Here is an 81,064-nt window from a genome sequence, read left to right as displayed (position 1 = left end):
ATTGGGGACAATAACAACCCCACGACCGAGCCCCTCTTCGGAGATCCCGACGGACTCGCTTCCCCCGGGGGGGGGGGGGGGGGGGCTGCCCCCCCCCCCCCCCCCCCCCCCCCCCCCGCCGGCGTAACCGGGGCGGCAGCGGATCCTCGCTGCGCTGTAATCGCCGGCGTACGTCACGCGCGGTGCCCGGGGAGATTCCCGCGGCCTGCGCCACCTGCCTCAGCGACGCGTCGGGGTTCCGGTGGAGGAAGGCCGCCGCGCGCTCACGGCCGTCCGCCCCGTCGACCGGACGGACCCGCCCGTCCCGGCCGATCCGGGCGTGCAACTGCTCGTCCTGGCCGGTTGCACACCTGTGGCGGAGCTTGCCGATCGTGGTCGCCGACAGGCCCGTGACGTGGGCGACGGCACGGTCGGACCAGTGCGGGTGCGAGTCGAGGACACGTTCGGCGGCGGTCAGTCGCTCGGCCCTGGACAGCGGCAGCCCGTGCCGTACGTTCGAGGCCACGGCCAGGACGAAGGCGCCGTCGTCCGGTCCTTCGTAGAACCGGGCGGGGATCGTCGTCTGTCCGCGTAGCTCGGCGGCGCGCACGCGGTGCGTCCCGTCGATGACGCGCAGGGTGGTGGCGTGCACGATCACGGGTGGCAGTGGCGTGTCGCTCTCGGCGAGGGTGCGGACGTGGTCGTCGTCCGCCTGGACGCTGCGGGGCGAGTCCGCGGGGCGCAGGTCACCGATGTCGACCGTGTGAACGGTCGGGGAGACCGCCGCGAGGACGGCGTGCTCCTCCGTCGTCGCCGCGTCGGTCCGTGGTGCGTGGTCGGGTGGAGGTCCGCCGGCGTTCGACGACTTCCGGTGGGCCATTGTCGTTCCTTCCCCCTGCCTTTCGGCTCGGATACGGCATCGGCGTGACGTCGTCTAGGACGTGAGTTCGAGCAGCGCCCCCCTCGGGGTCGGGTGGTGACCGTGCCGGCAGGTCCGTGGCGCGGGGTGGTGGAGACGGCTGAAGAGGTAGGCGGCCGCGGCCATCGTCATGTGGTGGTGCCAGCCCGGATAGGAGCGTCCTTCGAAGTCCTGGACGCCGAAGTCGTCGATCAGGTCGGCGATGGCGCAGTCCGTGGCCGTGACGGTCTCCGCCAGCGTCGGCACCTCGTGTATCCGGGTGGCCATGTTGGTCAGCCAGTACCGCCCGTCCCGGTGGAAGGGCGAGGCGGGCTGCATGACGAGCCGGTGGGACAGCGGGGCGCGGCGCGGTCCTCCGGCGAGGTAGGCGGGTCCGGTGTGCAGCAGGAAGCGCCCCGAACGGCGGTCGCCCGGGGGGACCGCCGACGCGAGGGCCGGCTGTCCTCGGCGGTGTGTCATGGCGGTCGCGGCCGACACGGGGCGCCGGCCCAGGGCGGCCAGGTGCATCCGCTGGTCGGGGCCGACCTCGCACAGGAAGTCCTGCCCGTGTTCCGTCAGCGCGTCGACGACCAGGGCGGCGTCCGGGGTCTCGGTCAGGTCCAGCACCCAGGGCGCCGCGCCGCGGCCCGGCAGGGCGGTGGCCGCGGTCACCAGTTCCCGCATGTGCTCGGCCAGGGTCCGCGCGGTCTCCGTGTCCGGTACGCGGGCCCGCCCGCGTCGTACGGTGTCGGTGCTCCAGGTGTCGTCCAGGAGCAGCCGCCAGTCCACGGGCAGGCTGCCGGCCGGTGTGGCCGCGAACAGCCCTATGGCCAGCTGGCAGTTGACGACGCGTCCGGCCCGGGGGTCGAAGCGCCGGTGGACGCCCACCGAGTGGTGGCCGCGCTTGCGGATGGTGATGGTGGCGATGCTCCACGCCTGTGGCCGGCTGTGTTCGGTGATGGCCCGCACCAGTGCCTGGCGGACCGGGGCCCAGTCCCAGGGACTGCCGTTGATGAACTGCTGGAGACCGTGCGCGGACGCCGTTCGCGGAGTGACGGCCTGGGCGAGGCCGCGCAGGGTCTTCCTGCCCGGCACGGTCAGCAGACCCTGGAGATAGGCCTGCGCCCACCTGCGCTGGTCGACGCGCGGGAGCGAGGCGAAGATCTTGTTGACGAAGGCTGCGACGGCGGCGCTCTCCGGGATTGTCGGGTGCCCCTCGTACATCGCTAACATCCGGTTTTCCCCCTTGTTACCCACCCCACCGCAGCGGGTGCCGACCGTCGGCCGACCGGCCGCAGCCAAAAATACCTTCCCACAGGTAGTTTTCCCGGATGTAGGAACGACTTTGCGAATTCACGTCGTGAGCAGGGAATTTGTCGCCGGATCAGGACTGGAAAGCGGTTGTGACGGCGTGCAGGTCCTCCAGAGCGGCACGCGCGCCCTCGGCGAGGAAGACTCCCGTGACGTTGAGGATCACCTCGTCGACGCCCGCGGCCCGGTACTCGTACAGCCGCGCCGCGATGTCCTGCGGATCACCGGTCAGGCAGACGCCGTCGGCGACGAGCCGGCCGGCCGCCTCCCGGGGACGGGCCGGGTCGACGTCGAGCCCCGCCCGGCGGAGCATGTCGGTGTAGTGAGCGGACCCCAGGTGGGCTCCTACGGCGGCGAACGCCACCTGGTCCAGGTCGCGGCCCGGCCGTCGTACCGCGAGGTGCACGACGCTCGCCACGCGCGGCACGGGCCGGTCCGCCGCGCGGGCGCCTGCGCGCAGCGCGGGCATGATCCGGTCGGCGAGGTAGGGCAGCGGCGCGAGCCAGGTGATGGCCACGTCGGCGCTGGCGCCCGCGGTTCTCGCCATCCCGGGGCGGAGCACGCCGAGCCCCACCTCGACGCCCGGACCCGGCAGTTCGGGCAGGGCGTAGCGGGTGGTGTGCGCCGCGCCCCGGTACTCGACGGCGTCTCCGCGCAGTAGCCGCCGCATGACCGTCGCGTAATCGGCCATGGCCGTCAGGGGGCTGTCGTACGGCTCCGGCAGCAGGCGTTCCTGGAGGTCGAGCGAGCCCGGCCCGTACCCGGCGACGTACGGCGCCTTCGACAGCACGCTCACCGTGCGGGCCTCGACGGCGGCCTGGTAGGGGTGGCGCAGCGGCGCGAGGGAGACGGCGGTGCCGAGCGGGAGACCCGGCCGGCGGGCGGCGAGTGCGGCCAGTGCCATCTGGGATTCGAGATGGAAGGACTGTCCCAGCCACAGCCGTCTCGCACCCAGGCGCCGGACGAAGGACGCGAAGGCCTCCATGCCGTGCAGCTCCCGGGGCGGCGCGGGATAGAAGACGGACAGCGCCTTCGCTTCGGCGGGCATCGGGCCTCCTTGTCGCTGTGCCGGCACCTCGGTGCGCACCGGCCCTGCCGCTGTATACCTGACCCGCGAGCGCGGGAGACGCGGGGAGCGGGGAACCTGGCGAGATGGCGGTACGACTTCGCGAGGTCCGAGCCGGGCATATGCAGCCGGGATGGGCGGCGGTGACGGTTTCGGACAGCTCGCGCCCTTCCGCTTGTCGGCCCTGCTCGACTGAGAAAAAATTCCGTAATGATGGTTTGTTCTTCGTTTCGATGCCGAAGGGGCGCTGTGGTCAAGCAGGACAGAGCACGAAGGACCCATGAGCTGCTGCTGGACGCGGCGGCCGCGGAGTTCGTCCGCCACGGCTATGTGGGGGCCAACTTGCAGCGCGTGGCCGAGGAAGCCAACCTGACCAAGGGGGCGCTGTACGCGCACTTCGCGTCGAAGCGCCTGCTGGCGAACGCGCTGACCACACCGTTCGAACGCGCCTGGCGCGAGCTGCTGGCGCAGGCCGGACGGACCGACCTGTCACCGGCGGAGCGACTGCGTCTCATCACCGACGGACTCGCCGGGCGGCTCCAGGCGGATCTCCGCTTCCGCGCCGGCTTCCACCTGGCCAGCGAGGACGCCCGCACGCACGGCCGACTCCCTCGCTTCGCCCGGGACTTCAGCGGCTGCGTGCTGGGGCTGGCGGCCGAGGCCCAGCAGCAAGGGCAGCCGGCGGGGTTGCAGGACCCCGAATGGCTAGGACAGCTGCTGCTGGTCCTCATGTACGGCGTCTACTACACCACGCCCGAGTGCGGCATGGACCGGTTCGGTGACGCCGTGTGCGCCCTGTGGGGGCACGTCGTGCGCGGCGGGGAGGGCGCCGAGGCCGCTCCGCCCTCCCTGCCCGCCCTGTGCGGTCAGCGGTGACCGGGGCCCGGCCGGGCGGGCAGGCGGTGCGCGCCCGGCAGCGCCCGGCACAGCTCCGGGTCGTCCCCCACCACCACGGGGTGGCCCACGGCCGCGAGCATCGGCAGGTCGCTGATGTGGTCGCCGTACGCGTAACAGGCGGCGGGCGAGACGTACGGATAGCGGCGTAAGACCTCCTCCACGGCCCGCCGCTTGCCCGCGCCGATGACCGGCTCACCGACCAGTTCCCCGGTGTAGCGGCCGTGGCGGATCTCGGGGCGGCTGCACAGCAGGTGGTCGGCGCCCACCTCTGACGCGATCGGTGCCAGCAACGCGGGGAACGAGCCGGACACCAGCACCAGCAGGGATCCCTGGGCGCGGTGCCGCAGCAGGGCGGCGCGGGTGGCCTCCACAAAGAGCCGGTGGTCGCGCTGCCGGTCGGCCGCCCATCGCTTCGCCGCCGCCGCGACGTCGGTCACCGTCTCACCGCTCCACACCCGGTAGTAGAGCCGGTTGCCCTCCACGCGACCGCCTCCGCCGGCCAGCAGCCGTCCGACGGCGCGGCGTGTGTCCTCCGCGCGGTGGGCCCTGGGCCCGCCGAGGAAGTAGTGGTCCATGAAGTCGAACAGGCTCTTGCACGCGATCAGCGTCTCGTCGACGTCGCTGAAGACGATGCTCGCCGGCCGGTGAGCGTCCGCGCCCGGGGACGCCGCGGAGCGGGTGCCCGTCACGGACGCTCACCGGCCGGCAGGGCGGCGGCGTAGGCGGCGGCCGCCGCGTCGAGGCTCAGCGCGCCGTGCGTGGCGACCGTCCGTACGTCGTCCCACCTGCGCCGGAACTCGCCGTCGAGGGCGTCCGGCGCCGATGTCTCGCCCTGGGCGAGGGACGTCACCGCGTCGGCCAGGCGCTGCGCGGAGACGGCCGCGTCTCGCTGGTTACGGGCCACCGTCCCCGGAGTGACGGGCGCCGAGTCGGCACGGCGGGCGGCCGCGTCCAGCAGCAGTTCCACCGCGTCGATGTCCGCGCTCACCCGGGCCAGACCGATGCGGCGGGGCGCGTGCTGCCGCGCCTCCAGCCCGGGCCGGACCTGGCGCGTCCACGCGCGCAGCGCCGCTCTGGCGGCGCCCAGGGCCGGGGCGCACATCAGAAGCTGACCGGCCAGCTGGGCCGGGGCCGTGTGACACCGGGCCCCGTCACGGTCGTCGCGCGCCTCCAGCAGGGCGGACAGCGGCAGGCTCCGATGCTCGGGGACGAACGTCTCGGTGAGCGTGACGTGGTGGCTTCCGGTGGCGCGCAGCCCGGCCGCGTCCCAGGTGTCGCTCACCGTGACGGTGTCGCGCGGCGCGGCGAAGACGCGGGCCGGGCCTCCGTAGTCCTCCGGCGCGACCAGGAGGAGCCACGCGGCGTGCTCCACACCGCTGACCACCGGCCAGCGGCCCTCGACCAGCCACCCCCGTGCCACCTTCCGGGCCCGGCCGGACACCGGCCGCAGGCCCGCGGCGATCCGGGTGTCCGGGCCCGCGCCCCACATCTCCCGATGCGCCGGCAGCGGGAGGCGCGCCGCGAACCGGCCGTGCGCCGCCCACAGCATGCCGCACCATGCGGTGGAGGCGCAGCTCTCGGCCAGCGCGGCGGTGGCGTGCAGCAGTTCGCGGAACGTGCCGCTGCCGCCGCCCCACCGGCGGGGAACGAAGTGCCGGGCGAACCCGGCCTCGTCCAGAGCGCGCAGGGTCTCCTCATGGAGGCTGCGCCGGGCGTGCGCCTCCGGGGCGAGGCGCGCGGCCACGTGCACGGCGCGCTCAAGCCGCCCTCGGCTCAGTTCACTTGTCGGTACGACACCCAAGCGGTGGGTGTCCGCCAGGGGTTGCTGTGTCCCTAGGCCGGCCGGCGCGCCTGCGGCACTTCCGAAAGCAGGCGTCGATCGCGGTATCGGCGGGTTGTCGGAGGTCTGCTGATCGGTATGCATAGGGCTGTTTTCTGACGGGGGCGGCCGGAAGGGGTCTATCGATGACTGTCGGTCGGGACGCACGTCTCGGCGTGGTGCCAGCGCCCCGTGATCGCGGCGACGCCGCGGTCGTCCTGGGCGGCGTCGATGGCCAGGTGCCGGCAGCCGCACGGAGCGGTGTGGTCGTCGGTGACCGTGAGCCGCACCGGCGAGTCCAGCTCCGCGAAGGCAAGGCAGTCCACGCTCAGCGAGGTGAGCTGGTGGGCGAGGGCGGGCCGGGTGCCGCTCGCGCCGGGACCGCTGGTCACCACGTGGCCGAGCTGACGCACCCCTTCCAGCAGGACCATCAACGGGACATGATCCGTGGGATGGTCGAAGAGGACGGCGTGGTCGAGGTCGGCGTGCAGCTCCCATTCACCGGCCCGCCCGGTCGCGGCCAGCACGCTGTCCTTGCCGCGCAGCCGGCCCACCTGGGCGGCGGGCAGGGTGAGTCCCCGGCGCCGCTGCGCGGGAATCACCGTGCCGCTCCCGCCGGTTCGCTTTCTCAGCACGGAGTAACGGCGCTCGTCCAGCGCGACGACCTCCAGGCTGCCCCGGCCGATCCTCCGGTCACCCACGGCCAGTTCGGCCTCCAGCCGCATGCCGTGCCGGTGCGGCGGCCGGCTGTCCACCCACTCCCAGCGTGCTTCCAGCACGACCGGCAGCGGCTGCCCGGTGACCCGGAGCGCGTGGGGCTCCGTGATGTCAAGTTCCATGCGCCGGCCGACGAAACGCCGGTCCAGCGGTATGGCGTAATGCCAGTGCGCGAGGTAGACGAGTGCCTGGCGGATGGTCTCGGCGGCGAGCAAGGGATCGCTGCGCCCGAGTACGTCAGGATGGTAGAGAGCGTGATCACGCGGCCACTGCGCACCGACCAGGAAACGGTCGTCACCGAGCGCCAGCGCGTCCGTGAGGAACACCTCCGCCACGGACGCCCGGTGAACCAGGTGACGCGGAACGGTCCGTTGGAAGGTGAGTCGCCCCGCGTGCCCGCCAGGGCAAGTCCGTGCGCCTGCGTTACCCTGCTGCACCTCGCTCATGCATACTCCCCCGGTTGCGTCTGAGACGGCCGAACGGCCAACCCCCCACGTCAAACCTACCTTTGGGAAGGTTTATTCCCTGGCAAAGAAACGTCTCGCCGGCGCGTAGCGGAAGAGGGACCTCTAGGCATTGGAGACTCCAGATGAAAGACCCCCACGACACGAGCGTCGGCCACGGCCCGACGGCACAGCGCAAGGAGCTCAAGCAGGAGCGTGCCATCCGCTCGCGGGGGAACATCCTGCTGGCCGCGGCCCGGGCGTTCGCGCAACGGGGCTACCCGGCCGTGACGATGCTCGATGTCGCCGAACTGTCGGGCATGACCAAGGGAGCGGTGTACTTCCACTTCACCAACAAGGAGGCACTGGCCCTCGCGGTGACCACCGAGTTCTACAAGCGGCTGCCCGCCATCTCCGACACCGTCGCCGAACTGGAGCTTCCTCCGGTCGCCTCGGTGGCGGAACTGCTGCTGCGCACGGCGGCGGCGCTGCGGGACGAGCCGATGATGAAGGCGGGGGCACGGCTCCAGATAGAGCGGGGGCTGATCGACGTCGACCTGCCCATCCCGTTCCAGGACTACACCGCGCTGATCACGTCCTGGTTCCACAGCGCGCTGGCCGCCGGGGAACTGGAACACGAGACCCCGCCCGCGACGCTGGCACGCGTGCTGGTCTCGGCGTTCTTCGGCGCTCAGCACATGTCCTGGGTCCTGCACGACCGGGAGGACATCGTCGAGCGGACCGTGGAAGTGCTGCACGCGGTGGTTCCCTGCACCAGGGACCCCCGGCACATCAGCCCGTTCCTGCTGGAGCAGGCGTCCGCGTGAACCGCTGAGGGGTCAGCCGGGGGCGGATGCCGTCGGCGGAGTCAGCCGGAGGCCGATGCCGTCCGCTCCCGTCTCGTCCGCTTCTTCTCCTGGTTGCCGCACGCGCCCATCGAGCACCAGCGGCGGCTTCCGGGGCGGGAGTTGTCGAGGAAGAGCGCACCACAGCGCGGTCCGCCGCAACGGCGTACGCGCTCCATCGCCGGGGAGGTGACGAGGTCCAGCGCGTCCCGTGCGACCAGTGACAGCATCGCGGCGACGACGTCGTCGGCCTGCCACCCCAGTCGGCCGGCCGCGTCCAGGTGGGGCACCGGTGGGGGCGCGGACGCCCATGCGTTGAGCCGTGCGCGGACGTCCGCGGGCACCTGGTCCGGGCCCGTGCCGTCCAGCCTGCCCACCAGCAGGTCGTACAGCACCTCCCGCGCCTCCCGCGCACGGCTCACGTCCTCCTGGCGCACCGGCCGCGATCCCGCCGCCGGAGCGCAGGCGCAGCACTGCTCGGCCCACGCCAACAGCTCGTGAGGCGTGCGCAGTTCCTCCACCTGACCGACCTCGCCGCGGTATCGCAGGGTGCGCAGGAAGTCGAGGCTGAGACGCCCCGCGCCTTGCCGGAAGACGATCGAACCGGGCCTGTTCATGCCGGCAAGCCTACTGACGGCACCGGTTTGACTGGTACCTTGAGGAACCGGTTAAACCGGTTCTCGCATCCTGTTGGGCTTCCACGTCTCCTGTTGAGGCTTCCGTGTCTCCTGTCGGGGCTTCCGTGTCTCCTGTTGGGGCTTCCATGTCCGTCACCTCCGCACCCTCCGCCGCCACAACCCAGTTACCCGGCCGGCTCCTGGCCCTGTTGGCTCTCACCTGCGGCGTCAGCGTCGCCACCATCTACTTCCCGCAGGCCCTCACCCCGCTCATCGCCGACGACTTCCACATATCGTCCGGCTCGGCCGCCCTCGTCGTGACGGCCGGTCAGTTCGGTTACGCGGCGGGCATCTTCTTCCTCGTCCCGCTCGGCGACCGCGTCCCCTGGCGCCGACTGCTCGCCGTCCTGCTCTCCCTCACCGGGGCGGGACTCCTCCTCGCCGGTACCGCGACGACTCCGCTCGTCCTAACCGTCGCCAGCGTCCTGGTCGGGACGACCACCGTGGTACCGCAGATCATCATCCCGTTGGCCGCCGGCCTCGTCGCCGAGCACCGGCGCGGCACGGCGACCGGCGTCCTGCTCAGCGGCCTCACCCTCGGCATCCTGCTCGCCCGGGCGTTCGGCGGCGGGCTGGGCGGCTGGCTGGGCTGGCGCGCGCCCTATCTCCTGGCCGGCGCCGTCATCCTGGTCCTCGCCGCCGTCGTACCCAGTCTCCTCCCCGCCCACCGGCCCACGAGCGCGCCCGCCTACCTCGACCTGCTCAAAGCACCCGCCGAACTGCTGCGCACGGTCCCGGAACTGCGCCGCTCCTGCCTGTACCAGGCACTGGTGTTCGCCGGATTCAGCGCCGCCTGGACGCTGGTGCCCCTGCTCATGACAGGGCCCGCCTACCACCTCGGCACCGAGGCCGTCGGACTCGTCGCCCTGGTCGGCGCCGGCAGCGTCCTGTCGACCCCGTTCGCGGGCCGGCTCATCGACCGGCACGGGACCGACCGCATGAGCCTGTGGTGCCTGCTCGGCGCGCTGGCGGCCCCCCTGGTCCTGCTGCCCTCGTCGGCAGGCGGAGCGTTCGGCCTGACGGCGCTGATCGGCGGGATGCTCGTGCTGGACGTCGCCCTCCAGTCCGGACAGGTGGCCAACCAGACCCGCATCTTCGCCGTCCGCCCCGACGCGAGGAGCCGCCTCAACACGGCGTACATGACGTGCGTCTTCCTCGGTGGAAGCCTGGGCTCATGGGCGGGCGTCACCCTGTACCGCCATGCCGGCTGGGCCACGGCCATGACCGCGATCCTCCTGACCAACGCGGTGGCTCTGGGCCGGCATGTGCTGCATCTGACGTATGGCCGACGGCGGGTGGCGGGGGCTGCTGACCGCTGAGACGACGGCACTGGATACGGACGGCGCTGGGGGTGGGTGCGGGGTGGCGGCGTTGGGCGTGGCGGCGTGCGGTTGGGTACGGCCGGTACGCCGGGCGGCGTCTGACTGGCGGGCGTCGCTCGGGCACTTCGTCCGGTATGCATGGACCTGGCCAAGGCGCTCACCCCTCCGCGCCGGCGCGGCGCCACCGCCCTTGCGGCTGACGGAGGTCGCTCACACAGCGTCGTCCGGTATGCCGAGGCCGGTCAGCGCGCCGACCGGGTCGAGGTCCGGGGTGCCGCGGGGCCACCAGTCGTCCTGGCCGGGGTCCGATTCGTAGGCGTACCACAGGCCGTCGCGGCCGAGGCGGAGCTGGACGTGGCCGCGTGGGTGGGTGAGGCGGTTGCGCCAGGGGCGGAACGCCGGCAGGTCGGCGGCGAGCAGCAGCGGCCGGGCCCGGTCGAAGCGGCCGGCCGGCGGGTCCCACGGCTCCTCCAGCGCGTCCAGCCCCGCCAAGCCGCCCTGCCGCCAGGCCGCGACGGCACGCGCGAGGTCGGCCGGGGTGCGGTGTGCGGCGTCGGCGAGCGTGGCGTACAGCGTGCGGGTGGCCGCGGTCAGCCCGGAACCGGGGCGGGCCGCGGCGAGCCGTACCGCGTCCTGCCACAGGGTCAGCTCGCCGACCGGGTCGCGTCCGGTGGCGAGCAGGGAGTGGGCGCGGGCGGCGGCGTCGGTCGCCAGCTGGTCCAGCGCGAAGGGGTCCGGGCCGCCGGGCGCCGAGGGATACGCCGGTGGCTGCTCGGGATGCGGGGGCACCGGCAACGGCGGGGGCAGCGGCGGCAGTTCGCGCGGGGCGAGGGCATCGGCGGCCCGGACCCCGGGCAGGGTCTGCGGCTGCCGTTCCCGCGCGGCGCGGGCGGCGCGGGCGGCACTGCGCCGGGACAGCGCGTCGAGCAGCTCCTTCTCGCCCCGGCCGCGCAGCAGGAGCAGCACGAAGGGGTCGGCGTCGAGCAGACGGGCCGTCTGGTAGCAGAGGGCGGCCGCGTGCTTGCAGGGGTGGCCGGAGTCGGGGCAGCTGCAACGAGGGGCGAGGTCGCCGGGGCCGGGCAGCAGGGGCACACCGCAGTCGGCGAGCGACTGGGGCAGCTCCTTGTCGAGCAGCGCCGCGATGTGCCCCGGCCGGTCGGCGGCGGCGTCCAGGAACGTCTCCCAGTCCTCGTCCTCCAGCGTGCGCACCCGCACCTGCACGCGGTACGGCCGGGGCCGGCTTCCTCGCACGTACGCCAGCACCAGTCCCGGCGTGACGGTGATCGCGTCCACATGCCCCTGGTCCGCGTACCCCCGCCCCCGCGCCAGCCGCTTCGCATCCAACGCGCCCTGCTCCAACGCCCCGACCCAGGCGTTACCCCACCAGGTCCGGGCGAACGCCCCGTCCACACCGACGCTCTGGCGCGGTGCGAACGCCGGGAAGGTACGGCGCAGTTCGCTGTCACGGTGGGGGGTGGCCATGGTCGGCGGTACGTGCGGGGCGGTGGGGGCGGGGTGCGTTGTCGGGTGGGTGGGAGCAGTGCCGGGGGCAGGGTGCGCGGAGGGGGTGGCCGAGTGCGAGGAGGCGGAGGGCTCGGACGGCCCGGGGCGCGCCGAGGCGGCCTGGGCAGCCGGGGTCCAGCGGGCCAACGGCTCGGCTGGACCGGGGCGGGCCGAGGTGTCCGCCGAAGAGACGGGCTCGGACGGCGACGCCGACGAAGCGGAGGGGGTGCTCGCCGTGGTCGAGGAGACGAACGGCTCGAACGGAGTCGCGGACCTCGCGGTCGGGCCGGGGTACGCCGATGCGTGCGCTGACGGGGTGGACGGGTCAGCCGGGCCAAGGTGCACCGATGCCTGCGCCGACGAGGTGGACCGGGCTGCCTCACCCCAGGGAGGCGACGGCTCAGCGGGCTCTGGGTGGACCGACGCGTGCGCCGACGGGGCAGACGGGTCAGCCGGGTCGAAGTGCGCCGATGCCTGCGCCGACGAGGTGGACCGGGCTGCCTCACCCCAGGGAGGCGACGGCTCAGCCGGGCCGAGGTGCACCGATGCCTGCGCCGACGGGGCAGACGGGTCAGCCGGGCCAAGGTGCACCGATGCCTGCGCCGACGAGGTGGACCGGGCTGCCTCACCCCAGGGAGGCGACGGCTCAGCGGGCTCTGGGTGGACCGACGCCTGCGCCGACGGGGCGGACAGGTCAGCCGGGCCGAGGTGCACCGATGCCTGCGCCGACGGGGCGGACGGGGCAGCCGGGCCGAAGTGCGCCGATGCGCGGGGCGATGGGGTGGACGGCTCGGCTGGGGCCCAGGGGGCGGGCGCGGGCGGCGACGGAGCCGAGGGGGTGGTCCGGGGCACCTCGGGTGAAGGCCCGGGCACCGAAGGCGCGGGTGCGGAAGCCGAAGGCCTGGATGCGGGGGCTGGGCGCTCCGATGGGGAGGCGGCGTCCGGAGATGAGGGCGTGTTCAACAGGTTCTTGGAAGTGGTGCCAGGCGCTTCGGGCGAATGCTCGGACGCCGAGGGCGACGGCTCCGACGCCGGCGTCGACGGGGTCGGCTCGGTCGCTGTGGGCGTGGCGTGGCCGGGCTCCTCCGGCTCCTCGGCGGTTTCCGCCCACGTGGGCATGCGGAAGGCGGTCGCCAAGTAGCGTCGCATGTCCTGCGCGGCCTTGGCCCTGGCGGCCGGGGTGTCCTGCCCCGGTGCGGGTGAGGTGCGCGGCGTCGCGGCACCGGGACGCGCCGGTGTCCGCTGCTCACGCCGAGGTTCCGCCGCCTGCGCGCGCAGCGCCTCTCGCCGGGCCGCACGCAGCGCCTCCCGAGCGACGTCACCGGGACGCCCGCCCGTGGCACCGGCCGACCCCGTCCCCACCCGGCCGGCCTCGGCCGAGTCCGCCTTCGACGCGGGGCCCCCGGCCCCCGCTCCAGGAGGTGCGGCCTCCTCGCGGCCCCCATCCGGCACCGGCCCGGCGGCATCGGCCACCGGCGCCGAACCAGCAGCCGTCGCCGGTACGCCCTGACCCCGCCGCGTGGCAACGGCAGCCCGGAGCGCCGCGCGCGCCACATCGCCGGGCCTCGCCCCACGACTGCCGGAAACCCCCGCCGGCCCCCCGTCACCAGGCTCCCCCTCACCACCGGACGACACGGCCCTCACCGCACCATCCGGCTCGGCGTCACCCCCAGACGGCACGGCTCGCACCGCACCATCCGGCCGGGCCTCGTCATCCCCGAAAGGCCCCGCCCCCGGCACACCCCCCAGCTCGCTTTCACCACCGGACGGCACCCCACGCACCCCATCACCCGGCCCGGCGACACCCCCAGACCGCACCGCCCTCACCCCATCACCCAGCCCGGCCTCACCACCCCCGAAAAGCTCCGCCCCCGCCCCCGGCACACCCCCCAACTCGCCTTCACCACCGGACGGCACCCCACGCACCCCATCACCCGGCCCGGCGACACCCCCAGACGGCACCCCACGCACCACACCACCCAGCCCGGCCTCGTCACCCCCGGAAAGCCCCGCCCGTGCCGCCTCCCCCAGCTCGGTCTCGCCACCGCCGGAGAGCCCCGCCGGCCCCCCATCCCCCGGCCGATGCTCAGCCGCCTCATACGCCCCGTCGGTAGGAGCCGTCGCCTCAGCGGCAGAGTCCCGCGCCTCCTCGGTCGGCTCGGAAGCCGTTTCCTCCGGTGTGCCCGGCGTCGCCCCCGCCGTCCGCAGCCGCTCGGTCTCCGCCCGTTCGCGGGCCGCGCGGAGGGCTCGGCGGGCCGCGTCGCCGGGGCGGGGCGGGGGTGTCATGGGGTCCTCCGCAGGGAGACGAGGTCGGAGAGTTCGCGGTCCGTCAGCTCGGTGAGCGCGGCCTCGCCGGAGCCGAGGATGGCGTCGGCCAGGGCCCGCTTGGACGCGAGCATCTCGGCGATGCGGTCCTCCACCGTGCCCTCGGTGACCAGGCGGTGGACCTGGACCGGCTGGGTCTGGCCGATGCGGTACGCGCGGTCCGTGGCCTGTTCCTCGACGGCCGGGTTCCACCAGCGGTCGAAGTGGATGACATGGCCCGCGCGGGTGAGGTTCAGACCGGTGCCGGCCGCCTTCAGGGACAGCACCAGCACCGGTGTCTCGCCGTCCTGGAAGCGGTCGACCATGCGCTCGCGCTCCGGCACCGGTGTGCCGCCGTGCAGCAGGTCGACGGGGATCGCGCGGGCGGACAGGTGGGCGGTGAGGAGGCGGGCCATGCCGACGTACTGGGTGAAGACGAGCGCCGAGCCGTCCTCGGCGAGCAGCGTGTCCAGCAGCTCGTCCAGGAGGGAGAGTTTGCCGGAGCGGGCGGCCAGGCGGTCGGGCCGCGCGTCCTCCTTCAGGTAGAGCGCCGGGTGGTCGCAGATCTGCTTCAGGGCGCCGAGGAGCTTGAGCACCAGGCCCCGGCGGGCCATCCCCTGCGCCGTCTCGATGGCCAGCATCGACTCGCGCACCACCGCCTCGTACAGCGCGGCCTGTTCCCGGGTGAGCGGCACCGGGTGGTCCGTCTCCGTCTTGGGCGGCAGCTCGGGCACGATGCCGGGGTCGGACTTCTTGCGCCGCAGGAGGAAGGGGCGGACCAGCCGGGCCAGGCGCTGCACCGCTTCCTCGTCCTCGCCGTTCTCCACGGCTCGCGCGTGCCGGGCGCGGAAGGACTTCAGCGGGCCGAGGAGCCCGGGGGTGGTCCAGTCGAGCAGGGCCCACAGTTCGGAGAGGTTGTTCTCCACGGGGGTGCCCGTCAGCGCCACGCGCGCGGGGGACGGGATCGTGCGCAGCGCCTTGGCGGTGGCCGAGTAGGGGTTCTTCACATGCTGGGCCTCGTCGGCGACGACCATGCCCCAGGGCTGTTCGGCGAGGCGGGCCGCGGTGGAGCGCATGGTGCCGTACGTGGTGAGGACGAAGCCGCCGTCCACGCCGTCCAGGCTCCGGTCGGGGCCGTGGAACCGGCGGACGGGGACGCCGGGCGCGAACCGGGTGATCTCCCGCTGCCAGTTGCCGAGGAGGCTGGCCGGGCAGACGACGAGGGTGGGCTCGGGGCGGGCCCGCTTCAGGTGCAGGGCGATGAGGGTGACGGTCTTGCCGAGGCCCATGTCGTCGGCGAGGCAGCCGCCGAGGCCGAGCGAGGTCATCAGGTCGAGCCAGGCCAGGCCGCGCAGCTGGTAGTCGCGGAGGGTGGCGCGCAGGCCGGGGGGCGGGTCGGCGGGGCGCAGGCCCGCGGTGAGGCGGTCCCGCAGGGTGGCCAGCGCGCCGGCGGGGACGGCCTCGACGGTCTCGCCGTCGACCTCGGCGGTGCCGGTGAGGGCGACGGCGAGCGCGTCGACCGGGTCGAGCAGGCCCAGTTCGCGTTTGCGGGCCTTGCGGACCAGCGCGGGGTCGACGAGCACCCAGCGGTCCCTCAGCCGCACGACCGGGCGGTGGGCCTCGGCGAGGGCGTCCATCTCGGCCTCGCCGAGCGGATCGCCGCCGAGCGCCAGCTGCCAGCGGAACCGGAGCAGGTCCTCGCTCTCGAAGAAGCCGGTGCCGTCGGTCGCCGAGCCGGGCGCCGGACGGACCACGGCGGTGGCGGTCAGATCGCGGGCGAGGTCCCGGGGCCAGTGCACGGCGACCCCGGCGGCGGCGAGCCGGGAGGCGGCCACACCGAGCAGCTCGCCCAGCTCCTCCTCGGACAGGGCGAGGACGTCGGGGACGTCCTGCTCGGCGAGGCGGTCCAGGGGCGGCCACACCCGGGCGGCGCGCCGCACGGCGAGGGCCGCGTCGACGCGCGCGCGGGGCCCGAACGCCGGGTCGGCCTCACCCGCCCACAGGGCCGCCGCGTCGGCCACCAGGGTGGGGTCGGCGAGGCTGTGCACCTGTACGACGGCCGCTCCGGCGGCGCGGGCTCCCTCGCGCGCGTCGGCGTCGAAGACGTCGGACGCGGACAGGTCCAGGCGGAGCGAGATGCGGACGCCCGCGTCCATCCCGGCGGCCACCTCGGCCGCCCACGCGTGAGCCTCGGGCAGGGTCTGGGGCTCGCGGGCGGCGAAGGGCCGGCCGGCGGTGTAGGGGGCCGCGGGGGTGCGCGGCAGGGTGTCGGCGACCGCGTCCAGGAAGGAGCGGATCAGGGCCTCGGGCTCGGGCAGCCGGAGCGCGCCCGGGCCGGGAAGGGGCACGGCGTGGCCCTCGGGTGGCAGGGCCGCGGCGATGGCGCGCAGGTGGGCGATGTCGTCGGGCTCCAGCGGGCCGGCCCGCCACGCGTCGTGGCCGGCCGGGGTCAGGCCCGGCAGCAGCCGGCCACGGGCGACGAGCCGCAGCGCGTGCAGCGCGGCGGCGCCCCAGCAGGCGGTGGCCGGATGGGCGGCCGGGTCGCGCCGGGCGCGGACCAGCAGCGGCAGGGCCTCGGCGAGGGGCACGGTCAGCGCGGGCACCTGCCGGCGGCGCACACCGGCGCCGTGCCGTCGTACGACCGTCAGCTCTTCGGGGTCGCCCTCGCTCGCGGTGGGCAGCGGGTCGCCGTCGGGGTCCCAGAAGGCGAGGCGGCCGTGGCGCGGCAGGGGCGCGGGCAGATAGACGGACGCGAGGCGCACCGGGACCGGGTGCCCGGTCTCCGTCTCCCGGGAACCCCCCGTGCGCTCGGCCACCGCAGCCGTGCCGCTCATACGTCCTGCCACCTCCCGCCCGTGCGTCGGATCAGACGTCTTCGACTCTACGGGCGGGGTCTGACAATCGGCTCCGGGGCCGGGTCACGGCCCCGGCTACGGAACCGTGCGGGAGACCACGAACACCATCGGATACTCCGGGTCGGACAGATTGACGACCACGTCCTGGGTCGGCGCCGGGTTCTTCTGCTGGTGGGTCAGGCCCCACCACGGGCCGGGGCCGCTGAAGGTCCAGCCGCTGACCTTCCGGTCGCGCTCGCCGACGGCGATGTCGTCCTTCTTCAGCTGGTCCCGGCGCACGCCCATGGCCTCGAGGAAGCTGTCCAGACCGGCGGGGTTGGTGCGGAACTGCACGTAGAGGCGGCTGGTCTTCCAGTTGTTCGTCTCGTAGTAGGCGATGTCGTCGGCGGGGTGCGGGACGGTCACCTGGTAGAGGCGGCGCTGCACCTTCGACGGCCACCCCGGGGTGAGGCCCGTCGCCGAGTACTTCGCCTCCTTGTCCTTGCCGCTGTTGCGGCTCTGGTTCGCGGAGATCACCAGGTAGCCGGCCGGGACGCCGATGAGCAGGACGATGATCAGGAGGGTGAGCGCCCGGCGCTTTGCCTTGTGGCGCGGGTCCTCGGCGGGCCGCTCTGGCTCGTCCGGCGGGCCGCCCTGGTGGGGCAGCGACGGCGTCATGCGGTGTCCCGGTCACGGCGGGCCTGGGCGTACCGCTCGTAGCGCTCGTACCGCTCCACCCGGCGCCGCTTGGCCCGGCGGAACCGGCGGGCGACCAGCCGGGCCAGGTCGGCGGCGCCCACCATGCCCGCCTCGGGGCCGAGCTGGGCGCGGGTGATGCGGGCCTCGGGTCGGTAGCCGCGGCCGGTGAGGTGCCGCTTGAAGGCGTCCCGGGCCGGGCCGATGAGCAGGTCGTCGGCGGCCGAGACGCCACCGCCGATGACGAAGCAGGAGGGGTCGAGGGCGGCGGCGAGGTTGGCGATGCCGACGCCGAGCCACTGGCCGATGTCCTGGAGCAGCTCCACGCACATCGCGTCGCCCTCGCGGGCCAGCTCGGTGATCATCGGGCCGGTGATGTCGCCGATGTTGCCCTTGACGTGCTCGATGAGCCCGTAGGCGACCGGCGAGTCGGCGGCGGCCAGCTCGCGCGCCTCCCTGACCAGCGCGTTGCCGGAGCTGTACTGCTCCCAGCAGCCACGGTTGCCGCACGGGCAGCGGTGTCCGCCGGGGACGACCTGCATATGGCCGAACTCGCCGGCGACGCCGAACTTGCCGCGCTTGACCTGGCCGTCCTCGAGGATGGCGCCGCCGATGCCGGTACCGAGGGTGATCATGACGAGGTGGTCCTCGCCCCGGCCGGCGCCGAAGCGCCACTCCGCCCAGGCGGCCGTGTTGGCGTCGTTGTCCACCAGGACCGGTACGGAGAGCCGGCCGGCGAGGCGGTCGCGCAGCGGTTCGTTGCGCCAGGACAGGTGGGGGGCGAACAGGACGCGGTTGCGGTCGGCGTCGACCCAGCCGGCGGCGCCGATGCCGACCGCGTGCACGTCGTGCCGGTCGGACAGGTCCAGGACCAGCTCGACGATGGTGTCCTCGACGACCTTGGGGCTCTTGGACTTGTCCGGGGTCTCCGCGCGGAGCTTCTCCAGGATGTTGCCGTCGGCGTCCACGACGCCCGCCATGACCTTGGTGCCGCCGATGTCGATGCCGACGGTGGGGACACGGGGCGCGGTCAGATGTGACCGACGCTCTCGTGTGCCTACGGTGCGCAGGACCGGGGCTCGGCGGGAGCCGATGGGGGCGGTGAGGTCGCGGTAGGTGCTCATCGGCCTTGATTGTGCCGCACGCTCACGCTGGGTGCTGCGCGGGGCCGGAGGGGGGAGTGCGCGTCTGACGCTGGGTGCGGGTGCGTCGTGGTTTCTCGCGCAGTTCCCCGCGCCCCTTAACTCCGTTGCAGTTCATGGCGTAGAGCATCCAGGTCGGATCCCCCGGCCATCTGCTGGGTCAACTCGTCCAGCGTTATCTCGTCCCGTGTGTAATTGCCCACCATCGTGCCCCTCCTCAGGAGCACGAACCTGTCCCCCACCAGGTATGCGTGGTGCGGGTTGTGGGTGATCAAGACAACGCCCAGGCCCTCGTCCCGTGCCGCCGCCACATATTTCAGGACCACACCGGACTGCTTCACTCCCAGTGCCGCCGTCGGCTCGTCCAGGACCAGGACCTTCGCGCCGAAGTGGACGGCCCTCGCGATGGCGACACACTGGCGCTCGCCACCCGACAGCGTGCCGATGGGCTGGTCGACGTCCCGGAGGTCGATGCCCATGCGGAGCAGCGCCTCGCGGGTGGTGCGGCGCATGAAGTCGGTGTCCAGGCGCTTGAAGGGGCCGGTGCCCTTGCGGGGCTCGGAGCCGAGGAAGAAGTTGCGCCACACCGGCATGAGGGGGACGACGGCCAGGTCCTGGTGGACCGTGGCGATGCCCCGGTCCAGGGCCTCGCGCGGGGAGGAGAGGGTCGTCTCCTCGTCCTCGATGCGCAGGGTGCCGCCGTCGTGCCGGTGCAGGCCGGCGACGATCTTGATCAGGGTGGACTTGCCCGCGCCGTTGTCGCCGAGGACGCAGGTGATCTCGCCCGGGTGGACCTCCAGGGAGACGCCTTCCAGGGCGCGGACGGTGCCGTAGTGCTTGCTGACGTCGGTCAGCTCGACGAGTGTCACTTGGTCGCCTCCGCGCGCTTGCGGACCCAGGCGTTGAGCAGGGTCGCGAGGAGCAGCATCGCTCCGAGGAAGAACTTGAACCAGTCGGGGTTCCACTCGGCGAAGACGATGCCCTTGCTGGTCATGCCGAACAGCAGCGCTCCGACGGCCGAGCCGACCGCGCTGCCGTGGCCGCCGGTGATCAGGCAGCCGCCGATGACGGCCGCGATGATGTAGATCAGCTCGTTGCCGACGCCTTCGCCGGACTGGACGGCGTCGAAGGAGAAGAGCAGGTGCTGACCGGAGATCCAGGCGCCGAACGCGACGCCCATGTAGAGGCCGATCTTGGTCTTGGCGACCGGGACGCCGACCGCGCGGGCCGCGTCCTCGTTGCCGCCGACGGCGAAGATCCAGTTGCCGGTGCGGGTGCGCAGCAGGATCCAGGAGGCGAGGACGACCAGGCCCAGCCACCACAGGATGGTGACCTTGACGTCGACGCCGCCGACGCCGATCGTCGAGGCGAACACGGCGTGGGCGCTGGGGAAGCCCTCCATGTCGGCGATGGTCTTGGTGGAGACCGTGCCGTCGATCAGCTTGGTGAAGCCGAGGTTCATGCCGGTCAGCATCAGGAAGGTGCCCAGCGTGATGATGAAGCTGGGCAGCTTGGTGCGGGTGAGCATGAAGCCGTTGAAGGCGCCGATGGCCAGCGTGACCAGCAGGGACACGCCCACGCCGACCCAGGTGTTCGCCGTCATCTGGTAGCTGAACATCGAGGAGATCAGCGCGGACGACGTCACCAGGACGCCCGCCGAGAGGTCGAACTCGCCGCCGATCATCAGCAGGGCCACGGGTACGGCCATGATCCCGATGGTCGAGGAGGCGTAGAGGACCGTGCTGAGGCTCGTGGCGCGCAGGAAGCCGTCGGCGGCGAAGGCGAAGAAGACGAAGACGGCGAGGGCGCCGACGACCGAGCCCAGTTCCGGGCGGGCCAGCAGCTTCCGCAGCGGGGAGGTCTGAAGAATCCTTTCGTCGAGCAGCTTCTCGTCCGTGACGGCGCTCATCGGGTGCCCCGCTCGGTGTACTCCGCGAGAGCGGACGCCTGCTCCTTGGTGATGATCTGCGGACCGGTCAGCACCGGCCGGCCGCCGCCGAGGACGTCGCCGTTGTACTTGTACAGCCACAGCAGGTCGACGGCCTGGTAGCCCTGGAGGTACGGCTGCTGGTCCACGGCGAAGCCGAGGGTGCCGTTCTTCAGCGAGGCCGCCACCTTGGCGTTGAGGTCGAAGGTGTCGATCTCGGCCTTGCTGCCCGCGTCCGTCCGCGCCTTCACCGCGGTGTCGGCGTAGGGGGCGCCGAGGGTGACGACGGAGTCGACGGACCGGTCGGCCTGGAGCTTGGCCTCGATCGCGGACTGCACGTCGGGCATGTTGGTGCCGTTGACGTAGAGCTTGCGCAGCGTGCCGTGGAAGGTCTTGGCGACGCCGTCGCAGCGCTGCTCGTGGCCGACGTTGCCCTGCTCGTGCAGCACGCACAGGGCCTTCTTCTTCCCGCGCTTGTTCAGCTCGTCACCGACCGCCTCGCCGGCGACGGTCTCGTCCTGGCCGATGTGCGTGAGGGCGCCGAAGGCCTTGGACTCCTCGGAGCCGGAGTTGACGGTCATCACCGGGATGCCGGCCTTCTCGGCACGGGCCACGGCCGCCTTCATGGCGTCCGGCTTGGCGAGGGTGACGATGATGGCGTCGACCTTCTTGTCCACTGCCGCGTCCACCAGCTGCGCCTGCTGCTGGGCCTCGTCGTCGTGCGAGTAGAGGAAGTTGATGTTGTCCTTGACGGCGGCCTGCTCGGCGCCGCTCTGGACGATGTCCCAGAAGGTGTCGCCGTCCCCCGAGTGAGTGATCATCGCGAAGGTCCAGCGCGGAGTGTCCACCGCCGCCCTGCCCTGGGCGGCGGCGGCCTTGCGGGCGTCCTCCGCCCGTTTGCCTCCGGTGCTGCTGCATGCCGCCAGGGACACGGAGAGTGCCCCCGCCAGCGCTATGCCTACCCAGGTCCGAAACCGTGCCACGAGGCCGTGCCCTTCTTGCCGTGTTCGTACATACGCAAGGGGCCGTCGATCGCTTCAGCGGCCCCAAACGCTCCAGTATCGAACACGAGGAACACCCATGACATGACCGGGGAGCCCCCACGGGTCGCATTGTCCGGACATTGCGACGAAGCCGGTCGGTCGATCAGGGGCGTACGAGCAGCTGGAACTCGAAGGAATAGCGGCTCGGGCGGTAGGTGTGGTCGCCGAACTCGACCGCGCGGCCCGTGTCGTCGAAGGTGGTGCGCTGCATGGTGAGCAGCGGGGCCCCCTCCGCCTCGCCGAGCCGCCCGGCCTCGGCGGCCGTCGCGCCCCGCGCGCCGATGGACTGGCGGGCGCTGTGCAGGGTGATCCCGGCGGAGCGCATCAGCCGGTACAGGCCGGTGGCCTCCAGCTGGTCGGTGTCCAGGTCGAGCAGGCCGGGCGGCAGGTGGTTGATCAGGTACGCCATCGGCTCGCCGTGCGCGAGGCGGAGCCGCTCGACGCGGTGGACGTCACCGCCCTCGGCGACGCCGAGCGCGGCGGCGACCGCGGCGGAGGCCGGGACGACCGTGTTGACCAGTACCTTCGTCGCGGGGCGCTGACCGGCCGCTTCCAGGTCGTCGTAGAGGCTGCTCAGTTCCAGCGGGCGCTTGACCTGGCTGTGCACGACCTGGGTGCCCACGCCCCGGCGCCGCACGAGGAGACCCTTGTCGACAAGGGACTGGATGGCCTGGCGGACGGTCGGCCGGGACAGTCCCAGGCGCGCGGCCAGCTCGATCTCGTTGCCCAGCAGGCTGCCCGGGGTGAGCCTGCCGTGCTCGATGGCGGCCTCCAGCTGCTGGGACAGCTGGAAGTACAACGGCACCGGGGAGCTACGGTCCACACGGAGGTCGAGCGGCACGGTCGGGTCCACATCTGGTTTCGGCACGGGCCCGAGCGTAGCCCTGTGCCCGGTTGACGGGAAGTCGTGTAGTCCGGTTGTCCGGACATACGCATTGACAGCGTACGGGGTTCGCCCTCACTTTGTTTCCATGCGCATCGGGGTCATCGGTACGGGCCGGATCGGCACCCTCCACGCGAGGACGCTCAGCCGCCACCGCGAGGTCGGATCCCTGATCCTGACGGACACGGACCCGGCGCGGGCTCAGGCGCTGGCGCACCGGCTGGGCGAGACGGCGGCGCCCGGCGTGGACGAGATCTTCCGGTGGGGCGTGGACGCGGTGGTGATCACCACGGCGACGGCGGCCCACGCCGAACTCATCGGCCGGGCGGCCCGCTCCGGCCTGCCGGTCTTCTGCGAGAAGCCCATCGCGCTGGACCTGCCGGGCACACTGCACGCGCTCGCCGAGGTGGAGACGGCCGGGACGGTTCTCCAGATGGGCTTCCAGCGGCGGTTCGACGCGGGCTACGCCGGCGCCCGGGAGGCCGTCCGCGCGGGCCGGCTCGGCCGGCTGCACACCGTACGGGCCCTGACCTGCGACCAGTCCCCGCCGCCGGCCGAGTGGCTGCCGCTGTCCGGCGGGCTGTTCCGGGACACGCTGATCCACGACTTCGACGTGCTGCGCTGGGTGACGGGCCGGGAGGTGACCGACGTGTACGCCACCGGCTCGGACCGCGGCCCCGCGATGTTCCGGGAGGCCGGGGACGTCGACACGGGCGCGGCGCTGCTCACGCTGGACGACGGCACCCTGGCCACGGCGACGGCGACCCGGCTGAACGGCGCCGGGTACGACGTCCGCATGGAGCTGGCCGGGGAGCGCGACACGGTGGTGGTGGGCCTGGACGACCGTACGCCCCTCGCGTCCACCGAACCGACCGGTCCGCCGCCCGCGGACAAGCCGTGGGCGGGCTTCCTGGAGCGGTTCGGCCCCGCCTACGAGGCCGAACTGAACGCCTTCGTGGAGGTGGTCCGCGGCGAGCGAGCCAACCCGTGCGACGGCCGGGAGGCGCTGCAAGCCCTGCGCATCGCCGAGGCCTGCGAGCGTTCCCGCCACGAACGGCGTCCGGTGGCGCTGGCGGAGGTGCCGGGTGGGGTGGGGGCGCTGTAGCCGAGGCGGGAACAGCGCTCGGACGGCTGAGCCGTCATGGCCCGAGGGCGCCCGCCGCGTGCCGTTACCAGCGCACCGGCAGGTTTCTCACCCCCCGCATCAGCATGCCCGGCAGCCACTCCCCCGGCTCGTCGGCCAGGGTGAGGCCGGGAGCGCGGGCCAGGAGTGTGCCGATCGCGGTGGTGGCCTCCAGGCGTGCCAGGGGTGCGCCCAGGCAGTAGTGGATGCCGTGGCCGAAGGCGAGGTGGCCGCGGGTGTCGCGGCGGATGTCGAAGCGGTCCGGGTCGGCGTACCGGGCGCTGTCGCGCTGGGCGGCGGTGAGACCGATCAGCACGTCGTCGCCCCGCCCGATCCTGGTGCCCGCGATCTCCAGGGGTTCGGCCGCGTACCGGTACGTGGCGTTCTCCACCGGCCCTTCCCAGCGCAGGGTCTCCTCCACCGCCCCGTCGAGGAGGGTCGTGTCGGCGCGCAGGGCCGCCAGTTGGGCGGGATGGGTGAGCAGGGCGAGGACGGCGTTGCCGATGAGGTTGACCGTGGTCTCGTGGCCGGCGATGAGCAGCAGGTAGGCCATGCCCCGCAGCTCCCGCACGGAGAGCCGGTCGCCGTCCTCGGCGGTGGTGCGGATCAGGTCGCTGAGCAGATCGCCGGTGGGGCCGGCGCAGCGCTTGTCCTCGATCAGCTCGGTGAGGTACTCGGCGAGGCGGACGGTCGCCGCGCGCTCGGAGTCCGCGTCGGTCGGCGCGACCACCTCCGTGGAGAGCTTCCGGAACTCCGCGCGGTCCATCTCGGGGACGCCGAGCAGCTCGCAGATGACCGTGATCGGCAGCGGGTAGGCGAGGGAGTCGATGAGGTCGGCGCGGCCGCGCGGCAGCATGTCGTCGAGCAGTTCGTCGGTGATCTGCTGGATCCGTGGCCGCAGTCGCTCGACCCGGCGCATGGTGAAGGCACGGGCGACGAGGCCGCGCAGACGCGTGTGCTGCGGCGGGTCGGCGACCAGCAGATGCTTGCCGATCAGCTGCTCGTCCAGGGGCACGAAGCCCGTCTTGGCGGTGTCCTTGGCCAGCCGGTGGTCGGCGAGGGCGGCCCGGGCCTCCTCGTACCCCACGACCAGCCAGGTCTCCCAGGCTCCGCCAGGCATGGCGAGCCGGACCCGGTGGACGGGACCCCGCTCGCGCAGCCGCGCGTACACCGGGTGCGGGTCCCGGCGGAGTGCGTCGCCGTGCTCCGTCAGGTCGATCACTCGTTCCATGTCTCCCCCTGTGGACTGTCCCGAGGTCCCGTACAGCGGCCGGTACGCGGATAACGCGCAGGACGTCCGAGTAGTGCCCGCCGACCGGTACCTGTCGCCCGGTGCCGCCGCCTAATGCCCCTCGTCGGCGTCCTCCAGCGGCCCCGCGTCATAGGCGAGCAGGGCGATCTGGACCCGGTTGTCCAGGCCGAGCTTCGCGAGGACGCGCGAGACGTGGGCCTTGACGGTGGCCACGCTGATGAAGAGTTCGGCGGCGATCCGGGCGTTGGCGAGACCGCGGCCGACGGCGACAACGACCTCGCGTTCGCGGTCGTTGAGGACGGCGAGCCGTTCCCGCGCGCGGGTCTGCCGGGCGTCGGCGGCGGTACCGGCCGCGTGCCGCATCAACTGCCGGGTGACGGCGGGCGACAGGACCGGGTCGCCGGCGGCGACCCGGCGCACGGCGTCGACGATCTCGGCGGGCGGGGTGTCCTTCAGCACGAAGCCGGCGGCGCCCGCGCGCAGGGCGTGCAGCACCTGTTCGTCGGCATGGAAAGTGGTGAGCACGACGACCTGCGGCGCGTCCGGCCGCGCGCGCAGCCGTCGGGTCGCGGTGATCCCGTCCACCGCCGGCATCCGAAGGTCCATCAGGACGACGTCCGGCCGGGTCCGCCGCACCAGTTCCTCGGCCTCCGCGCCGTCGGCGGCCTCCCCGACGATCTCGATGTCCTCGGCCCCGCCGATCATCAGCGCCAGACCGGCGCGTACGAGGGGGTCGTCGTCCACGAGGAGAAGTCTGATCGGCGTCGCAGTCATGGGGTTACGTAATCACGGGAGGGGAGGCGGGGCGGAGGGAACGGTCGGGAGCCGGAGCGGAGGGAACGGTACGGACCGAGGGGCACGCGTGCGCGTGCCGGTACGGACCGACGGGCACGCGTGCGCGTGCGTACGCCGGTGTCCCGCGTGGCCACGCCGGTGTACGACGCCGGCGGCCCTCAGCCCCGCGGCCACGGCAGCCAGCCCCGCACCTCGAACCCCCCGTCGGGACGCGCGCCGTGTTCCAGGTGTCCGCCCGCCAGCGTGGCCCGTTCCCTCAGGCCGATCAGGCCCTGGCCGGAGCCGGGGACGGGCGGGACCTCGGCGGGTGGGGCGGGGTTGGCCACCGTGATCGTCAGACCGTCGCCGGGGGTGCCGGTGAGGCGGACCGTGACCTCGGTGCCGGGGGCGTGCTTGCGGGCGTTGGTCAGGGCCTCCTGGGCGATGCGGTAGGCGGTGCGGCCGACGGAGGCGGGGACGGCCGCCGGATCGGTGACGCGGTGGTCGAGGGTGACCTTCATGCCGGCCTCACGGCACTCGGCGACGAGGGCGTCCAGCGCGGCCAGCGTCGGCTGCGGACGTCCGCCCGACGGCTCCTCGGACTCCCCGGCGCGCAGGACGCCGATGATCTCCCGCAGATCCTGAAGGGCCTCGTGGGCGCTCTCCCGGATGACCCCGGCGGCCCGCGCTATCTCCTCGGGGGGCGCGTCCGGCCGGAACTCCAGGGCGCCCGCGTGCACGCTGAGCAGGGTGAGCCGGTGGGCGAGCACGTCGTGCATCTCGCGGGCGATGGCCTCGCGGGCCAGCCGCTGCGCCTGCTCGGCGCGGAGCCGGGCCTCGGTCTCCGCCCGGTGTGCTCGGTCCCTGAGGCTCAGCATCAGCATCCGCTTGGAGCGGACGAACATGCCCCAGCCGGTGAGGGACACGGTGAGCAGCGTGGTGAACGCGACGACGCCGGCGTAGGGCAGGTCGGGGTCGGGCCGCACCCAGTAGTAGAGCGGGATGAGCGCGAGGTCGACGCCGCCGATCCAGGCGACGTACCGGAAGGGCCGGTGGACGGCGAGCGTGAACAGGGCGACCATCGCGGCGCCGCCCGAACTGTTGGACAGCAGGCCGACCGCGATCATCGCGACGGCGAGCCCGACGGGCCACCGGCGGCGCAGCCAGACCGCGCCGCAGGACAGGGCGCCCAGCGTCTGGTCGAGGACGGCGAGGGAGTGCGGCAGGCCGGGTTCCTCGGACAGGCCCTGGGCGGCCGCCAGGCCGAGGACGACGGCCAGGAGGAAGCAGGAGAAGTCGACGACCCAGTCGCGCGCCGTGCGCCGCGGCCGTCGGCCGGAGGCCCCGGCGTCCGGGTCGAGCTCGTGGACGAGGGCGGAGGGGAACAGCCACCGGCGGCCGGCGAACTCCTGCGGCGCCCGCGCCTGTTCGTCTGTGGTCACGGTCGACAAATCTACGCACGGATCACGCACCGCCGCCGCCCCGCTTCCGGGATCACCGACCGAACGACCGGGCTCGTCGACCAAAGTCGCGCCGCCGTGGACTTTCGGTGCCGTCCGTCGGCTCGGGCAGCGCCTTTCGACGCCGCGCTCCGGCCCTGCGGCCGATGCGTGGGGGCAGGCCGCGGGGCGAGAGTCGTAGCGTGAAACAGGTACTGGAATTCCTCGGATTCATCGCCCTAGTGCAGGGCGCGCTGGGCCTGGTGCACGAGTTCACCGACTGGCATGTGGGTCTCGTGCAGCGGATCGGCTTCCTCGACGGCTACGAGGTGTACGCGAGCGTCGCGCTCGTACTGCTCTCGTTCGCCCTGTTCGCCGTCGCGGAGAGCCAGGGGTCCGGCTGAGACGGCGGGCGCCGGGTGCCGGGCGCCCGGTTAACTTCCCGAAAACTCCTCGGACTTGCCGGGAAATTCTACGGAGTTGTCATTGACATGCCACCTTCTACGCGCGTCATCATGAGCCCATGAGATTCCCCCCACGCATCGCGCGCATCGGCGCCGCGGCCGCCGTCCTGTCCGCCCTGCTCGTCGGCGGCACCGTCACCGCCACCCCGGCGGCGGCCGCGGTCGGCAGCATCTGCTACAGCGACCTGCCCTCGCAGGCGTACGACACGCTCGACCTGATCGAGCGGGGCGGGCCGTTCCCGTACTCGCAGGACGGCACCGTCTTCCAGAACCGGGAAGGCGTCCTGCCCAGCCACCCGTCCGGCTACTACCACGAGTACACGGTGATCACCCCTGGCTCGTCCACGCGCGGCGCCCGACGCATCGTCACCGGTGACGAGTACCAGGAGGACTACTACACCTCCGACCACTACGCCACGTTCGACCTGATCGATTTCGGCTGCTGACGTCCGGCTGACCCCTCGCCCCGCGCACCCCCCACCGGAGAAGCCGGCCGCGGGGCGAGGCAGGCGGCGCCAGGGCCCGCCCAGGCCCTTCGTGCGCCGGCCGGGGTCAGGCCTCCTTGTGGCTGAGCAGGATGTCGACTCCGGCCTGGCTGCCGTCCAGGGTGACCTGCGTGGCCACCGGCGCGTAGCCGGCGGCGATCACCGTGTACTGCTCGCTGGAGAGGTCGGTGAAGGAGTAGCTCCCGTCGACGCTCGTGGTGCGTGTCCCGACGACATTGCCGGCGGCGTCGATCAGGGTCACCCGGGCGTCCTCCAGGGCCCGTCCGTCCTGGGTGTGCACCGTCCCCCGCAGGGTCGCCGCGGTGGACAGCCGGATGTCGCAGCGGGTGGTCTCGGCGGAGACGGTGGCCGGCACGGCGGCCGGGCGGTGGCCGGGCGCGCTGACGCTGAGCGTGTAGTCCCCGGGCCCCAGGTCGCCGATCCGGTAGCCGCCGCGCGTTCCGGTGGTGGCGGAAGCCGTCACGTCACCGCGCTGATCGGTGGCCACCACCAGTGCGCCGGGAAGCACCTCCCCGTCACCGCCGCGCACCGTGCCGGCCACGCCGCCCGGGCTGGCCAGGAGGACCAGGTCGTGGGAGACGGGTGTGTCGTCGACGGTCAGCGTGGCGACCTGCGGCTGGTATCCGGACGCCGAGCCGATGAGGACCACGCCGCCGCGCACGGGAGTGTCCACCGCGTACGAGCCGTCCTCCCGGGAGGTGGCGCGGGCCAGTTGGTGACCCGCCATGTCCAGCAGGGTGATCGCGGTACGCGGTACGGGTGCGCCCGCGCCGTCCCGCACCTGGCCGCGGACGGCGGCCGCACCGCCCGCACCGGCGGCCGGAAGGGTGGCTGCGGCGGTCCACCGGGCGGCCTCCGGGCCGGGCACGACCTCGGCGCCGGGCGTGACCTTGGCGTCAGGCCTGGCCCCGGCACCGGGCGTGCCCTCGGCCTGGACCCCCGCCTCGGAAGCCTCCGCGGGCATGCTCGCCCTCTTCCTGGCGCGGAACAGCAGCACGGTGACGAGCACGGCGAAGGCGAAGAATCCGGCTGACCACCAGTAGGCGACGGTGTAGCTGTGCAGCGCCGCGTTCGCCCTGACCAGGGGGTCGGTCAGATGGTGCTTCGCGTAGTCGGTGGCCGCGCTGGCGGCCAGGGTGTTCAGCAGCGCCGTACTGATCGAACCGCCCACCTGCTGTGTGGTGTTGACGGCCGCGGAGGCCACGCCCTGGTCACTCGCCCGTACCCCCAGGGTGGCGTAGCTCATCGCCACGGGCATCGACATGCCGAGCCCCGCGCCCAGCAGCAGCAGCGGCGGCAGCACATGCGGCGCGTAGCTGCTGTGCAGGTCGAGGCGGGTCAGCCAGACCATGCCGCCCACGGCCAGCAGCATGCCGATGGGTACGACGACCTTGGGCCCGATCCTCGGCACCAGCCAGTTGGTGGACAGCTGCGCCATCACCATCAGCGCGGCGACCATCGGCAGGAAGGCCACGCCGTTCTTCACCGGCGAGTAGCCCAGCGTCGACTGGAGGTAGTAGGTGAGGAAGAGGAAGACGCCGAACATCCCGGCGGACGAGATGAGCACGGTCGACAGGGCGGCGGCGCGGTCGCGGTCGGCCAGGACGCGCAGGGGCAGAACGGGGTGCTTCGCACGGGTCTGCCAGAGGAAGAACGCCACCAGCAGGAGGCCGCCCGCGGCGAGGAAGCCCCAGGTCATCCAGTTGTCCCAGTCGTGCGTCTCCGCGTTGGCGAAGCCGTAGACGACACCGAACAGACCGCCCGAGACCAGGGCGGCGCCGAGGATGTCCAGCTTGGGCCGCTCGGCCGGGACGGAACGGCTGATGAAGACGATCGCGCCGATCAGCGCCGGTACGGCGATGACGTCGTTGACGTACAGCGTCCAGCGCCAGTCCAGGTACTCGGTGAGCAGGCCACCGAGGACCAGGCCGACGGCGGCGCCGGAGCCGGCGATGGCGCCGAATATGCCGAACGCCTTGGCGCGTTCCTTGGGTTCGGTGAACGTCGTGGTCAGCAGGGAGAGCGCCGCCGGCGCGAGCAGGGCGCCGAACAGCCCCTGCACGGCACGCGCGACGACCAGCATGGTGAAGCCGTTCGCGGCGCCACCGAGTGCGGAGGCGGCGGCGAAGCCCACGATGCCGATGATGAAGGTCGTCTTGCGGCCGAAGAGGTCGGCGAGCCGGCCGCCGAGCAGCAGCAGACTGCCGAAGGCCAGGGAGTAGGCGGTGACGATCCACTGCCGCCCGTTGTTGTCGAAGCCCAGGTCCTGCTGGGCGGACGGCAGCGCGATGTTCACGATCGTGGCGTCGAGTACGACCATGAGCTGGGCGAGACCGATCACGGCCAGTGCCCACCATCGGCGCCTCGGTGGGGCATGGGTCTGGCCGGACGGCCCGGCCTGGACGGTGGCGACCGGGATGGCTTCCACGATGGGACTCCCTCATGGGGCTCGGATTGCTCAGTTGCGCGTCAGCGCCGGCGGGACGACGGTGTTCCCGCCACGATCGGTCCGAAACGGTTTCGTACAGCAAAGGTAGGCAATCCCACAGCGAAACTCAAACGTTTCGATCAGCCCTCGGGAGATGTGGGTCAGGTCACAGACCAGGGAATCGATCACTCTTGTCGCGGCGACCCGCGCTCGTGTCAGCCTGCCGCCCGGCGTCCCCACGCCGTCCCCGCGAGTACCAGCGCGCCGCCCGCCAGGCCGAGCGCGCCGAGGCGGTCGCCGCCCAGCGCGATGCCGGCGCCGGCGGCCCACAGCGGCTCGGTGCCGAGCAGCAGGCTGACCCGGGAGGGCGAGGTGCGGCGGACGGCCCACATCTGCACGAAGAAGGCGAACACCGTGCACAGGGCCGACAGGAACACCAGCCCCGCCCACTCCCGCGCACCGAAGCCCGTCGCGGCGGTCCACGGCGCCGGTCCGCCGCCGGCGGCGGACAGCACGGCGAAGACGGCGACTGCGGCGCCCAGTTGGACCGTCGTCAGCGGCAGCGCGCCGGCGCCCTGTACGGCCCTGATCCGGGACATGGCGAGGACGTGCACGGTGCGGGCGCAGGCGGCCAGCAGCATCAGCAGGTCGCCGAGGGAGGGCCGGGTGAAGCCGGCGCCCTGGGTGAGCAGGACGACGCCCAGCACCGAGGCGGCCGCCGCGCCGAGGAAGGGCGGCGTGGGCCGGGTGCGGGTGACGGCGGCCTCGGCGAGCGGGGTGAAGATCATGGTGAGGCTGATGATCAGACCGGCGTTGGTGGCCGAGGTGTGCACCACGCCGTACGTCTCCAGCAGGAAGATCCCGGCGAGGATCAGCCCGAGCAGGGCGGCGCCGCGCCACTGGGCGCCGGTGAGCGCGCGCAGGGCCCGGCGGCCGGCGACCACCAGGGCGGGCAGCGCGAGGGCGAACCGCAGCACCAGGACGGCGAGTACCGTCCGGGCGGTGGTGATCTCCTTCGCCGCGAGGTAGCTGGCGCCCCAGCAGACCGCGACGAGCAGTACGGGCAGGTCGGTGTGCCAGGCCCGGCGCGGCGCGAGCGCGGCGGGCACGGCGAGCGAGGACATGAGTACGGCTCTCCCGGTCTCCGAAAGCGGTGCGGAGACATCGGCGGCTCGCACGGGGCGCGCTCACCGTACCGGCGGCGACGATCTTCGGCCAGACATGTGCGGCCAGGGCCCGCTCTTCCGGATCGGGCCGGCTCCTGGCTAGGCCTCTTCGGGGAGGTCGTACGTCCCGTACTCGGGGCTGCCCGCCAGGTCGTACGTCTGGAGGGAGACGCCCGAGCCGGTGACGTGGCCGGAGCGGTGGGTGAAGCGGGTGGGCACGGCGCCCTCCGTGAACAGGCGGCGGCCGGCGCCGAGGACGATCGGGAACGTCAGCAGGTGCAGGGTGTCGACGAGCCGCAGGTCCAGCAGGGAGCGGACCAGGGCGCCGCTGCCGTGGACCTGGAGTTCGCCGTCCGTGCTCTCCTTCAGGGCCGCGACCTCCTTGGCGAGGTCGCCCCGGACGACGCTGGTGCCGGCCCACTGCGGTGCCTGGAGGGTGGCGGAGACGACGTACTTCGGCAGGGCGTTGAGCCTGCCGGCGATCGGGTGGGCGGGGTCGGTCACCTTCGGCCAGTAGGAGGCGAAGATCTCGTACGTACGGCGGCCGAGCAGGAAGCCGCCCGCGCGGGCGAAGACCTCGGTGACGAACCCGCCGGAGTCGTCGTCGGCGAGCGGGAAGCTCCAGCCGCCCTGCTGGAAGCCGCCGGCGGTGTCCTCCTGGGGGCCGCCGGGTGCCTGGTGGACGCCGTCGAGGGTGACGAAGACCGTGGAGACGAGCTTGCCCATGGCGGGTGCCTTCTTCCGGGTGCGGGGTCTGTGGTCACCAGGTCAGACCCCGCACACGCCCGCAACTCATCGGTGCCGCCGCATGCCCCCGGGAGAGCGCTGCTCAGCCCGCGTGCGTGGAGAACAGTCCGCCGGTCGGGCCCTGCTTGTCGCCGCCCTGGGCCTTCTTCAGGGCGTTGGCGAGGCTCTCGATGGTGAGGGACTGGAGGATCACCCGGCCGTTGCCCTCCAGCGTGGCCAGGGACAGGCCCTCGCCGCCGAACACGGCGTTCATCAGGCCCTGGCGGTTGAGGCCGCCGACGCGCTGGACGCCGTACTGGATGCCCTCCTCGAAGGCGACCACACAGCCGGTGTCGACCTCGATACGGCCGCCGAAGTCCGCCGGGTTCAGGTCGATGAAGTTGCCCGCGCCCGCGATGATCACCGTGCCGTGTCCGGTGAACTTCTCCAGGACGAAGCCCTCGCCGCCGCTCATGCCGGTGCGGCCGCCGGCGAAGGCGATGCCGAAGTCGACGGTGGACTCGGCGGCCACGAAGGCGTCCTTCTCGGCGAACCACGCGCGCGTGCCGTCCAGCTCCAGGGCGCGCATCTCGCCGGGGAGCACGCCCGCGAAGCCGACCGTGCCCTCGCCGCCCTGGGCGGTGAAGTACTGGAAGGCCAGCGACTCACCGGCGAGCATGCGCTGGCCGACCTGCATGGCGGTGCCCATGGCCTGGCGGAGCAGGCCGCCCATGCCGCCGCCCGAGCCGCCCTGCTGCTGCCCGCCGCTGCCGGACGGGCCGGACAGCCGCGTCTCCATGGTCACGTTCGTGGTCTTGAACAGGAACTTCCCGGCCTCGCAGTACACGGTCTGGCCGGGGTGCAGGTTGACGACCGCCATCTGCATGGCGTTGCCGACGATCTCTTGCTTAAGGGTCACATGGGGAGAACGCGAAAGCATGAGGGAAGAGTTCCGGCAGCCCGGAACAGGGGTCCGCGCGGGTGACGCGCGGGCGCCCCGGTGCTGTCCGGCCGGGGCGCCCCACGCGCGCGTGCACGGGCGTCGGCGCTGGGATCAGCCGCCCAGTTCCTGGTGGCGGGCGGCGAGACCGCTCGCGCCCTGCTCGGTCAGGGAGCCGAACAGGCGCAGACGGGAGATGCCGCCGTCGGGGAAGATGTCGATCCGCGCGTGGGTGCCGACCGCCGGCTCGGGCAGGACGAAGCGGTGGTCGGTGTCGGGCTGGAGACGGGTGCGGGGCAGGATCTCCCGCCACTCGCCGTCCTCGCCGTCCTTCACGGACACCGAGGCCCAGCCGGCGCTGTTGCCCTTCAGGTAGGCCGTGTCGATCTCGACGGCGCGGATCTGGGACTGGGCGACCAGCCGGTAGCGGATCCAGTCGTTGCCCTGGTCGCGGCGGCGGCGGGTCTCCCAGCCGTCGTCCATCTTGCGGGAGCGGCCCGGCTGGATGGTGTTGCCGGCCGGGGAGTAGAAGAGGTCGGAGGCGTCCTCGACCCGGCCGCCGTTCTCCAGGGCGACCACGTCGAAGGTGCCGACGGCCGCGAGCCACCCGGGGTCCGGGACGACCTCGCCGTGCACGCGCAGGCGGGCGATGCCGCCGTCGGGGTGCTGGTTGACGCGCAGGTGCGTGAAGCGCTGCTCGGCGGAGACGGCGAAGCCGTTCGCCGCGTGGCCGCCGACGGCGGTGCGCGGGACGATCGTCGTCCACTTCACGTCGTCGCCCAGCAGTTCCTCCGGGGACGGCGAGCCGGGTACGGACGTGGCCTCGACCGAGACGGCCTGCGGGTAGTTGCCGCGGAAGTGGGCGGTGTCGACGACGATCCCGCGGATCACCCCGGGCGCGCCGAGGCGGACCAGCGCCCAGTCGTGGTCCTCGGCGGTCGGCCACGGGTGCTCGGCGGACGCGCCGCGCCGGCGGCGGGTCTCCCAGCCGTCCATGATCTTGCCCTTGTGCCCGAAGTGCTCGGGGTCGAACTCGGCCCGCTCGGGCACCAGCAGGTTCTCCCGCTCGGCGAAGAACTCGTCGTTGGCGGCGATGACACCGGCGCCGAGCCGCCGGTCGGCGAGGTTGGCGTACCGGGTGAAGGGGAAGTCGGCGGTGCGGTAGTCCGCGTACGGGTCGCCGCCTCCGTAGGGGTTCGCGTCGCCGGTGAAGCTGTGTATCGCCGTCACGGTGATCAGGGGGTCCTTTCTGGAGTCGGCCGGTGCGGGTGCGGGGGGTGGCTCACTGGGGGCGGGCGAGCAGCGTGCCCTTCGGCTCGGTGAACTCGCCGTCGGCGACGATGCGTTCGCCGCGCAGCCAGGTGGACTTGACGACGCCGTACAGGGTCCTGCCGGCGTAGGCGGTGACCCGGTTGCGGTGCTGGAGGCCGGCCGGGTCGACGGTGAAGGTCTCGTCGGGGGAGAGGACGGCGAAGTCGGCGTCGTGGCCCGGGGCGATGGCGCCCTTGGAGGCACCGAGGCCGACGAGGCCGGCGGTCCGTGCGGACATCCAGCGGACCACGTCCTCCAGGCCGTGACCGCGCTCGCGGGCCGCGGTCCATACGGCGGACAGGCTCAGCTGGAGGCCGGAGATGCCGCCCCACGCGGTGGCGAAGTCGTCCGTCTTCAGGTCGGCGGTGGACGGCGAGTGGTCGGTGACCACGCAGTCGATGGTGCCGTCGGCGAGCGCCTCCCAGAGCAGGTCCTGGTTGGCGGCCTCGCGGATGGGCGGGCAGCACTTGAACTCGCTGGCGCCGTCCGGGACTTCCTCCGCGGTCAGGGTGAGGTAGTGCGGGCAGGTCTCCACGGTGATCCGGACGCCCTCGGCGCGCGCGGCGCGGATCAGCGGCAGCGCGTCGCTGGAGGACAGATGCAGTACGTGCACGCGCGCGTCCAGGCGCCTGGCCTGCGCGATGAGGTTCGCGATGGCGGTGTCCTCGGCGTCGCGCGGGCGGGAGGCGAGGAAGTCGGCGTACTTCGGGCCGCCCTGCTGCGGAGCGGCGGCCAGGTGGTGGGGGTCCTCGGCGTGCACGATGAGCAGCCCGTCGAACCCGGCGATCTCGGCCAGGGACTGGGCGAGCCGCTGCTGGTCGAGGTGCGGGAACTCGTCCACGCCGGACGGGGACAGGAAGGCCTTGAAGCCGAAGACGCCGGCGTCGTGCAGCGGGCGCAGATCCTTGACGTTGTCGGGCAGGGCGCCGCCCCAGAAGCCGACGTCGATGTGCGCCTTGTCCCGGGCGACGTCCTGCTTGATCCGCAGATGCTCGACCGTGGTGGTCGGCGGCAGGGAGTTGAGCGGCATGTCGATCAGGGTGGTGATGCCGCCGGCCGCCGCCGCGCGCGTGGCGGTCCAGAAGCCCTCCCACTCGGTGCGGCCCGGGTCGTTGACGTGCACGTGGGTGTCGACCAGGCCGGGCAGCACGACGTGGTCGCCGACGTCCTCCAGCCGGGCGGCGGCCGGGACCTCGGCGTCGTACGGCAGGACGGCCGTGATCCGCCCGGCGGACACGGTGACGGTGGCGGCCCGCGTCCCTTCCGGGGTGATCACGCGCGTGGAGCGCAGCACCAGTTCAGCGTCGGACACCCGAACCCCTCTCTCTACGCCGTTTTACGTCCAGGAAACGGGATTTACACCCACGTAACGGACTTCAACGTTCTGTTGAAGGAGTCTTCACTCCCGCTTCTCCGCCGTCAAGAGGCACACTCTGGGCGACACGAAAGGCGACATGAAAGCGGCGCCCGCTCTAGACGTTTCCACAAAGCGGAATTAGAATTCCAGCAAGCAGAACGTAGCTACGTACAAGCAGGGAGTCAACCGACTGCCGGATAGGCTTCTGCTCTCCCCGCCAGTCCCGAAAGGAACGCGCCGTGCCGACGTCCAGCGCCAGCACCACCGACTCCGCCAAGCCCTCCGCCGCCGGCGGGGTGCAGTCCCTGGAGCGCGCCTTCGACCTGCTCGAGCGGATGGCGGACGCGGGCGGCGAGGTGGGTCTGAGCGAGCTGTCCGCGGCGAGCGGGCTGCCGCTGCCGACCATCCACCGGCTGATGCGCACGCTGGTCGCCTGCGGCTACGTCCGCCAGCAGGCCAACCGGCGCTACGCCCTCGGGCCCCGGCTGATCCGCCTCGGCGAGTCCGCCTCCCGGCTGCTCGGCACCTGGGCGCGGCCGTACCTCGCCCGGCTGGTCGAGGAGACCGGCGAGACGGCGAACATGGCGCTGCTCGACGGGGACGAGATCGTGTACGTGGCCCAGGTGCCCTCGAAGCACTCGATGCGGATGTTCACCGAGGTCGGCCGGCGGGTGCTGCCGCACTCGACCGGCGTGGGCAAGGCGCTGCTGGCCGGGGTGCCGGACGACGAGGTGCGGGCACTGCTGGCCCGGACGGGCATGCCGGCCGCCACGGAGAAGACCATCACCACGCCGGAGGGGTTCCTCGCGGCGCTGGACGAGGTGCGGCGGCTGGGCTACGCCGTGGACGACAACGAGCAGGAGATCGGGGTGCGCTGCCTCGCGGTGTCCGTACCGGACTCCCCCACGGCGGCCGCCATCTCCATCTCCGGCCCGGCGGGACGGGTCACGGAGGCCGCCACGGAGAAGATCGTGCCGATGCTCCAGCAGATCGCCGGCGAACTGTCGGCGGCCCTGGTCAGCCAGAACCAGGGCTGACGGGGGTACGGCACCGGGCCACCGGGCCACACACCGGCCACCGAGCCCCCCCCCGGCCACCCACGATCACTCCGGCACCCGGAATCGCTCCAGCACCCCGGCTCACGCTGAACTGAGTACCCGTACTCATGCACCCCTTCCGCCCGCCCAGGCAGGGTGCGGGTATGGACCTCCCCGTCGCCCCGCCCGCCTTCGACGCCACCGCCGGTCCCGGGCCGCGCCGCCGTGCCGACCGGGGTGCCGACATCGGAGCCGGGTGCGGGCTGGTGTTCCTGGAGCTGGTCGCCCTGGTGGTGGTCTTCGGGCTGTGGGTGTTGTCCGGGTGGAACCTCGACCCGGGCAGGACCGTCACGGCCGACCCGTTGTGGAACTACCTGGCCGCCGCCGGCGGGGTCGGCGTCCTCGCCCTCGCCGGGGCTGTGATCGCCGCGCGGGCCGGGGCCGTCGTCACGGTGGTCACGCAGGCCGTCATGGCCACCCTGGTGTGTCTCATCGTTTTCGGCGGGGCCACCGCGCAGTCCCACCAAGACCGGGTGTGCCGTGACATGCCGTCGGCATCGGGCTGCCGGGGCGACGAGCAGCCGTAGCGGGCGGCTAGTCGCGGGGCGGTTCGCCGAACAGGTAGACCGCGTCGCGCACCTGGGACAGCCCGCGGGCCAGCGCGCTCATCGAGCCGATCGCGCCGGCGATCAGTAACAGGGAGCTGCGCAGGCGCGGGATCTCGGGCAGGCCGCCGGCGGCCATCGCGGCCAGGGCCGCGAGTTCGTCCTCGGCTATCGCCCGGTCGGGGAAGTCCGCCGGTAGCGCGGCGAGTTCGCGGCGCAAGCGGGACACCGCGGTCCGCAGTTCCGCCGCCCTAGGGTCCTCGTCGCTGCCGGTCACTGGCCTCTGCCCCAAGCTCCGCAACACAGCCCTCCCCCCTGACACGCCGTCGTGCGCGGGTCAGTAAACGCCACCCCGTGCGGGAGCGCCACAGCCCGGGCCGAAATTCAGCCCAACGGAATCGGCACCGGAAAACCGGCCGATTCCGCGGCCGTCGGGTATGCAGGACCCATGACGGACAACCAGGATCTTCAGGGGGATGTCGCGGGGCTGCTGCTCGCCGCCGGCGGGGGCAGACGGCTCGGCGGGCGCCCCAAGGCGCTGTTGCCGCACCGGGGCCGGCCCCTGGTCGAGCACGCGGCCGGGGTGCTGCGCGCGGCCGGATGCGAGCGGATCCATGTGGTGCTGGGCGCCGCGGCGGACGAGGTGCGGGACCGCGCCCAACTGGACGGCTGCGTGCTGGTGGACAACCCGGACTGGGCGGCGGGCATGGGCTCCTCGCTGCGCGCCGGGCTGGCCTCCCTCGCCGGTACGGGCGTCCGCGCCGCCCTGGTGAGCCTGGTCGACCAGCCCGGCATCGGACCGGCCGCGACGGCCCGGGTGCTCGGCGCCTACAAGGACGAGACCTCGCTGGTCTCGGCCGCCTACGCGGGGGTACGCGGGCATCCGGTGCTGTTCGGCGCCGCGCACTGGGCGGGCATCGCGGAGACGGCCACCGGGGACCGCGGAGCGCGGACTTATCTGAAGGAGCACGAGGCTCAGATCCGGCTCGTGGAGTGCGCGGATGTCGCCGAGCCGTACGACATCGACACGGAGGCCGACCTGAACCACCTCGAGTGAACGGGGTGGCACCGGGCGCCACCTTGCCTCGACTCAGAGAATCTCGACATCAACAAACCATTGAACTTCCACGATGAGGAAACTACTATCCACTGATCAGAAGCGCCTGTCCGCACAGCGGGCGCTGACTGTCCTGTTCGTGCCACTTGGCACCCGGTGCCACCGCTGAAGGAAGTGACAGCTCATGTCCGCACCAGCGCCGTCCCCGCTGGCCATCGTCGACGCCGAGCCCCTGCCCCGGCAGGAGGAGGTCCTCACGGACGCGGCGCTCGCCTTCGTGGCGGAGCTGCACCGGCGGTTCACCCCGCGCCGTGACGAACTCCTGGCCCGCCGGGCCGAGCGCCGCGCCGAGATCGCCCGCACCTCCACGCTCGACTTCCTGCCCGAGACGGCCGCGATCCGCGCGGACGACACCTGGAAGGTCGCCCCGGCCCCGGCCGCGCTGAACGACCGGCGCGTCGAGATCACCGGCCCCACCGACCGCAAGATGACCATCAACGCGCTCAACTCGGGCGCGAGGGTCTGGCTCGCCGACTTCGAGGACGCCTCCGCCCCCACCTGGGAGAACGTGGTCCTCGGCCAGCTCAACCTGATCGACGCCTACACCCGGAACATCGACTTCACCGACGAGCGCACCGGCAAGTCGTACGCCCTGCGGCCGAACGAGGAGCTGGCGACCGTCGTCATGCGCCCGCGCGGCTGGCACCTGGACGAGCGGCACCTGGTCGACACCGACGGCCGTGCCGTCCCCGGCGCCTTCGTCGACTTCGGCCTGTACCTCTTCCACAACGCGCAGCGGCTGCTCGACCTCGGCAAGGGCCCGTACTTCTACCTGCCGAAGACCGAGTCGCACCTCGAAGCCCGCCTGTGGAACGACGTGTTCGTCTTCGCGCAGGACTACGTCGGCATCCCGCAGGGCACCATCCGCGCCACCGTGCTGATCGAGACCATCACGGCCGCGTACGAGATGGAGGAGCTCCTCTACGAACTGCGCGACCACGCCTCCGGGTTGAACGCCGGCCGCTGGGACTACCTGTTCTCCATCGTCAAGAACTTCCGTGACGGCGGCGCCAGGTTCGTCCTCCCGGACCGCAACGCGGTCACCATGACCGCCCCGTTCATGCGGGCGTACACCGAACTCCTCGTCCGCACCTGCCACAAGCGCGGCGCGCACGCCATCGGCGGCATGGCGGCCTTCATCCCGTCCCGCAAGGACCCCGAGGTCAACAAGGTCGCCTTCGAAAAGGTCCGCGCCGACAAGGACCGTGAGGCGAACGACGGTTTCGACGGCTCCTGGGTCGCCCACCCCGACCTGGTCCCGATCGCCATGGAGTCCTTCGACAGGGTCCTCGGCGACAAGCCGCACCAGAAGGACCGCCTCCGCGAGGACGTGCACGTCGAGGCCGCCGACCTGATCGCCGTCGACTCCCTCGACGCCAGGCCGACGTACGCCGGTCTCGTCAACGCCGTCCAGGTCGGCATCCGGTACATCGAGGCCTGGCTGCGCGGGCTCGGCGCGGTCGCCATCTTCAACCTCATGGAGGACGCGGCCACCGCCGAGATCTCCCGCTCGCAGATCTGGCAGTGGATCAACGCCGGCGTCGAGTTCGAGAACGGCGACAAGGCCACGCCGGAGCTGGCCCGCAAGGTCGCCGCCGAGGAACTGGACGCCATCCGCGAGGAGATCGGCGAGGAGGCCTTCGCCGCCGGGCACTGGCAGGAGGCGCACGACCTGCTGCTGCGGGTGTCCCTGGACGAGGACTACGCCGACTTCCTCACCCTGCCGGCGTACCAGCAGCTGCGCGGCTGAAGCCCTGCCCGTCCGAGTGGCCCGGGGACGTCCCGGGGCCACTCGGTGGGTCATCCGAGATGTGCCGACCAGTCCTGTTCCGCCGCCGGCTTGCCGTGCAGGTCGGGGACCCGCTTCAGCCAGTCCGGGCGGCCCGCCTGTGTCTTCGCCGCGCGGGCGGCCTCCTCGGCCGCCAGCTCGTCGCGGCCCGGGAAGTCGGTGGGCAGCCACTCCGGGGAGAGGCGGACCCGGTCCAGGAGGTAGCCGACGTAGGCGTCCCGGACGTCGTCGGGCGTGGCGAAACCGGCGTCCTCGGCGAGCCAGGCGTCCGGCACCTCGGCGACGATCCCGCGCAGCAGCTCCTCCGTCACCCGGGGCGCCAGTTCGGCGTCGGCGGCCCGTGTGTCGGGGCCGTAGTGGCCGAGGGCGTGGTGCCGGAAGTCGTACCGCCGGCCCGGGGCCGTGGTGTCCCAGCGGTGGTGGAAGACGAGGGCGGCGCCGTGGTCGATCAGCCACAGGCGCGCGGGCGCGGTGCCGAGCGTGGGCCAGACCATCAGGTTGGAGCTGTGGACCGTACGGTCCACGTTCACGGTCAGCGCGTCCAGCCAGACGATCCGGCCCGCCTCCAGCGGGTCCACCGGAAACGTCCGGGCGATCTCCGGGGTGAAGTCCCGGGCGCCCGGCAGATAGTCCATGCCGAGATTGACGCCCGCGCTGGCGCTGTGCAGCTCGCGCACCTCCTGGTGCGGCTCGCCCGCGGCGATGGCCGGGTCGAAGTGCACGAGCACCAGCTCGGGAAAGCGCAGTCCGAGCGCGCGGGCGAGCTCACCGACGATGATCTCGGCGACCAGCGCCTTGTGACCCTGCGCGGAACCGGTGAACTTCACGACATACGTGCCCAGGTCGTCTGCCTCCACGACTCCGGGCACGGAGCCGCCGGAGCGGAGGGGGGTCACGTATCGAACAGCAGTCACGTCGCGCAGCACACCGGCCAGCGTAAGCGCTCCGCTGGGAGGGCCGCTGAGCGGTTCGTTCGTCTGCGGCGCCGTTGTGGCTGGTCCCGCTCGCGCGGCGGAGCCGCATACGCCCCTTCGGGGGCGCTCCCCAGGTGCGTCCGGTCAGCCGGCCAGCGGGTTCGGTAGGGGCAGGTAGCGGGCGTCCGCTCCGTCCGCGCCGGTCCAGCGGAGGAGGAGGTTGGTCTTGCCCGGCAGGGTGGGGGTGGTGAGCAGGGTGGGGATCTCGGGCAGGGGGTGGCGGGCGAGTTCCCGGCGGGCCGCGGGCCAGGGGTCCAGGTCGGGGTGGTGGTCGGTGAGGGCGCCGGCGATCTCGATGAGGTGGTTGACGATCAGGCAGTACACCAGCCGCTCCCAGCCGGCGGCCCGGGTCACGTCCGGCAGCAGCTTGGCGCCCTCCGCGTCCCGGAAGAGCGCCTGCACGGGCGTGCCGGCCGTGTCCACGGCGACCAGCGTGTTCTGGAGGTGGGCCTCCAGGACCACCCCGTGGTCGTCGAACGCGGTCAGGGCGGGCGGCACGACCTGCCGCAGGTACGCCTCCCACCAGGCGGCCGGGTCGGGGGTGGAGGCGAGCGGGCTGCCGTCGAAGCCCTCGGCGAGGCCGGCCGCGAGCAGCGGGGTGGCGCCCGGCAGCAGATGTCCGCTCAGCCCGTCGCGGACGAGGACGGCCAGTTGCTCGAAGGCGAACGCGGCGGTGCGGTAGCCGCGGTCGCTGAGCCAGGCCGCGGGCGGGCCCATGGCCGCGAAGGCGTGCTGGGCGGCGGTGTCGGTACGACGCAGTTTCCGCAGGTCGTGACGCCACAGCCGGCGGATGTCATTGGTGATGCGGACGTCCAGGCTGAACTTCAGGAACAGGTCGCGGCGCGGCTCGTACACCGTGCGGACGGCGGCCGTGGGCCAGGTGTCGAACGGGCTCGTGCCCAGCCGCAGCAGCCGCCCGTCGGCGAAGGCGGGTGCGAGGTCGTGGGCGACGAGGTCGAGCTGCCAGGGGTGGGCGGGCAGCAGCCGGTAGCCGGGCGGGGCGGTGCCGAGGGCGTCCAGGGCGCGCGTGTCGCCTTCCTCGGCCACCTGGTCCTCACGGACGCCGAGCAGCACCAGCGGGAACCGGGCGTGCGCCTCGGGGGCGTACGGCAGCCAGGACGCGACCGGGCCGCCGCCGCGCGCCTTGGGGGCCGGGTGATGGGGGTGGCCGGTGAGCAGGGACTGCTCGGAGCGCAGATACGGGTCCTCGGGCGCCGTGGCCCGGGCGCGGGCGGTGAGCAGGGCGGCGATCGCGTCCCGGCTGTCGATCATCTCGCCGGGCAGGTCGCCGCCGGGCAGCCCGGTGTGCCGGCGCAGCTCCTCGGCGACCAGTTTGACCAGCTCAGAGTGGCCGATGCGGCGCCAGACCCCGGCGGTGTACAGCTCGGGGTCGGCGGGGCGCCGCCCGGGGCGCACCCGCAGCAGCCGGCCGCCGGGGAGCCGGTGGACGCGGTGGTCCCCGCTGTCCGGGAGCGGCTCGGCGACCTCCCGCAGCAGGCAGTTGAGCAGGGGCGCGGTCGCGTACGCGTCGGCGCGGCGGCCGACGGCGCCGGTGGGGGGTGTGAGGTCCACGCGATCCATTCGTTCTTCGTCCAGGGGGCCGCGGTCTTCCCCGGGGCACGCCGGGTGCGCCGTCCGGGAGCCGGTGACGATCAGTATGGCTGGCGTCCCGGACAATCGTGCCGTGGCCCGTGTACCCGAGGAGCCGACCGTGTCCCGTCCCCCGACCGCCGACGCCGAGATCGCCGAGGAGCTGGCCGCCGTCCGGCCCGCGCTGCTGCCCCGGTACGCGGCGGAGCTGCCCGGTGCCCGCGCCGCCGTGCTGACCCGGCTGTGGCGGGCGCTGGCCCATGAGCCGCTGCCGTGGCTGACCGGCCGGGTGTCCGGGGCGGACGGCCTCGCCCTGCGCCTGGCCGACGGGCGGACCCTGCGCGGGCCGCACCCGGATCCGTACGCCACGAGCGCGTACGTCACCGCCGTACGCCTGGACCGGGAGCGGTACGACGATCCGGCGCGGCTGATGAGCGCGCTCGGGGTGCCGCACGCGTCCGCCTTCGCCGCGGAGCTGGCGCACAGCGTGGCCTCGCTGGCGCTGTCCCGGGCCGGTGCCGATCACCCGAAGGAGTGGCCGGTGGGGGTCCCCGCGGCCGAGCACCGGAGGAGGGACTGGGAGTGGGAGCAGCGGGTGGTCGACGGGCACCCGTACCATCCCAACTGCCGTTCCCGGCCGGGTTTCTCGGTGGCGGACCAGCTGGCGTACGGCCCCGAGCACGGACCGGTGGTGGAGCTGGGGACGGTGCCGGTGCCGGCGGCGGAGTGCCTGGTGTCCGGCGACTGGCCGGCCGAACTCCGCGACGGCGACCGCCTGTTGGTGCCGGTGCACCCGTGGCAGGCCGCGCACGTGCTGAGGCGGTCGTACGACACCTGGCGGCCCGCCCGTCCGCTGATGTCCCTGCGCACGCTGGCGCTGCCCGGCGGCCCGCATGTGAAGACCGCGCTGAGCGCCCGGCTGACGTCGTCGGTGCGGGACATCTCCGCGTACTCGGTGCGGGCCTCGGCCACGCTGTCCGCCTTCGCCGAGGACCTGGCGGCGCGCACGGAAGGCCTGTTGCACATCACCCGCACGCTGGGGGCGGTCACGGCCCACTCCCCCGATCTGGCGGCACTGCTGCGGGAGTCGCCGGAGGTGTACGCCGCTCCGGGTGAAAGCGTCCTCCCGGTGGCCGCCCTCGCCACCACGTCCCTGCCCGACTCCCCCGCCTGGCTGGCCGCGTTCACCCGTCTGGCACTCACGGTGGGCCTGCGTCTGCTGGATCTCGGCGTGGCCCTGGAGGCCCACGGACAGAACCTCCTGGTCGTCCTGTCGGCCGACGGCACGCCGCTGCGCCTGGTCTACCGCGACCTGGCCGACATCCGGATCAGCCCCGCCCGCCTGACCCGCCACGGCATCACCCCACCCGCCCTGACGGGCCGCCTGATCACCGACGACGACACCGCTCTGCGCCGCAAGCTGTTCGGCTCGCTGGTGGCGGGCGCCCTGGCGGGAACGGCGGGGTCGGGCCCGGCCCTGGCCACGGCGCTGCGGGCCGCCCTGCCCGGTCTGCCGTCCGGCCCGGACCTGGCGGCGCTGCGCGAAGGCCCCGTTCCGGCGAAGGCGTTGACGCTGATGCGCCTGTCACCCGGTCACGCCGGGGACATCTGGACGTCTCTGCCTCATCCCTGCTCGACACCGTTCCCGGCCCAGGGCTGATTTCGCGCGTTCGGGGCCCTGTGGGCACGGCTGCGGGTCGTGCTGCGGCCGGTCCCGGCGGGTGTGGTGTCGGCCGGCCGCTACCTGTGGTACCTGCGCGACCCGGTGCGCTTCCCCGACGGTCGCCTGGGCCTGTACGACCGGATTCTGCCGCCTCCGGGCTCCACTCCCGGCGTGGTGGTCCTGCCGTTGCTCGGGCCCGAGAAGGCAGTGGTGCTGGTCGAGCACCACCGGCACGCCACCCGGAGCCGGCACTGGGAAGTGGTGCGCGGCTTCGGCGATCCGGGTGCGACGCCCACCGAGAACGTCACCCGGGAACTGCGGGAGGAGATCGCGGCCACGCCGACAGCGGTGATCCCCCTGGGTGAGTTGCACCCCGACACCGGGCTGCTCGCCCACAAGGTCTTCCTCTACGCGGCCTGTGTGGACGGCATCGGCGCGGTCGAGAGGGGCGAGGCGATCCACCGGGCGATCACGGTGACGCCGGCCGAGGCGGAGGAGATGGTGGCCGACGGGCGGATCACCGACGGCTTCACCGTCGCCGCGCTCTATCGGGCCCGTCTGGCGGGGGTGTTCGGAAATCCGGCACCGGGTGGCGACACGTGAGAGCGGCCGGGGTGCCCCGGGGCCGGCGGGCGGGGGTCGTTTTGGAGGACGGCCTGTCTGATCAATAGGATCCGGCGATGATCAGAAGACAACGGCTGGCGGCGGGCGTCTGTGCTCTGCTCGCCGCCCTGACGGCCGGGATCGCGTGTCCCGCCGGTGCGGTCGCCGACGAGACGGACCAGTCCGCTCCGAAGGTCGAACTGGTGCTGGACGTCAGCGGTTCCATGCGCACCCGTGACATCGACGGCGGCACCCGGATGGCCGCGGCGAAGCAGGCGTTCAACGAGGTGCTGGACGCGACCCCCGAGGAGGTCCAGCTCGGCATCCGCACGCTCGGCGCCAACTACCGCGGCAACGACCGCAAGGAGGGCTGCAAGGACACCGAGCAGCTCTACCCGGTCGGCCCGCTGAACCGGACCGACGCGAAGACGGCCGTGGCCACGCTGGCGCCGACCGGCTGGACGCCGATCGGGCCCGCACTGTTGAAGGCGGCGGACGACCTGAACGGCGGTGACGGCACCCGCCGTATCGTCCTGATCAGCGACGGCGAGGACACCTGCCAGCCGCTCGACCCGTGCGAGGTGGCCCGGGAGATAGCCGCCAAGGGCATCGGGCTGACCATCGACACCCTCGGCCTGGTGCCGGACGCCAAGACCCGCGCCCAGCTCAGCTGCATCGCGGACGCCACCGGCGGCACCTACACCGACGTGCGCCACAAGGAGGAACTGAGCGACCGCGTCGGCCAGTTGGTGGACCGGGCGGCCGACCCGGTGGTCACACCGGTGGCCACCGAGGGCGCGGACCGGTGCGAGAAGGCGCCGACGCTCAAGTCCGGGCTCTACACCGACCGCGCGGAGTTCGGGCAGCAGCGCTGGTACAAGGTGGACGTCGAGCCCGGCCAGGAACTGCGCGCCTCGGTGAGCGTGGCGGACGACCGGGCCGTGCAGCCGAACTACGGTGTTCTGCTGCGGGCGGTGACCGTGCACGGCCGGGAGATCGTCCGCGGCGAGGCCGCCGGCACCGGCCGCACGGACGTCGTCTCCACCGGTCTGCGCTACCCGAAGCCGGACAGCGACGACGACGCGGCTCCCGCGGAAACGGTGTGCCTCCAGGTCACCAGCTCCTTCTCGGCCGCGGCCGGCGTCAAGACGACCCCCGGTCTGCCGCTGGAGCTGACCGTCGACGTCGTGGACGGGCCGTCGGGCCACCATGACGTGGCCGCCTTCGGTCTCGGCCGTGGCTGGTGGCTGCTCGGCACGCTGGTGCTGATCGGCTTCCTCGCCGGTCTGCTGTGGGGCTGGCTGTCGCGCTGGCGGGTCGCCGTCTGGAGGACGAACTGATGCGGATCACACGTGTGTGGGGCGCCGCCCTGCTGGCGCTGGGGCTGGCCGCCGGACCGGCCGCCGCCGACTCCTCGCCCTCCCCGAGCGCCTCCGCCGACGGTGACGCGCCCACCCTGGCGGGCACCTCGTTCCGTACGGCGACCGAGATCGAGCAGGGGCAGCAGGCCACCGCCTCCGGCTCCACCGGCGACTACCTGTACTGGTCGTTCCCCGCGGACACCGGGCAGCGCCCCACCGTCAAGGCGACGGTGAAACTCCCCGACGCGCACGGCTCCGAGACCTGGCAGCTCGACCTGTACGACGGACTGCGGCGCCGCCAGTCCTGCCAGTACGGCGCCCAGACCCGCACCGCCGCGCAGGGCACGGGCTCGGTCGAACTCGCCTGTGTGCTGCGCACGGTGCGCGGCTGGACGGAGCCGTGGGCCAATGACCCGCTGCAAGGCACGTACTACATCCGGCTGACGGTGGTGGACCTCGGCGCCGCCGACCTCGGAAAGCCGGTGAGCGCCGACGTGCGCGTCGACTCGAAGGACATCGGCGGGGCGGCGGCCGTGGACGGCTCGCTGGGCAAGCCGCTCGTCCCCGGGATCGCCGTCAAGTCGCAGGAGGGCAAGGACGGTTCGAAGGGAGCCGTGCTGTCCAGCTTCGGGTCGGACGACGGCTGGTCGTCCGGGTGGTGGTCCGACCGATGGGTGTGGACCGGGATCGGTGCGGTGCTGGCCGCGCTCGCCGGGATCGGCGGGTATGTGCTGACGCGGGGCTCCGGGCGGCCGTCCCGGGTGCCGCCGAATGTGTGAGCCGTCGTAGCGCGAAGGCCCGCCCGCCGGCGGGCCTTCCCCTTTTTTGTCCTCGTCGAGTTTTTGCCCTCGTCGAGCGTTCACGCCTCCCGCAGCGCCTTGGCGAGCGTGCCGTCTCCGGTCACCGTCACCCGTCCGTCCCGTACCGCGTCCGACAACCGCGTCTCCCCGCGGGCGATGGCCTCGCAGGTCGCCGCGTCCATCACCAACCGCGCGTCCACCTCGCCGGGCGCGGGCCCGTCGCCGTAGACCGGCCCGTCCTCCGCGCCGACGTGGAGATGGAAGTCCCCTTCCTCCAGGCGGACTTCCACGACACCCTCCCCCTCCAGCGCCCGCAGCAGCGGCAGCGCGAACCAGTGCGCGCGGACCGCGTCGGTGGGCCGGCGCTCCCCCAGCTCTTCCTCGCCCCACGCACCCAGCGCCTGAAGCGCGGGCAGCAACTGGCGCCCTCGGGAGGTGAGTTCATACACGTAGGCCGCGCCCGGCGGGGGCAGGCGCCGCCGGGTGGTGAGCCCGTCCCGTTCCATGTCCCTCAGCCGCGAGGCGAGTACGTCCGTGCTCACGCCGGGCAGGTCCGCGTGCAGGTCCGTGTAGCGGCGCGGGCCGGCGAGCAGCTCCCGGACGATCAGCAGGGTCCAGCGGTCGCCGACGAGGTCGAGGGCGCGGGCTGCGGAGCAGTACTGGTCGTAGCTTCGGCGAGGTGACATGCGACGCAGTCTAGACGTGTTGTTGGACTTTCCAAGCTCCTGCTTGGTAAAACCAAGCAACACGAGTTTCCGGAGGGGCGCATGGAGTTCCGGCAGTCCAACAAGCTCAGCGAGGTGTGCTACGAGATCCGCGGCCCGGTGATCGAGCACGCCAACGCGCTGGAGGAGGCGGGGCACAGCGTGCTGCGCCTGAACACCGGCAATCCCGCGGCCTTCGGCTTCGAGGCGCCGGAGGAGATCCTCCAGGACATGATCCGGATGCTGCCGCGGGCGCACGGCTACACGGACTCCCGGGGCATCCTCTCCGCCCGCCGCGCGGTCGCGCAGCGTTACCAGACCCTGGGGCTCGAAGTCGACGTGGACGACGTCTACTTGGGCAACGGCGTCTCGGAGCTGGTCTCCATGGCCGTCCAGGCGCTGGTCGAGGACGGCGACGAAGTCCTCATCCCGGCACCGGACTTCCCCCTCTGGACAGCCGTCACCACGCTGGCCGGCGGCAAGGCCGTGCACTACCTGTGCGACGAACAGGCCGACTGGAACCCGGACCTCGCCGACATGGCCTCGAAGATCACCGACCGCACCAAGGCCGTGGTCGTCATCAACCCGAACAACCCCACCGGCGCGGTCTACCCGAAGGAGGTCGTCGAGGGCATCCTCGACCTGGCCCGCCGGCACGGCCTGATGGTGTTCGCCGACGAGATCTACGACCAGATCCTCTACGACGACGCCGTCCACCACTCGGCCGCCGCGCTCGCCCCCGACCTCGTCGTCCTCACCTTCTGCGGCCTGTCCAAGACCTACCGGGTGGCGGGCTTCCGCTCCGGCTGGCTGGTGGTCACCGGGCCGAGGCAGCACGCCAGGGACTACCTGGAGGGCCTGACCATGCTGGCCTCCATGCGGCTGTGCGCCAACGCGCCCGCCCAGTACGCCATCCAGGCCGCGCTCGGCGGACGCCAGTCCATCAGCGAACTGACCGTGCCCGGCGGGCGGTTGTACGAGCAGCGGACCGTGGCCTGGGAGAAGCTCAACGAGATCCCGGGCGTGTCCTGCGTCAAACCCAAGGGCGCGCTGTACGCGTTCCCGCGCATCGACCCCAAGGTGCACCCGATCCACGACGACGAGAAGTTCGTCCTGGACCTGCTGTTGCGCGAGAAGATCCAGGTGGTCCAGGGCACCGGCTTCAACTGGCCCTCCCCCGACCACTTCCGCATCCTGACCCTGCCGCACGCGGACGACCTGGAGGCGGCGATCGGCCGGATCGGCAGGTTCCTCAGCGGGTACCGGCAGTAGGCGCCTGGCCCGTTTCGCTCATTCGTGCGAAGATCACCCCCGTTGGCGACCGGGGGATCACAGGGGAGCGGGCCGCCCCCCAGCTGTCGGTGCGCGCCTGACCAGCGCCGCACCCCCCCCTGGTCCGGTTCGGGCAGACCAGTCGGACCAGTCGGACCAGGGGGGGCAGCAGTGTTCTTCTCGTACGGACAACGCCGTACGCAACGCCGTACGCACGGAAACGGACAACGCCGTACGCACGGAAGACGCCGTACGGCCGTCGCCGTGCTGTGCGCGGCGGTACTCGGCCTCGCTGCGCCCGGCGCCCGGGCCGAAGGGCCCCGGCCGCCCGCGCCCGCCACCGGGCAGGAGGCACGGCAGGCCGCGCGGTTCTGGACCGCGCAGCGCATGGCCGAGGCCCAACCGCTGGACGCGGTGCGGCACGTACCGGCGGGGCCGGGAGCGGCGACCGCGGCGGCGGCCCGGCCGAAGGGCACCCTGTTCAAGGGGACCCGCCTGGTGGGGACGTTCTTCGGCTCCGACGGACCGCGCGGCACCACCTGGCACTGCACCGGCAGCGTGATCGACACCAAGGCGCGGAACATCGTCCTCACCGCGGCCCACTGCGCGCTGAACATGAAGGGCGACTACATCTTCGTCCCAAAGTTCGTGAAGGGCGCGGCCCCTGACCGGCAGCCGTACGGCATCTTCCACATCCAGCGGATCTTCATCGACCCCCGGTACGTGCCCGACCGCGGTTCGACCACCACCAAGAAGGCCGCGTCCGACCTGGACACCGCGTTCGCCCGGGTCTCGGCCAACCAGCGGGGCGCGTCCCTCCAGGACGCGGTGGGCGGCGGGCTGACCTTCACCCGGCCCGCCGGCTACACCCACCGCGGCGTCACCGTCGTCGGCTACCCCTCCCACCGGCACAACAGCGCCGGACGCGCCGTCAAGTGCACGGTCCCGACCAAGCAGCTGCGCGGCTACCGACAGCTGTCGATGACCTGCGGCGGCTACTACGGCGGGGTGTCCGGCAGCCCGTGGATCACCGACTACAAGGACGACGCCCGCACCGGGCACGTCATCGGCAACCTCGGCGGCTACAACGGCGGCGGCAACGACGCCGACGTCGACTACATCAGCTACGCCACCGCGTTCGGCGCCGACGCCGCGAACCTCCTCGCCGACGCCGTCGCCGACCGGGCCCCGCCCGCCGACCTGCCGCCGTACCGGGGCGTCAGGGGCACGCTGCCCGGCGGCGCCGCACGCTGGCGCAAGGCCGCGCTCATGGCGTCCGGCGACTACACCGGCGACCGGCGCGGCGATCTGCTCGTGGTCTGGTCCGACGGCGGGGTCACCCTGTACCCCGGCGACGGCAAGGGCGGTTTCCTGGCCGAGAAGCGGCTGCGGCAGGCCAACTCCACCTGGACCCACGCCCGGACCCTCACCGGCGGCACCTTCACCGGCGGCGACCGGTCCGGCCTGCTGGTGCGCTGGTCCGACGGCGAGGTCACCCTCTACCCGCAGCCCGGCCCCTCCGGCCTGGGCCGGGAGATCCGGCTGGCGCCGCCCGGCTCCGCGTGGAAGAACGCCGTCCAGTTCACCTCCGGAGCGTTCCGGGAGGACGGGGGCACGGGCCTGCTGGTCCGCTGGGCCGACGGCGCGGTCACGCTGTACCCGGAGGCCGGGGCCGACGGCCTCGGCACCGGCACGCGGCTCGTCGCGGCGAACGGCACCTGGACCAAGGCCGCCCTGCTGACGGGCGGCGACTTCGACGGTACGGCCACCGGGGACCTGCTGGTGCGCTGGGCGGACGGCGCGCTCGACACGTACGCCGGCCCCTCGGCGGCGGGGCTGGGCACCAGGACGCGGGTACGCGGCCCGAACGGCCTGTGGACGCACGCACAGGTGCTGACGGCCGGCGACCTCCGCCATGGCCGCTCCGGCGACGACCTCGTGGTGCGCTGGTCCGACGGGGAGACGACGCTGTACGCCGACACCGGCACGAAGGCGCTCGGCACCGAGCACACGCTGGTCCATCCCGGCACCTGACCGCGCCACCGCGTACTTCCGAGGGGGAACCATGCGAGCGACCACCTGCCTCGCCGTGCTCACGGTCGGCCTGGCGCTGACGGCCTGCGGCACCGGCACGACGGCCGCACCGGACGCCACCGCACCGCCCTGCCGGACCGCCTCACTGACCTGGACGCTGTCCCTGCTCGACGGCGGCGGCCCGGAGAAGGGTGAGGGTACGGACCAGGGTGGCGGCCGGTCCGGCGCGCGGCTCACCGCCGTCAACAAGGGCCCCGGCGCGTGCGTGTTCGCGGGCTACCCGGTCCTGGAGATCCACCACGGCAAGGCGGAGAGCATCGAGGGCACCGGGCAGGGACACTCGGCCTCGCTCGCCCTGCCCGGCAAGGCGTCCGTGACCGTGGACCTCCGCTACACGCGCCGTGGCACCGAGGGCGCGGGTACCTGGTGCGTGCGGCAGACCGAGGCCTCCGTCCGGGCACCGCACGACACCCGTGGGACGGTCGTCCCCGTCACGGACGCGCACGGGAAGGCCGCCACGATCGACGTCTGCGGGGAGACGATCGCCATGGCGGTGCCGCGCCGCGCACCGGCCGGGTCCTGAGGAGGCCGGCCGGTGTGCGGCAGCCGGGTCCCACGAGGGCGATGTCAGGCATGAGGACGTGCCGGGGACGGAGAGGCAACAGTCCCCGGCGCCGACGAGTTGGCGGGCGCCCGGCTCATCCCGGCCCGGGCCTTCGGACCGCGAGGCGCTGGAAACGGCCGTCGCCCCGGCGGAACGGCCGTCTGGCGCAGTCCGTCCTGCGGGCGGCGGGCGCCCTGTGCCACCGTGCCGTCATGGGTGACCTCTTTCTCGTGCGGCACGGTGAGACCGAGTGGTCGCGGTCCGGGCGGCACACGGGCCGGACCGACGTACCCCTCACCGAGCACGGGCGGGAGGAGGCGCGCCGGCTGGTCCCGCTGATCCGCTCCCACCGGATCGGGGCGGCCTTCGTCAGCCCGTTGCAGCGGGCCCGGGAGACCGCCCAGATCATCGGCGTACCGGACGCGCGGGTCGACGCCGACCTGCACGAGTGGGACTACGGCGGCTACGAGGGCGTGACCACCGTGGAGATCCAGCGGAGCCGGCCCGGCTGGTTCCTGTTCACGGACGGGGTCGCCCCCGGGCCGCCGGACCACCCCGGCGAGACCCCGGAGCAGGTCGGGGAGCGCGCCGACCGGATGCTGGCCAAGGTCGACGCGGCGCTCGCCGACACGGAGGGGGTCGTCGTGCTGATCGCCCACGGCCACTTCCTCCGCGTCCTCACCGCCCGCCGCCTGGGCCTGCCGCCCCGGCACGGGGCACTCTTCCAGCTCGCGACGGGGACGCTGTGCCGGCTCGGCACGGAGCATGGGCGACCGGTGATCGTGGGGTGGAACATCCGGCCGCGGGAGGAGTGAGGAGCCGGATGGGGTCAGGAGCCGGGGGGTGAGCAGCCGTGGGAGTGAGGCCCCGGGTGGAGTGAGGCCCCTGGGGGGAGGCCTGGGTGGAGTGAGGCCCCCGGGTGGGGTAAGGAGCCGGGGAGTGAGCAGCCGTGGGAATGAGGAACCGGGTGGAGTGAGGCCCCGGGTGGAGTGAGGAGTCCGGGGGGAGGAGCCGGGGGGTTGAGGAGCCGGGGGCTGAAGAGCCGGGGGGCGTTGTCAGACCCGGGTCGTACTCTGCGCATAGGTCACCCGTCCGACGGCCCCGGCCCCGCCGGCCGCCCGGCCGACGACCTCGCGGGGTCGCGCGACCGACGGCCCCGGGGCCGACCGTCCGACGGTCCCACAGGGCTATCCGGCCCGTGATCCCGCGAGGCCGCCCGGCCAACGGCCCGACAGGACCACCCGCCGGCGGTCCCCGGGCCCACCTCCAACGGCCCTCGGACAACAGCACCGAAAGGAGCCCCCGTGACCCGAGCGCCGACCGCCGCGCAGCGGCGGGTGATCGAGGGTGCCGATCCGGTCACCGGCCGGCTGCGCGGTACGGAGGCCCAGCTCGCGGCCCTGGTGAAGCGGGGGCTCGCCTTCCGGCACCCCCGGCCGCCGCACGACCACTTCCTCACCCCGGCGGGCCACCGGATACGGGAAGCGGTGCCCGAGGCGCCACCGGAGCCCGCGTCGGACACCGGTGTGTTCACGGCCCGCGTCGGCGGCGAGGAGGAGCCGCCCGCGTCCGGTCCGGCGCGGCAGCGCGAGGTGCACAGTGCCTGGGAGGGGCTGCTGGAGCTGCGCCGGATGACGAATCCCGACGGCGCGGCGGACCGTCCGTGCGGGTGGGAGCGGACGCATCTCGTACGGGCCGCGGCGCTCGCGCTGGAGGCGGCCGGGCACCGTCCGGCGGGCGGGGACGCGGACGGTTACCGGGTCCGGGCGACCCCGCAGCCGGAGGCGGTCGCGGTGTACGCGCCGGACGCGCGGACGCTGGCGGCCTGCGCGGCCACGCTGGAGCGGGCCGGCTGGCAGGCGGGCGAGTACACCGAGCCCCGGACGAGAGCGCGCTATCTGCTGGCCTCGCCGCGCCGGGTGTGACCGGCGTGTCAGGATCGGTCGACCGGAGAATCGAACAGGGGAAGGGCAAGCAGTGGCCGAACCGTTTTCCGTCCGTGTGACCGTCCGCGGCTACGAGACCGATGTGCAGGGACACCTCAACCAGGCGGTGTATCTCAACTACGCGGAGCACGCCCGCTGGTCGCTGCTCCAGGCGGCCGGGATCAGCCAGGCCCGGCTGGTGGGCCAGGGGGTGGGTCCGGTGGCGCTGGAGACGACCATCCGCTACCGCCGTGAGCTGCTCGCCGGCGACGAGGTCGACGTGACCTGCGAGTTCGAGTGGGGTGAAGGCAAGACCTTTCGCATCCGGCAGGAGATCGTGAAGACCGACGGCACCTTGGCGGCCGAGGTCATCGCGGTGGGTGGCCTGCTGAACCTCGCCGAGCGCAAGCTGCTGGCCGACCCTCGGGAGGTGTTCAAGGAGCTGGCGACGGACCCCGGTCTGTTCGGCCTGTAGCCCGTCGGACGCCTACGCGTCGAGCGACTCCGGCTGGTGCTCGGCGTCGTAGGCCGCCCGCGCCTCGGCGATGTAGACCCGGTTGCGCTCGGCCCAGTCGGTCAGCCGTTGCAGGGTCTCGTTCAACTCGTGCGCGGCGGGTGTGAGTTCGTACTCCACCTTCGGCGGCACCGTCGGATGGACGGTGCGCGTCACCAGGCCGTCCCGTTCCAGGTTGCGCAGGGTGAGGGTGAGCATGCGGCGGCTGATGCCCTCGATGCCGCGCTCCAACTCGGTGAAGCGGATGGGCCCGTGCGCGGCGGCGACGAGGATCTGCACGCTCCATTTGCCGGCCACCCTGTCAAGAACTTCGCGGACGGGGCACGCGTACGCGTTCACTGCCTGGACGGTGACACCCGTGTTCCTCTGGGACATCGGACTGCCTCCTTACGCCGGCCCCCATGGTCACCCACGATGTTCCCCGTTACAAGTCGTGCACCAAGGTGCACAGAAGGAACCAAGGCGCCCCGGGAAGAACAAGGCGCGCGGGAAGAACGGGGAGGCGGCACACGATGTCGGCCATGATCGAGAACAGTCCGTCACCGGCGGCGGTGGCTCCCGGAGCACGGTACTCCCGCTGGACCTCCCTCGCCGTGCTGTGCGCGGGCACGCTGATGACGGTACTGGACGGCAACATCGTCACGGTGGCGATGCCGGCCATCCAGAGCGGCCTCGGCTTCAGCGGGCCCGGGCTGGCCTGGGTGGTCAACGCCTATCTGATCGCCTTCGGCGGGCTGCTTCTGCTGGCGGGGCGGCTCGGTGATCTGGTGGGCCGCAAGCGGATGTTCACGGCGGGGCTGGCCGTGTTCACGCTGGCGTCGGTGCTGTGCGGGACGGCGACCGGGCAGGGCATGCTGATCGTGGCGCGGGCGGCGCAGGGCGCGGGCGGGGCGATGGCCTCGGCGGTGGTGCTCGGCATGCTGGTCGCGCTGTTCCCCGAGCCGCGCGAACAGGCCCGGGCCATCGCGGCGTTCAGCGCGGTCGGCTCGGCGGGCGGCGCGCTCGGCACCTTCCTCGGCGGCGCCCTGACCGAGGCGCTGAACTGGCACTGGATCTTCCTGATCAACCTGCCGATCGGGGTGGCCGCGTTGCTGGCCGCGGTGCGGGTGCTCACGCCGGAACCCGGCGCCGGGCTCGGCCGGGGCGCCGACTACCTTGGGGCGGGGCTGGTCACCGGCGCGCTGATGCTCACGGTGTACGTGATCGTCGGCGCCGGCGAGCGCTCCCGGACCGTCACGCTGCTGCTGGCGGCCTTCGCCCTCGCCCTGTTCGCGGGGTTCGCCCTGCGCCAGGCCCGGGCCGCGCGTCCGCTGCTGCGGCTGCGGCTGTTCCGCTCCCGGCTGCTGACCGGCGCCAACGCGGTCCAGGTGCTGATGATCGCCACGATGTACGGCTTCCAGTTCATCGGCGCGCTGTATCTGCAACGGGTGCTGGGTTACGGCGCGCTCGCCACCGGTACCGCGTTCCTGCCGGCTCCGATCGCGATCGGTGTGCTGATGCTGGGGCTGTCCGCACGGACCGTGGCCCGGTTCGGCGGGTACCGGGTGCTGCTGACCGGCCTGGTGCTGATCACGGCGGGCATGGCCCTGCTGGGCCGCGCGCCCGCCGACGGCTCCTACGTCACCGATGTGCTGCCGGCGATGCTGCTGCTGTCCGCGGGGTTCGCGGCGGCCATGCCGGCCCTCACCGGGCTGGCGATGTCGGGGGCGCGAGCGGAGGACGCGGGGCTCGCGTCCGGACTGTTCAACACCACGCAGGTGGTGGGCGGTTCGCTGGGCCTGGCCGTCCTGTCGACGCTCGCGGCGAGCCGCACCGAGGGCCTGCTCGCCGACGGCACGCCCCTGCTGCCCGCGACCGCCGATGGCTACCGGCTGGCGTTCACCGTGGCGACGGGCATCGCGGCGACGGCCCTGGCCCTGGCGGCGCTGCTCCTGCGCGAGCGCCGCGCCTGAGGCCGGGCGAGGACGGGGCCGGTCGCGCCTGCCCCCGGCTGGGGCGCCAGGCCGCCGGCCGCGCACCGGGGCGCATGGGGGCCGAATGGAGATGCGGGGCCCGCGGGGAGGGTGGGATGCTCCGGGTCATGGCCGCACGTCGTATCAAGCCCAGCCTGTACATCTCCGTCGACATCGAGGCCGACGGGCCGATTCCCGGGCCGTACTCCATGCTCAGCCTCGGGGCGGCGGTCGCCGGAGTGCAGGACGGCGCCGGTTTCACGGCCGCCGATCCCGAGGAGCGGACCTTCTACCGTGAACTGCGCCCGGTCAGCGAGGACTTCGTTCCGGAGGCGCTGGCGGTGAGCGGCCTGGACCGGGCCCGGCTGACCGCCGAGGGCGCCGAACCCGCCGTGGCGCTCGCGGAGTTCACCGCATGGGTGCGCGAGGTCAGCGCGGGCGCGCAGCCGGTGATGTGCGGCTACCCGGCGTCGTACGACTGGACGTTCCTGTACTGGTATCTGATCCGCTTCACCGGGAGCAGCCCCTTCGGGCACTCCGGCTGCCTGGACATGAAGACGCTGTACGCGACGAAAGCCCGGCTGCCGCTGCGGGCGGTGGCGAAGGGGACCATGCCGCGCGAGCTGCTGTCGCGGCGCCGGCACACGCACCACGCGCTGGACGACGCGATCGAGCAGGCGGAGTTGCTGGCCAACCTCATGAAGTGGCCGGGGGTCGCGGCGTCGCCGCCGTCTCCCCCGGCCGGTTGAGTCCTGACCGTCGGCGTCAGTGCGCGGCGGCGATCTCCTCCCCCGCCTCCATGGGATGGGTGACGTCGTGGGCCTCGCGGCCCTTGCCGAGGTGGTTGAAGAGGAGGTTGAGCACCACGGCCGTGACGCAGCCGGTGGAGATGCCCGAGTCCAGGACGATCTTCGCGGTCTCGGGGAAGGCGTGGTAGAACTCCGGAGCGGTGATCGGGATGATGCCGACCGCGAGGGACACGGCCACGATCAGGACGTTGTTGTCCCGGTCCAGGCCGGCCCGGACCAGGGTCTGGATGCCGCTCGCGGCGACCGAGCCGAACAGGACGACGCCGGCGCCGCCGAGGACCGGCCGGGGGACGACCGCGATGAGCGAGGCGGCCATCGGGCACAGGCCCATCAGGACCAGGAAGCCGCCGCCGGTCGCGACGACGTACCGGCTGCGGATCCTCGTCATCGCGACCAGGCCGATGTTCTGGGCGAAGGCGCTGCACATGAAGCCGTTGAACAGTGGGCTGATCGCGGAGCCGAGGGTGTCGGCGCGCAGGCCGGCCGCGATGGTCCGCTCGTCCGCGGGACGCTCCACGATCTCGCCGAGCGCCAGCATGTCGGCGGTCGACTCGGTCATCGAGACCACCATGACGACGCAGAGGGAGAGGATCGCGGCGAGCTGGAACTGGGGGGCACCGAAGTGGAACGGGGTCGGGAAGCCCACGATGTCGGCCTCACCGACGGGGCTGAAGTCCGTGACGCCGAACGGTATCGCGACGAGCGTGCCCACGATCAGGCCGAGCAGGACGGCGATCTGCTTGACGAAGCCGCGGGTGAAGCGGCGCAGCAGCAGGACGATGAGCAGGGTGACGCCGGCGAGGGTGAGGTAGGTCGTGGAACCGTAGTCGTCCGCCTGGGGGTCGGGGCCCTGGGCCCAGCCGAACGCGACCGGCAGCAGGGACACGCCGATCAGGGTGATCACGGAGCCGGTGACGACCGGCGGGAAGAAGCGGACCGCCTTGCAGAAGACGGGCGCGGCGACGAAGCCGAGGAGGCCGGCGACGATGACCGCGCCGAAGATGACCGGCAGGGCGTCGGACTTGTCCTCGGTGGAGGCCACGATCGCGGTCATCGGGGCGACACCGGCGAAGGTGACGCCGTTGACGAAGGGCAGCCGGGCGCCGATCTTCCAGAAGCCGAGCGTCTGGAGGAAGGTGGCGAGGCCCGCGGTGAACAGGCAGGCACCGGTGAGGAAGGTCAGGTCGGTCGCGCTCAGGCCAATGGCCGCGCCGACGATGAGCGGTGGGGCGACGACTCCGGCGTACATGGCGGCCACGTGTTGCAGGCCGCTGGTCGCCATTTTCAGGGCGGGGAGTTTCTCGTCTACGGGATGGGCGGCCACGGCGGGTCCTCCGGGCGGGTAACACGTCGTCGTCGACGTGGGTTTCATGGAGGTGGTGCGGGTGGGCATGGGGGCACCTCCCTGCTCGAGCGAAGCCGAGAGCTGGGGGAGGGACCGTCGGGGGGTGGCTGCTGAAAGGTTGAGCGGTTGAGCGGTTGAGCGGACGGTGTGGGGATGACCGTCCCCGGGGCGCGTGCGTGCACGCGCCCCGGGAACGGCGTGCCGTGGATCCCGCTCGGATCCACGGGTCCCGGCCGGGAGCCGTCCCTCCCGGCCGGAGTCTGTACGGGCCTGAGCCGGATCAGGCCTGTGCGGCGATCCGCGCCAGGCGCTGGGCCTCCGCGCGGGTGGAGACGGCGATGGCGTCCTCGTCCACGGTGAGCAGGCGGCCGTTCTCCACGATCTGCCGGCCCTGGACGAAGGAGGCGGTGACCGGGGCCGCGGCGCCGAAGACGAGCGCGGTCACCGGGTCGGCGATGGAGGCGTGGGCGAGGGTGTCCATCTTCCAGAGCACCAGGTCGGCGAGCTTGCCGGGCTCCAGCGAGCCGATCTGCTGCGCCCGGCCGAGCACCTGCGCGCCGCCGTGGGTGCCGAGCCGCAGCGCCTGGCGGGCGTTCAGCGCGGCCTCGCGGTGGGCGCCGAGGCGGTTGATCAGCAGGGCGTTGCGCAGTTCGGTGTGAAGTTCGCCGGACTCGTTGGAGGCGGTGCCGTCGACGCCGAGGCCCACGGGCACGCCCGCCTTGAGCATGTCGGGGACGCGGGCGATGCCCGCGGCGAGGCGGGCGTTGGACGACGGGCAGTGGGCGACGCCGGTCTTCGTGCGGCCGAACGCGGCGATGTCGGAGTCGGTCATGTGGACGCAGTGCGCCATCCACACGTCCTCACCGAGCCAGCCGGTGGACTCGAAGTAGTCGGTCGGGCCCATGCCGAACAGCTCGTGGCAGAACCTCTCCTCCTCCACCGTCTCCGAGCCGTGTGTGTGCAGCCGTACGCCGAGGCGGCGCGCCAACTCGGCACCCTCGCGCATGAGTTCGGTGGAGACGGAGAACGGCGAGCAGGGCGCGACCGCCACCTGGATCATCGCGTCGAAGGAGGCGTCGTGGTGCTTGCGGACGGTCTCCTCGGTGGCGGCGAGGGCGCCCTCCAGCGTCTCGACGGCGAAGTCCGGCGGCAGCCCGCCGTCCTTCTCGCTGCGGTCCATCGAGCCACGGGCCAGCGTGAAGCGCACGCCCATCTCGGCGGCGGCCCGGATGATCGAGCCGGACAGGTCGCCGGAGCCGTGCGGGTAGACGTAGTGGTGGTCCATGGCGGTGGTGACACCGCCCCGGGCCATCATCGCGAGGGACCCCTGCGCGGCGGCGTACGTCATCTGCTCGTCGATCCGCGCCCAGGTGGGATAGAGCGCGACCAGCCAGTTGAACAGGTTGTGGTCGGTGGCCAGACCCCGGGTGATCCACTGGTAGAAGTGGTGGTGGGTGTTGACCAGGCCGGGCGTGGCCAGATGACCGGTCGCGTCGATCCGGCGCACCACGTTCTCCAGGCCCTCGGGGGCCTTGCCCGCGCCGACCGACTCGATCCGGTTGCCGGCGAGGACCAGGTGGCCGGAGGCGTACTCCGTGTCGCCCGCGTCCACGGTGGCGATCGCACAGTTCTCGATGACGATGCGCTGGGCTGCCGATGGTGCCATCGTGCTTCCTTGTCTTTCAGTGGCGGCCCGTGAACGGGAGAGCGTTCACGGGAGGGCACGGCAGGACCCTAGGAGGATTTGAGTGCCGGAGCCGGTTGCCCGCTCCGGGTGCCGAGGTGATGGAAGAACAGGTTGAGCAGGACCGCGACGAGCGCGCCCGCGCTGATGCCGGAGCCGAGCACGGTCTGCGCCCAGGCCGGGAAGCCGGCGTAGAACGTCGGCGCGGCCAGCGGGATGATGCCGGCACCGAGCGCCACGGCCACCAGGATGATGTTGGAGCTGTCGTCCAGGCCCGCCTCCGACAGCGTACGGATGCCGCTGACGGCGATCGAGCCGAAGAGGACGATGCCCGCGCCGCCGAGGACCGGCATGGGGACCAGCGAGACGACCGCGCCGAGGACCGGGAAGGCGCCGAGGACCAGCAGGGCGGCGCCGGCGACGGCGACGACGTACCGGCTGCGCACCCGGGTGAGGGAGACGACACCGACGTTCTGCGCGAAGGCGGAGGTGGGGAAGCCGCCGAAGACGGGGCCGAGCAGGGTGGCGATGCCGTCGGTGCGCAGGCCGCGGGTGATGGTCCTGGCGTCGGCGCGGCGGTCGCAGATCTCGCCGAGGGCGAGCATGCCGGCGCTGGACTCGGTCATCAGCACCAGCATCACGATGCACAGGGAGAGGATGGCCGCGGGCTGGAACTCGGGGGCGCCGAAGGCGAACGGGGTGGGCAGCGCGGCGACGGGCGCGGACTTCAGGCCGCTGAAGTCGGCCATGCCGAACGGGATCGCCGCGAGGGTGCCGACGAGCAGCCCGAACAGCAGCGCGACCTGCTTGACGAAGCCCTTGCCGAAGCGCTGGATCAGCAGGATGACGGCGAGGGTGAACCCGGCGAGCGCGAGGTGCCGCATGGCGCCGAAGTCGGCGGCGGTCTTGTCGCCGCCCTGCGCCCAGCCGACCGGGACGGGCATCAGCGTGACGCCGATCAGGGTGACGACGACGCCGGTGACCAGGGGCGGGAAGAAGCGGAGCAGCCGGCCGAAGAACGGGCCGAGGGTCAGGCAGAGGGCGCCGGCGACCATCACCGCGCCGTAGATCGCGGGGAGTTGGTGACCTTTCCCGTTGGTCTCGGCGATCGCGAGGATCGGGGCGATGCCGGCGGAGGATGCGGCGTTGACGAAGGGCAGCCGGTTGCCGACGAGGCCCTTGACGCCGATGGTCTGGAGGATGGTCGCGACGCCCGCGATGAGCAGGCTCGCGGCGATGAGCCGGGTGCGGGCCGCGATGTCGAGTCCGCAGGCCTGGCCGATGATGAGCGGAGGAGTGACCACGCCCGCGTACATGGCGGCGATGTGCTGGAGCGCGGCGGGGACGAGCCGCGAGAGGTGGAGCTTCTCGTCCACCGGGTGCACGGACGTGACGGCGTCCTCGGTGTGCGCCGGCGGGGTGGAACACGGGGCTGTGGCGGGCCCCTTCGCAGGCTGTGCCATTTCGTTCCCTCCGGTGTGGCGGGCCCCCGGCCGGGGTGGCGGGGCCGGGGGCGCGCGTCCCGCGTCAGAGGTTGGTCATGTCGACCGGGATACGGGCCTCACAGCCGTCCCGCAGGATGGTGGCCTCGATGAGGCCGTAGGGGCGGTCGGCGGCGAAGTAGACCTCGTTGTCGTTCTTCAGTCCGAACGGCTCCAGGTCCACCAGGAAGTGGTGCTTGTTCGGCAGCGAGAAGCGGACCTCGTCGATCTCGCCGCGGTTGTTGATGATGCGCGCGCCCATCTGGTACAGCGTCTGCTGAAGGGAGAGGGAGTACGTCTCGGCGAAGGCCTGGAGCATGTGCTTCCTGGTCTGCTCGTAGGACTTCTCCCAGTTGGGCGTCTTCTGCTCGTCGTCGGTCCAGTTGAACCGCCAGCGCGCGGAGACCTGGGTGGCCAGGATGCGGTCGTACGCCTCCTGGAGGGTGGTGTACTTGTCCTTGACGTAGCCCCAGAACTCGGAGTTGGTGGAGTTCATCACGACCAGGTCCTTCAGGCCGGAGATGACCTCCCACTTCTCACCGTCGTAGGTGATCTGGGTGAGGCGGGTCTCCTGGCCCTTGCGGACGAAGGAGTGCTTGACCTCGTCGGCGCCGATGAACCTGCTGTTGGCGTCGGAGGTCTCGATCCGCTCCCAGGCGTACTCCTCGATGCGGATGCGGGCCTGGTGGATCGGCTCCTGGCTGGTGACGAAGTGCCGGGCGAGGTGGATGCCGAACTGCTCGGCGGACTCGATGCCGTACTCCTTGGCGAACGCGAACACCGTGTTCTTGGTGGTGTCGGTCGGCAGGACGTTGGCGTTGGAGCCGGAGTAGTGGACCTCGTCCATGTCGCCGCTCAGCGCGACGGAGACGTTGAGGTCCTTGATGTGGTGGGTGGCGCCGTCCCGCGTGATCTTGACGACTCGGTTCTCGGCCTTGCCGTACTGGTTCTGTCCCAGAATGGTGGGCATCTTTAGCTAGCTCCCTCGGTAAACGGAGTAGCCGAACGGGTTGAGCAGCAGCGGTACGTGGTAGTGCTCGCCCGGTACGACGGCGAACGTGATCGCCACCTCCGGGAAGAACACCGCCGGTCCGCTGTCCCGATTCGCGGGGGCGTCCTGCTGCGCATCGGCTTGCTTCTTCGCAGTTCTCTCTTCGAAGTACGCCTCGACGGCGAAGTCGAGCCGTACGTGGGTGGTCCCTTCCGGCAGGTCCGGAAGGTCCTTGCACCGGCCGTCGGCGTCGGTCGCGGAGCCGCCGAGCGCCTGCCAGTCCGCCTCCCGGCCGCTGCGGGCGGAGAGGTGGACGGCGACGCCGTCGGCGGGGCGGCCGATCGAGGTGTCCAGGATGTGCGTGGACACGGAGGCGGTGGTGCTGGTGCTCATGGTGTCAGGCGTCCTCTTCGACGAGTCGGGCCAGTCGGATGCGGTTGATCTTGCCCAGCTCGGTGCGGACGATCTCCCGCTCCCGCTCCGGCGCGTTCCCGATCCGCTCCTTGACCGCGTCCCGCATCTGCTCGCCGGTCCGGCCGGTGGCGCAGATGAGGAAGACATGGCCGAACTTCTCCTGGTAGGCCAGGTTGAGTTCGAGCATCTCCGCCTTGAGTTCCTCGGAGGCGCCGGCCATGCCGCGCTGCTCGCGGGCGGAGGTCGGGTCGCCGGGCCTGGGGCGCCCGATCGGCGGGTGACCGGCCATCGCTTCCTGAAGGTCCGCGCCGGTCAGCTCGGCCATGGCGGCGTCGCTGGCGGCGTAGAGGTCCTCCGGGGTGGCGTAGGGGCGGGCGGCGAGCAGTCGCCGGGCCCACTCGGTGGAGGCGCACGCCTCGTGGAGGGCGGCGAACGCCGCGCGCTCCTCCAGATCGTTGAACCGGGCCAGGCCCGGGGGCGTGGAAGTCGACGTCACGGGAGCCTCCGTGGCCACGATGGGCCGTCGTGCTGAACGGGCTGCCGATAGCTAACGCCCTCGGAAACAACACGTCAACACTTTGTTGAAAATTCCGCGTAACAAGCCCAGTGCCCCGCAGGGGCGCGGGGAACGGCGCGACCAGCCACGACGGCGCAGCAGACGCGCGACGGCACCGCGAGGCACCCCCGGCCGCGCACCGCGCCCCCGCGGAGCGCTACGCGCCCTTCTCCCGGTTGAGGTAGTTGTAGACCGTGAACCGGCTGACGCCGAGCGCGCCGGCCACGGTCTCCACGCCGTGCCGCACGGCGAACGCGCCGCGCGCCTCCAGGGTGCGTACGAGTTCCTGCTTGGCCTTGCGGTCCAGGTCGGCCAGCGGGCGGCCCTGCCTGCGTTCCATGGCGGCGAGGATGTGGTCGAGGGAGTCGGCGAGCTGGGGCAGGCGTACGGCGACGGCGTCGACACCCTCCCAGGCGAGCACGACGTCCTCCGGGCCGGCCTCGTCGGGCGGGATCAGCTCCCCGCCCATGGCGTCGACCAGCGGCTTCACGGCCGCGATGAACGGCTCGTCCCCGGTCACCTGCCACCCTCCCCGGTCCCGCCGCCGATCACGTCGCCGCTCGCGTCGTCGATCACGTTGACCTGGAGCGAGACCCGGGTGGCGCCGGCCTCCAGGGTCTTGCGCAGCAGCGCGTCCACCGCGGTGAGCACGCGGTCGGTACCGCCCTCGGCCGTGTTGCCGAAGGGGCCGACGTCGACGGCGTCCAGCTCGGCCGTCTCGATGACCTCCCGCGCCACCAGGGCGTGCGCGGGCGCCTCGTCCAGGTCGAAGGGTTCGGTCGTGAACTCCACTCTCAATCGCACGCGCTCAACCTAACGCCCAGCAGGGCTTTTCGGGCGGCCGGTGACCGACCCCCCTTGACAAGCTCCGACGCCCGACGGCAATCTTCCATTACGCAGAAACGAACTTCCGCAATACGGAATCTCGACCCACGGAAGGGAGCGCGTCCCGAATGCCAGGTTTCGAGTGGAGCACCGCCGCAGACCAGCGCTTCAACGTCAACCTGTCGATCCTCTTCACGGAACTCCCGCTCCTGGAGCGCCCCGCGGCCGCCACCGCGGCGGGCTTCTCCGCGGTCGAGCTGTGGTGGCCCTGGATCGACTCCCCCACCCCCGCCCGGTCCGAGCTGAACGCCCTGAAGACGGCGATCGAGGACGCGGGAGTCCGGCTCACCGGCCTGAACTTCTACGCCGGACAGCTCCCGGGCCCGGACCGCGGCGCCCTGTCGGTCCCCGGCGAGGAGTCGGAGAAGTTCCGCGCCAACATCGACGTCGCGGCCGGCTTCGCGGCCTCCCTCGGCTGCACGGCGCTCAACGCGCTGTACGGCAACCGCGTCGAGGGCGTGGACCCGGCCGAGCAGGACGCGCTCGCCCTGGAGAACCTGGCCCTCGCGGCCCGGGCGGCCGACCGGATCGGCGCCGTCCTGCTGGTCGAGGCCCTCAACCGGCCCGAGTCGCCGCTGTACCCGCTGGTGTCGGCGCCGGCCGCGGTCGGGGTCGTCGACAAGGTGAACGCGGCGACGGGGCTCGGGAACGCGAAGTTCCTGATGGACCTCTACCACCTGTCCATGAACGGCGAGGACCTGCCGTCGGTCATCGAACAGTACGCGGCGAAGACCGGGCATGTGCAGATCGCCGACAACCCCGGCCGCGGCGCGCCGGGGACGGGTTCACTCCCGCTGGAGGAGCTGCTCGGCCGGCTGAGAAAGGCCGGTTACGACGGCTGGGTCGGCCTGGAGTACAAGCCCGGCGACCGGCCGAGCGCCGAGGCCTTCGACTGGCTGCCCGCCGAGGCCCGCGCGGCCCGTTGATCACCCCGTACTGAGAAAGGCACCCCCAATGAGTCTTCCCAAGATCGCCTGGATCGGCCTCGGCATCATGGGCTCCCCCATGTCCGAGAACCTGATCAAGGCGGGTTACGACGTCACCGGGTACACCCTGGAGCGGGAGAAGCTGGACCGGCTGGCCGCCGCCGGCGGTACGGCCGCCGGCTCGATCGCCGAGGCCGTGCGGGACGCCGACGTGGTGATCACGATGGTGCCCGCCTCCCCGCAGGTCGAGGCCATCGCCTACGGCCCGGACGGCATCCTGGAGAACGCGAAGCAGGGCGCCCTGCTGATCGACATGTCCTCGATCACCCCGCAGACATCCGTCGACCTCGCGAAGAACGCCGAGGAGAAGGGCGTCCGCGTCCTGGACGCACCCGTCTCCGGCGGTGAGGCCGGCGCGGTCGAGGCCGTACTGTCGATCATGGTGGGCGGCGAGCAGGCCGACTTCGACCAGGCCAAGCCGATCTTCGAAGCGCTCGGCAGGACCATCGTGCTGTGCGGTCCGCACGGCTCCGGCCAGACCGTGAAGGCGGCCAACCAGCTGATCGTCGCCGTGAACATCCAGGCGTGCGCCGAGGCCGTGGTCTTCCTGGAGAAGTCGGGCGTGGACCTGAAGGCCGCGCTGGACGTTCTGGGCGGCGGCCTGGCGGGCTCGACCGTGCTGACGCGCAAGAAGGACAACTTCCTCAACCGCGACTTCAAGCCCGGCTTCCGCATCGACCTGCACCACAAGGACATGGGCATCGTCACCGACGCCGCCCGCAACGTCGGCGCCGCCCTGCCGGTCGGTGCCGTGGTCGCCCAACTGGTCGCCTCGCTGCGCGCCCAGGGCGACGGCGGCCTGGACCACTCGGCCCTGCTGCGGGCCGTGGAGCGTCTGTCCGGCGCCCAGGTCTGACGGCCGCTTTCAGACTTCCGGGCCGCGGCGCCGCTGACACCTGTCCTGTCGCGCCCAGGCGGCGCCGCGGCCCGGAATCGCCTTCACCACAGCGTTGATTCAATTCAACAAACTGTTGACGCCCCGATCGCCCCACTTCTAGGCTCCACGAAGCGGAAACAGGTTTCCGCTGACACCCGTACGGAAGGTCCACGATGTCGCAGCGCGTGCTCACCACAGAGTCCGGCGCCCCGGTCGCCGACAACCAGAACTCCGCCTCCGCCGGCGTCGGCGGCCCGCTCCTGATCCAGGACCAGCACCTCCTGGAGAAGCTCGCGCGCTTCAACCGCGAGCGCATCCCGGAGCGTGTGGTGCACGCCCGCGGCTCCGGCGCGTACGGCCACTTCGAGGTGACGGACGACGTCACCGGCTACACCCACGCCGCCTTCCTCGGCGAGATCGGCAAGCGCACCGAGGTGTTCCTGCGCTTCTCGACGGTCGCCGACTCCCTCGGCGGCGCCGACGCGGTCCGTGACCCGCGCGGTTTCGCGGTGAAGTTCTACACCGAGGAGGGCAACTACGACCTCGTCGGCAACAACACCCCGGTGTTCTTCGTCAAGGACCCGATCAAGTTCCCCGACTTCATCCACTCGCAGAAGCGGGACCCGTTCACGGGCAGGCAGGAGCCGGACAACGTCTGGGACTTCTGGGCGCACTCCCCCGAGGCCACGCACCAGGTGACCTGGCTGATGGGCGACCGCGGCATCCCGGCGTCGTACCGGCACATGAACGGCTACGGCTCGCACACCTACCAGTGGACGAACGCCGACGGCGAGGCCTTCTTCGTCAAGTACCACTTCAAGACGAACCAGGGCATCCGCTGCCTGTCCACCGAGCAGGCGCAGGAGCTGGCCGGCAAGGACCCCAACTCCCACCAGACCGACCTGCTCCAGGCGATCGAGCGGGGCGTGCACCCGTCCTGGACGCTGTACGTCCAGATCATGCCGGCGGCCGAGGCGGCGGACCACCGCTTCAACCCGTTCGACCTGACCAAGGTGTGGCCGCACCACGACCACCCGCTCCAGCGGGTGGGCCGCCTGGTCCTCGACCGCAACCCGGACAACGTGTTCGCCGAGGTCGAGCAGGCCGCGTTCTCCCCGAACAACTTCGTGCCCGGCATCGGCCCGTCCCCGGACAAGATGCTCCAAGGCCGCCTGTTCGCCTACGCCGACGCCCACCGCTACCGCCTCGGCGTCAACCACACCCTGCTCCCCGTCAACGCCCCGAAGGGGGTCCCTGGCGGCGCGCGGAACTACGGCCGGGACGGCTTCATGGCGCTCAACGCGCAGGGCCGCCACGCCAAGAACTACGAGCCGAACTCCTACGACGGCCCGGTCGAGACCGGCCGCCCGCTCTCGGCCCCCCTGGCGGTCTCCGGCCACACCGGCACCCATGAGGCGCCCCTCCACACCAAGGACGACGACTTCTTCCAGGCGGGCGAGCTGTACCGCCTCATGTCGCAGGAGGAGAAGTCCCGCCTCGTCGCGAACATCGCCGGCGGCCTCTCGCAGGTCTCCCGCGACGACGTGATCGAGAAGAACCTGGCCCACTTCCACGCCGCCGACCCCGAGTACGGCAAGCGCGTGGAGGAGGCGGTCCGCGCCCTGCGCGAGGACTGAGCACCAGGAACCCGCGAGCGGCGTGCGGAACCTTGACGGGAGGTCATGGTTGCGCACGCGGCCCGCGCGGCACGCCGGGCGGCCCGGATGAGGGGTGGCCGCCGGGCGGAGCGCGCGGGCAGGGCGAGGACCGCGGTGGCCTGCGAGCCAGTGCGGTGGTGAAGGACCCGCGTCCCCTTCTCGACCAGAGGGAAGGGGCACCCGGCTCCGTCGCATCCACCGCGGTCCCACCCAGCCCCTCCCCAGGGGCCCACCCACCCCGTCCGGCGGCGCGAACGACCTGTCGCGCCCAGCCTCGCGCCGTCGGACGGCTACCAGACGCTCCCTGCACCGGCTCGATGCCTCCGGTGAGGGAGCGTTCGGCGTTGCCCCGGGTGACGTCCGGGGCGCCCGCCACTCACGGTCACCGGCCCGGCGTGCGGATGCGGGGCCCTCGCCGCACGCTGAAGGCATGGCCAATCCGACCCACTATCCGCACATCGTGGTCCATCCCCCGGCCCTGGACGGCTCCCGGCGGGTGACCGAGGGGGACGTGACGCTGGGGATCGCCTCGCATCTCGATGACGTCGTGGAGATCCTGCGGCTGGCCGATCTGGACCGGATCGAGGTGGAGCAGAGCGACCTGATCGAATGGCAGGGCGGCGGTCCGGACGACTGGCCGGGGCTGTCGGAGCACGAGCTGTGACGCCGGCGCGTACGGCAGCGGTCGTAGAACGGGTGCGCAACCCTCAAATCAACCTCTGAAGACCGCGGCGGAGGCTTCAACCACCCCTGTGCCAGGGCAGACCAACGGCACACGGGGCCCGTCGGCACGGGGGCGGCGGGCCCCGTACGGGGGTGTCTCATGGACCGTACGACGTCGAATCCGCCGGACCCGTGCGCGGTGGCGCTGTTGCGCCGGGGCGACCGCGCGGCCGTCACCGTCGCCGTGCTCGGACTGCATCTGCGCGGCGTGGTCGAGGCGGGCCGGCCGGGCACGCTGCGCAAGACCGCGGCCGGCGGTGCCGAGCCCTTCCGGCACCCGCTGGAGAAGGCGGTCCGCACCGGCCTGTACCGGCCCGCCGGACCGAGGGAACTGCCCAGCCGGGCGGTGGTGCGCCGGGCCCTCGCCCGGATGCGGGCCGAGCTGGCGGCGCAGGGGCTGTTGCGGGTGCTGCCGCCCCGCCGTACCCGCGCCGCCCGCCGGCTGCTGGCGGACTTGTACGAGCGCCGTCCGCTCCCCGAGGGCCCCGACGGGCTGCCGGAGGACGAGGTGCTGCTCGCCGTCGCGCTGTACGGCGAGCGGGCCCTGACCGTCCTCGTGCCGCGTTTCGCCCGCGAGGCCGGACTCACCGGCCGGGGCGCCCTCGCGGACGAGGGCCGCTTCCCGTTCGGCCGGGGCAACAGCCTGCGCCACATGGTGGGGGACGAGGGCACGTACGACGGCTGGGACGGCACCCTGGACGGCGGGGACGGTGACGACCGGGGCGGCGGCGGTGCGTACGGCGGGCACGACCACGGCGGTTACGGCCACGGCGGGCACGACCACGGGGGCGGGTTCGGCGGAGGCGGCGGGTTCGACTGAGGGCCGGGCGGGTGCGCGTACGGCGAAAAGGCGGCCCGTCCGGATGACGGGCCGCCCCTTCGGCGCGCGGTGCGTGCGCCGGGTCAGACCTTCAGCGGCTTGATGGACGTCGGCGCGTGGCCGGGCTCGGTGGCCAGGTCCTCGAACTCGCTGATGTCACTGATGTCCATGGTGCGGCTCATCGAGATGTTGGTGATCCGCTCCAGGATGGCCTCCACGACGACCGGCACCTGGTGCTCGGCGGCCAGCTTCTTCGCCTGCTCGAAGGCCGCGCCCAGCTGGTCCGGCTCGGTGACCCGGATCGCCTTGCAGCCCAGGCCCTCGGCGACCTTGACGTGGTCGACGCCGTAGACCCCGATCTCGGGCGTGTTGATGTTCTCGAACTCCAGGTTGACCTGGAAGTCGATGTCCAGGCCGATCTGCGCCTGCCGGATCAGGCCCAGGTAGGCGTTGTTCACCAGGACGTGGACGTACGGGATCTTGTGCTGGGCGGCGACCGCCAGCTCCTCGATCAGGAACTGGAAGTCGTAGTCGCCGGAGAGCGCGACGACCGGGGAGTCCGGGTCGGCCTTGGCGACGCCGATCGCGGCCGGGATGGTCCAGCCGAGCGCGCCGGCCTGACCGCAGTTGATCCAGTGGCGCGGCTTGTAGACGTGCAGCATCTGCGCGCCGGCGATCTGGGAGAGGCCGATCGTGGTGACGTACCGGGTGTCGGGGCCGAAGGCCTTGTTCATCTCCTCGTACACGCGCTGCGGCTTCATCGGCACGTTGTCGAAGTGCGTACGGCGCAGAAGAGTCGCCTTGCGCTCCTGCGTCGAGGCGACCCAGTCGGAGCGGTCGGGGAGCCTGCCCTCGGCCTTCAGCTCCTTCGCCACCTCGACGAACAGCTCCAGCGCCGCCTTGGCGTCGGAGACGACGCCGTAGTCCGGCGGGAAGATCTTGCCGATCTGGGTGGGCTCGATGTCGACGTGGACGAACTTCCGCTCGCCTCGGTAGACGTCGAGCTTGTAGCCGGTGTGGCGGTTGGCCCAGCGATTGCCGATGCCGAGGACGAAGTCGGACTCCAGGAAGGTGGCGTTGCCGTACCGGTGCGAGGTCTGGACGCCGACCATGCCGGCGTTCAGCTCGTGGTCGTCGGGCAGCGCGCCCCAGCCCATCAGGGTCGGGATGACCGGGGTCCGGGTCAGCTCGGCGAACTCGGTCAGCAGGTCGGTGGCGTCGGCGCCGAGGATGCCGCCGCCGGCGATGATGACCGGGCGCTCGGCGGCCAGCAGGAAGGAGATCGCCTTCTCGATCTGGGCGCGGGTCGCGGCCGGCTTGTAGACGGGCAGCGGCTCGTACGTCTCCGGGTCGAACTCGATCTCGGTGAGCTGGACGTCGATCGGCAGGTCGATCAGGACCGGGCCGGGCCGGCCGGACCGCATCAGGTGGAACGCCTGCTGGAAGACGCCGGGGACCTGCGCGGCCTCCAGGACGGTCACCGCCATCTTGGTGACCGGCTTGGCGATCGAGGCGATGTCGACGGCCTGGAAGTCCTCCTTGTGGATCACGTTGGTGGGCGCCTGGCCCGTGATGCACAGGATCGGGACGGAGTCGCCGATGGCGGAGTACAGGCCGGTGATCATGTCGGTGCCGGCCGGGCCGGACGTGCCGACGCAGACACCGATGTTGCCCGGCTTGGTCCGGGTGTAGCCCTCGGCCATGTGCGAGGCGCCCTCGACGTGGCGGGCGAGGGTGTGGTGGATGCCGCCGCCCTCCTTGAGGGCCTTGTAGAACGGGTTGATCGCCGCGCCCGGCACACCGAAGGCGTCGGTGACGCCCTCGCGCTTGAGGATCTCAACTGCCGCGCGGGCAGCGGTCATACGAGCCATCGAGTACTCCTGCTTCGGCTGTCGGATGCGTACTCCCGTCGCGCCCCGCGGTGAGCACCAACATCTTCCGCATAGCGGAAAGTGACTTCTACTATCTGGAAGCAATGTAAGGGGGTGGGACAAGGTCGTCAAGAGTGGTCCGGACACCGGCAAGCGCCGGACAGGAGCGGCCGGAGAGGAGCACCATGGGAGCGCCGTCCCGACGCGACGCCTTGGAGTGGGCCATGCCCGAGAGCGTTCCGGTGCGCTGCCCGGTCTGCCGGCGCGCACACGTCTACACCGCGCCGGCGTATCCGTGCGCGTGCGGGGCGCCGACCGCGCCACGGCTGGATCCGGCGGCCGAGCCGGCCGTGACGGCGCACCGCGCCTGGGACGACGAGTGGCTCACCGTGCGGTGCGCCGCCTGCGGGCGCCTGGGCCACTGGCCCCACCCGGAACTGGGCTGCCCGTGCGGCACGGTCCTGCGCGTTCCGGTGACGGGGCCACGGACGGCGGAGTCGACGCCGGAGGCACGGGGACGGGTCGACGCGTGGGGATCGCCGGGCACGCGTGAAGCAGCGGACGCGCAGGGGGCGACCGACGCATGGGGATCCCCGGGCGCGCGTGAAGCGTCGGACGCGCAGGGGTCGGCCGGGGGACCGGGGCCCTCTGGCGCACAGGGACCCGCCGGCAGCCAGGACCCGGCCGGCGCCCACCGCGCACCCGGCCGCCGTCCCCCCTTCCAGCCCCGCACCATCCGTACCGCCCGGGACGCCGTCACCACCGCCGCGCTGTACCTGCGCTGGCTCGGCTACCGGGACATCCGCCGGGCCGACCAGCGGCCGCCGAACGGCATCGGGCTGGCCGCCCGCGGGCTGCTAGCCCAGGTGGACCCGACCGTGCGGCCGGCCGGGCCGAGGGACGTGGAGTGCCTGTGGCTGACGGCGATGACCGAGTCCGCCGACTGCGTGTACCTCTCCCTCGCCGGCTACACGGACGCCGCCCGGGCCGGCGCGGACACCCTCGGCGTCCCCCTGTTCGTGCTCGACCTCGCGGGCGTCCCGCAGCCGATGAACGACCCCGCGGACACCCTGCACACCACGGGCGCACCGGAACCGGGAACGAGGGCACCGGACGGGCGGGCCTGACCCCCGAAAAGGTCCTGACGCCCCCGCGCCCCTCACCCGACGTCCCCCGGGCCGAGCGCGCCGCCGACCGTGCACTCGCCCGGGGACCGCCGTGGAACATTCACCGGATGCTCGCATCCGGCCGTTTCACACCTGGGATCACACCCCGAATTTGTTCCGCAGCTCCACCTTGCGGACTTTCCCCGACACCGTCATCGGGAACGTGTCGAGCAGTTGGAGCCTGCTGGGGATCTTGTAGTGGGCGAGCCGCCCCGCGCAGAAGTCCCGCAGCTCCTCCAGCGTGAGCGGGTCGGCGGGGTCGCTCGGGATGACACAGGCGAGGACCTCCTCGCCGTACCGCTCGTGCGGCACCCCGACGACCTGGACGTCACGGATCTTCGGGTGGGCGTACAGGAACTCCTCGACCTCGCGCGGGTAGATGTTCTCGCCGCCCCGGATGATCATGTCCTTGATCCGGCCGACGATCTCGACGTACCCGTCCTCGCGCATCACCGCCAGGTCCCCGGTGTGCATCCAGCGGCCCGCGTCGATGGCCTCGGCCGTCCTCTCCGGCTCGTTCCAGTAGCCGAGCATCACGCTGTAGCCGCGCGTGCACAACTCACCCGCCAGGCCCCGGGGTCGCGTGACGCCGGTGGCCGGGTCGACGACCTTGACCTCCAGATGGGGCAGGACCCGGCCGACGGTGGCGGTGCGGTGCTCCAGGTCGTCCTCGATCCGCGTCTGCAACGACACCGGGGACGTCTCCGTCATGCCGTAGCAGATGGAGACCTGCTCCATGTGCATCTCGGCGACCACCCGCTTCATCACCTCCACCGGGCACGGGGAGCCCGCCATGATGCCGGTGCGCAGGGTGGAGAGGTCGTAGGAGGCGAAGTCCGGGAGGTTCAGCTCCGCGATGAACATGGTCGGGACGCCGTACAGCGACGTGCAGCGCTCCCGCTGCACCGCCTCCAGCGTGGCCGCCGGGTCGAAGGACGGCGCCGGTATCACGATGCAGGCGCCGTGCGAGGTGGCCGCCAGGTTGCCCATGACCATGCCGAAACAGTGGTAGAACGGCACCGGGACGCAGATGCGGTCCTGCTCGCTGTAGGCGATCAACTCCCCCACGAAGTAACCGTTGTTGAGGATGTTGTGGTGGGAGAGGGTGGCGCCCTTCGGGAAGCCGGTCGTGCCCGAGGTGTACTGGATGTTGATGGGGTCGTCGCAGGACAGGTCCTCGTACGACACGTCGGGCGTTCCCCGCCGGAGCAGGGCGTCCCAGCTGGGGTCGCCGATGTACACGACCTCGCGCAACTCGGGGCAGTTGCCCCGCACTTGCTCGGCCATCGCCCGGTAGTCGCTCGTCCTGTGGCTGAGGGAGGCCACCAGCAGCGAGACGCCCGACTGCTTGAGGACGTACTCGACCTCGTGGGTGCGGTACGCCGGGTTGATGTTGACCATGATCGCGCCGATGCGGGCGGTGGCGTACTGGACCAGCACCCACTCCGGGCAGTTGACCGCCCAGATGCCCACCCGGTCGCCCTTGGCGATCCCGCCGGCCACCAGGGCCTGCGCCAACTCATCGACCGCCGCGCCGAATTCCGCGTACGTCCAGCGCCGCCCGGACGGCACGTCGACCAGGGCCTCGCGGTCCGGCCAGGTCGCCACGGCCCGGTCCAGGTTGGCGCCGATGGTGTCGCCGAGCAGGACGGTGGGGCTCGTCCCGTGCGTGTACGACAGCTGCGAGGTCACCGGAAGTCCTCCTCGCGGTACTCGTTCTGCGAGCCGGCCGCCGTGGCCTCGCGCAGCTCGATCCGGCGGATCTTGCCGGACACGGTCTTGGGCAGGGCGCCGAACTCCAGCCGGCGGATGCGCTTGTAGGGCGCGAGCACGTCACGGGAGTGCTCGAAGATGACCTTCGCGGTGTCCGGGCCGGGCTCCCAGCCCTCGGCGAGGACGACGTAGGCCTTGGGCACGGCGAGCCGCAGCTCGTCCGGGGCGGGGACGACGGCCGCCTCGGCCACCGCCTCGTGCTCCAGCAGCGCGCTCTCCAGCTCGAACGGACTGACCTTGTAGTCGGAGGCCTTGAAGACGTCGTCGCTTCGCCCGATGTAGGTGAGATAGCCCTCTTCGTCCCTGGTGGCGATGTCCCCGGTGCGGTAGTAGCCGCCCGCCATGGCCTCCGCCGTACGGTCCGGGTCGCCGTGGTAGCCGGTCATCAGGCCGACCGGGCGCTCGGCGAGGTCGAGCGCGATCTCGCCCTCGGTCGCGCCGGGCGCGCCGGAGACCGGGTCGAGGAGTTCCACCCGGAAGCCGGGGCTGGGGCGGCCCATGGAGCCGGTCTTCAGCGGCTGGCCGGGGCTGTTGGAGACCTGCACGGCCGTCTCGGTCTGCCCGAAGCCGTCCCGGACGGTCACCCCCCAGGCGCGCCGGACCTGCTCGATGACCTCGGGGTTGAGCGGCTCGCCGGCGGCCACGATCTCGCGGGGCGGGCGGCTCAGCTGCCCCAGGTCGGCCTGGATGAGCATCCGCCACACGGTCGGCGGGGCGCAGAAGGTGGTGACGCCGACGCGGTCCATCTCGGCCATCAGCCGGGCCGCGTCGAAGCGGGTGTAGTTGAAGATGAAGACGGTCGCCTCGGCGTTCCACGGCGCGAACAGGTTGGACCAGGCGTGCTTGGCCCAGCCGGGCGAGGAGATGTTCAGGTGGACGTCGCCGGGCTGGAGGCCGATCCAGTACATGGTGGCCAGGTGCCCGATCGGGTACGAGGTATGGGTGTGCTCGACCAGCTTGGGTCGGGCGGTCGTCCCCGAGGTGAAGTAGAGCATCAGCGGGTCGTCGGCCAGCGTCGGGCCGTCCGGGACGAAGTCGGCGGGGGCCGCGTAGGCGTCCTCGTAGGGCTCCCAGCCCTCCTGCGGCAGGCCGCCGACGGAGATCCGGGTGTAGGCGCCGGGCACGTCGGCGAACTTGGCCGTGTCCTCCGCCCGGACGATGGCGTGTTTCACCCGGCCCCGCTCCACCCGGTCGACGAGGTCGGCCGGGCCGAGCAGCGGGGTGGCCGGGATGACGACCGCGCGCAGCTTCATCGCGGCCAGCGCGGTCTCCCACAGCTCGGCCTGGTTGCCGAGCATGACGAGGATGCGGTCCTCCGCGGCGACCCCGCGCTCGCGCAGCCACCGGGCCACCCGGTTCGACCGTTCGGACAGCTCGGCGAAGGAGAGCCGGGTCTCGGTGCCGTCCTCCTCGACGATGTGCAGCGCGGTGCGGTCGTTGCCGTCGGCGATCTCGTCGAACCAGTCCAGCGCCCAGTTGAAGTGCTCGGGCCGGGGCCAGCGGAACCCCTGGTAGGCGGTGGCGTAGTCCTCGCGGTGTTCCAGCAGGAAGTCCCGTGCCCTGCGGAACAGCTCCGTCGCCGTCGTCATCGGTTGTCCTCCTATGTTCCGGACCATTGCCGGGCGGCTCTCTGGCATCGTCTAATCCGTGATGCGGGTCTCACTACCCCCGAACGGGGGTGTGGGCGGCCGAAAGGGCGAACGGGTGACGGCAGACGCGGTGGGGGCGGTGGAGATCGGTGGCGCGCTGGCCCGGCTGCGGCGGGCGACGGGACTGCCCGTCGCCTTCGGCGGCCTGGTGGAGTCCGGCCGGCCGCAGATCCGGATCAGCGAGCTGAGCGGCACGACCACGGCGGCGCTGCGCTCGCTCGCGGTGACCTCCGGGAGCGGGCTCGGCGGCAAGGCGGTGGCGCTGGCCCGGCCGTGCGCGGTGACCGACTACTCCAGCTCTCGGCAGATCAGCCACGAGTACGACGTACCGGTGGCCGCCGAGGGCATCCGCGCGGTGCTCGCCGTGCCGGTCGTGGTGCGGCGCCGGGTGCGCGGCGTGCTGTACGGCGCGCTGCGCTCGGCCCGCCCGCTCGGTGACCGCGCGCTGGACGCGGCGGTGGCGGCGGCGCGGGACGTGGAGCAGGCGCTGGTGGTGCGGGACGAGGCGCGGGGGCTGCTGGCGGCGGCCCGGCCGGAGCGGACCGGCACCGGCCGGGGTGCCGGGTGGGAACAGGTGCGCGAGGCGCATGCGGCGCTGCGGGCGCTGGCCCCCCGGATCTCCGACCCGGAGCTGCGGGCCGAACTGCTGGCCGCGTGCGGGCTGCTGACCGCGCCGCCGCGAGCCGGGGGCGTGACCCTGGCGCCACGCGAGGTGGACGTGCTGTCCTGGGTGGCGGCGGGGGCCACCAACGCGGCGGTCGCCGAACGGCTGGGCATCGGCCCGGAGACGGTCAAGGGATATCTGCGTTCGGCGATGCGGAAGCTGGGCGCGCACACCCGAGGGGAGGCGGTGACCGCGGCGCGCGGGGCGGGGCTGCTGCCGTAGCCCGAAGCCGGTCACGAAACCTGTCGGTTAGGAAACCTGACCATTCATCCGGCGCCGCTTTGAATTTCCCTCTGCTTGACCGTTTGTTATTTCCCTCACCAGGGCTTCCGTCCGAATTTCAAGGATCGTTGCCTAGAATTTGGTCCGGACACGACACACGAGGGGAGCGGTGACCGTGCGACGGGACTTCCAGGAGCCTGCCAGGTGCCGCCCCGACCTGGTCATCGGCCGCGAGGAGCTGTTCGCCGGCGCCCGTGACCAACTCGCCTCCGGCGGCAGTGTGCTGCTCCACGGCCCCGCCGGAATAGGGAAATCCACCGTCCTGCGGGCATTGGCCGAGGAATACGGCGCCACCGCGCGCACCGTGTTGCGCTGCTCGGCCACCGAGTCCGAATCCCACCTGCCCTTCCTCGCCCTCGCCGACCTCCTCGGCCTGGTGCTCGACGAGGTCTCCCCCCGGCTGCCCGCCGCCCAGCGCACCGCCCTGGAGTCGGCGCTCACCGGCCGCGGCGAGTCCAGCCTCCAGCGCGACGGCCTCGCCCTGCGCCTCGCGGTGCTCTCCGCACTGCGCGCCCTCGCCGCCCACGGCCCGGTCCTGGTCGTCGCCGACGACCTCCAGTGGCTGGACCCGGCCAGCGCCGAACTCCTCGGCTTCGCCGCCCGGCGCCTGGAGGGCACCCCGGTGCAACTGCTGTGCGCGGTCCGCACGGAGGGCCAGGGGAGCCAGGAGTACGACCGTCACCTGCGCGCCTGCCCGCCGGGCACCCTCGCCGTCCGGCTCGGCCCGCTCTCCCGCACCCAGGTCGCCCAGCTGCTCGACCACCGCGGCCACGGCTGCCTGTCCCGCTCCACGGTCCGCGAGATCCACCGCACCAGCGGCGGCAACCCGCTGTTCGCCCTGGAGCTGGGCCGCGCCCTCGCCGACAGCCCCACCCCGCCCCGGCCGGGCGAGCCGCTGCCCGTGCCGACCTCGCTGCGCGCCCTGGTGCTCAGCCGCCTGGACATGCTCTCGGTGGAGGCCCGCCGTACCCTGCTGGTCGCCAGCGCCGGCGCCCGCCCCACCCCGGCCCTGCTGCACGCGGCCGGCCGGGAGAACGCCGAGGCCGAGTGCGCCCAGGCCGCCGAACTCGGGCTGCTGGCCACCGAGCCGGACGCCCCGGCCGTACGGTTCGCGCACCCGCTGATCTCCGCCGCGCTGTACGCGGAGGCGCCCGCCCACGAACGGCGGGCCGCGCACGCGGCGCTGTCCACCGCCGCCTCCGACCCGATCGAACGGGCCCGGCACCTGGCCCTCGCCACCACCGGCACCGACCCGGAGGTCGCCGCCCGGCTCGCCGAGGCCGCCGCCCTCGCCCGGGACCGCGGGGCGCCCTCGGTCGCCGCCCAGCTGGGGCTGCTCGCCGCCCGGCACACCCCCGCCGACGGCGCCCCGAGCCCGGAGGAGCGCCGGCTGACGGCCGCCGAGGACGCCATCACCGCCGGCGAGGTCGACCTGGCCCGGGACATCGCCCGGGAGGTGCTGGCCCGGGCGACCGTGCCCGCCGACCGGGTGCGGGCCTGGATGATCGTCATCGACACCGCCGGCCACACCATGGCCGAGGTCGACGCCGTCTTCCCGCAGGCCCTCGCCGACGCCGGCGACGACCCCCGGCTCCTCGCCCTGGTCCACTACCAGCTGGCCTGGCGGGCGCTGATCGTGGAGGGCGACTTCACCGAGGCCCGGGAGGCCGCCGCGCACGCCGCCGAACTGGCCGCGCGCGGCGAGGACCGGCGCACCGAACTGCTCTCCCTCGCCTTCCAGGCGCAGACCGAGACCCTGATGGGCCATCCGGAGGCACCCCGCACCATCAAGCGGGCCCTGAAGGAGCCCCAGGACCCCCGGGTGGCCTGGCATCACAACGGCGCGGGCAGCGCCCGGTTCCGCTGGCTGGTCATGGGCGACCAGCTGGCCGAGGCCCGGGCCACCGTCACCGCGCTGCTGCGCGAGGTCCGCCGGCGCGGCTCGGTGGAGAGCGAGGTCCACTTCCTGCGCGGCCTCGCCGAGACCGAACTGCGCGCCGGGCACTGCGGGCGCGCCCTCGAACTGGCCCGCGACAGCCTGCGGCTCGCCCGGGACTCCGGGATCGGCGAGACCGCCTCCGCGATGCTCACCTCGCTCGCGGAGGCCTCCGGCGGCGACGTGGACCGCGCGCTGGCCCTCGCCCGGGAGGCGGTGGACCACGCCGAGGAGGACGGCGACCAGATGTACCTGTCCCGGGCGCTGGGCGCGCTCGGGTACGCCCAGCTGGTGGCCGGGGACCCGGCGGGCACCGTGCGCTCGCTGCGCCGGGTGCGCACCCTGGAGCTGGGGCTCGGCATCACCGATCCGGCCCGGGGCCGCTGGCACGGCGACCTGGCCGAGGCGCTCGTCCGGATCGGTGAAGTGGCCGAGGCGCAGGACGTCATCGACGTCAGCCGGGAACACGCGCTGCGGCTCGGCCGGGAGAGCGTCCTCGCCGTGCTCGACCGGTCCGAGGCGCTGGTGCGCGCCGCCCGGGGCGACCTGGAGGAGGCGCTCGCCCAGCTGACGTCCGCTCAGGACCGGCTCGGCAAGCTCGGCTACGGTCTGGAGGAGGCGCGGGCCGCGTTCGCGCGGGCCCGGCTGGGGGGCAGGGGACCCGGATCGGCGGTGTTCGACGAGGCCACCCGGATGTTCCGGCGTTGCCGGGCGCTGCCCTGGCTGCGCCAAGTGGACGAATCCCCGGCCACTGCCGAGCCGGAACCGGCGCCGGCCGTGCCGGAGGCGCCGGCCGCGCTGCACGCGCTGGCCGCGATGGAGCGTCAGGTCGCCGCGCTCGTCATGGAGGGCGCCACCAACCGGGAGATCGCGGCCCGGCTGTTCATCAGCGTGAAGACCGTGGAGGCGACCCTGACGCGGGTCTACCGCAAGCTGGGAATCCGCTCGCGGGTGGACATCGTCCGATTGGCGGCAGGTCACCGCGCGCCCTGAGCGGCGCTCTTGTTAACTGAACCGGACCGAGGGTTTTCCCTCACCCAACCCCCTAGGGGGTTCCCTCATTGGGAGCCGAGGGTTCCGGGTCCTAGCGTAATGGGCGTGCCGCTCGCCCGGGCACACGGGGTCGGTCCCTCCCCCACGCTCGGCTTCGCTCGTGCGGGGGGACCCCCAACCCGTGCACACCCCCCACACCCGCGCGACCCCCCACCGGTGCAACCCCCACTGAGGAGACTCATGTTCGGGCTCACACGTGCCAGAAAGACCGCCGCGACCGTGGTGGCCACCGCCGCCGCGGCGGCGTCCGCGCTGCTCGCCTCCCCCACGGCGAGTGCCGCGCCCCAGCCCATCGTCGGCGGTACGACCACCACGACGACCGCGTACCCGTTCATGATGCAGATCACGGACGCGTCCCAGAACCAGTTCTGCGGCGGCACCCTGGTGGCGCCCAAGAAGGTGGTGACGGCCGCGCACTGCATGGTCGGCGAGACCACGAGCAGCGTCCGCGTGGTCGGCGGCCGGACCTACCTCAACGGCACCAACGGCACGGTGAGCCGGGTCAGCAAGATCTGGATCAACCCGGACTACACGGACGCCACGAACGGCGACGACGTGGCCGTACTGACCCTCTCGACGTCGATGCCGTACACCACGGCGAAGTACGTCTCCTCCTCCCAGACGAGCGTGTACGCGGCCGGCACCACCGCCCGCATCCTCGGCTGGGGCACCACCTCGGAGAACGGCAGCTCCTCCAACCAGCTGCGGACCGCGACCGTCCCGATCGTGTCCGACTCCAGCTGCCGGTCCTCCTACGGTTCGGACTTCGTCCAGTCCGACATGGTCTGCGCCGGATACACGTCCGGCGGCGTGGACACCTGCCAGGGCGACAGCGGCGGTCCCCTGCTCATCGGGGGCGCCCTGGCAGGGATCACTTCCTGGGGCGAGGGGTGCGCGGAGGCCGGTTACCCGGGTGTCTACACCCGGCTGACCACCTTCTCGGACCTGGTGACCGCGCAGGTCGACTCGTGACCCGGAAGACTTCCCGAGCACCCCTCGGGTGACGGCCGGGGGGGGGGGGGGGGGGGGGGGGGGGGGGGGGGGGGGGGGGGGGGGGGGAGGGGGAGGGGGGGGGGGGGGGGGGGGGTCTATCCCCGCGGTGCCT

71 protein-coding genes and 1 pseudogene are annotated in these 81,064 nt (G+C 72.7%); 32 read left to right on the top strand and 40 right to left on the bottom strand.

Translation table 11 applies throughout. The features are described 5' to 3' along the window. The 3 genes from ACZ4WH_RS28795 to ACZ4WH_RS28785 form a co-directional block, all read right to left on the bottom strand. Positions 1-859 (bottom strand): ParB N-terminal domain-containing protein (locus tag ACZ4WH_RS28795; RefSeq protein WP_468185875.1); only part of this gene is annotated, 859 nt, incomplete at its 3' end. 54 nt (positions 860-913) lie between these two features. After that, complete coding sequence (locus ACZ4WH_RS28790) at positions 914-2,101, bottom strand: IS701 family transposase (RefSeq protein ID WP_468185890.1); 1,188 nt, start codon at positions 2,099-2,101, stop codon at positions 914-916. 160 nt (positions 2,102-2,261) lie between these two features. Further along, positions 2,262-3,236, bottom strand: a complete 975-nt coding sequence (locus ACZ4WH_RS28785) for an LLM class flavin-dependent oxidoreductase (protein WP_468185872.1) — start codon at positions 3,234-3,236, stop codon at positions 2,262-2,264. Positions 3,237-3,503: 267 nt separating this feature from the next. Here ACZ4WH_RS28785 and ACZ4WH_RS28780 point away from each other — a divergent pair, with 267 nt between their 5' ends. Then, on the top strand, positions 3,504-4,130 hold the full coding sequence (locus ACZ4WH_RS28780) for a TetR family transcriptional regulator (RefSeq protein ID WP_468185870.1): 627 nt from the start codon (positions 3,504-3,506) through the stop codon (positions 4,128-4,130). Here the strand turns inward: ACZ4WH_RS28780 and ACZ4WH_RS28775 are convergent. The 3 genes from ACZ4WH_RS28775 to ACZ4WH_RS28765 all read right to left on the bottom strand — a co-directional run bounded on the left by ACZ4WH_RS28775 (position 4,121) and on the right by ACZ4WH_RS28765 (position 7,133). Continuing rightward, the gene (locus ACZ4WH_RS28775) at positions 4,121-4,840 is read right to left on the bottom strand and encodes an HAD family hydrolase (RefSeq protein WP_468185868.1); all 720 of its coding nucleotides are present in this window, start codon (positions 4,838-4,840) and stop codon (positions 4,121-4,123) included. The genes ACZ4WH_RS28780 and ACZ4WH_RS28775 overlap by 10 nt on opposite strands. Further along, positions 4,837-5,901 (bottom strand): acyl-CoA dehydrogenase family protein, encoded by a 1,065-nt coding sequence (locus tag ACZ4WH_RS28770; protein WP_468185865.1) that lies wholly within the window; start codon positions 5,899-5,901, stop codon positions 4,837-4,839. The genes ACZ4WH_RS28775 and ACZ4WH_RS28770 overlap by 4 nt, the downstream gene beginning before the upstream one ends. 209 nt (positions 5,902-6,110) lie before the next feature. Next, a complete protein-coding gene (locus tag ACZ4WH_RS28765; RefSeq protein WP_468185862.1) occupies positions 6,111-7,133 on the bottom strand; it encodes a ScbA/BarX family gamma-butyrolactone biosynthesis protein in 1,023 nt (340 codons plus the stop codon). Positions 7,134-7,276: 143 nt separating this feature from the next. Between ACZ4WH_RS28765 and ACZ4WH_RS28760 the strand changes: the two genes are divergently transcribed. Next, positions 7,277-7,957: a ScbR family autoregulator-binding transcription factor gene (locus tag ACZ4WH_RS28760; RefSeq protein WP_468185860.1), complete on the top strand. Its 681-nt coding sequence runs from the start codon at positions 7,277-7,279 to the stop codon at positions 7,955-7,957. A gap of 41 nt (positions 7,958-7,998) precedes the next feature. On the opposite strand, the gene ACZ4WH_RS28755 is transcribed toward ACZ4WH_RS28760, so the two are convergent. After that, positions 7,999-8,592 (bottom strand): CGNR zinc finger domain-containing protein, encoded by a 594-nt coding sequence (locus ACZ4WH_RS28755; protein WP_468185857.1) that lies wholly within the window; start codon positions 8,590-8,592, stop codon positions 7,999-8,001. Positions 8,593-8,738: 146 nt separating this feature from the next. Between ACZ4WH_RS28755 and ACZ4WH_RS28750 the strand changes: the two genes are divergently transcribed. Beyond that, positions 8,739-9,971: an MFS transporter gene (locus ACZ4WH_RS28750; RefSeq protein WP_468185854.1), complete on the top strand. Its 1,233-nt coding sequence runs from the start codon at positions 8,739-8,741 to the stop codon at positions 9,969-9,971. 213 nt (positions 9,972-10,184) lie between these two features. Here the strand turns inward: ACZ4WH_RS28750 and ACZ4WH_RS28745 are convergent. Then, positions 10,185-11,465 (bottom strand): annotated as a pseudogene (locus tag ACZ4WH_RS28745) (SWIM zinc finger family protein); the annotation flags it as partial. Between the two features lie 991 nt (positions 11,466-12,456). Between ACZ4WH_RS28745 and ACZ4WH_RS28740 the strand changes: the two are divergent. Continuing rightward, positions 12,457-12,618 carry a hypothetical protein gene (locus ACZ4WH_RS28740; protein WP_468185851.1) on the top strand — a complete coding sequence of 54 codons (162 nt, stop codon included), beginning with the start codon at positions 12,457-12,459 and terminating at the stop codon, positions 12,616-12,618. Positions 12,619-13,759: 1,141 nt separating this feature from the next. On the opposite strand, the gene ACZ4WH_RS28735 is transcribed toward ACZ4WH_RS28740, so the two are convergent. The 7 genes from ACZ4WH_RS28735 to ACZ4WH_RS28705 all read right to left on the bottom strand — a co-directional run bounded on the left by ACZ4WH_RS28735 (position 13,760) and on the right by ACZ4WH_RS28705 (position 22,264). Continuing rightward, entirely contained in the window at positions 13,760-16,615 is a 2,856-nt protein-coding gene (locus ACZ4WH_RS28735; protein WP_468185849.1) for a DEAD/DEAH box helicase, read from the bottom strand. Between the two features lie 96 nt (positions 16,616-16,711). After that, the gene (locus tag ACZ4WH_RS28730; RefSeq protein ID WP_468185847.1) at positions 16,712-17,293 is read right to left on the bottom strand and encodes a sugar kinase; all 582 of its coding nucleotides are present in this window, start codon (positions 17,291-17,293) and stop codon (positions 16,712-16,714) included. Further along, positions 17,290-18,435: an ROK family glucokinase gene (locus ACZ4WH_RS28725; protein ID WP_468185845.1), complete on the bottom strand. Its 1,146-nt coding sequence runs from the start codon at positions 18,433-18,435 to the stop codon at positions 17,290-17,292. Before ACZ4WH_RS28725 ends, ACZ4WH_RS28730 begins: the two co-directional genes overlap by 4 nt. A 116-nt stretch (positions 18,436-18,551) precedes the next feature. After that, a complete protein-coding gene (locus ACZ4WH_RS28720; RefSeq protein WP_468185842.1) occupies positions 18,552-19,322 on the bottom strand; it encodes an ATP-binding cassette domain-containing protein in 771 nt (256 codons plus the stop codon). Further along, entirely contained in the window at positions 19,319-20,362 is a 1,044-nt protein-coding gene (locus ACZ4WH_RS28715; protein ID WP_468185839.1) for an ABC transporter permease, read from the bottom strand. Before ACZ4WH_RS28715 ends, ACZ4WH_RS28720 begins: the two co-directional genes overlap by 4 nt. After that, positions 20,359-21,363, bottom strand: a complete 1,005-nt coding sequence (locus tag ACZ4WH_RS28710) for a sugar ABC transporter substrate-binding protein (protein ID WP_468185836.1) — start codon at positions 21,361-21,363, stop codon at positions 20,359-20,361. The genes ACZ4WH_RS28715 and ACZ4WH_RS28710 overlap by 4 nt, the downstream gene beginning before the upstream one ends. A gap of 163 nt (positions 21,364-21,526) precedes the next feature. Continuing rightward, complete coding sequence (locus tag ACZ4WH_RS28705; RefSeq protein ID WP_468185886.1) at positions 21,527-22,264, bottom strand: GntR family transcriptional regulator; 738 nt, start codon at positions 22,262-22,264, stop codon at positions 21,527-21,529. A gap of 130 nt (positions 22,265-22,394) precedes the next feature. Between ACZ4WH_RS28705 and ACZ4WH_RS28700 the strand changes: the two genes are divergently transcribed. After that, positions 22,395-23,411, top strand: a complete 1,017-nt coding sequence (locus ACZ4WH_RS28700) for a Gfo/Idh/MocA family protein (protein WP_468185834.1) — start codon at positions 22,395-22,397, stop codon at positions 23,409-23,411. 64 nt (positions 23,412-23,475) lie between these two features. On the opposite strand, the gene ACZ4WH_RS28695 is transcribed toward ACZ4WH_RS28700, so the two are convergent. The 3 genes from ACZ4WH_RS28695 to ACZ4WH_RS28685 form a co-directional block, all read right to left on the bottom strand. Beyond that, positions 23,476-24,660, bottom strand: a complete 1,185-nt coding sequence (locus ACZ4WH_RS28695; protein WP_468185831.1) for a cytochrome P450 family protein — start codon at positions 24,658-24,660, stop codon at positions 23,476-23,478. Positions 24,661-24,771: 111 nt separating this feature from the next. Then, entirely contained in the window at positions 24,772-25,455 is a 684-nt protein-coding gene (locus ACZ4WH_RS28690; RefSeq protein ID WP_468185828.1) for a response regulator, read from the bottom strand. 179 nt (positions 25,456-25,634) lie between these two features. Further along, the gene (locus tag ACZ4WH_RS28685; protein ID WP_468185825.1) at positions 25,635-26,906 is read right to left on the bottom strand and encodes a sensor histidine kinase; all 1,272 of its coding nucleotides are present in this window, start codon (positions 26,904-26,906) and stop codon (positions 25,635-25,637) included. Positions 26,907-27,097: 191 nt separating this feature from the next. Between ACZ4WH_RS28685 and ACZ4WH_RS28680 the strand changes: the two genes are divergently transcribed. After that, on the top strand, positions 27,098-27,298 hold the full coding sequence (locus ACZ4WH_RS28680) for a hypothetical protein (RefSeq protein WP_468185823.1): 201 nt from the start codon (positions 27,098-27,100) through the stop codon (positions 27,296-27,298). Positions 27,299-27,417: 119 nt separating this feature from the next. Next, positions 27,418-27,804 (top strand): guanyl-specific ribonuclease, encoded by a 387-nt coding sequence (locus ACZ4WH_RS28675; RefSeq protein WP_468185821.1) that lies wholly within the window; start codon positions 27,418-27,420, stop codon positions 27,802-27,804. 106 nt (positions 27,805-27,910) lie between these two features. Here ACZ4WH_RS28675 and ACZ4WH_RS28670 read toward each other — a convergent pair whose 3' ends face one another. The 6 genes from ACZ4WH_RS28670 to allB all read right to left on the bottom strand — a co-directional run bounded on the left by ACZ4WH_RS28670 (position 27,911) and on the right by allB (position 35,747). Continuing rightward, complete coding sequence (locus ACZ4WH_RS28670; protein ID WP_468185819.1) at positions 27,911-30,292, bottom strand: MFS transporter; 2,382 nt, start codon at positions 30,290-30,292, stop codon at positions 27,911-27,913. A 215-nt stretch (positions 30,293-30,507) separates the two neighbouring features. Further along, positions 30,508-31,416, bottom strand: a complete 909-nt coding sequence (locus ACZ4WH_RS28665; RefSeq protein ID WP_468185816.1) for a DMT family transporter — start codon at positions 31,414-31,416, stop codon at positions 30,508-30,510. A 141-nt stretch (positions 31,417-31,557) separates the two neighbouring features. Beyond that, positions 31,558-32,184, bottom strand: a complete 627-nt coding sequence (locus ACZ4WH_RS28660; RefSeq protein WP_468185814.1) for a dihydrofolate reductase family protein — start codon at positions 32,182-32,184, stop codon at positions 31,558-31,560. Between the two features lie 103 nt (positions 32,185-32,287). Then, positions 32,288-33,103, bottom strand: coding sequence for an AIM24 family protein (locus ACZ4WH_RS28655; protein ID WP_103811753.1), 816 nt, complete (start codon positions 33,101-33,103; stop codon positions 32,288-32,290). Positions 33,104-33,238: 135 nt separating this feature from the next. Beyond that, complete coding sequence (alc, locus tag ACZ4WH_RS28650) at positions 33,239-34,354, bottom strand: allantoicase (RefSeq protein WP_468185811.1); 1,116 nt, start codon at positions 34,352-34,354, stop codon at positions 33,239-33,241. Between the two features lie 52 nt (positions 34,355-34,406). Beyond that, positions 34,407-35,747 (bottom strand): allantoinase AllB, encoded by a 1,341-nt coding sequence (allB, locus tag ACZ4WH_RS28645; protein ID WP_468185809.1) that lies wholly within the window; start codon positions 35,745-35,747, stop codon positions 34,407-34,409. 284 nt (positions 35,748-36,031) lie between these two features. On the opposite strand from allB, the gene ACZ4WH_RS28640 reads away from it, so the two are divergent. After that, positions 36,032-36,829 carry an IclR family transcriptional regulator gene (locus ACZ4WH_RS28640; RefSeq protein WP_468185806.1) on the top strand — a complete coding sequence of 266 codons (798 nt, stop codon included), beginning with the start codon at positions 36,032-36,034 and terminating at the stop codon, positions 36,827-36,829. 164 nt (positions 36,830-36,993) lie between these two features. Further along, entirely contained in the window at positions 36,994-37,416 is a 423-nt protein-coding gene (locus tag ACZ4WH_RS28635) for a DUF6234 family protein (RefSeq protein WP_468185804.1), read from the top strand. A 7-nt stretch (positions 37,417-37,423) separates the two neighbouring features. Here the strand turns inward: ACZ4WH_RS28635 and ACZ4WH_RS28630 are convergent, their stop codons facing one another. Further along, positions 37,424-37,738, bottom strand: a complete 315-nt coding sequence (locus ACZ4WH_RS28630) for a DUF5955 family protein (RefSeq protein ID WP_468185801.1) — start codon at positions 37,736-37,738, stop codon at positions 37,424-37,426. A gap of 144 nt (positions 37,739-37,882) precedes the next feature. Between ACZ4WH_RS28630 and ACZ4WH_RS28625 the strand changes: the two genes are divergently transcribed. Together ACZ4WH_RS28625 and aceB are read left to right on the top strand one after the other, a co-directional pair. Beyond that, positions 37,883-38,491 (top strand): nucleotidyltransferase family protein, encoded by a 609-nt coding sequence (locus ACZ4WH_RS28625; protein WP_468185799.1) that lies wholly within the window; start codon positions 37,883-37,885, stop codon positions 38,489-38,491. Between the two features lie 184 nt (positions 38,492-38,675). Next, positions 38,676-40,301 (top strand): malate synthase A, encoded by a 1,626-nt coding sequence (gene aceB, locus ACZ4WH_RS28620; protein WP_468185796.1) that lies wholly within the window; start codon positions 38,676-38,678, stop codon positions 40,299-40,301. A 50-nt stretch (positions 40,302-40,351) separates the two neighbouring features. Here aceB and ACZ4WH_RS28615 read toward each other — a convergent pair whose 3' ends face one another. Then, complete coding sequence (locus ACZ4WH_RS28615; protein WP_468185793.1) at positions 40,352-41,266, bottom strand: HipA family kinase; 915 nt, start codon at positions 41,264-41,266, stop codon at positions 40,352-40,354. A 132-nt stretch (positions 41,267-41,398) separates the two neighbouring features. Then, entirely contained in the window at positions 41,399-42,895 is a 1,497-nt protein-coding gene (locus tag ACZ4WH_RS28610) for an IucA/IucC family protein (RefSeq protein ID WP_468185792.1), read from the bottom strand. 130 nt (positions 42,896-43,025) lie between these two features. On the opposite strand from ACZ4WH_RS28610, the gene ACZ4WH_RS28605 reads away from it, so the two are divergent. The 4 genes from ACZ4WH_RS28605 (at position 43,026) to ACZ4WH_RS28590 (ending at position 47,310) form a co-directional block, all read left to right on the top strand. Next, entirely contained in the window at positions 43,026-44,564 is a 1,539-nt protein-coding gene (locus tag ACZ4WH_RS28605; protein WP_468185884.1) for an IucA/IucC family protein, read from the top strand. Positions 44,565-44,603: 39 nt separating this feature from the next. After that, on the top strand, positions 44,604-45,170 hold the full coding sequence (locus tag ACZ4WH_RS28600; RefSeq protein ID WP_468185789.1) for an NUDIX hydrolase: 567 nt from the start codon (positions 44,604-44,606) through the stop codon (positions 45,168-45,170). A 77-nt stretch (positions 45,171-45,247) separates the two neighbouring features. Continuing rightward, positions 45,248-46,510 (top strand): VWA domain-containing protein, encoded by a 1,263-nt coding sequence (locus ACZ4WH_RS28595; protein ID WP_468185787.1) that lies wholly within the window; start codon positions 45,248-45,250, stop codon positions 46,508-46,510. After that, on the top strand, positions 46,510-47,310 hold the full coding sequence (locus ACZ4WH_RS28590) for a hypothetical protein (protein WP_468185784.1): 801 nt from the start codon (positions 46,510-46,512) through the stop codon (positions 47,308-47,310). The genes ACZ4WH_RS28595 and ACZ4WH_RS28590 overlap by 1 nt, the downstream gene beginning before the upstream one ends. Before the next feature lie 80 nt (positions 47,311-47,390). Here the strand turns inward: ACZ4WH_RS28590 and ACZ4WH_RS28585 are convergent, their stop codons facing one another. Continuing rightward, positions 47,391-48,017: a winged helix-turn-helix transcriptional regulator gene (locus ACZ4WH_RS28585; RefSeq protein WP_468185781.1), complete on the bottom strand. Its 627-nt coding sequence runs from the start codon at positions 48,015-48,017 to the stop codon at positions 47,391-47,393. Between the two features lie 81 nt (positions 48,018-48,098). Here ACZ4WH_RS28585 and ACZ4WH_RS28580 point away from each other — a divergent pair, with 81 nt between their 5' ends. The 6 genes from ACZ4WH_RS28580 to ACZ4WH_RS28555 all read left to right on the top strand — a co-directional run bounded on the left by ACZ4WH_RS28580 (position 48,099) and on the right by ACZ4WH_RS28555 (position 54,345). Beyond that, entirely contained in the window at positions 48,099-49,307 is a 1,209-nt protein-coding gene (locus ACZ4WH_RS28580; protein WP_468185778.1) for a pyridoxal phosphate-dependent aminotransferase, read from the top strand. A 387-nt stretch (positions 49,308-49,694) separates the two neighbouring features. Further along, positions 49,695-51,341 (top strand): trypsin-like serine peptidase, encoded by a 1,647-nt coding sequence (locus ACZ4WH_RS28575; RefSeq protein ID WP_468185776.1) that lies wholly within the window; start codon positions 49,695-49,697, stop codon positions 51,339-51,341. Positions 51,342-51,372: 31 nt separating this feature from the next. Further along, the gene (locus ACZ4WH_RS28570; RefSeq protein ID WP_468185773.1) at positions 51,373-51,924 is read left to right on the top strand and encodes a DUF4232 domain-containing protein; all 552 of its coding nucleotides are present in this window, start codon (positions 51,373-51,375) and stop codon (positions 51,922-51,924) included. Between the two features lie 233 nt (positions 51,925-52,157). Beyond that, complete coding sequence (locus ACZ4WH_RS28565; protein WP_468185770.1) at positions 52,158-52,760, top strand: histidine phosphatase family protein; 603 nt, start codon at positions 52,158-52,160, stop codon at positions 52,758-52,760. Positions 52,761-53,249: 489 nt separating this feature from the next. Further along, complete coding sequence (locus ACZ4WH_RS28560) at positions 53,250-53,870, top strand: hypothetical protein (protein WP_468185767.1); 621 nt, start codon at positions 53,250-53,252, stop codon at positions 53,868-53,870. 52 nt (positions 53,871-53,922) lie between these two features. Beyond that, positions 53,923-54,345 carry an acyl-CoA thioesterase gene (locus ACZ4WH_RS28555; RefSeq protein ID WP_468185765.1) on the top strand — a complete coding sequence of 141 codons (423 nt, stop codon included), beginning with the start codon at positions 53,923-53,925 and terminating at the stop codon, positions 54,343-54,345. Between the two features lie 12 nt (positions 54,346-54,357). Here ACZ4WH_RS28555 and ACZ4WH_RS28550 read toward each other — a convergent pair whose 3' ends face one another. After that, a complete protein-coding gene (locus tag ACZ4WH_RS28550; protein WP_468185762.1) occupies positions 54,358-54,759 on the bottom strand; it encodes a winged helix-turn-helix transcriptional regulator in 402 nt (133 codons plus the stop codon). A 137-nt stretch (positions 54,760-54,896) separates the two neighbouring features. Here ACZ4WH_RS28550 and ACZ4WH_RS28545 point away from each other — a divergent pair, with 137 nt between their 5' ends. Together ACZ4WH_RS28545 and ACZ4WH_RS28540 are read left to right on the top strand one after the other, a co-directional pair. After that, entirely contained in the window at positions 54,897-56,336 is a 1,440-nt protein-coding gene (locus ACZ4WH_RS28545) for an MFS transporter (RefSeq protein WP_468185760.1), read from the top strand. 128 nt (positions 56,337-56,464) lie between these two features. After that, positions 56,465-57,085, top strand: coding sequence for a 3'-5' exonuclease (locus ACZ4WH_RS28540; RefSeq protein ID WP_468185757.1), 621 nt, complete (start codon positions 56,465-56,467; stop codon positions 57,083-57,085). Between the two features lie 16 nt (positions 57,086-57,101). On the opposite strand, the gene ACZ4WH_RS28535 is transcribed toward ACZ4WH_RS28540, so the two are convergent. From ACZ4WH_RS28535 to ACZ4WH_RS28500, 8 genes are all read right to left on the bottom strand, one after another. Beyond that, positions 57,102-58,469, bottom strand: coding sequence for a nucleobase:cation symporter-2 family protein (locus tag ACZ4WH_RS28535; protein ID WP_468185882.1), 1,368 nt, complete (start codon positions 58,467-58,469; stop codon positions 57,102-57,104). Positions 58,470-58,770: 301 nt separating this feature from the next. Next, complete coding sequence (locus ACZ4WH_RS28530) at positions 58,771-60,156, bottom strand: 8-oxoguanine deaminase (protein WP_468185755.1); 1,386 nt, start codon at positions 60,154-60,156, stop codon at positions 58,771-58,773. 68 nt (positions 60,157-60,224) lie between these two features. Next, positions 60,225-61,637, bottom strand: a complete 1,413-nt coding sequence (locus ACZ4WH_RS28525) for a nucleobase:cation symporter-2 family protein (protein WP_468185753.1) — start codon at positions 61,635-61,637, stop codon at positions 60,225-60,227. A gap of 64 nt (positions 61,638-61,701) precedes the next feature. After that, positions 61,702-62,625, bottom strand: coding sequence for a factor-independent urate hydroxylase (gene pucL, locus ACZ4WH_RS28520; RefSeq protein ID WP_468185750.1), 924 nt, complete (start codon positions 62,623-62,625; stop codon positions 61,702-61,704). 6 nt (positions 62,626-62,631) lie between these two features. Then, the gene (uraH, locus tag ACZ4WH_RS28515; RefSeq protein WP_468185748.1) at positions 62,632-63,039 is read right to left on the bottom strand and encodes a hydroxyisourate hydrolase; all 408 of its coding nucleotides are present in this window, start codon (positions 63,037-63,039) and stop codon (positions 62,632-62,634) included. A 4-nt stretch (positions 63,040-63,043) separates the two neighbouring features. Next, positions 63,044-63,556, bottom strand: coding sequence for a 2-oxo-4-hydroxy-4-carboxy-5-ureidoimidazoline decarboxylase (gene uraD / locus ACZ4WH_RS28510; protein WP_468185745.1), 513 nt, complete (start codon positions 63,554-63,556; stop codon positions 63,044-63,046). A gap of 217 nt (positions 63,557-63,773) precedes the next feature. Continuing rightward, positions 63,774-64,085, bottom strand: a complete 312-nt coding sequence (locus ACZ4WH_RS28505; protein ID WP_468185880.1) for a helix-turn-helix domain-containing protein — start codon at positions 64,083-64,085, stop codon at positions 63,774-63,776. A 47-nt stretch (positions 64,086-64,132) separates the two neighbouring features. Continuing rightward, complete coding sequence (locus tag ACZ4WH_RS28500; RefSeq protein WP_468185742.1) at positions 64,133-64,420, bottom strand: YkoF family thiamine-binding protein; 288 nt, start codon at positions 64,418-64,420, stop codon at positions 64,133-64,135. A gap of 149 nt (positions 64,421-64,569) precedes the next feature. Between ACZ4WH_RS28500 and ACZ4WH_RS28495 the strand changes: the two genes are divergently transcribed. The 5 genes from ACZ4WH_RS28495 to ACZ4WH_RS28475 all read left to right on the top strand — a co-directional run bounded on the left by ACZ4WH_RS28495 (position 64,570) and on the right by ACZ4WH_RS28475 (position 69,565). After that, positions 64,570-65,427, top strand: coding sequence for a TIM barrel protein (locus ACZ4WH_RS28495; protein WP_468185739.1), 858 nt, complete (start codon positions 64,570-64,572; stop codon positions 65,425-65,427). Positions 65,428-65,455: 28 nt separating this feature from the next. Continuing rightward, complete coding sequence (locus ACZ4WH_RS28490; protein WP_468185737.1) at positions 65,456-66,343, top strand: 2-hydroxy-3-oxopropionate reductase; 888 nt, start codon at positions 65,456-65,458, stop codon at positions 66,341-66,343. 194 nt (positions 66,344-66,537) lie between these two features. Continuing rightward, complete coding sequence (locus ACZ4WH_RS28485; protein WP_468185734.1) at positions 66,538-68,001, top strand: catalase; 1,464 nt, start codon at positions 66,538-66,540, stop codon at positions 67,999-68,001. Between the two features lie 451 nt (positions 68,002-68,452). Continuing rightward, the gene (locus tag ACZ4WH_RS28480; protein ID WP_030645650.1) at positions 68,453-68,686 is read left to right on the top strand and encodes a hypothetical protein; all 234 of its coding nucleotides are present in this window, start codon (positions 68,453-68,455) and stop codon (positions 68,684-68,686) included. A 159-nt stretch (positions 68,687-68,845) separates the two neighbouring features. After that, positions 68,846-69,565: a TIGR04222 domain-containing membrane protein gene (locus ACZ4WH_RS28475; RefSeq protein WP_468185731.1), complete on the top strand. Its 720-nt coding sequence runs from the start codon at positions 68,846-68,848 to the stop codon at positions 69,563-69,565. An 83-nt stretch (positions 69,566-69,648) separates the two neighbouring features. On the opposite strand, the gene gcl is transcribed toward ACZ4WH_RS28475, so the two are convergent. After that, complete coding sequence (gene gcl / locus ACZ4WH_RS28470) at positions 69,649-71,436, bottom strand: glyoxylate carboligase (protein ID WP_468185728.1); 1,788 nt, start codon at positions 71,434-71,436, stop codon at positions 69,649-69,651. Between the two features lie 350 nt (positions 71,437-71,786). Here gcl and ACZ4WH_RS28465 point away from each other — a divergent pair, with 350 nt between their 5' ends. Next, on the top strand, positions 71,787-72,563 hold the full coding sequence (locus tag ACZ4WH_RS28465) for a hypothetical protein (protein WP_468185878.1): 777 nt from the start codon (positions 71,787-71,789) through the stop codon (positions 72,561-72,563). A 138-nt stretch (positions 72,564-72,701) separates the two neighbouring features. Here ACZ4WH_RS28465 and ACZ4WH_RS28460 read toward each other — a convergent pair whose 3' ends face one another. Both ACZ4WH_RS28460 and ACZ4WH_RS28455 read right to left on the bottom strand, forming a co-directional pair. After that, entirely contained in the window at positions 72,702-74,294 is a 1,593-nt protein-coding gene (locus tag ACZ4WH_RS28460) for an AMP-binding protein (protein ID WP_468185725.1), read from the bottom strand. Then, the gene (locus ACZ4WH_RS28455) at positions 74,291-75,964 is read right to left on the bottom strand and encodes an AMP-binding protein (RefSeq protein WP_468185723.1); all 1,674 of its coding nucleotides are present in this window, start codon (positions 75,962-75,964) and stop codon (positions 74,291-74,293) included. Before ACZ4WH_RS28455 ends, ACZ4WH_RS28460 begins: the two co-directional genes overlap by 4 nt. A 115-nt stretch (positions 75,965-76,079) precedes the next feature. Here ACZ4WH_RS28455 and ACZ4WH_RS28450 point away from each other — a divergent pair, with 115 nt between their 5' ends. From ACZ4WH_RS28450 to ACZ4WH_RS28440, 3 genes are all read left to right on the top strand, one after another. Then, positions 76,080-76,910, top strand: coding sequence for a helix-turn-helix transcriptional regulator (locus ACZ4WH_RS28450; RefSeq protein ID WP_468185719.1), 831 nt, complete (start codon positions 76,080-76,082; stop codon positions 76,908-76,910). A 169-nt stretch (positions 76,911-77,079) separates the two neighbouring features. Continuing rightward, positions 77,080-79,899 (top strand): ATP-binding protein, encoded by a 2,820-nt coding sequence (locus tag ACZ4WH_RS28445; RefSeq protein ID WP_468185717.1) that lies wholly within the window; start codon positions 77,080-77,082, stop codon positions 79,897-79,899. A 240-nt stretch (positions 79,900-80,139) separates the two neighbouring features. After that, positions 80,140-80,931 carry a S1 family peptidase gene (locus tag ACZ4WH_RS28440; protein ID WP_468185714.1) on the top strand — a complete coding sequence of 264 codons (792 nt, stop codon included), beginning with the start codon at positions 80,140-80,142 and terminating at the stop codon, positions 80,929-80,931. Positions 80,932-81,064 lie beyond the last annotated feature (133 nt).

The sequence above is a fragment of the Streptomyces sp. NPDC029138 genome (assembly GCF_055564375.1).
Note: the sequence above shows the minus strand (reverse complement) of the source record. Positions and strands in the feature narration are given on the sequence as shown.

Excerpts from the sequence above, each read along its gene's own strand:
- ACZ4WH_RS28790 (WP_468185890.1), bottom strand. The coding sequence starts at position 2,101 with ATGTACGAGGGGCACCCGACAATCCCGGAGAGCGCCGCCGTCGCAGCC.
- ACZ4WH_RS28785 (WP_468185872.1), bottom strand. The coding sequence starts at position 3,236 with ATGCCCGCCGAAGCGAAGGCGCTGTCCGTCTTCTATCCCGCGCCGCCC.
- ACZ4WH_RS28765 (WP_468185862.1), bottom strand. The coding sequence starts at position 7,133 with ATGAGCGAGGTGCAGCAGGGTAACGCAGGCGCACGGACTTGCCCTGGC.
- ACZ4WH_RS28760 (WP_468185860.1), top strand. The coding sequence starts at position 7,277 with ATGAAAGACCCCCACGACACGAGCGTCGGCCACGGCCCGACGGCACAG.
- ACZ4WH_RS28755 (WP_468185857.1), bottom strand. The coding sequence starts at position 8,592 with ATGAACAGGCCCGGTTCGATCGTCTTCCGGCAAGGCGCGGGGCGTCTC.
- ACZ4WH_RS28750 (WP_468185854.1), top strand. The coding sequence starts at position 8,739 with ATGTCCGTCACCTCCGCACCCTCCGCCGCCACAACCCAGTTACCCGGC.
- ACZ4WH_RS28735 (WP_468185849.1), bottom strand. The coding sequence starts at position 16,615 with ATGAGCGGCACGGCTGCGGTGGCCGAGCGCACGGGGGGTTCCCGGGAG.
- ACZ4WH_RS28730 (WP_468185847.1), bottom strand. The coding sequence starts at position 17,293 with ATGACGCCGTCGCTGCCCCACCAGGGCGGCCCGCCGGACGAGCCAGAG.
- ACZ4WH_RS28725 (WP_468185845.1), bottom strand. The coding sequence starts at position 18,435 with ATGAGCACCTACCGCGACCTCACCGCCCCCATCGGCTCCCGCCGAGCC.
- ACZ4WH_RS28715 (WP_468185839.1), bottom strand. The coding sequence starts at position 20,362 with ATGAGCGCCGTCACGGACGAGAAGCTGCTCGACGAAAGGATTCTTCAG.
- ACZ4WH_RS28700 (WP_468185834.1), top strand. The coding sequence starts at position 22,395 with ATGCGCATCGGGGTCATCGGTACGGGCCGGATCGGCACCCTCCACGCG.
- ACZ4WH_RS28695 (WP_468185831.1), bottom strand. The coding sequence starts at position 24,660 with ATGGAACGAGTGATCGACCTGACGGAGCACGGCGACGCACTCCGCCGG.
- ACZ4WH_RS28690 (WP_468185828.1), bottom strand. The coding sequence starts at position 25,455 with ATGACTGCGACGCCGATCAGACTTCTCCTCGTGGACGACGACCCCCTC.
- ACZ4WH_RS28675 (WP_468185821.1), top strand. The coding sequence starts at position 27,418 with ATGAGATTCCCCCCACGCATCGCGCGCATCGGCGCCGCGGCCGCCGTC.
- ACZ4WH_RS28665 (WP_468185816.1), bottom strand. The coding sequence starts at position 31,416 with ATGTCCTCGCTCGCCGTGCCCGCCGCGCTCGCGCCGCGCCGGGCCTGG.
- ACZ4WH_RS28660 (WP_468185814.1), bottom strand. The coding sequence starts at position 32,184 with ATGGGCAAGCTCGTCTCCACGGTCTTCGTCACCCTCGACGGCGTCCAC.
- ACZ4WH_RS28635 (WP_468185804.1), top strand. The coding sequence starts at position 36,994 with ATGGACCTCCCCGTCGCCCCGCCCGCCTTCGACGCCACCGCCGGTCCC.
- ACZ4WH_RS28625 (WP_468185799.1), top strand. The coding sequence starts at position 37,883 with ATGACGGACAACCAGGATCTTCAGGGGGATGTCGCGGGGCTGCTGCTC.
- aceB (WP_468185796.1), top strand. The coding sequence starts at position 38,676 with ATGTCCGCACCAGCGCCGTCCCCGCTGGCCATCGTCGACGCCGAGCCC.
- ACZ4WH_RS28610 (WP_468185792.1), bottom strand. The coding sequence starts at position 42,895 with ATGGATCGCGTGGACCTCACACCCCCCACCGGCGCCGTCGGCCGCCGC.
- ACZ4WH_RS28595 (WP_468185787.1), top strand. The coding sequence starts at position 45,248 with ATGATCAGAAGACAACGGCTGGCGGCGGGCGTCTGTGCTCTGCTCGCC.
- ACZ4WH_RS28590 (WP_468185784.1), top strand. The coding sequence starts at position 46,510 with ATGCGGATCACACGTGTGTGGGGCGCCGCCCTGCTGGCGCTGGGGCTG.
- ACZ4WH_RS28585 (WP_468185781.1), bottom strand. The coding sequence starts at position 48,017 with ATGTCACCTCGCCGAAGCTACGACCAGTACTGCTCCGCAGCCCGCGCC.
- ACZ4WH_RS28580 (WP_468185778.1), top strand. The coding sequence starts at position 48,099 with ATGGAGTTCCGGCAGTCCAACAAGCTCAGCGAGGTGTGCTACGAGATC.
- ACZ4WH_RS28575 (WP_468185776.1), top strand. The coding sequence starts at position 49,695 with ATGGCCGAGGCCCAACCGCTGGACGCGGTGCGGCACGTACCGGCGGGG.
- ACZ4WH_RS28570 (WP_468185773.1), top strand. The coding sequence starts at position 51,373 with ATGCGAGCGACCACCTGCCTCGCCGTGCTCACGGTCGGCCTGGCGCTG.
- ACZ4WH_RS28565 (WP_468185770.1), top strand. The coding sequence starts at position 52,158 with ATGGGTGACCTCTTTCTCGTGCGGCACGGTGAGACCGAGTGGTCGCGG.
- ACZ4WH_RS28550 (WP_468185762.1), bottom strand. The coding sequence starts at position 54,759 with ATGTCCCAGAGGAACACGGGTGTCACCGTCCAGGCAGTGAACGCGTAC.
- ACZ4WH_RS28545 (WP_468185760.1), top strand. The coding sequence starts at position 54,897 with ATGTCGGCCATGATCGAGAACAGTCCGTCACCGGCGGCGGTGGCTCCC.
- ACZ4WH_RS28540 (WP_468185757.1), top strand. The coding sequence starts at position 56,465 with ATGGCCGCACGTCGTATCAAGCCCAGCCTGTACATCTCCGTCGACATC.
- ACZ4WH_RS28530 (WP_468185755.1), bottom strand. The coding sequence starts at position 60,156 with ATGGCACCATCGGCAGCCCAGCGCATCGTCATCGAGAACTGTGCGATC.
- ACZ4WH_RS28525 (WP_468185753.1), bottom strand. The coding sequence starts at position 61,637 with ATGGCACAGCCTGCGAAGGGGCCCGCCACAGCCCCGTGTTCCACCCCG.
- pucL (WP_468185750.1), bottom strand. The coding sequence starts at position 62,625 with ATGCCCACCATTCTGGGACAGAACCAGTACGGCAAGGCCGAGAACCGA.
- uraH (WP_468185748.1), bottom strand. The coding sequence starts at position 63,039 with ATGAGCACCAGCACCACCGCCTCCGTGTCCACGCACATCCTGGACACC.
- ACZ4WH_RS28505 (WP_468185880.1), bottom strand. The coding sequence starts at position 64,085 with ATGGGCGGGGAGCTGATCCCGCCCGACGAGGCCGGCCCGGAGGACGTC.
- ACZ4WH_RS28495 (WP_468185739.1), top strand. The coding sequence starts at position 64,570 with ATGCCAGGTTTCGAGTGGAGCACCGCCGCAGACCAGCGCTTCAACGTC.
- ACZ4WH_RS28490 (WP_468185737.1), top strand. The coding sequence starts at position 65,456 with ATGAGTCTTCCCAAGATCGCCTGGATCGGCCTCGGCATCATGGGCTCC.
- ACZ4WH_RS28485 (WP_468185734.1), top strand. The coding sequence starts at position 66,538 with ATGTCGCAGCGCGTGCTCACCACAGAGTCCGGCGCCCCGGTCGCCGAC.
- ACZ4WH_RS28480 (WP_030645650.1), top strand. The coding sequence starts at position 68,453 with ATGGCCAATCCGACCCACTATCCGCACATCGTGGTCCATCCCCCGGCC.
- ACZ4WH_RS28475 (WP_468185731.1), top strand. The coding sequence starts at position 68,846 with ATGGACCGTACGACGTCGAATCCGCCGGACCCGTGCGCGGTGGCGCTG.
- gcl (WP_468185728.1), bottom strand. The coding sequence starts at position 71,436 with ATGGCTCGTATGACCGCTGCCCGCGCGGCAGTTGAGATCCTCAAGCGC.
- ACZ4WH_RS28455 (WP_468185723.1), bottom strand. The coding sequence starts at position 75,964 with ATGACGACGGCGACGGAGCTGTTCCGCAGGGCACGGGACTTCCTGCTG.
- ACZ4WH_RS28440 (WP_468185714.1), top strand. The coding sequence starts at position 80,140 with ATGTTCGGGCTCACACGTGCCAGAAAGACCGCCGCGACCGTGGTGGCC.